Here is a 109855-nt window from a genome sequence, read left to right as displayed (position 1 = left end):
GCCCGCCCGGAGATGGTCGGGCTGAACCCGGAGGTCGGCCACGAGCAGATGGCCGGGCTGAACTTCGTCCACGGCATCGCCCAGGCCCTCTGGCAGGGCAAGCTGTTCCACATCGACCTCAACGGCCAGCGCGGCATCAAGTACGACCAGGACCTGGTCTTCGGCCACGGCGACCTGCTCAACGCGTTCGCCCTCGTCGACCTGCTGGAGCACGGCGGCCCGAACGGCGGTCCCGCCTACGACGGCCCGCGGCACTTCGACTACAAGCCCTCCCGGACCGAGGACATCAGCGGCGTGTGGGCCTCGGCGGAGGCGAACATGCGTACCTACCTGCTGCTCAAGGAGCGGGCCGCGGCGTTCCGCGCGGACCCGGAGGTGGTCGAGGCGCTCGCCGCCAGCCGGGTCGGTGAGCTGTCCACCCCGACGCTGAACCCGGGGGAGGGCCACGCCGAGCTGCTCGCCGACCGGGCCGCGTTCGAGGACTTCGACCCGGAGGTCGCCGGCGCGAAGGGCTTCGGCTTCGTCCGGCTCAACCAACTCGCCGTCGAGCACCTGCTCGGCGCGCGCTGAGGCGGGTCGCCATGCCGCTCGTCGCGGGGATCGACTCGTCGACCCAGTCCTGCAAGGTGGTGGTCCGGGACGCGCAGACAGGTGCGCTCGTCCGGCAGGGCCGCGCGCCGCATCCGCCCGGCACCGAGGTGGACCCGCACGCCTGGTGGGACGCCCTGCGGGCGGCGGTGGCCGAGGCCGGCGGCCTGGCCGACGTGGCAGCCGTCTCGATCGGCGGCCAGCAGCACGGCATGGTCTGCCTGGACGAGGCGGGTGAGGTGGTCCGCCCGGCGCTGCTGTGGAACGACACCCGGTCCGCCGACGCCGCCCGGGACCTGATCGAGGAGGCCGGCGGCGGGGAGACCGGCCGCCGGTTCTGGGCCGAGACGACCGGCTCGGTGCCGGTGGCCAGCTTCACCGTCACGAAGCTGCGCTGGCTGGCCCGGCACGAGCCGGCAAACGCCGACCGGGTGGCCGCCGTCTGCCTGCCGCACGACTGGCTCACCTGGCGGCTGGCCGGCGCTCCCGGGCTCGACGCGTTGCGCACCGACCGGGGGGACGCCAGCGGCACCGGCTACTGGTCGCCGCGCACCGGCGAGTACCGGCTGGATCTGCTGGAGCGGGCCTTCGGCCGGCGGCTGCGGGTGCCGGTCGTGCTCGGGCCGGCCGAGGTGGCCGGCCGCCTCGACCCGGCCGCCCTCGGCGACGGCTCGAACGACGCCGGGGTGCGGCTCGGACCCGGCACCGGGGACAATGCGGCGGCGGCGCTCGGCGCCGGGGCCGGCGCCGGAGACGTGATCGTCTCGATCGGCACCTCCGGCACCGTCTTCGCGGTCGCCGACACGCCGGCCGCCGACGCCGACGGCGCGGTGGCCGGATTCGCCGACGCCACCGGCCGGTTCCTGCCGCTCGTGTGCACGCTGAACGCGGCCCGGGTGCTCGACGCCGCGGCGACCCTGCTCGGCGTCGACCTCGACACGCTCGGCGAGCTGGCGCTGTCCGCCCCGCCGGGCGCGGACGGCCTGGTCATGGTGCCCTACCTGGAGGGCGAGCGGACGCCGGACCGCCCACACGCCACAGGCGAGCTGACGGGCCTTACGCTGCGCACCGCCACCCCCGCCCACCTGGCGCGGGCGGCCGCCGAGGGCATGCTCTGCGGGCTGGCCGACGGCCTGGACGCGCTGACCGCCCAGGGCGCCCGCGCCGAGCGGATCATCCTGGTCGGTGGCGGCGCCCGCTCCGCCGCGGTACGCCGGATCGCGCCGCAGGTCTTCGGCCGCCCGGTGCTGGTGCCGCCCCCCGGGGAGTACGTCGCGGACGGCGCGGCCCGGCAGGCGGCCTGGGTCGCGCTGGGCGGCGACGCCCCACCGGCGTGGTCCGTCGGCGACACCGAGGAGTACACGGCCGACGCCGTGCCCGCCATCCGCGAGCGCTACGCCCGGGCCCGGGAGAAGGTGCTCGACCGAGCGGCGTAGAACCGGGCGCCGGGCGGCTGTCGCCGACCCTCACCGCCGGGTTGTCGGGCATCGGCGGCTGTCGCTGACGGGCGGGTCCGTGTTCGCGACGTGACCCGCACCTGATTGGCTGCCCGACATGAGCGGCACCAGGATCTCCCGCGGTGGCGGCGCGGCCCACCGGTTCTACAGCGTCGCGGTGTTCGTGGTGCTCGCCTCGCTGGACAACGTGGCGATCGGCCTGGTGCCACCGCTGTACGGGCCGATCTCCGCCGCCCTTGACGTGCCCACGCGGATGCTCGGCCTGGTCACCGCCGTGAGCTTCCTGGTCAGCGCCGTGGCGGCGGTGGGTTGGGCGTACGTCGGCGACCGGACCAACCGCAAGCCGCTGCTCATGGTCGGCACGCTGCTCTGGGCGGCCGGCACCGGAGGCAGCGCGATCGCCGGGGACTATGCGACGTTCCTGGCCGCCCAGTTCGTCGGGGCGGTCGGGCTGGGCGCGGTGGGCTCGGTCGGCTTCTCCGTGGTCACCGACCTGATCTCGCCGCGCCGCCGCGGGTTGGTGATGAGCTTCTGGGGGCTTTCCCAGGGCGTCGGCACGCTGGCTGGGACGCTGCTCGGCGGGTTGCTCGGCGCGACCGACTGGCGGCGGCCGTTCCTGCTGTTGACCGGCGTGGGCCTGGCCGCCACCGTGGCGTACCTGTTCACCTACGACATCCGGCGCGGGCAGAGCGAACCCGAACTGGCCGGGGCGATCGACGCCGGGGGCGAGTACGACTACCGGATCAGCCGCGCCGACGTGCCCCGCATCCTGGCCCGCCGGACCAACCGCTGGCTCATCCTGCAGGGGCTCACCGCCCAGGCGGCGTTCGGCTCCCTGGTCTGGCTGCCGGTGCTGTTCAGCCAGCGGGCCGAGGCGCAGGGCTACTCGCCGGCCACCGCCGTGGTGGTGGGCAGCGTCTTCGCCACCCTGTTCCAGCTCGGGGGCGTGCTGTCCATCGTCGGCGGTCTGGTCGGCGACGCGCTGCAGCGGCGTACGCCGAGCGGCCGGGCCATGGTCGCGGCGGTGGGGGTCCTCGCGGCGCTGCCGTTCTACCTGATCCTGTTCTTCGTGCCGTTCCGCATCGACGTGCCCGACGGCGCCGGCACCGGCGCGGTGGTGGCGGCGGTGCTGTCCAGCGTGCTGACCGAGCCGACGATCGGGTTGAGCCTGCTCACCGCCGTGGTCGCGTTGGCGTTGACGTCGGCGAACTCGCCCAACTGGTTCGCGTTGATCGCTGACGTCAACCCGCCCGAGCACCGGGGCACGGTCTACAGCCTGGGCAACCTGGTCAACGGCGTCGGGCGGGCGGGCGGCAACGCGCTCGTCGGGGTGGCGTTCGCCGGGCTGCGGGCGGCCTTCCCGCCGCCGCTGAACTACGCGGTCGGGCTGGCCGCGTTCCAGCTCTTCTTCATCCCGACCGGCATCATGTACTGGCTGGCCGCCCGCACCTCGCCACGGGACATCGCCGAGGTGCGTGACCTGCTGCACGCCCGCGCGGACCGGTTGGAAGGCGAGGGCTCCGCCGGGCGGTGAACCCGCCCGGCGAAGCCCTCCGCATCAGCTGCGGAACCAGACGGTGACGTCGGTGGGGACCGCTTCGCCGTCCAGCGGGGCGCTCGCCACCAGCACCTGCGCGTTGGCCGGCAGCGGCACCGGGGCCGCGCCGAAGTTGGTCAGCACGGTGAGGTCGCCGTTGGTGAACGTGAGCACCTCGTCGCCGGAGGAGAGGAACCGCAGCGGCCCGCGGGCCAGGGCGTGCTCGCGGCGCAGTCGCAGCGCGGTCCGGTACAGCTCGTACGTCGAGCCGGCCACGCCGCGCTGCCGGTCCAGCGCGTACTCGGCCCACACCGACGGCTGGGGCAGCCAGCTCGCGTCGGTCGGCCCGAAGCCGTACGACGGGGCGTCGGCCTCCCACGGGATCGGCACCCGGCAGCCGTCCCGGCCGCGCTCGGTGTGCCCGCTGCGCGCCCAGGTCGGGTCCTGCCGGGCCTCGTCGGGCAGCATGGTGTGCTCCGGCAGCCCCAGTTCCTCACCCTGGTAGAGGTAGGCCGAGCCGGGCAGCGCCAACATGAGCAGGCTGGCCGCCCTGGCCCGGCGCAGGCCCAGCGCGGCGTCGGGCTGCGGGTCGTCGGCGCCGATGCCGTTGCCCCGGCCGCCGTCGGTGCCCAGTCCGAGCCGGGACGCGTGCCGGACGACATCGTGGTTGGACAGCACCCAGGTGGTGGGGGCGCCTACCGCGTCGGTGGCCTCCAGCGAGCGGGTGATCACCGCGTACTGGGCCGGGGCGCTCCAGGCGGCGAGCAGGTACTCGAAGTTGAACGCCTGGTGCATCTCGTCCGGACGGACGTACCGGGCCAGCCGCTCGGCCGGCTCGACCCACGCCTCGGCGACCAGGACCCGCTCCCCGGGGTACGAGTCGAGCAGGCGCCGCCATTCCCGGTAGATCTCGTGCACGCCGTCCTGGTCCCACATCGGCGGGCGCGGCTTGTCCAGCTCGCTGCCGGAGAGGATCTCCTGCGGCTCCTGCCAGTCGGCCAGGTCGGCCTGCTTGATCAGGCCGTGCGCCACGTCGACCCGGAAGCCGTCCACGCCCCGGTCCAGCCAGAAGCGCAGCACGTCGAGGAACTCGGCACGCACCTGCGGGTTGTCCCAGTTGAGGTCGGGCTGGCCGGAGTCGAACAGGTGCAGGTACCACTGCCCGTCGGGCAGCCGGGTCCAGGCCGGGCCGCCGAACACGCTCGTCCAGTCGTTCGGCGGCTCGGTGCCGTCCGGACCCCTGCCGTCGCGGATGACGTACCGGTCGCGTTCCGGGCTGCCCGGGGCGGCGGCCACCGCCGCGGTGAACCAGCGGTGCGCGGAGGAGGTGTGGTTCGGCACCAGGTCGACGATCACCCGCAGCCCGCGGGCCTTCGCCTCGGCGATCAGCCTGTCGGCGTCGGCCAGGGTGCCGAACAGCGGGTCGACGTCGCGGTAGTCGGCCACGTCGTAGCCGGCGTCGGCCTGCGGGGACGGATAGAACGGGGACAGCCAGACCGCGTCGACACCCAGCTCGCTGAGGTGGTCGAGCCGGGCGGTGATGCCCGGCAGGTCGCCGATGCCGTCGCCGTCGGAGTCGGCGAACGAACGCGGGTAGACCTGGTAGATGACCGCCTCGGTCCACCAGCCGGTGCCCGGGGCCTGCTGCGTCGCGTCGGTGTTCAGTGCTTTCTCCCTGTCGTGGTGCGTGGCGAACGGGTCCGTTCAGTGTGCCCGGGGTGGTGCGGTCGACTCCCGCACCACCAGGCGAGTGGGCAGGATCACCGGGGTCGGTGTTCCGTCGTCGGAGGTGGCGCCGCGGGGGGCGGGCGCCAGCCCGGGGTACGCCGTGTCGGCCCGTACGCTCAGCGGGTCGAGCAGGATCCGCGCGGCGAGCAGACCCTGCTCGGCGGTGGGTTGGGCGACGGTGCTCAGGCCGAGCAGGCCGGCCAGCTCGTGGTCGTCGATGCCGATCACGCTGACGTCCTGCGGCACCCGCAGTCCGGCGTCGCGCAACGCGGTGACCGCGCCCATCGCCATCTCGTCGCAGGCCGCGAAGATCGCGGTCGGCGGTTCGCCCCGGGACAGCAGCTCGGCCGCGGCCCGGGTGCCCCCGTCGACGGTGAACTGGGACTCGACGTCGAGGCTCGGGTCGGGCCGGAGGCCGGCGTCGCGCAGCGCCTCCTGGTAGCCGCGCCGACGGTCCAGGTGGGTGGTGAAGGCCAGTTCGTCGTCCGGGTCGCCGGAGATGTGCGCGATCTGGGTGTGTCCGAGGTCGAGCAGGTGGCGGGTGGCGAGTCGGGCGGCGGCCACGTCGTCGATCCGTACGCGGGGCCATCCGGGCACCGCGGTGCCGGAGCTGATCGTGACGCCGGGCAGGTCCAGCTTGGTCAGCGCCTGCACGTCGGCCGCGCGCAGTGGGGTGGCGACCAGGATGATGGCGTCCACCCGCTTGTGCAGGCTTGCCGTCCGCAGCACCCGCTGGTGGGTCTGCTCACGGCCGCCGAGGTTGTAGAGCAGCAGGTCGTGGCCGGTCTGCTGGAGGTATTCCTCGACCGCCTCAACGACGGTGCCGAAGAACCAGCGGGTGATCCGGGGCACCACGACCGCGACGGTGCCGGTCCGGCCGCCGGCCAATCGGCTGGCGCTTGGCGACACCGCGTACTGGAGCTGTTCGGCGGCGGCGAGGACCCGGCGGCGGGTGGCCGCCGAGACGGTCGGCAGGCCACGCAGCGCCCGGGAGACGGTGGCCGTGGACACCCCGGCCAGGCGGGCGACGTCGTCAATCCGGGTCATCTGGCCTCCCGCTGTGCCGGGACCCCCGCCGCCGGCCCAGGGCCGGCGGCGGGGGATCGGTCAACCCTTGACGCTGCCGGCGAGCAGGCCTCGCACGAAGAAGCGCTGGAGGGACAGGAACACGATCAGTGGTACGACGATGGACACGAACGCGCCGGCCGTCAGTCGCTGCCACTCGTTGCCCCGGGTGCCGGCCAGTTCGGCGAGCCGGACCGTCAGCGGGGCGGTCTCGTCGCCGCCACCGGCGAAGATCAGCGCGACCAGCAGGTCGTTCCAGACCCAGAGGAACTGGAAGATGCCGAACGCCGCCAGTGCGGGGGTGATCAGCGGCAGCACGATGGTGCGGAAGATCTTCGGGTGGGAGGCTCCGTCGACCCGGGCCGCCTCCATCAGGTCGCCCGGGAGCTGCGAGATGAAGTTGTGCAGCAGGAAGACGGCGAACGGAAGTGCGAAGCAGGTGTGCGCGAACCACACCTGTGCGAACTTCTGCTCGTCGACCAGGTCCCACGCCGGGAGGATCTGGAAACCGCCGACGGTGACGCCGGTGGAGAAGAACCGCAGCAGCGGCACCAGGGCCATCTGCAACGGCACGATCTGCAGCGCGAAGATTCCGATGTAGACCAGGTCCCGGCCCTTGAAGTTCATCCACGCCAGCGCGTATGCGGCAAGCGCCGCGAAGGCCAGCGGGAACAGCACCGAGGGGATGGTGATCGCCAGCGAGTTGATGAAGTAGCTGGCCAGCTGCCCCGAGGAGCCGGTGCTGAACAGCACCTCCTGGTAGTTGTCCAGAGTGAACTGCGGGTCGCTGAAGAACGTCCACCAGCCGGTGGTCTTGATCTGGTCCTCGGGCCGGAACGAGGAGATGAACAGGCCGAAGGTGGGAACCGTCCAGAGCAGCGCGATGACGATCGAGACCAGTGTGGCGGTGCGGCTGTTCAGCCGCTTGCGTACCCGGCCGACCCGGGTGGCCGGCTCGGTGGTCTGGGCGCCGACTCCGGCGGTGGGCGTGGTGGTGGTCATCTCAGCCCTCCCGCTGCTGGCGCAGGTTGCGGATCTGGTAGATCACGATCGGGATCACCAGGATGAAGAGGAACACCGCGAGCGCCGAGCCCTGCCCGTTCTCCTGGTAGCGGAACGCCTGGTTGTACATCTCGGTCGCGATCACGTTGGTGTCGTAGTTGCCGTTGGTGGCGGTGCGGACGATGTCGAAGACCTTGAGCGTGGCGATGGACAGTGTCACCACCACCACGATCAGCGCCGGACGGATGCTCGGCATGGTGATCTGCCAGAACATCTGCCACGGGCTGACCCCGTCCAGGCGGGCCGCCTCGACGATGTCGGCCGGGATGGCCTTGATGGCGGCGGAGAGCACCACCATGGCGAAACCGGCCTGGATCCAGACCATGATCACGATGAGCAGGAAGGTGTTGAGCGGGGACTCCAGCAGCCACTGCTTCGGCTCCCCGCCCAGGCTGACCACGATCTGGTTGAGCAGGCCGATCTGGTCGCCCTCGCCGCGGTAGGCGTAGACGAACTTCCAGATGATGGCCGCGCCGACGAACGAGATCGCCATCGGCAGGAAGATCAGGGACTTGGCGACCGCCTCGAACCGGGCCTTGTCCACCAGGACCGCGTAGATCAGACCGAACGCGGTGGCCACCAGTGGTACCAGGATCACCCAGATCAAGGTGTTGATCAGGACTCGGATGATCGAGTTTTCCGAGATCATCCAGGAGTAGTTGTCCAACCCCACCCAGTTGCTGCTGCTGGAGTCCATGAAGGAGAGCAGCGTGGTGCGCAGGGCGGGGATCACCAGCCCGATGGCCAGCAGCAGCAGCGTCGGCAGCAGGAAGAAGAACGCGAACGTGCCCTCACCCTTCTTGCGCCGCCGGGGAAGCGAGGCTGCGGCCAGTTGCGCCTTCCGTCGCCGGGCGGACCAGGCCGGCACCACCACGTCGAGGAGCGGGTAGAGGAACGCGAGGTTGTCCTTGCTCTTCCTGGGGCTCCTCTTGAGCCGCCGGGGAAGCGGTGCGCCGCCCACCGAGGCCGCGATCAGATGCGCCTCCCGTCGCCGGGCGAACCAGGCCGGCACCACGTCGAGGAGCACGAGCAACCCGCCCACCACCGCGACGAAAGCGATCAGCCCGTACATCAGCATGAGGAACTTCGGCTGTTCCGCCGCGAAGTCGAACTCCATCGACCCTCCTTCAAGGGTTCGGTCGCGGGAGGGGGCCCGGGCCGCGACGCGGCCCGGGCCCCCTCCTCAGATCACTTCCAGCTGCCCTCGATGTCGTTCAGGACGGACGCGGTGTCCTTGCCGTTGATCCAGGCCACCATGCCCTTCCAGAACGTGCCCGCGCCGACCGCGGCCGGCATCAGGTCCGAGCCGTCGAAGCGGAAGACCGTCTTCTCGTCCTGGAGGATGTCCACGGAGAGCTTGTCCACCGGGTTCGGCACGTTGCTCGGGTCCAGCTTCTTGTTCGCCGACACCCAGTCACCGATCTTGGCGCGGCTGTTGGCGAACTCGCCGGAGGCCAGGTAGGTCTGCACCGCCTGGACCTCGGGACGGTCGGCGAAGGCCGCGACGAACTCGCCGCCGCCCAGGACCGGCTTGCCCTTGGCCGGGTCGATGGCCGGGAAGTAGAACGCGAAGACGTCGCCGTCCTCGGCCACCTTGGTGCCCTTCGGCCACTGGTTGGCGTAGAAGGACGCCTGGCGGTGCAGCGCGCACTTACCGGTGGTGATCGGCGTGCCGCCCTCCTGGAACGCGGTGGTGGAGATGCTCTTCACCCCGCCGAAGCCGCCGTTCATGTACTTCTCGTTCTTGAGGATGCTGCCGGCCCGGTTGACCGCTTCGGCGACCTTCGGGTCGTTGAACGGGATCTGGTGGGTGGTCCACTGGTCGTAGACCTCGGGGCCGCCGGTACGGAGCAGGACGTCCTCGATCCAGTCGGTGGCCGGCCAGCCGGTGGCGTCGCCGGACTCGATGCCGGCGCACCACGGCTTCGTGCCGCTGGCCGCGATCTGGTCGCTCAGCTTGATCAGGTCGTCCCACGTGGTGGGGACCGTCCAGCCCTTCTCCTTGAAGGTCTTCGGCGAGTACCACACGAAGGACTTCACGTTGGAGCCGAGCGGGGCGCCGTAGAACTGGCCGTTGACGGTGCTGTACTTCAGCCAGTCGGGGGAGTAGTTCTGCTCGGCCATGGCCTTGGTGTCGGCACCGGTCGGCTTGAGCTTGCCCGAGTCGACGAACCGCTTGAGCAGGCCCGGCTGCGGGATGAAGGCGAGGTCGGGGGCGTTGTTGCCGTCCACCCGCACCGGGAGCTGCGCCTCGAACTCGGCGTTGCCCTCGTGGTCGATCTCGATTCCGGTGCAGTCCTCGAACTCCTTCCAGGACTGCTGGAGGCGCTCGTCCTCGATCTCCCGGATGGAGGAGTAGATGGTCACCTTCTTGCCGTCGTGACCGTCGTACTTCTCGTATGCCGCGCACTCTGCCGAGCCCGCGTTGTCGCTCTTCTTGTCGTCACCGGTGCCACAGGCGGCGACGCCGAGCGTCAGCCCCAGCACGCCGGCGATCGCGAGAGCCGGGCGCGATTTGGCAAACGCCATGCCGATCTCCTTCCTTGCCGGCGCCTTGAGGGATCGAACCCGCGCCGGTCCGATGGGTCGTCCCCACATGTAAGCGCTTGCATCGCGCCCGGTCCACCCCTAGCCGGACACGGCCAGGTAACAATCGCGAAATCCAGCCATCCTGCGTGGGCGCGCTCCCACGATTCTTCCCGTGAGCGGAGGTTTCTGTCAGGATGCCCGCATCATATTGAAGGCTTTCGACATCGGAGGAAGCGGATGCACAAGCGCTGGCTCGCCCTCGGCGCGGGCGTGACGATTCTGGCGGCGACCCTGGTGCCGGCGGCGCCGGCGATGGCCGCGCCGACGTTCAAGGTTCCGTTCCCGTGCAACCAGTCCTGGTCCGGCAAGACCCGGACCGACCACAACCCGGCCAACGCGATCGACTTCAACCGGACCGACGACGCCGGTGACCCGGTGGTCGCCAGCGCGCCCGGCACGGTCGACGTGGTGACCAACCTCGGCGACACCAGCTACGGCAAGTACGTCCGGATCAACCACGGTGGCGGCCACACCACCTACTACGCCCACCTGAGCGCCTTCAACGTCTCGGTCGGGCAGACCGTCGGTTACGGCAGGGTGATCGGCTACGTCGGCACGACCGGTGGGTCCAGCGGCCCGCACCTGCACTACGAGCAGCGCCTCGACGGCAGCTCCGTGAAGATCAGGTTCAACGGCGCGCAGGCGCTCTACTGGGGTGCCAAGACCTACACCAGCGACAACGGCTGCGGCGGCGCGGACACCGGGGAGGGCACCGTCAACACGGCCGGCGCACCGTTGACGGTCCGCTCCGGTCCGGGCACCGGCCACAGCGCGGTCGGCACCGTGGCCGACGGGGCGAGGGTGACCATCCAGTGCCAGACCAGCGGTACCAGCGTCAGCGGCACCTACGGGACCAGCTCGATCTGGGACCGGATCGGCTCCGGCCGGTTCATCTCCGACGCCTACGTCCACACCGGGTACGACGGCTACATCCCCGGCGTACCCCGCTGCTGAACCCGCCGGGCGCGGGGGTGCCGGCCCCCGCGCCCGGCCCGGTCAGGTGTTCAGCCGCCACACCGCGAAGTTCAGCGCCGACGCGAACGTCACCCAGGCCCAGTACGGCAGCATCAGCAGCGTGGCCGGCCGGGAGACGCGCCGGAACAGGGCCACGGTGACCCCGATCGCCAGCCACATCAGCACGATCTCGGCGAACGCCAGCCCGTACCGGCCGGCGCCGAAGAACAACGGGGTCCAGATCGCGTTGAGCACGAGTTGCACCACCCAGGCCCAGACCGCGGGGCCGAAGCCGACCCGGCGCCACACCAGCCAGCCGGCGATCGCGATCAGCACGTACAGCACGGTCCAGACCGGGCCGAACAGCCACGACGGCGGCGCCCAGGCGGGCTGCTCCAGGCTCTGGTACTCGGTGGAGGTGCCCTGGACACCCAGCCCGCCGAGGGCGGCGGCGGCGAACGTTGCGGCGCCGAAGCCGAGCAGGGCCCACCACTTGCGCGCCCCGGCGGTACGCCGCCCGGCGCTCTGCGACATCTCCATGGTCAAGAGGTTTCCGTCAGAGAGGGCGGCAAACCCCTACGCACCGAGCGGTGAGAGTTGCCGGGAACGTGAAACACCGGGGCCGTCGGGCCGTGACGCTTCGATCTGGGAGGACCAAGCGCCCGGGCCCGACGACCCCGGTGGGTCGAGAGGTGGGAGGTGTCGCTAGTTGTTGAAGATGCTCACCCCGCCCGGGCCGACCAACAGGCCGACGACGATCAGGACGACGCCCCAGAGAATCTGCCGACGGAACAGGGCAAGAACTCCGGCGACCACCAGTACGACTGCGAGAATCCAAAGAATCAGCTCCATGGCGGCTGAGATACCCGCGCCGCCGAAGTCGGAAACCTGGCTCAGTCGACCTGATCACCCAGGTGGTAGACGCTGTACGCCTGCTTGATCACCGGGTGCGCGACGTTGCGGACGAGGACCCCGCCGGGGGTGGTGCCGCGCTCGGTGCCGTGGTGGGCGTGCCCGTGCAGCGCCAGCGCGGTGGGCGCCGAGTCGATCGCCTGCCCGAGCTGGTAGGAGCCGAGGAACGGATAGATCTCCGGTGGCTCCCCGACAAGCGTGTCCGGCACCGGCGAGTAGTGGGTCAGCGCGACCAGCGCGTCGCAGTCCAGCGAGAGCAGCGCGGCGGCCAGGGCGTCCGCACTCTCCCGGGTGGTCCGCACGAACGATTTCATCTCCGGTTCGCCGAAGTCGCTGGCGCACCGCCCGGCGAACCCGCCGCCGAAGCCCTTCACGCCGGCCACCCCGAGCCGCCCGCCGGCACACTCGACCACGGTGCCGGTGCCCTCCAGCACGGTGATCCCGGCGTCCTCGAGCACCTTGACCACCTGCGGCACCTGGTCGCACTGGTGGTCGTGGTTGCCGAGCACGGTGACCACCGGTACGCCGAGGTCGCCGAACTCCCGGGCCACGCAGCGCGCCTCGGCCTCGGTACCGTGCCGGGTCAGGTCCCCAGCGAGCAGCAGCACGTCGGCGCTGTCCGGAAGTTGCTCCAGCGCGGGGCGGAAGCGGCCCACCACGTCCTCGTCCAGGTGCACGTCGCCGACGGCGGCGATGCGGATCACCATCGAACCTCCCTCACGGCAGTTCCTCGACCTGGGTGGGCGCCTGCGTACGCGTCACCCCGATGTCGCTGGTGACCGGGGTGTCGGGGAACCGTTCGGTCACCCGGCGCAGGATCTCCTCCCGGCGGTGCGGGCTCTCCACCTCGCCGGAGAGCACCAGCCCGCTCTCGCGGCGCACCACCGTGATGCCCTGTTCGGCCACGGACGGGTCCTCGGTCAGCATGCTCTGGATCTCCGCCTCGACGTACTCGTCGGGCGGTACGTCACCGGACAGTCCGGTCACCGGGTCTCCCTTCCACCGGACGCACCGTCGGGCAGCACGTCCAACCGGTCCAGCAGCACCAGGAACGCCTCCGCGTACGGCGAGTGCTGCGTCTCCTTCCGTACCCGCTCCCAGTCGATCTGTTCCCGCAGCGACCGGGCCAGCGGCAGGGCGCGGGCGAAGTCGCAGTAGTGCTGGGAGAAGCTCAGCAGCTTGTGCACCATGAGCTGGCTGGCCGACAGCACCGGCATGTGGATCGCGTCGACCGGCCGGACGATGGTGTCGGCGAAGGTCTCGTCGGTCACCGGCGACTCCACCGGCCGGTGGATCAGGTCCACCATCCGACCCTCGTCGTACACCTTCACCAACCAGTCCTCCGGCGGACGCTCGGCGGTGAAACCGGCCTCCACCAGTGCCTCCAGGGCCCGGTCGACGTCGGCCTCCCGAAGCAGGAAGTCGACGTCGTGGTCGCTGGAGTGTCCGCCATGCGCGTAGACCGCGAAGCTGCCGCCCAGTGCGAACGGGATCTCGGACTGTTTGAGCACGGCGGCGACCTTCTTCAGCGTGTGTACCAGGGTCTCGTCCCCGCGCTCGGCCATCTTGCGGCTCCCTTGTCGTGGTGGGCGGTGGGACCCCGATGCGTACCCGGCAGAGCCTCCGCCCACACCTGTTGTGGGGCCGGTCCGCCCCGCTACGGTACAAACGTGACGAATCACCGAGGTGATGCGCCGATCGGATAACCTCGGCAAAGTGGCCAGGTCACTGCGTACGCGGCGCGGCGGTGCCCTGCGCGCCGTCGCCCTGATCGGCATCGACGGCTCGGGCAAGACCACCCAGGCCCACCGGCTCGCCGAGGCGCTGACCGCCGCCGGCCATCCGGCCACCTACAAACGCAACGCGGGCGGTCGCCGCTGGCTGGGCCGGCTCGCCCAACGGGTCGGCCGGGCCGATGCGCAGCGGCTGCTCGGGCGCGGCGGCCTGCTCGTGGTCGAGTCGGTGCTGCGGTGGCTGGCCATCGCGCGCGCCCTGCTCAGTTGCCTGGTCACCGGCCGGACGGCGGTGATGGACAGGTGGTCCGCCTGCCAGTACGCCAGCATCCGCGCGCACGGCGGGCAGCGCTGGGAGCGGCTGGCCCGGGTCGGGTACCGCATCTTCCCCGCGCCGCAGGTGACGTTCCTGATCACCCTGGACCCGGCCGAGGCGTACCGCCGCATCGAGCGGCGCGGCACCGACCACGAGAGCATGCGGTGGCTCACCGCCGCGGCCACCGCGTACCGGACGTTGCCGGAGTACGCGAGTTTCGTGGTGGTGGACGGCAGTGGCCCGCCGGACGAGGTGTCCCGTCGGATCCGGGCGCACCTGGGGGAGTGGCTGCCGGACGACCCGGCACCCGGTCCCGGTCCGCTCCCGGGCGGCCCGCCGCACCCGTCCGGCGCCGGCCGGGACGGGCCGGTGCCGGTTCAGGCCCGACCGTAGACCGGGATGCCGGCGCCGCTTGTCGGCGCGGACTCCGCCGAAGCCAGGAAGTGGATCACCGCCGCGATCTCCGCCGGGGGCACCCACCGCCGGTGGTCCGCGTCGGGCTGGGCGGCCCGGTTCGCCGGGGTGTCGATGACGCTGGGCAGCACCGTGTTGCACCGGACCCCGCGCTGCCGGTACTCGACCGCCACCGCGTCGGCGAACGCGCGTACGGCGGCCTTGGCGGTGGCGTAGCCGGCGGCTCCCGGGAACGGTGCGACCGCGGCCCGCGCGGAGACGCAGACCACCGCGCCGTCGCCGGCCGCGACCAGGTGCGGCAGCGCCGCCCGGGTGACCAGGTACGTCGGGCGCAGGTTGAGCCGCAGCATCCGGTCGAACTCCTCGATCGGGGTCTCGTGGACCAGCCCGCCGCTTGCGTACCCGCCGACCAGGTTGACCACCGCGCGCAGCGGCGCGGCCGGGTCCGTGGTGGCCGCCTCGACCGCCCGCGCGGCCCCCTCGGGGGTGAGCAGGTCGGCCACGACCCGGACCGGCTGGTCGCCGTCGCCGTGGTCGTCGGCGTCGCCTTCCCGGCCGGGTGCGACCACCCGCCATCCGGAGCGCAGGAAGGTGGCGGTGACCGCGCCGCCCAGCCCGCCCGAGCCCCCGGTAACCAGCACCGTGCGTTCCGTCATGGGCACACGCTAGCCAACCATCCGACCGGCGGCTGGCCGAGGCCGACCGGCCCGCCCGGTCGCGGCCGTCCGGGCGGCCCGCCCCGCGCGACGGTCGACGTCCCGGACCGCTGTCGGAAGGTGGTCCGCCGGACCGGATGAGGCGGCCGGGCTGCGACGATGGGAACCTTGACGTGGAGCGCCACGGAAGACGGTAAATTTCCCGATACGCGGTGTCATGGTTGACGCTCACGCGCTGTGAAAGTAAGTTTCATCCGTGGCGAAGAGTCCGAAGATTTCTGCGAGTCACGAGTCCGGTGGACTGATCGTCCACATCAGCGGTCTGCTCCCCTCGCTGTCCCCGGCCGAACAGCGGGTGGCCCGGTTGGTCGTCGCCGACCCGGCGGACGCGGCCCGGCGGACCATCACCGACCTCGCCACCGCCGCGGAGACATCCGAGGCGACAGTCATCCGGTTCTGCCGCTCGGTCGGCATGAACGGCTATCCCCAGTTGCGGATCCGACTCGCCGCCGAGGCCGCCCGCCGCGTCGAGCCACCCGACGCGCGGGTGGTCGGCGGCGACATCCCGCCGGGCGCGGACCTGGCCCAGATCATCGCCACCATCGCGTTCAACGACGCGCGGGCCGTCGAGGAGACCGCCGAGCAACTCGACCCGGCGGTCTGCGAGCAGGTGGTCGAGGCGATCGGCGGGTCCGGCCGGATCGACGTCTACGGCGCCGGTGCCAGCGGCTTCGTCGCCTCCGACTTCCAGCAGAAGCTGCACCGCATCGGCCGCATCGCGTTCTACTTCCCGGACGTGCACACCGCGCTCACCTCCGCCGCCCTGCTCGGGCGCGGCGACGTGGCGGTCGGCATCTCGCACACCGGCACCACCTCCGACGTCATCGAGGTGCTGGAACAGGCGCGGGCACGCGGCGCCACCACCGTGGCGCTCACCAACTTCCCCCGCTCGCCGATCACCGAGGTCGCCGATCACGTGCTCACCACCGCCGCCCGGGAGACGACCTACCGCTCCGGCGCGACCGCCAGCCGGCTGGCCCAGCTCACCGTGGTCGACTGCCTCTTCGTCGGGGTGGCCGCGAGGAGCCGGGCAAGAACGAAGAAGGCGCTCGAAGCCACCGCCGAGGCCGTCCGGTCGCACCGGGTCGGCCCCGGGCGGAGGCGGGGATGACGGCGGGTCGGGTGGAGCGCGAACCGGTGGCCGCGGTGCGACCTGTGGTGCGCGTCGGCGCGCCGACCGAACGGCGCAACCCGCTCAGCGTCGACCTGGACCTGATGTCCACCCGCGACGTCCTCACCGTGATCAACGAGGCCGACCGGCGGGTGCCGGCGGCGGTCACCGCCGTGCTCGCCGAGATCGCCGAGACCGTCGACCTGGCCGTCGCCGCGCTGCGCGGCGGGCACCGGGTGCACTACTTCGGCGCCGGCACCTCCGGCCGCCTCGGCGTGCTGGACGCGGCCGAGCTGGCCCCCACGTTCAACTCGCCGCGGCACTGGTTCTGCGCGCACCTGGCCGGAGGGCCGGAGGCGATGTGGCGGGCCGTCGAGGACGCCGAGGACGACGAGCGCGGTGGCGCCGCCGAGGCCGCCGAGTGCGTCCACGCCGGTGACCTGGTGGTGGGCCTGGCGGCCAGCGGGCGCACCCCGTACGTCCTCGGGGCGCTCGCCGCGTCCCGGACAGGCGGGGCCGGGACGGTCCTGCTGTGCGCGAACCCGGAGGCCGAGGCCGCCGCGGCGGTGGACGTGTTCATCGGGGTGGACACCGGACCCGAGGTGGTCACCGGGTCGACCCGGATGAAGGCCGGCACCGCGCAGAAGTTGGTGCTCAACACGTTCTCCACGGCGGTGATGGTGCGCCTGGGGCGCGTCTACTCGAACCTCATGATCGACATGGTTGCCACCAACGCCAAACTGCGCGGCCGCATGATCTCGATCCTCATGGAGGCCACCGGCTGTGCCGAGGAGGTGTGCCGGGTCGCGCTGCGCGAGGCCGACGGCGACCTCAAGACCGCCCTGGTCGCGCTGGTCTCCGGCGCGGAGGTGCCGGCCGCCCGGGCCGCGCTGGCCCGCTCCGCCCACCAGGTACGCGGCGCCCTGGCCCTGCTCGCCCCCTGACCGCCGGTCGGTCGGCCGCATCCCCGCCGCCCACCCCGCATCCGCGAGGTGGGTGCGACGCGTATCACGGGCGGGGAGGGGACGGCTTTCCCCGCCCGGATTGTTCAACGAGGCGGAGGGTAATCCGACGAGCGTGGCTGAACCGATCGGCCCACGGGTGCGTATCCCGCACTGACCGGGATCGCTGCGGCTGCCGTTGCACGGGTGGTCGGACAGCCGCCGGAACCGGGTCCCTAACAGGAAACATGGACCGGGCTCTCAGCTACTACTCAGGCATTCGTGACAGTTTCGACTCACGGCATGGAATCCCCGACGCGTCGCATCTGTTGTGTAGGTGTCAGCACCTACGGGCACAGCGGAGGTTACGGGAGGGCTGATGAACGTGGGGATGGCAAGGAACCGGGCAACCGGCGCGAGCGAGGGGACCGTGGCAATCGTGGACAAGAACATCGGCATGCGTACCGACGAGGTCGCCGAGGAGCGGGACCTGGTCGGCGTCTACCTGCACGAGATCTCCCGTACGCCGCTGCTGGACGCCGCCCGGGAGGTCGATCTCTCCAAGGCGATCGAGGCCGGCCTCTACGCCGAGCACCTGCTCGACTCCGACCAGGTGCCCGACGGCGTCACCCGGGCGGAACTGGAGCAGGTGGTCACCGACGGCGACCGCGCCAAGGACCTGTTCATCCGCGCGAACCTGCGGCTGGTCGTCTCGATCGCCCGACGTTACGTGCGCTCCGGCATGCCCATGCTGGACCTGATCCAGGAGGGCAACACCGGCCTGGTCCGCGCGGTCGAGAAGTTCGACTACGAGCGGGGTTTCAAGTTCTCCACCTACGCGACCTGGTGGATCCGGCAGGCAATCAGCCGGGCGATCGCCCAGCAGGAGCGGACCGTACGGCTGCCCGTGCACCTGGTGGAGGACGTCAACCGGATGCGCAACGTGGCCCGGCAGCTCACCCGTGAGCTGGGCGGCGACCCGGAGCCGGAGCAGATCGCGAAGTCGCTCGGCGTCACCGTCGAGCGGGTCAACGAGCTGGTCCGCTGGTCGCAGGACACCGTGTCGCTGGACACCCCGGTGGGCGACGACGGCGACACCAAGCTCGGTGACCTGGTCGCCGACAGCGACGCGCCGTCGCCGGAGGAGATCGTGCTCACCGGCCTGGAGCGGCAGCGGATCGAGGGCCTGCTCAACCACCTCGACGACCGGTCCGCCGGCATCATGCGGGCCCGGTACGGCCTGGAGGACGGGCGGGAGCACTCGCTGACCGAGGTCGCCTCGCGGTTCTCGCTGTCCCGGGAGCGGATCCGTCAGCTGGAGATCCAGGCGCTGGGCCGGCTGCGTGAGCTGGCTCGCGCGGAAGGGCTCCAGGCGGCCTGACCGGGCACGAACGAGCAAACGAACGGCCGGCGCCCGACAGGGGACGCCGGCCGTTCGCCGTCTCGTGGTCAGACCCGGCCGTAGCCCGCGATCGACATGATGTTCATGCCGCGTTTGCTGACGTTGCGGCCCGCGCTGGGCGCGTCGATGATCTGGCCGCTGCCGACGTAGAGCGCCACATGCCCGAGCCCGGAGTAGAACACCAGGTCACCCGGTTGCAGCTCGCTGCGGCTGATCCGGGTGGTCGCGCTCCACTGTCGCGCCGCGCTGTGCGGCAGTGACTTCCCGGCCGTCCGCCACGCGGCGAGCGTCAGACCCGAACAGTCGTAGCTGCCGGGGCCGTCGTTGCCGTAGCCGTAGGGCTTGCCGACCGCGCCGTAGGCGTACCGCACGGCCACGCCGGCCTTGCCGGACACGGCCGGGGGAGTGCCCGCGGAACTGGCCTTGCCGGGCGCCTCGGTGGCCCGGCCGTACGCCTTGCGGCGCGCCTCGTAGAGGTCGGACAGGTCCGCCTCGATCCGCGTCTTCGCGGCCTTGAGCTGCTTGGCCTGCACCGCCTCGCGGGCGAGCGTGGCGTCCAGCCGGGTCTTCTGGTCGATCAGCCGTCGCTGGTCGTCGGTGAACCCGGTGATGACGCGCTGCCGCTGGCGGGTCAGCTGGTCGAGCGTGCCCAACCGCTCCGGCAGCGACGCCTGACCGCCCGGCTCCAGCAGGGCGGCCGCGGCACGCATGCCGCCGGTCTTGTAGGCGGTGGCGGCGAGCAGCCCCACGTCGGCGCGGCTGCGTTCGGCCTGTTCCTGGAGGGGGCCGATCCGGGCCTGGAGCTTGGCCGCCGTGGCCTTGTTGGCCTTGATGTCCTCGTTGAGGTTGTTGTAGGACTCGACGATTCGCTCCAGCTCAGTCGAGGACTTCTCGATCTGCTTCGTCAGCTCGGCGGGGGTGGGCTCGGCCCGGGCCACCTGTGCCGGGGCGAGCAGCGCGACCGACAGGCCGGCCACCGCCAGTGAGCGGAGCAGTATCCGTAAGGACGACAAGAGCGGAAAGCTCCTCTCCCACAGCCGTCGGGGCGCGTTCGCGAACCCGGCGACATCGGCCCGGGGCCGTCCGGGTGGACGGCGGTCGACCGTGACCGACCTGGACAACCTAACCCGTGATCAAAGCAGACGGGAGTTGAAGCAGGGGCGAAAGTTAGCAAAGTGTCGGAAATTACCAGAGGGATGGTTGACGCTCGGTGCGCCTTTCGGCGACCTCCTGTCGCGTCGTGGCGACCGGGTGCGACAAAGGCGTGGCTCGTCCGATTCGTCGTTGTAGGCGGATGCCGTCAGCATTGCCGGGCAAAAATGCCGACAAAGACCCGAAACTGTCGCGCGGCTGTCGCCCACCCGTCGCACCGACCGCCCGCCGGGCCGGAAACCGCAGGTCGGGTGGCGCGCCGGCAAGACAATGAAACCCGGACCGGGAACTCCCACCACGGGACACCCGCGTCCCGGGAGGCCCCCCGTGCAGACCGACAGTTCCGCCACCCCGCCACCCCGCCCGGCCGCACCCACCCTGCTCTACACCCGAGCCGGCATCGTGGTCACCGCCGAGCGCTTCACCGTCGGCCGCAACACCTGGACCGTGGCCGAGATCACCCACCTGGCGACCGCCCGCGGCCCGCACGACCGCCTCGCCGTCCGGGCGGTCGCCGTTTCCGCGGCGCTCGTCGCGGGCGTCGGGTTGGCGCTCGGCTTCACCGGCGGCCTGCACCGGCTCACCGCCGAGGCGTACCTGACACTGGGCGCCGCCGGCCTGGTACCCCTGCTGCTGGTGCTGCTCGGCGACCGCTGGCGACCGCCGGCGCACGAACTGTGGGGACGGGTCCGCGGCGCCGAGGTGCTGCTGTTCAGCAGCGACGACGAGCGGCAGTTCGGTCAGGTCACCCGCGCGCTGCGGCGGGCCCGGGACGCGGCTCGAGCGGCCGGCGGGGCCGACCCGCCCGGCGCGCGGCCGTGGCGGCCCGCGCGGTGAACGCCGCGGTCAGCCGGCGACCGGTTCCGGCGTACGCGGCAGGCGTTCCGTGGCCACCCACCGGCTCACCCGCCGCTCGGCGTAGAACGAGACGAACGGCACGGTGCCGGCGAGCATCACCAGCAGCATCCGCTTCAGCGGCCAGTCGGCCCGCCGGGACAGGTCGAAGGCCAGCGCCAGGTAGACCATGTACAGCCAGCCGTGTGCCACCCCGACCACGCCCACCACGCTCGGGTTGTCGAAGCCGTACTTCAGCGGCATGCCGATCAGGACCAGCACCACAAGCGCCACGCCCACGATCCAGGCGATCACGCGGTACCGGGTAAGGGCTCCGCCCACCGTCGTCCGTCCTTCCGCACCGGCCTCAGCCGGGATAGTCACCGGGCCGGGCGCCCGGATTGGCGTTCAACCAGGAAAGGTAGCGGTTGTACTCGGCCAGTTCGGCGTCGTCGGCCCCGTCCGCCGGGGACGCCGGCGTCCGCGTGACGCGCACCGGCCGGCGTACCGCCGGGGTGGTGGCGACCGGCTCGGCGGCCCGCGCCGACGGGTCGGTCGACGGGACGACCGACCTCGCGTCGGCGGACGGGTCGGCCGGCGTGGCGCGCAGCGCCTGCCGGACCTCACGCCACCATACGAAGACCACGAAGCCGGCGAACACCGGCCACTCGATCGCGTAACCGAAGCTGATCGCGTTCCCCCCGGCGGCGCGGGTGACCTGCCACCAGCCCATCCCGAGGCAACCCACCACCAGCACGACCATGGCCACGTGGCGGACGATCCACGCCGGTGTCCAGAGCCGTTTCATGACAACGAGGGTACCGGGGCCGCCGCCCGTCTCCGACGTGGCGTCGTAGTCGGGACGAGGGTTTGGTGACACTCCCGCTGGGCATCCGAACAGATGCCAACCCGAACGAGACGAGGGGGCGACGATGACCGAATCGGTACGCGGGGACGCCAGCCCGGAACAGCGGGTCGCCGAGTGGGACGGTGACCACGCCCGCACTGTCGACACCGACGGTGAGCACATCGGCGTGGACCCGGTCGAACTGAGCGACGAGGACCTGACCCGGGAGATGCGCAGCCTGCACCGGACCCGGCTGGACACGCTGCGGCACGCCACCGACTCGGCGCTCGCCAACCACCTGCGGCGCACCGCCGAACTGGAGACGGAGTACCTGGCCCGGCACCCCGGCCGGGAGGTCGACCCGAGCCGGCTGCGGGACGCGTGATGGCCGACCACGCCGAGCGCGGCATGTCCGCGCCACCCGAGGTGGTGTTCAACACGGCGACCGACCCGGACCGCCTCTCCGCCTGGCTGCCCGAGAAGCTGCGCCGCTCCGGCGACTTCCGGGTGGAGGTGGTCGACGCCGAGGACATGCGGGCCCGGTGGGGCGCCGCCGACTGGTCCGCCGAGATCGGTGTGCGCCCGGCCGACGCCGGCGGCGCCCGGGTACGGCTGGACCTGGCCGGTCCGGACCACGGGACCGCCGAGGAGATCCTGGCCAGCCTCGACCGCGAGGTGGCCGACAACCTGACCGCCGGCTGAGTCCGGCCGGCACGACGACGAAGGAGGCCGGGTGACCGGAACGGGCCTGAAGCAGAAGGTGGCGCGCCTGCGCCAGGCGTACGCACCGCACGAGCACCGTCCGCTGGAGGGATACCTGAAGGCGATGGGCACGTACGCGGGCGTTACCGCCGCGCTCGTCGGGCTGGTCCGGGCCACCGGCCGTCCGGTGCCCGAACGACCCAGCCCGGCCGACGTGGTGCTGCTCTCCGTGGCCACCCACAAGCTGAGCCGGCTGCTGTCCAAGGACGCCATCACCAGCCCGCTGCGCGCGCCGTTCACCCGCTACGACCACCCGATCGGCAGCGGCGAGGTGATGGAGCAGGTACGCGACGAGGGCAGCGCCACCCGGCACGCCCTGGGCGAACTGGTCAGCTGCCCGTTCTGCCTCGCGGTGTGGGTCGCCACCGGACTGACCGGCGGGCTGGTGCTGGCCCCCCGGCTGACCCGGCTGGTCGCCACCGCGCTGACCGCGGTGGCCGCCTCCGACTTCCTCCAGATGGGGTACGCCGTGGCCCAGCAGGCGGCCGAGGGCGAGCACCACGAGAAGTGACCCGGCGGGAACGACGACGGGGGGCCGGCGCGTGTGCGCCGGCCCCCCGTTCGCCTGTGTGCCACCGATCAGGTGGGCGTGGTGCCGTGGTCCTCGCCGGCCCAGCCGCGCGACGTCTCCGGCTCCCGCTCCTCCTCGTCGTCCCCGGTGATGATCTCCCGGTCCACCGCGGTGCGGTCGTGCTCGTTGGCGAAGTCCGGCTCCGGCAGCGTGTCGACGCCCTCCGGTGGCTGGCCGAGCGCCGCCAGGTGTTCGTGGTCGGAACTGCGGTCGGTCATGTCGCGTCCTCTCGGGGTCGACGGGGGTGCTCAGGCGACCGTGCCGCCCAACAGGTCGGCGGCCTCGTCCACCGCGTACTCGCCCTGGGGCAGCGCGGCGATCCGGGTGAGCAACTCCGCGGGGAGCTCGGCGGCCACCGCCCGGCGGTAGATGTCCACCTGACTGATCCGCTCCTGGCCGCGGTAGAGGTCGTCGAGCAGGTCGTCGAGCGGCCGGGTGTCCGGCTGCTCCGTCACGGGCGCGTCATCGGTCACGCCGACCACCTACCCGAGCCCGAACCGGTCAAACCCGCACAACCGCCGCTCACGCCGGGGTGGGGAGCACCGCCCGGCGGGCGCGGACGGCCTGGGCCAGGTGCTCCAGCACCTCGTCCGTGGTGTCCCAGCCGATGCAGGCGTCGGTGACCGATCGGCCGTACTCCAGCGCGCGGGTCGGGTCCAGGTCCTGCCGGCCGTCGAGCAGGAAGCTCTCCAGCATGATCCCGACGATGCCGCGCTGCCCGGCGGCGAGCTGCCCGGCCACGTCGGCCGCGACGCGCGGCTGGTTGCGGTGGTCCTTCCCGCTGTTGGCGTGGCTGGCGTCGACCACCACCCGCTCGGGCAGCCCGGCGGCGCGCAGCAGCTCCAGCGCCCCGGCCACCGACCCGGCGTCGTAGTTGGGCCGGCCGCCACCGCCGCGCAGCACCAGGTGCCCGTCGGCGTTGCCCCGGGTGTGCATGATCGCCGGGGTGCCGGAGACGTCGATGCCGGGGAAGACGTGCGGCACGCCGGCCGCCCGGATCGCGTCCACGGCGGTGGCGATGCTGCCGTCCGGGCGGTTCTTCATGCCGATCGGCATGGACAGGCCGGAGGCGAGCTGCCGGTGCACCTGGCTCTCCACCGTCCGCGCGCCGATCGCGCCCCACGCCACGGTGTCCGCGATGTACTGCGGGGTGATCGGGTCGAGGAACTCGCAACCCACCGGAAGGCCCAGCCGCAGCACGTCCAGCAGCAGCGCCCGAGCCGTGCGCAGGCCGGTGTTGACGTCCCCGGAGCCGTCCAGCGCCGGGTCGTTGATCAGGCCCTTCCAGCCCACCGTCGAGCGCGGCTTCTCGAAGTAGACCCGCATCACCACCAGCAGGTCGTCGGCGACCCGGGCGGCGGCCTCGCGCAGCCGGCCCGCGTACTCCAGGGCGGCCGCCGGGTCGTGCACCGAGCAGGGGCCGACCACGACCAGCAGCCGGTCGTCGGCGCGGTCCAGCACCCGGCCGACCGCGCGTCGACCGGCCACGACCGCCTCGGCGAGCGGGGTGTCCAACGGCAGGTGGTGGTGCAGCAGAGCCGGGGTGGTCAACGGCACCACGCGGTCGATCCGCTGGTCGATGACCCGATGGGCATCCGGGGAGGTGGTCACGGCGGGATCCTTTCGCCGACCGTGCCCCGGGGCCGGCGCCCAGGGACCGAGCCGGCTGCTCGCATACGAAAGGGCAGGGGATCAACCCTGCCCGGCCGGCTCGAAGAGGAAAGTGACGTCAGCTCATGGTCGAGTCACCGGCTCCTCCAGCCGGCTGCCTAAACCATCGATACGACCTCGTCACGTCGGCCAGCGTACCCGACGTCGGCCGGAAGTCCGGCTGTCGTTCCGAAGTGCGGAACACGGGGTATGGGATCAGCCATGACCACGAGCCATGACCAGAGTGACCAGGACCGGATCGAATCCCGCGCGCACCTGCTGCCGGAGGAGGCGGCGGCGGGCAGCGACAACGCGGAGGCACAGGCCAGCGCCATCCTCGCCGACTCGGACCTCCGGGAGGAGGACCAGAACGCCGCTCCCGACACCGTGCTGGAGCACCGCACCTCCGACCAGACCGTCACCCCCGTCGAACCGACCGACTGAGCCCGGCCCCCCGGGCCCGGCGGGACCCCCGGTAACTGTCGTCCCGCAACCGGGCCAGCGGGCCGATCAGACGCAGTCCGGCCGGCACGTTGCCGACGGGGTCGAAGGCGAGCGCGGCGTCCTCGGCGGCGTCGCGCTCCGCGTCGAGGCGTACCTCGCCGAACGGCCGCCACGGCCCCACCGCCGAGGCCACCGCCAACACCAGCCGGGGCTCGTCGCGGGCCACCACCGCGCCGGCCTCGGCCAGGCCGCGGCCCAGGTCGGGTGACTCCGGGTCGGCGAGCACCGCCAGGAACAGCCGCCGTCCGCCGGCCCGGAACGACATGATCGACGTGTACGTCCCGGAGAAGCGCCGCCGGGGCAGCGGCAGGTTCCGCAGCACCGGCGGGGCCCCGCTGGAACTCACCAACAGGTCCACCGGCGGCTCCGGGTCGCGGTGCAGGCGCACCGCCACACCCAGCACGTCCGGCCAGCGGCCCGGCGTGGGCACCCCCTTGGACAGGCGGACCGTCGCCGGCCACCGGCCGGGCAGGTCCAGCAGTGGCACCCCGGTCGGCGGTCCCGGCGCACCCCAGGTCTGCACCTCGGCGGTGAACGTGAGTCCGGCCGGGTGCAGCAGGCGGGCGTGCCGGAGCCGGGTCAGCGCGGCGGCGGCCCGCTCGACGGCGGACGGTGTGGTGACGGCCATGCCGCTCGGGTACCCCGGCGCGCGACGAGGATGCTGGTGGCGCGTCACCTTTCCGCCCGCCCGATCGGATAGCGTCGTGCCATGCCCGACAGCGGTTTCCCCTGGCCGATCGAGACAACCCGACTGGACAACGGCCTGCGCGTGGTGGTGAGCGAGGACTGCACCGCGCCGGCCGTGGCGGTCAACCTGTGGTACGACGTGGGTTCCCGCCACGAACCGACAGGCCAGACCGGCTTCGCCCACCTCTTCGAACACCTGATGTTCGAAGGCTCGGTGAACGTGGCGAAGACCGAGCACATGAAGCTCATCCAGGGCGCCGGCGGTTCGCTGAACGCGACCACCAACCCCGACCGGACCAACTACTTCGAGACGGTCCCGGCCGAGCACCTGGAGCTGGCACTCTGGCTGGAGGCCGACCGGATGGGCGGGCTGGTGCCGGCGCTGACCCAGGAGACGCTTGACAACCAGCGCGACGTGGTGAAAAACGAACGGCGGCAGCGCTACGAGAACGTGCCGTACGGCGACGCCTGGCTGCGGCTGCTGCCGTTGCTCTATCCGCCCGGCCACCCCTACCACCACGCGACGATCGGGTCGATGGCCGACCTGAACGCCGCCGACCTGGCCACCTTCCAGGAGTTCCACCGCACCTACTACGCGCCGAACAACGCGGTCCTCACCGTGGTCGGCGACACCACCGCGGCCGAGGTGTTCGGGTTGGCCGACAAGTACTTCGGCGGGCTGGCCGCCCGTGCCGACATCCCGGCCGCCCCGGACGGGCGCACCGTGCCGTCCGCCGGCCGCCCGGCGGTGGAGACGGTCACCGCCGACGTGCCCGCCCCCCGCGTCTACCTCGCGCACCGCACCCACCCGTTCGGCGCGGACGGCTACGACGTGACCACGGTCCTGGCCACCGTGCTGGGCAGCGGCCGGGGCAGCCGCCTCTACCAGCGGCTCGCCGACGGCGAGCGGCTCGCCCAGCCGGACCTCGTCGGGGCGTACGGCGTGGACCTGGCGCACGCGCCGGCCCCACTGATCGCCACCGCCACGGCCCGCCCCGGGGTGAGCGCGCAGCGGCTGCGCGACGGGCTCGAAGCGGTCGTCGACGAGCTGGCGACCGTGCCGGTGACCGCCGCCGAGCTGGACCGGGCCAAGGCGCTGCTGAGCACCTCGTGGTGGCGGCAGATGTCCACCGTCGACGGCCGGGCCGACACGCTCGGCCGGTACGCCACCCAGTTCGGCGACCCGGCCCGCGCGGCCGACCGGCTGCCGGGCTGGCTCGCGGTGACCGCCGAGCAGATCGCCGAGCAGGCCGCCGAGCTGCTCGGTGCCGACGACCGGGTGATCCTGACCTACCTGCCCGAGGAGACCGCATGACGCTCATCGCCACCCGCCCCGGCCCCGGCGCGGCCCGCCCCTACCGCTTCCCGCAGGTGGTCCGGCGGACGGTGGCCGGCGGGCAGGTGGTGGCCGCGCACCTGCCCGGGCAGAACCTCGCCGTCGCGGTGCTGCTGCTCGACGGCGGCGCCGGCCGGGAACCGGTCGGCAAGGAAGGGCTCGGCGCGGTGCTGGCCAAGGCGCTGGAGGAGGGGACCGCGCAGCGGGACGCCACCGCGTACGCGCTGGCCATCGAGGCGCTCGGCACCGAGCTGGTGACCGGGCTCGACTGGGACTCGTTCCAGGTCAGCGTGCAGGTGCCGGTGGACCGGCTGACCGCCGCGGTGGAACTGCTCGCCGAGGCGGTGCGTACGCCCCGGCTCGACCCGGCTGACGTGCTGCGGGTCCGCGACGACGAGGCGACCGCGCTGCGGATGGACTGGGCGAACCCCGGCCCGCGCGCCGACGCGGTGCTGCGCGCCGACCTGTTCGGCGCGGAGCACCGGTGGGGTCGCCCGCTCTACGGCGACCCGGACAGCGTGGCCGCGCTGGAGGCCGACGACGTGACCGTCTTCCACTCGGAGTGGTTCATCCGCCCCGGCACCCTGATCGTCGCCGGTGACCTGGAACGCGTCGACCTGGAGGCGCTCGGCGCGGCGGCGTTCGCCGGCGCCGGCGGCGCGCCGGCGGACCGGGGCGCCCCGATCGAGGTGCCGCTGGCCGGGCGCCGGCGGATCATCCTGGTCGACCGGCCCGGGTCGGTGCAGTCCACGCTGCGGCTGGGCCACCCGTCGCCGCACCGCGCCCACCCGGACCACGTACCGATGACGCTGGCCGGCACCGTGCTCGGAGGTGCGTTCACGTCCCGGCTCAACCACCTCATCCGCGAGGTGCGTGGCTACACGTACGGCATCCGGGGGGACTTCGCCTCGTCGCGGCGGTTCGGCCGGTTCGCGGTCAACTCCGGGGTGCAGACCGCGGTGACCGCGCCGGCGCTTGTCGAGTCGGTGGGCGAGATATCGCGTACCCAGCTGACCGGGGTGAGCGAGGAGGAACTGGAGGTGGCCCGGTCCTGGCGGGCCGGCCAGCTCTCGGTCGAGCTGCAGAGCCCGCGGGCGATCGCGGCGGCGCTGACCACGCTCGTGGTGTACGACCTGCCGGACGACTACCACGCCCAGCTGCGCTCGGAGCTGCTCTCGGCGACCGTCGAGGATGTCTCCGCCGCAGCCGCGACCTACCTGCACCCCGAGTCGCTGACCATGGTGGTCGAGGGGGACGCGGCGGTCATCCGGGACGAGTTGGTCGCCGCCGGGATCGGCGAGGTGATCGACCACGCGTGACCGGCCGGGGTGGCGGGGGCTGTGATCCCCGTCGCCCCGCCTCCGGGCGCTGGGAAACGGTTCCCACCCGGGCCGCCCGGCTGGGTAGCCTCGCGGGCATGAGGATCGGCATTGTGGGAGCCACCGGCCAGGTCGGTGGGGTGATGCGGCGGGTGCTTGCGGAACGCGAGTTCCCGGCCGAGCAGGTGCGACTGTTCGCCTCCGCCCGGTCGGCCGGGCGGACGCTGCTCTGGCGCGGCGGCGAGGTGACAGTCGAGGACGCCACCACCGCGGACTACGCCGGGCTGGACATCGTGCTCTTCTCGGCGGGCAAGGGCACCGCGAAGGAGCTGGCTCCCCGGGTCGTCGAGGCAGGCGCCGTGGTGATCGACAACTCGTCGGCGTTCCGGATGGACCCGCAGGTGCCGCTCGTGGTCGCCGAGGTCAACCCGCACGCCGTCGCCGACCGCCCGAAGGGCATCGTGGCCAACCCCAACTGCACCACGATGGCCGCCATGCCGGTGCTGCGCCCGCTGCACGCCGAGGCCGAACTGGTCAGCCTGGTCATCTCCACGTACCAGGCGGTGTCCGGCGCCGGCCTGGCCGGTGTGGCCGAGCTGGACGAGCAGGTCCGCAAGGTGGCCGAGGACGCCGCCGGGCTCGCCTTCGACGGTTCCGCCGTCCAGTTCCCGGCGCCCCGCTCGTTCGCCCGCCCGATCGCCTTCAACGTGCTCCCGCTGGCCGGCTCGATCGTCGACGACGGCTCCGAGGAGACCGACGAGGAGCAGAAGCTGCGCAACGAGAGCCGCAGGATCCTGGAGATCCCCGGGCTGAAGGTCTCCGGCACCTGCGTGCGGGTGCCGGTGTTCACCGGCCACTCGTTGCAGATCAACGCCCGGTTCGCCCGGCCGATCGACCCGGCCCGCGCCCGGGAGCTGCTCGGCGGCGCGCCCGGGGTGGCGTTGAGCGACGTGCCCACCCCGCTGGAGGCGGCCGGGCAGGACCCGACGTACGTGGGTCGCATCCGGGCCGACGAGACGGTCGAGCACGGGCTCGCGCTGTTCTGCTCCAACGACAACCTGCGCAAGGGCGCGGCGCTCAACGCCGTGCAGCTCGCCGAACTGGTCGCCGCCGAACGCTGAGTCGCCGCGCGGGCGGGACGGTCGCCGGTCTCCGGTGCCGCCCGCCCGCGTTACGCCGTGCCGGCGACGGGTAGACCCCCCTGCCCACACGAGAGGGGGAGCACCATGACAACGGTCGCGGACTTCATGACGACCCGGTTGGTGACGATGGACGGCAACGACACTCTCATCGCGGCGGCGCAGGAGATGCGCGACAGCGCCATCGGGGACGTGGTGGTCACCGACGGCGACGACGTGGTCGGGATCGTCACCGACCGGGACATCACGGTACGCGGGGTCGCGGAGAACATGGACCCCACCGTCACCAGGCTCAACGAGATCACCACCCGGGACGTGGTGACGGTGAGCCAGTACGACGACGTGGTGGCCGCCGCCGACCTGATGCGGACGTACGCGGTCCGCCGGCTCCCGGTGATCGACGACGGCCGGCTGGTCGGCCTGATCTCCATGGGCGACCTCGCGGTCGAGCGGGAACCGCAGTCGGTGCTCGCCGACATCAGCGCCGACGACCCGAACAACTGACCGCTGCCGGCCGGGATCAGTGCCCGGGCGTGGGCGCGCTGGCGCGCGCCTCGTTCGGCGGCAGCAGGCAGAACTCGTTGCCCTCCGGGTCGGCCAGCACCGTCCACCGGGGCAGCTCCCGCACCACCGTCGCGCCGGCGGCGAGCACCGCCGCCCGCTCCTCGGCATCGCCGACCAGGTCCAGGTGGATCCGGCCGGGGGCGGGCAACTCACCCGCCGGAGTGATCCACAGGTCCGGCCGCCGGCGGTGCGGGTCACGCAACAGCACCGCCTCGGTCGGCGCGAGCGTGCCGTCGGCGAGCCGTACCCGATCCTCCTCGACCGGGGGCAGACCGGTGACCGCGCTCCAGAACGGGGCGAGCAGGTACGGGTCGCGGCAGTGGATGACGATCGCGGCGAGGTCGGGCATGCCCTGAACCTAGTCGCCGTGGGGCGCCGGCAGGACGGTGTCCAGGAACGCGGCGGCGACCGCACGCAGGTCGGGACGGGCCAGGTCGAGCAGGTGCCCGCCGTGGGTGAGCCACAGGTGCGTGGGGTGGCCGGTGGCGATCAGCCGGCCGGCCAGGTCGATCGGCTGGGCGGCCGGCACCGGGACGTCGTCGCGGCCCTGCACGAGCAGCACCGGCACGCCCGAACCGAGGTGGGTGGCCACGGCGGCGTCGGCGGTGGCCGGGTCGCCGGCAGCCGGCGGATGGCCCAGCAGGTCGGTCCACGGGTCGTCGCCGGGGGCGCGGTGGCGTCGCTGCTGCGGGTCGAGCGGATCGACCGGTGCGGCGTAGGCCAGCACGCCCGCCACGTCGCCGGGCCGGTCCACCCCGCGCAGCCCGACCTGGAGGGCCAGCATCGCACCGGCCGAGTGGCCGCCGACCAGCAACGGCAGGCCGCCCGCCGCTTCCCGGGCGGCCCGCGCCGCGGCCCGTACGTCGTCGAGCTGGGCCGGCCAGTGGGCCTGGTGGGAGAACCGGTAGGTGGCGGCGACCACGCGCAACCCGAGCGGCGCCAGCGCGGCGCCGTCCTCGTGGTGCCGGCCCCGCCAGCCACCACCGTGGACCCACAGCAGCACGCCACGCTCGGTCATGCCGTCATCGTGACTGGCGCAGGACGGGTGCGCGACCCCGGTCTGCCGAGGGCAGATCGGCCCTGAGTCCGCGTAACCTACTCAGGGTAAAGTTAGCCGCATGTCGGAACTCGTGTACCCGCCCATCATCACCGCCCTCAAGACGACGTTCCGGCTCCTCGACCTGCGACTGGACGTGTCGGGCAGCGAGCACGTGCCGCGCACCGGCGGTGCCGTGATGGCCTCCAACCACGTGAGCTACCTCGACTTCATCTTCTGCGGCTACGGGGCGCAGCCGGCCAAGCGGCTGGTCCGCTTCATGGCCAAGGACAGCGTCTTCCGGCACCGTGTCTCCGGTCCGCTGATGCGCGGCATGAAGCACATTCCGGTCAACCGCGCCGCCGGCGCCGGGTCGTACGCCTCCGCGGTCGCCGCGCTGCGCCGCGGCGAGGTGGTCGGCGTCTTCCCGGAGGCGACGATCAGCCGTTCCCTCACGGTCAAGGACCTGAAGAACGGCGCGGCCCGGATGTCGCAGGAGGCCGGCGTGCCGCTGCTGCCGGTGGCGCTCTGGGGCACCCAGCGGCTGTGGACGAAGGGCCGCCCGCGCACCCTGACCCGTCGGCACACCCCGATCACCATCCTGGTCGGCGAGCCGATGGACCCGACCGCGTACCCGGACGCCGCCGCGATGACCGCCGACCTGCGCACCCGTCTGGTGGCGCTCGTCGACCGCGTCCAGCGGGACTATCCGGACCAGCCCGCCGGTCCGGACGACACCTGGTGGCAGCCGGCGCACCTGGGCGGCAGCGCGCCCACCCCGGAGGAGGCCATCGAGCTGGACCGGGCCGTGCGCGGCTCCCGCAGCGCCTCCTGACGGGCGTGCCGACGCCGGCCGGGCGTCAGCAGGCGGAGCCGGGCAGGTCGCGGACCGGCCGGTCGGCCCGCGGCCAGGATGACGCCACCGGCACCCGGTAGTAGTCGTCGCGGGACAGGAACTCCACCGGCAGTGAGCCCGGCAGGATCACCCTGCCCAGCGTCGGGCCGGGGGAGGCGGCGACCCGGGTGGCGAGGGCGTCCCGTTCCGGCGGCGAGAGTTCCACCAGGTCGGGGTTGGCCAGTCGGTAGCCGGCCACCGCGCGGCGGACCTGCCGGGCCAGCGCGGTGACCGGCGCGACAGGTCCGGTGAGCGCCAGCGCGGGCTGGCGGATGGTGCGCAGCGCGTCGCAGACCACCCGCAGCTCCGCCAGCCCCGGCCCGGCCTCCGCGAGTTCCAGCCGGGACGGCCACTGCCAGCGGATCTGGCCGCTGACCAGGCGGGACAGCCGGGCCGGGCGCCGGTGCCGGGCCCCGACGCGGCCGTCCCGCCCGGCGACCAGGGACAGTTCGGAGCCGGTGCAGACGTACGCGAGGCGATGGTCGGTCACGGTGACCGTCGCCGCGCCGGGCAGCGCCCAGCGGCGCACGTCGTCGGTCGGGCCGAGCAGGTGACCGGCGACCCGCAGCAGTTGCCTGTCGAGCAGTCGTTCGCCCGGTTCGGGCACCAGCGTGTGACGCCGGTCGAGCACGGGACGGGACGGGTCGTCGTCGGCGTCGAACCGGTGCGGCCCGACGAAAAAGGGTGCGGCGTCCTCCGGCATGGTGCGGCCTCCCGGTGACGGTGTGCGGTACCCGTGAGCCTGAACGACCGCTGAGGCACCTGTCATGACGCCCGTTAGGGGGTCGGCCAATCGGTCGACGCCTGCGACCGGTAGATGCCGATATCTTCCGGTCGGACGAGCCCGTCCTCGATCGCCCGGGCGAGCAGGGCGGCCTTGGTGGCCGCCGGGCGGCCCGCCCGGGTGTACTTGATCCGCGCCCGGTCGACGTACTGCTTCACGGTGTGCTCGCTGATCTGCATTCGACGCGCCACCGACGCCTTCGACATCGACTGGAACCACAACAGCAGCGCCTCGCGCTCCTTGTCCGACAGGGACGGACGGTCCGGACGGGCGTCCCCGACCATCGCGCCGGCCAACGCCGGAGGCACGTACGGGCGGTCGCTCGCCGCGGCCAGCACGGTGGCCACGCAGTGCTCGCGCCCCTCGTGCTTGGCCAGGAACGCGACCGCCCCCGCGTCCAGCGCGGCCAGCATGGTCGTCGGGTCGCTGTGCTCGGAGTAGACCACCACCCGGCGGCCGGCCGCGCTCAGCTCGGCCAGCTTGTCCAACACCATCCGGCCGTGCAGCCGCAGGTCGAGGAGCACCACCTCGGCCTGCGGCGCGGCCCGCAGCACCGCGTCCGGGTCGTCGCCGGTGGCCAGCACCCGCAGGCGCGGCTCGCCGGCCAGCCAGGCGCGCACCCCGTCGATCACCACCGGGTGGTCGTCCACGATCGCCACCCCGATCGGCCACCCGGCGCTCATGTCCGCCGCCATCGGGTCTGCGTCCATCTGATCTCCCCGTCCCGCTCGTGCAGGTGTTCCACCGGCCCGTCCCCGCCGCAGGAGACCTTGCCCTCGTCCGGGCCGCCGCACTCGGGCGTCACCAGGCTGACCACCACCTCGTCCGGCCCGGCGACCACGGTCAGCCGGGCCCACCCCTCGGCGGTGGCGAGCGCCGCCGTCAACGGGTCCGCCAACCCCCGCCGCACCTGCACCGGCAGCTCCGGCGGGCTGCCGACCGCCACCAGATCGATCGGCAGTCCGTTGCGTTCGGCCAGGTCCGCGGCGGCGCGCAGTTCGTGCAGCAGCGGGTCGGGCACGTCGTCGGACTCGGCGATCAACCGGCGCAGCCGGGCCGCCGCCAGGACCGCGCGGCGGCGTACCGCCGGGTCGGCCGGGTCGGCGTCGCCGGCCGCCAGCGCCGCCAGCACCTCCTCGGCGGTGCCGCTGACCAACCCCAGCCGCGCCTGCCGGTCGGCGCGGGCCCGCTCGGCGGCCTCCCGCTCGGCGGCCACGGCCAGCGCCGCCGCGGCGGCCGCCGCCCGGTCCCGGGCCTGCGCGGTGATCGCCGCCGCGCCCACGAACACGGCCACCGGCAGGGTCGAGGTGCCGTAGACGTACATCGTGGCGCGGCTCAGGTCGGCCGGCGCGGTCGCGCCGTACAGGATCACCGCGGCCAACGCGATCGTCGCGTGCGCGGCCAGCATGAACAGCAGCCAGCGCACCGGCCGCCGCCAGATCGCCAGCAGGAAGAACCAGGCCAGCCCGCCCCACACCCAGTTGGCGGTGCTGAACAGGAACTGCCCGCCGGCCGCCGCGAACACCGTCGCGTCGACCACCAGCAGCACCGCGACCAGCAGGCCGGCCGGCGGCAGGCCGCCGCGCAGCAGCCGTACCCCGGCCCCGACGCCGACCAGCGCGGTCACCAGCCAGGCCGCGGCCACCACCGCCGGCGCGGCCATGCCCGGACCGGCCCGCAGCAGTCCCGGCAGCCCGATCGCCAGGTGCCAGGCCAGCGCGATGACCACCGCCGCGACGCGGGCGCCCCGGTCCGAGGCGTCGGCCACGGCGTGCGCCTCCGGCGGCGTCGCCGCCGATCCGGTGCGTCCGGCCGTCCGGGCCTGCGGAAGCGGGCGCGGCGCCGCGGTGGTCGCCGTCGCGGACTCAGTAGCCATCGGACCACTCCAGCCGGACCCGGGTGCCGGCCCCCGGGGCCGAGTCGACGACCGCCCGGCCGCCCACCGTGGCCATCCGCCCGTGGATCGACTCGCGCAACCCGTACCGATGGGCCGGGACCGTGGTCGGGTCGAACCCCGGGCCGTCGTCGGCCACCTCGACCACGACGGTGCCGTCCACGCGGGCCAGGTGCACCGTGACGGTCGCGCCCGGCGCGTGCCGTGCCACGTTGGACAACGCGGCGGCGGCACTGCCGGCGAGCACGGTCGCGACCTCCGCCGGCACCCGGCACGGTGCCAGCGTCGCGGTCACCCTCAGCGCGGGCAGTCCGGCGAGGGCCACGCGAAGCCGCCCGTCCAGGTCGGTCTCGCCGGCCGTCGTCGCGGTCCGCGCGTCGGCCAGGGCGGTGAGGGTACGCAGATCCGCCGCGCACCGCTCGCGCAGCATCGCGGAACTGCCCGGGATCGCGCCGAGACCGACCATGGTGAGGGTGCCCAGCACGGTGTCGTGCAGATCCCGGTTGTGCCGCCGTTCCGCCTCCCGGACGGCCCGGGCGGCCACCGCCTCGTGGGACAACCGCTGATAGTCGGCGAACACGGCGTCGGCGCGGCCGATCCGGCGGCGCATCACCGCGGCCATCACCGCCGCGCAGCCGACCTGCGCCAGCAGTGTGCCGGCGTGCGCTGCCGCCTCGCCCGGGTTGCCGGCCAGCGTGACCCCCGTCGCGTACGCGGCGGTGAGCAGCAGACCGGCCGGCACCGACCAGCGGGCCGGGGCGGTGGCCTGCGCGTTGATCACGCTGGTGCTGGCCAGCACCGCGATCCAGCTCGCCTCGCCCGGCAGCACCTCCGGCGCGACAAGCCACGGCGTGGCCAGCCCGGCGGCGGTGGTCAGCGCCACGTCACCGGCCACCAGCGCGCTGCCGATCCCGTGCCGGAAGGCGCGCCACGCATACCAGAGCGACCAGGCGGTGAGCACGACCACCGCGGGCACCAGCAGCGCCACCCGCACCGGCGGTGTACGCACCGACACCGCGACAGCCGCGCCGACCAGGCCGCAGGTGAGCCGCAGCAGCGCCGGCAGCGTCGTGAAGGCCAGGGTGAGCGCGCCGCTGCCCGGGCGGTCCAGTGGGGTCGCTGGCACGGGCGTTGCGGTGGCGACCGGCATCGCGGGACCGTCCTTCCGGCAGCGACCCGGCCGGGCCCGCACGGCATAGATTGACGCCGGAGAATAACACCGTTGACGCGACCGGTCACTCTTGGCATACGGCGTGTTCACGTCGCGGTGATCTTGCCGGCGCTTCCTACCCTGCCGGCATGACATACCCGCCGGCCGCGGTGCCGCCGAAGAAGTCCAAGCGCACCCTGTTCATCGTGTTGGGTGTGGTGCTCGCCGTCTGCTGTTCCGGTGCGGCCCTCGGGGGCTTCCTGCTCTTCCGGACGGTGCAGGAGGCCACCGGGCCGGCCCGCACCACAGTGGACGCCTTCGCCGGAGCGCTTGTCGAACGGGACTACCCGGCCGCCTACCGGCACCTCTGCTCGCCGCTGCGCGACCGGGTCAGCGAGGCCGACTTCGCGGCGCAGGGCTCCGCCCGGCCGGACCTGACCGACCACGAGATCGTCGGGCTGAACGTCTCCAACAACAACGGACGGGTGAGCGGGTCCGCGACCGTCCGCTACACCCCCGACGTGGGCGCCGCCACCACCGAGGAGTACCCGCTCGTCAAGGAGGACGGCGAGTGGCGGATCTGCCAGTGAGCCTGCCCAGGGCGTGCCCGCCGCCCCGCCACCGTGATCCACTTGCGGGATGACGCGACCTCCGCACCCGCTTCCGCCGGCCGTCGAGGAACGGCTGGCGCGGGAGAAGAACGTGTGGCTGTGCACCCTGCGCCGGGACGGCTCCCCGCACCTGACGCCTGTGTGGTTCGTGCACACCGGCGGCGTCTGGTGGATCAGCTGCGACGCGGGCAGCGTCAAGGCCCGCAACGCGGCGGCGGACCCGCGCGTCTCCCTCGCGCTGGAGGACGGCGTGCACCCCGTCGTCGCGGAGGGCGTCGCCCGCCTGCACCACGCCGACTTCCCACCGGAGGTGGTGGCGGCCTTCGCGGCGAAGTACGCGGGCTGGGAGATTCGACAACCGGTCACACCGGACGGTGCGCGGGTGCTGCTGGAGGTGCCCGTCCGGCGGTGGCTGCTCGCCGGCAGGGCGCGCTGACCCCGCTACGGCGAAGGGGCTGGCCGCCGGGTTGCTTGCCCGCCGCATCCGGCGGCGAGGTCAGAAGGAGTAGCCGGACGAGGTCGGGTCGGCACGGCGGTGGCCGGGACGGCCGGCCGATCCGTGGTGTGTTGTTGAATCGTCTGCGTGGCGAAAACCTTGAAGATCACCACCCGGAACGCGAGCTTCCAGCAGTGGCAGGCGTTGCTGACCAACCGCAACAAGCGCCAGCGCTCGGGTGAGTTCCTGGTGCAGGGGGTGCGGCCGATCACCGTGGCCCTGGACCAGGGATGGGAGATCCGTGCCCTGCTCCATCCGGACCGACAGGTGTTGTCCCGGTGGTGTCGGGACCTCCTCGACCGGGCCGCGACCACCCGGGTGGCGCTGGCGCCGGAACTGATGCGGGAACTCGGCGGCAAGGACGAGGAATCGCCCGAGCTGCTGGCCGTGGTGGCGCAACCCGAAGACGACCTGGACCGCATACCGGTCGGGCCGACGATGCTGGTCATGGTCTTCGACCGCCCGAAGACCCCCGGCAACATCGGCACCCTGATCCGCTCCGCGGACGCCTTCGGCGCCTCGGGTGTGGTCATCACCGGCCACGCGGCCGACCCCTACGACCCGAAGGCCGTCCGCGCCAGCACGGGATCCCTGTTCGCGGTCCCCGTCGTACGGGCCCCCAGCCACCGCGAGGTCCTCGACTGGTTGACCTCGGTGCGTGCGCGCGGGCTTCCGCACGTGCAGATCGTCGGCACCGACGAGCAGGGCGACGTGGAGGTCGCGGAGCACGACCTGACGGGCCCCACGCTTCTTCTCGTCGGCAACGAGACACAGGGGCTGAGCGCCGGCTGGCAGGAGACCGCGGACCGGATGGTCCGCATCCCCATCGTCGGTGCCGCCAGTTCGCTGAACGCGGCGGCAGCGGCAACAGTCGTGCTGTACGAGGCGTCCCGGCAGAGAGCCACCCGACGGTAGCGGCCGGGCGACGATCGCGGCGGTCGGGTGCTCACCTCTGTGGAGGGAGCAACTGCCATCCTCGCGCCTGCCAGGGCTCGTCGCGACGCCGGAGCGCCTCGGCCCGATCTTCGGCCGTGGACCGTGCGAGCCCGGCGTCATCCGCGCCCATCCAGCCGTCGCGGCACGCCTGTTCGTACTCGTCCCAGTCCTCGATCTCGACGCGGGAATCCCGCTCGTGGAGCACCGGGTCCAGTTCGAGATCGACATACCGCCAGCCCGCTCCGGTCTGCTCCGGCGGGAGGCACACGTCGATCTCCAGTCGCCGGTCAGCAGGGTCCCCGACCCACCACGCCACCCAGGGACGGCCTGTGGCGAGGAGCACCACGACCGGCACCGGAAGGGTGCCACTGTCGTGCGGGCCACCCCATGGGGAGCCGGGCAACCCTCGCAGCCAGGCCCCGTCAGCATCCTGGCGGACCGGCTCCAGGTCGTACCAGAAGATCCCTCCCGGACGTTTGACCTTGGTCAGACGTACGCTGCGGCTGTTCCGACCCTCGCCCACAGGGGCCACGCTAGGGGCAGAGCGGAGTCGGCCGCCACATGATTCTTCGCCTCCACCACGACCAGCCGTCGGCCGGACCTGCCGACCGGATTTCCTTGCGGGGGAACATTCCGGAGGGCTCGGCTGTGCGGGTGGGGCGGTACCGTCGCCGCGTGGAACGCGAGGAGCTGATCTCTCTACTTGCCGACGAGAGCCCGGTCAACAAGGCATGCCGCGCAGCGCTGGGGGCGGGAGCGGCCTTCCGCGTCTGGGACGGCGCGGTGCCCGCCAGCAACCTCGCGGGCACGTACCGGGCGCGGGAGCAGATCACCAGGGACCGGGGCATCCCGACGCTCGGTTCGCGTCTGCCGTCGAGGCGCTCCACGCGCTGGGTGAACAGCCGGTGCGAATCGGCGGGGTGACGCAGCTCGACCCTCCCTACCACTTCCAGCTCTTCCTGACGGCCGACGCGGCGTCGGTCCTCGCTTGCATCGGTGTGGATCAGAAACATCAACAGCGAAAGAGGTGATCCGCCGCCCGACGGGGTGATCCGCCTGGCATCCCTGAGGGGACCGGTGCTCGTCCGCCGACCACCCGGGTGCGGCACGATGAGGCCGTGGGAATGAGTGTGCAGGTCCGGGAGTACGGCGGTGTCGTCGTAGAGCAACTCACGGACGCGGCGGGCATCGCGTCTCTCTGCTCCTCGGCTGCGTCGGAGCCATCCCGCTACCCGTTGCTCTCCGGAGTCGATCCCTACGACGACACCTGGTTCAACAGCCGCCAGACGGTCAGGCTGGCAACCGAGCTTCAGTCGATCATCGACTCCGGGGACGACAGTGTGCGAGCAGCCGCCCAGGCGATACTTCAGCTCGCCTCGCTCCTAGCGGCTGCGCCAGGACGCCCTCACCATCGGCAACTCCTGTTCAACGGAGATTGACCGCGAAGACTCTGCGGCCAGCACTAGGTCATTTGGCGCGCGACCGGAGCGGAAAGCCGCCGGCCTGCGGCGGTGAGGGTGCGCCCGGCAGGATTCGAACCTGCGGCCTTGGGATTAGAAGTCCCCTGCTCTATCCGCTGAGCTACGGGCGCGCGCCGACGATCGTCGCGCCAAGAGGGTACCGCCGGCTGTGGCCCGGCTGGTGGTACGGGTCGGCGCGCCCACGCTGCCGTCCAGCGTCCCATGTCGTAGCCCGACCGGGCACCACAGTTCCGGCGGGGCCCGGGGCGGCCGGCGGGTGGCTCAGCCCTCGGCGGCCGAGCCGGCCGGGCGCCGAGGGCCCGGAGGGGTGGCCTCCGGTTCGGTCGGGCCGGCGCGCAGGAACCCCTCCGCCCAGCGTCCGACCTCCGCGAAGACCTTTTCGCGTACGGCGGGGCTGGACAGTGTCAGGTCGTGGAGCCCGCCGTCGAAGCGGGCCAGGGTGACGTGCCGGCCGAGCCGGGGCGCCCAACGCACCATGTGTTCGACGTCCAGCACCGCGTCGGCGAGCGTCGCGCTGTCGTGCCATTTCGCGCCTCGGAAACTGCGCGTGGAGCAGGCCAGCAGCACCGGCACCGGGATGTGCAACCCGGCCCGCAGGCGCCGCTGGCCGGCCCGGATCGCGTTGATCCAGCCGGCCCGGACCGGGAACCCGGCGAGCGGCTTCCACGCCAGGTCGTAGCGCCACTCGCCCCGGTGGTCGGCGTGCAGGCTCTCGCCGTACACGGTGCCCAGGCCGAACGGCAGGACGCGCCGCGGCGCGCGGCGGCCCAGCCGGGAGACGGCGGCCGCGAGGGGCCGACGGACCAGCCAGGGTGCGTTGATGTCGAAGAAGGGGCTGTTCAGCACGATGCCGTCGACCAGGCCGGTGTCGCGTCGGGCGTCCGCCCAGAGCGAGATGATCAGGCCGCCGGTCGAGTGGCCCATGGCGAGCAGGGTGTCGTGCTTCTCCTCGGCGCGGATGATCTCGACGGCGGCGTCCAGCTCCGGGAAGTAGTCGCTCAGGTCGCGGCAGAAGTTCGGGGTCTGGTGCGGGAGCAGGCTGCGGCCGTACTTGCGCAGGTCGAGGGCGTAGAAGTCCCAGCCGCGCTCGGCGAAGAAGTCGGCCACGTGGGTCTGGAAGAAGTAGTCGACGAAACCGTGCACGTAGAGCACGGCGCGCCCGGTCGGGCGGTCGGCCCGGCGGCGGACCAGGGTGGCGACGACCGGCCCCTCGTCGTCGGTGCCCAGGTCGATCGTCCGGCGCTCGTAGGGCGCTCCCAGCACGTCCGGTTCCACGTCCGCGACGGTACGCCGCAGAGCTACCCGGCGGTAGTGCTGATTGTGAGGAGGGGCCCCGCTCGACACGGGGCCCCTCCTCATACGGGGTGCGACGCTCAGGCGGTTTCCGCGTCCGTGCGCTCGGGCTCCGGAGACGGGACGACCTCGGGCAGGTCGCGCAGGTGCTTGTTGTGGCGCGGCTCCTGGCGGGTCTTCGCGTCGTTGAGCTTGCGGCGCAGGTCGTCCCGGACGTCGTTGAGCGCGGCGTGCAGGTCCTCCTCGGTCGAGGTGGTCACGATCTTCTGCCGGCCGGCGATCCAACATTCGAGGGTCACCTTCTGGCCCCGGGCCTCGCGGTCCTTGACCGACACCTCCATCTCGGTGGCGTCGGCGTGGAAACCGGCGAGCCGGCTGTCCAGGGTCGCGAACTGCTCGGCGATCCAGTTGCGGTCGCCCTGGGAGAACCCGGCCCCGACCCGCAGGCACTCGGCCACGGTCGCGGGGTTCGCCACGGCGCTCATCGGGCTGCCTCGCGGACGTCTCGGAGAAGCATGGGAGCTCCTTTTCTCTCGGTTGATCACGTGCTTACCCAGCCGGCGTGATTTCGGAACGCCTACCCGGAGGGCACGTCACGATCATGTATTACCGCAGGTCACCGCCGTAGGGCCGGTTGGCCTAGCAGGTCGGGACCTTGATCAGGGGGTTATCCACAAGGCGGTCCGTCATCCACAGGCGGGAAGCCGGCGGGTGCCCCGGCCGGGCGGGGCGGGCCACGCTCGGCCGGACACAGTCGATCCCTGGGAGGGGCGATGTTCGATACGTACGTCACGATCGTCGGCAACGTGCTGACCGCACCGGAGTGGCGCCGGACCACCCAGAGCGGCACTCTGGTGGCCAACTTCAAGGTTGCCTCGACCGCCCGCCGGCTGGACCGGGACACCGGCCGGTGGGTGGACGGCAACAGCCTGCGGGTGCGGGTGAACTGCTGGCGCCGGCTCGCCGAGGGGGTGGCTGCCTCGGTGGCGGTCGGCGATCCGGTGATCGTCGCCGGCCGCCTCTACACCCGGGACTGGACCGACGAGGCCGGCACCCACCGCACGCTCTACGAACTGGAGGCGGTCGCCGTCGGGCACGACCTGTCACGCGGCCGGTCCCGGTTCCTGCGCAACCAGCCCCGCGCGGCCACCAGCGCGGTGGAGGACGCCGAGGCGCAGCAGCGGGTGCACGGCGAGGCGACCGAGCCGGTGCCCGACGAGCAGGCGCCGACCACGCTCGACGACCGTCCGTTCGACGACGACTTCCCGCCGCCGGAGTTCGGGGGTGGGCGGGTCCGGCTCACCGGCACGGCCGAGCGGTTGGGCGAGCCCGACCCGTTCGACGACCGCCCCGACGGGTGGGCGGGCAACGGACACAGCGGTTCCGGGCCGGCGGGCAACGGCCACCCCGACGGCGCGTCGGCCGGTGGCGGGCCGCCCGGGGTCCGTGCGGGCGGGGCCGGCGGGGCCGACGACGGCTTGGACGCCGGGGCCGAAGACGGCCTGGACGCCGAGGACGACGACGAACCGGGCCCGGCCGACGACGAGTTGGGCGAGGTCGAGCCGACCGTCGGCGCGGAGCCGGTCGCCGCACCGGCGGGTCGCGTCGGGAGCGCCCCGGTGCGGCGCGGCCGGCGCCGTACCCCGACGCCCGCCTGAGGTCGCGGGCCGTGCGACGGGGGCGCGGGGTGGCGACGACGGCGTCACCACCCCGCGGTACGGCTAGGCTGGCCGGCCGGAGGTGGTGACGGGTGCGGCAGGCGACCGCCATGGCGAACGCGACGGGGTTGGTGGCGGGTTACGCGCTCGACGCGCTGCTCGGCGACCCCCGCAGATGGCATCCGGTGGCCGGCTTCGGCCGGGCGGCCGGGGCGCTGGAACGGCGGGTCCACCGCCCCGAACGGTCGGCGGGGGTCGTGTTCACGGCCCTCGCGGTGGGCGTGCCGGTCCTGCTCGGCGCCGCCGCCTCGCGGGCCACCCGCCGGCACCCGGTGGGGCGGGCGGTGCTGGTGGCCGCCGGCACCTGGACGGTGCTGGGTGGGCGCACCCTGCGCCACGAGTCCCGGGTGATGGGCCGGGCGCTGAGGCGGGCCGACCTGCCCGCGGCACGGGCGCGGCTGGGCAACCTCTGCGGGCGGGACCCGTCGGCGCTCGACGAGCCTGAGCTGGCCCGGGCCACCGTCGAGTCGGTCGCCGAGAACACCTCCGACGCCGTGGTCGCCCCGCTGGTCTGGGGCGCGGTCGCCGGGCTGCCCGGCCTGCTCGGCTACCGGGCGGCGAACACCCTCGACGCGATGGTCGGGCACCGCTCGCCCCGGTACGCGCGGTTCGGCACGCCGGCCGCCCGACTCGACGACCTGCTCAACCTGGCGCCCGCCCGGTTGACCGGGCTGCTCACCGTCGCCGTCGCGCCGCTCGTGCACGGGGACCGCGCCGCCGCCTGGCACGTGTGGCGGCGGGACCGCAACGACCACCCGAGCCCGAACGCCGGCCAGTGCGAGGCGGCGATGGCGGGCGCGTTGGGTGTGCGCCTGGGCGGGCGCAACGTCTACTTCGGCCGGGCCGAGACCCGACCGTTCCTCGGTGACGGCCCCCGCCCGGAGGCGCGGCACCTCAAGCGGGCCGCCCGGATCTCCGGCGCGGTGGGCCTGGCCGCGTTGGGCGTGGCCGCGCTCTACCCGCTCACCGTGGGCCGCCTGGCCGGCGCGGCCGGCCGGGCTGGGCTGCGTGCCCTCGCCCGGGTCGCGGGCGGCTCGGACGGGACGGCCCGCCCGGGGTCGCCGACCGGGCGGCGCGGGCACAGCCGGTGAGCGGCGGCCTGCTGGTCGCCGGCACCACCTCCGACGCGGGCAAGAGCGTCCTCACCGCCGGCATCTGCCGGTGGCTGCGCCGCCGGGGCGTGCGGGTCGCCCCGTTCAAGGCGCAGAACATGTCGAACAACTCGGCGGTGGCGGTCGGGCCGGACGGCCGGGGCGGCGAACTGGGCCGGGCCCAGGCGATGCAGGCCGCCGCCTGCGGGCTCGCACCCGACCTGCGGTTCAACCCGGTGCTGCTCAAGCCGGGCAGCGACCACGCCAGCCAGGTGGTGCTGCTCGGGGAGGCGGTCGACACGGTCACCGCCGGCAACTACCAGGAGGTGCGGGCCCGGCTCGCCACCACGGCGTACGCGGCGCTGGCGGAGCTGCGGACCGAGTACGAGGTGGTGATCTGCGAGGGCGCCGGCAGCCCGACCGAGATCAACCTGCGTGACGGCGACTACGTCAACATGGGGCTGGCCCGGCAGGCGCACCTGCCGACGATAGTGGTCGGCGACATCGACCGCGGTGGCGTGTTCGCCTCGATGTTCGGCACGGTCGCGCTGCTCGACGCGGCCGACCAGGCGCTGCTGGCCGGGTTCGTGGTGAACAAGTTCCGCGGCGACGCCGGGTTGCTCCAGCCGGGGCTGGACATGCTGCGCCGGGTCACCGGGCGGCCCACGTACGGGGTGGTGCCCTGGGCGCTCGACCTGTGGCTGGACGCGGAGGACTCCCTCGCGTACGGGCGGGTGCTGGGCCGACCCCCGGCGCCCCGGGGCGTCGACTGGCTCGACGTGGCGGTGGTCCGGCTGCCCCGGATCAGCAACGCCACCGACATGGAGGCCCTCGCGACGGAGCCGGGCGTGCGGGTACGCCTGACCGTCGAGCCGGCCGAACTGGCCGCCGCCGACCTGGTGGTGCTCCCCGGCACCAAGTCGACCGTCGCCGACCTGGCCTGGCTGCGGGAGACCGGCCTGGCCGACACGGTCCGGTCGCACGCCGCCGCCGGTCGGCCGCTGCTGGGCGTCTGCGGCGGCTTCCAGATGTTGGGCCGGGTGATCCACGACCCGGTGGAGAGCCGCCGGGGCAGCGTGCCCGGCCTCGGTCTGCTCCCCGTCGAGATCACCTTCGAACCCGGCAAGACGGTGCGCCGGGTGGCGGGCACCGCCGCCGGGGGCGTGCCGGTGCGTGGCTACGAGATCCACCACGGGCGGGTCTCCGCCGCCGACCCGGCGCTGCCGCCGCTGCTGCGCTACGCCGACGGCAGCGGTGAGGGGGCCCACCTGGGCAACGTGTACGGCACGCACTGGCACGGCGCGTTCTCCTCCGACGCGTTCCGCCGCCGGTTCCTCACCGACGTCGCGGCGGCGGCCGGGCGGACCGGCTTCACGGTCGCGCCGGACACGTCGTTCACGGCGGCCCGGGAGCGGACGCTGGACCTGCTCGGCGACCTGGTGGAGGAACACCTGGACGCCGACGGGCTGTGGCGGCTGATCGAGTCCGGTCCGCCGCCGGACCTGCCGTTCGTGCCACCCGGCGCGCCGCCGCGCTGACCGTCCACCGGCCCTCGGCGAGGAGGGCTCAGTGGCGTACGTCGGCCGGCCGGTCGGACATCGGGAGCCCGGCCTCCCGCCAGCCCCGCACCCCGCCGACCATGTCGGTGGCGTGGCGCAGCCCGAGCGTCTGGAGGCTGGCGGCGGCCAGGCTGGAGCTGTAGCCCTCGCGGCACACCACCACGACCTCGCGGTCGTATCCGGTGGCTTCCGGGATGCGCCACTCGCTGGCCGGGTCGAGCCGCCACTCCAGCACCGTGCGGTCGATGACGATCGCGCCGGGCAGCTCACCCTCCTCACGACGCTGCCCCTCGGTACGGGTGTCGATCAGCAGCGCACCGCCGCGGACCGCCTCGACGGTCTCGTGCGGGGTGAGCCGGCGGAGACCGGCGCGGGCCTGTTCCAGGAGGGCGTCGACGCCCGGACACATCACGTCATGGAGCACCCCACGATGATGCCCAGCGCGCGGTACCCCGCTGCGCGAAACGGCCCGCCCGGGTCCCAGGTTCCAGCGGACGGGGGAACGTTAGCGTCGGTCGGGTGAACGTGGTGGTGGTCGAGGCGTACACCGGGTTGGCTCGGCGTGTGCTGGCCGGGCCGGCGCGGTTGGGGCGTACCCGACTGGTGCTTGTCGACGGGCCCAGCGGCGCGGGCAAGAGCCTGTTCGCCACGCGCCTCGCGGGCGCTCTGGCGGCGCGGGCGGGCGGCGTCCGGCCGCCGCTGGTGCACACCGACGACCTGCTCGACGGGTGGGACGACCAGCTCACGTTCTGGACGCGGCTGGAGGAGCGGGTGCTCGGGCCGGTGCGCGCCGGCCGGGCCGGCGGCTACCACCGCTACAGCTGGGTGCGCCGGCGTTTCCTGGACCGGGTGGTGCCGGTGCCGGCCGGACCGGTGCTGATCGTGGAGGGGGTGAGCGCCGCGCGTGCCGCGGCGCGTCCCGAGGCGACCCTGTCGGTGCTGGTCACCGCGCCGGCCGGGCTGCGGCTGTCCCGGGCGGTGGCGCGCGACGGCGCGCAGATCCTTCCGGAGCTGCGCCGCTGGCACGCCGGGGAGCGGGCGCACTTCGCGGCGGACGGCACCGCGGCGGCGGTCGACCTGGTCGTCGACGGCGCGCCGGAACTGCCGCACGACGCGGACCGCTACTACGTGCGGCGATCGGACTCGGGCGGGCCGACCGGGTAAGCCCGGCATACGATTCCGCTCATGACCACTCCGATTCTCTCCGAGTCCGAGGTGCGCGCCGCCGTCGAGCGGGAACTGCCCGGTGTCCGCGCCGATCTTGAGCGACTCGTCCGCATCCCGGGCATCGCCTTCGAGGGCTTCGACCACTCGCATGTGGAGCGTTCCGCCGAGGCGGTGGCGGAACTGCTGCGCGGTTGCGGCCTGGACACGCGGATCGTCCGCTCCGGCGGGCAGCCGGCGGTGATCGGGACGAGAGCGGCGCCGCCCGGGGCGCCCACCGTGCTCCTGTACGCGCACCACGACGTGCAGCCCGTCGGTGACCTGTCGCTGTGGCAGTCCGACCCGTTCGAGCCGGTGGAGCGCGACGGGCGCCTCTACGGCCGGGGTGCCGCCGACGACAAGGCCGGCGTCATGGCGCATGTGGCCGCGCTGCGCGCGTTCGGCGACCGGCTGCCGGTCGGCGTGGTGCTGTTCATCGAGGGCGAGGAGGAGTACGGCTCGGACTCGCTGGAGCGGCTGCTCGCCGAGCACCGCGACGACCTGGCCGCGGACGTGATCGTGATCGCCGACTCGGCCAACTGGGACGTCGGGGTGCCGGCGCTGACCACCTCGCTGCGCGGCATCGTGAACTGCTTCGTGGAGGTACGCACGCTGCACCACGCCGTGCACAGCGGCATGTTCGGCGGCGCCGTGCCGGACGCGCTGACCGCGCTGGTGAAGCTGCTCGGCACGCTGCACGACGACGCCGGTGACGTGGCGGTGGAGGGCTTGGCCGGCCGGGTGGGGGCCAGCGTCGACTACCCGGAGGACCGGTTCCGCGCCGAGGCCGGCCTGGTCGACGGCGGGCAGCTGATCGGCACCGGGCGGATCACCGACCGGCTCTGGACCAAGCCGGCGCTGGCGATCCTGGGCGTCGACGCCCCGACCACCGGCGAGGCGCCCAACGCGCTGGTGCCGTCGGCGAAGGCGAAGCTGAGCGTGCGGCTGGCGCCGGGCGACGACCCGAAGAAGGCGTACGCGGCGCTGGCCGCGCACCTGGAGCGGCACGCGCCGTGGGGCGCGCAGGTGTCGGTGACCTTCGAGCACGACGGCGCGCCCTGTGTCATCGACGCGTCCGGCCCGATGTTCGACGCGGCGCGGGCGGCGTTCCGGGGTGCGTGGGACGGCACCGATCCGGTCGACATCGGGGTGGGTGGTTCGATTCCGTTCATCGCCACGTTCCAGGAGATGTTCCCGCGGGCGGCCATCCTGGTGACCGGTGTGGAGGACCCGCACGCCCGGGCGCACGGGCCGAACGAGAGCCTGCACCTGGGTGAGTTCGCCCGGGTGTGCCTGGCCGAGGCGTTGCTGTTGGCGAAGGTGGCCGAGGTGGGCGGGGAAGGCCGCCGCTGAGGGCGTCGAAACCGTAACTTCGGGGCTGATGTCGGAGTTTGTGGTGTGTCGGACGGGCAGGTGTTATAGCCTTTCGAACATGCGTACGAACAACGAGATGGTGCGGCTTCAGGCCGCCGTCCGTGCCCTGGGGGACGTCGACGTCTCCGCGTGGTCCGAGGACACGCTCAAGGATCAGCTCGGCGAGCTTTCCGCCGCGCTTGTCACGCTCGACATGCTGCTCACCCGGATCGCCGACGAGGTGCGCGGGCGGGGCCTGCGCATCGAGGAACCCGTCTCGGCCTGACCGTCGGCCGGCGACCGAGGCACCCCGGGTGGTGCCTCGGTCGCCGGTTCCGCCCGGTGGCCGTCCCCGGCTGGCAGGATGTGGGCGTGCGTTTCGTGGAGCTGGCGGCCACCTCGGCCGCGGTCGGCGCCACCGCCGGTCGTCGAGCCAAGGTGGAGCTGCTCGCCGCCGCGCTGCGAGGGCTCGACCCCGGCGAGATTCCGGCCGGCGCCGGCTACCTCGCCGGTGAGCTGCGCCAGCGGCAGACCGGGGTGGGCTGGGCGGGTCTGCGTGACCTGCCGCCGCCGGCCGCCGAGCCGACGCTCACCGTGGCCGGTGTGGACGCGGCGATCGAGGAGATCTCCCGGGTCGGTGGCGCCGGTTCCCAGGCCCGGCGCCGGGACCTGGTGGGCCGGCTGTTCGCCGCGGCGACCGCCGACGAACAGCGGCTGCTGGCCGGCCTGTTCCGGGGGGAGCTGCGCCAGGGGGCGCAGGCCGGGCTGCTCGCCGAGGCGGTCGCGCGGGCCGCCGCCGTGCCGGTCACCGCGGTCCGGCGGGCCCTGCTGCTCGCCGGCGATCTGCGGGCGGTGGCGGCCGCGGCGCTCATCGGCGGCGCCGACGCGCTGGCCGGGTTCGGCCTCCAGGTGGGTCGACCGCTCGCCCCGATGCTGGCGCAGAGCGCGCCCTCGGTCGACGAGGCGCTCACCGCCACCGGCGTACCGGCGGTGGTCGACGTCAAGCTCGACGGCATCCGGATCCAGGTGCACCGTTGTGGATCGGACATCGCGGTGTTCACCCGCAGCCTCGACGAGATCACCGACCGGCTGCCCCAGGTGGTGGCTGCCGTCCGTGCCCTGCCCGTCCGGGAGGTGGTGCTCGACGGCGAGGCGATCGGGCTGGACGCCGCCGGCCGTCCGCTGCCGTTCCAGGAGACCTCCAGCCGGGCGGCCCGTCGCGCCACGCCGTCGAGCACCACCGGGGGGTCCCCGGTCGCGCCCGCCGTGCTGGCCGCCGCGGAGCGCACCGGTGCGCCGGTGCTGACGCCGTACTTCTTCGATCTGCTGCACCTCGACGGCGAGGATCTGATCGACGCGCCCGGCCGGCGACGGTGGGCGGCCCTGGCCGGCGCGGTCGACGCCACGCTGCTCGTCGACCGGGTCGAGGTGGACGACGCGGCGCAGGCCGGCGCGGCGTTCGCCGCGGCGGTCGACGCCGGCCAGGAGGGGGTGGTGGTCAAGGACCCGGCCGCGCCCTACGACGCCGGCCGGCGCGGTACGGCCTGGGTGAAGGTCAAGCCGCGGCACACCCTCGACCTGGTGGTGCTGGCTGTGGAGTGGGGCAGCGGCCGGCGGGAGGGCTGGTTGTCGAACCTGCATCTGGGCGCCCGCGATCCGCGCACCGGCGAATTCGTGATGCTCGGCAAGACCTTCAAGGGCCTCACCGACGAGTTGCTGCGCTGGCAGACCGAGCGGTTCCTGTCGCTGGCCGTGGAGAAGGGCGACTGGGTGGTCCGGGTCCGGCCGGAGCAGGTCGTCGAGATCGCGTTCGACGGGGTGCAGGCCAGCACCCGCTACCCGGGCGGGATGGCGCTGCGCTTCGCCCGGGTGCTGCGCTACCGCGACGACAAGACCGCCGCGGAGGCGGACACCATCGACGCGGTGCGGGCCATCCACGCCGGGCGGGTCACCGGCTGACCGGGTGCCGACAGGCGGTACGCCGCCGCCCGCGCCCCTGCGTGGCTCAGCCCGCCGACAACGACCGGGCGTAGTTGACCTGGTTGTTGATCTGCTGCGCCTGGAACTGGTCGGCCACCGGGATGCGGGCGACGTACTGGTGCCCGCCGTTGGTCACCGTCACCTGCACGATCCCGTGGTGCCGTGTCTCCTTGACCAGCAGGAACAGGAGGCTGAACACGGTCAGGCAGAAGAAGCCGACGATCGAGGCGACGATGGCCCAGGTGGCGATCTTCTCCTCCTTCTGCCAGTGGTCCATCACGTACCACGAGGAGCCGGCCAGCGGCAGGACACCGGCGGGGGTGCGGATGACCGGCGGCGTCACCATGATCTCGCCGATCTGCACCACCGCCGGGGACTGCGCCGGTGGCAGCGGCCCCGACATCGGCGCGGGCCCGTACCCGGCGGCCGGCGGGCCGGAGAACTGCGCGGGCGGTGCGGAGTAGGGCGCGGGCGGCGCGGAGTAGGGCGCCGCCGGGAACTGGGCGGTGGCCGGCGGCGCGGAGAACTGCGCGGGCGGGCCGGAGAACTGGGCGGGCGGCGGGACGGACCACGGGTCGGATGCGGCCGGGGCCGGCGGCTGGGCGGGCAGCGGCGTCGTGGGATCAGGGTTCACCGGTGACCCCCACGGTCGGCGATCATTGGCGGACCCTATCGCGTCCGTACCGCGCGGTGTGTCCCCGCCGGGGCTCGGATCGGCCGGCTCAGGCAGAGGTGGGGGAGGCCGGCTCGGCGGCCCGGTCCCGCGGCTCGTCCGGGCCGTCCAGACCGGCCAGCCGCCGGGCCTCCCGGCGGGCGACCCAGCCGTAGCCGACCAGACTCATCACCGCGAAGATCCACCACTGCCACACGTAACCGAAGTTCTGCCAGTTGTTGGTGTGCCCGATCTGCACCGCCTGGAACGCCGGGTCGGGGGCCGGCGTCTGCCCGTCGAGCAGCACGTAGCCGCCGGTAACCGGGTAGGGGAGTTGCTTGGCCAGCTTCGCGATGTCGATGCGCCGGGCCTCCAGCGTGCCGTCGCGCCGGGCCACACCGCCGCCACCGCTCTCGCTGCCGACCACCCGGCCGGTGACGGTCACCTCGCCGCCGGGCGCCGCCGGCACCCGCGGCTGGGTGGTCGCGCCGGCGCCCGGTACGGGCGGAATCCAGCCGCGGTCGACAAGCACCGCGCTGCCGTCGGCCAGCACCAGCGGGGTGAGCACCTCGAAGCCGACCTTGTTGTCCAGCGTCCGGCCCCGGACCAGGACGACGTTGGCGCTGTCGTAGCGGCCGGTGGCGGTGACCCGGCTCCAGGTGAGCTGCTCGGTCGGGGCCGGGCCCACGGTCCCGGCGCCACCGGTGGGCGCGGGGAGGGCGTCGCGCAGCGGCGCCGGTGTCATGGTGGCCCCGGCGTCGATCCGCTCGTTGACCGCCGTCCGCCCCCGGTAGCGGTCCAGCTGCCAGTTGCCCAGGAAGACCATCACCGTGGCGGCGACCAGCGTGAGCGCGAGGTAGCCGAGCCAGCGTGGGGTCAACAGGAACCGGTACACGTTGGCCAAGGCTACCCGTGTGAGCGCAGCCACTCGTCACGGCCGGGCAGACTGGCCGTAGCCGGGGAGAAGGGCGGGGCCCGGGCCGCGCCGGCGCGTCGGATCGGACAGGTAGGGTCACGCGGGCGGAATCCACCACCCTCAGGAGTCGATGATGACCGACGTGCCCCGCGTCGTGCTGAGCGCGCCCTCCTCGGGGCACGGCACCGGCGCCGTCTCCCTCGGCCTGCTCGCGGCGATCACCGAGCGGGGCGTCCCGGTGGCCGGGTTCAAGGTCGGCCCGGATCAGGTGGACGCGGCATACCTGGGGTTGGCCGCCGGCCGGGCGGGACGCACGCTGGACCCGCGGCTGGTCGGCCCGGAGCGGGTCGCCCCGCTCTTCGCACACGGCGCGGCCGGTGCGGGATTCGCGCTGGTGCAGGGCACCATGGGCCTCTACGACTCGGTCGGGGGCCGGCCGGAGAGCGAGTCCACCGCGGCCGTCGCCGTCGCGCTGCGCAGCCCCGTGGTGCTCGTCGTGGACGTGGCCGCGATGGGCCAGTCGGTGGCCGCGCTGGTGCACGGCTTCCGGGCGTTCGACGAACAGCTCTGGCTGGGCGGCGTGATCCTCAACCGGGTGGCCTCGCCGCGGCACGAGGAGCTGCTGCGCGAGGCGTTGGACGACGTGGGCGTGCCGGTCTACGGCGCGTTGCGTCGGCACGAGCTGCCACCGGTGCTGCCGGCCCGCCGGCACGGCGCCGCGCCGGTGGTGCGCGGCGACGCCGACGCCGCCCGGGGCGTACGCCGGCTCGGTGAGGCGGTGGCCGCGACCGTCGACCTGGACCGGCTGCTGGCCCTGGCCCGGTCCGCCCCGGACCTGACCGTCGACCCGTGGTCGCCGGAGCCGGCGGACGACTCGCCCGAGCCGACGGAGCGGCCGGTGGTGGCGCTGGCCGGCGGAGCGGGCGGAGCCTACAGCCATCCGGAGACCGCGGAGCTGCTGCGCGCCGCCGGGGCCGAGGTGGTGACACTCGATCCGCTGCGCGACGAGACGCTGCCCGCCGGAACCCGCGCGCTCGTCGTCGGTGGCGGGCTTCCGGAGACGTACGCGGAGCAGCTCTCCGCCAACCGCCGACTCTGCATCGCGGTGGCCGAACTGGCCCGGTCCGGTCGCCCGGTGGTCGCCGAGGGGGCCGGTCTGCTCTGGCTGGCCCGGGAGCTGGACGGCCTGCCCATGTGCGGGGTGCTCGACGCGGTCGGCACGGTCCGGGACGGCCTGGTGGTCGGCTACCGCACGGCCACGGCGGTGACCGACAGCGTGGTGGCGGCGGCCGGCGCGACGGTGGTGGGGCACAAGCAGCACGCGGCGGTGCTGACCCCGCGGGCCGGTGAGCGGCCGGCCTGGCGGTGGGAGGGTGGCAGCCCGGAGGGGTTCGTCCGGCAGGCGGTGCACGCCTCGCAGCTGGTGCCGCACTGGGCGGCCCATCCCGACATCGCGGCCCGCCTGGTGGCCGCGGTCCAGCCCTCCGCCCCCTGATCCTGATCACCCGGGTGGACCCCGGGTGCGATCAAGGAGTTCGCGTCGGGAGTCACTACGACCTCCGGCACGAACTCCTTGATCACTGACCCGGGCGCACCCCCGGGCGGTTCGGGTGCGGTCAGCCGACGATCTGGTTGGAGGGCGGGGTGAACTGGCGCGTGGGCTGGCCCTTCAGGGAGTCCTGGAGGGTCCGCGCGACCGCGTTCACCGGGATCTGGGACTGCCCGTCACCCACCGCGTTGAACGGATTGTCCGGGTCGGCGATGAAGCTCGCCGCCGCCAGTTCGGGCGTGTAGCCGACGAACCAGGCCGACCGGGTGCTGTCGGTGGTGCCGGTCTTGCCGGCGACCGGCCGGCCGACGGTGCGTCGGACACTGTCGGCGGTCGACCAGCCGCCGCAGGTCCCCCGGGCCGGGGTGTCACCGGTCGGGCAGCGGGCGGCGTCGGTGGCGGCCCGCGCCGCGTCCGCGTTCACCACCTGCCGGCACCGGGGCTTGGCCACCTCCCGCTGCACGCCGCCGGGGGTGGTGTACGTGGCCGGCGTGCCGTCCCGGTTCATGATCGCGTTGACCGGGATCGCCTCGCAGTAGCGTCCGTCGGCGGCGATGGCCGCGTACGCGTTCGCCATCTCCAGCGGGGTGGCGTCGGAAACGCCGAGCGTGAACGCCCCCCACTTCTTCACCTTGTTCGGCGACGCCTGTTCCCGGTCCACGTCGGTGCGCCAGCGCAGCCCCAACTGTTCGGCCAGGTGCACCCCGGCGTCCGCGCCGATCTTCTCCTCCAACTGCACGAAGTAGGTGTTCACCGACTTGCCGAAGCCGGACCACATGGTCTGCCGCCCGGTCATCGCGCCGCTGGCGTTCGAGGGCGCCCACCCGTCGTAGACGGCGGACCTGTACCGGTACGGCGAGTCGAACGCGGTGGACAGCGGCATCCCGGCGTTGAGCGCGGCGAGCATCGGGAACATCTTGAACGTGGAGCCGGCCTGGTAGCCGGGGAGCGTTCCGCCGCCGAGCAGGGGCGCCACCGTGTTCGGATAGTTCGCCTTGACCTTGGGCCCGGCCTCCGGGTTGGAGCTGTTCGGGTTCTCGGCCAGGTCGAGGGAGTAGTTGCGGTTGACCGCCATCGCCTTGATCCGCCCGGTGCCGGGTTCGGCCACCACGATGCCGTTGGCGAACGGGTTGCCGGTGTTGTCCTTGGCGCCCACGTTCTTCTCCGCCGCCGCCTGGGTCTTCGGGTCGAGGGCGAGCACGATCCGGTAGCCGCCGCGGCGTAGCTTGTCCATCCGTTCCAGGCGGTTCTCGCCGAACGCGGGCTGGGCGCTCCACCAGTTCTTCAGGTAGTCGCAGTAGAAGCCCCAGCTGCGGTGCGAGCCGTCGACGGCGGCGCAGTCGTTGGGCGGGTCGGTGAGCTTCAGCTGGATCGGCTGGGCCTTGGCGGTCGCGGCGGCGTCAGGTGAGAGGTAGCCGAGGCGGGCCATGTTGTCCAGCACGTAGTTGCGCCGACCTGTGGCGTCCTTCTGGTCGGAGGTGATCGGGTCGTACTCGGAGGGCGATTTCACCAGCCCGGCGAGGGTGGCCGCCTCGACCGGGGTGAGCGTGGCCGGGGTCTTGGAGAAGAAGATCTGGGAGGCGGCGTAGATCCCGTACGCGCGGTGGCCGAAGTAGGCCGAGTTGAGGTAGCGCTCCAGGATCTGTTCCTTGCTGACGTGCTTCTCGATGTCCAACGCCATGCGCATCTCCTTGACCTTGCGCAGGCTGGTCTGCTGGGTGGCCTCCTGGACCTCCTGAGGGGTGCTGGCGCTGTCCCGCAGCGCCATCCGCACGTACTGCATGGTGAGCGTGGACGCGCCCTGGGAGACGCCGCCGGAGCGGGCGTTGGAGACGAACGCCCGCGCCACGCCCTTCGGGTCGACGCCGTGGTGCTGGTAGAAGCGGTTGTCCTCGGCGGCGACGATCGCCTGTTGGATGTTCGGCGACATGCTCTCGATCTTGGTGTACTGCCGGTACTCCTCGTAGAACATGGTCAGCACGGTCTTGCCGTCCGGCGCGTAGACGTACGACGTCTCGGCCGGCAGCGCGGTCTTGAGGATGTTCGTCTTCTGCTCCACGGCGTGGGCGGTGGTCTTCGCGCCGATGCCGGTGAGCGCGACGAGCGGATACAGCGCGGCGGCGACCACGATGCCGGCGATCAGTCCGGCGCGGAGCAGGGGCACGGCTCGACCTGGCGAGGCAAAGGGACGGTTGGTCACGGGGCCAAGCTATGACATTTCCGATTCAAAAATGAGAAGAACTCATAAACCGGCGGACCGTGACGCGACCCACGCCGGGATCCGCTGTCCCGGGGGACGGCTTCCCGGCAGGATCGCGGACATGCTCGCACCACCGACCGGGAGCGCCGGCGCGCTCGACCAGCCCGACCTGGGCCACCACGGGGACGCCGAGGCCACCCCCGGCCTGGTCGACCTGGCGGTCAACGTGCGCCGCGCCCCGATGCCCGACTGGCTCGCCGACCCGCTGACCGCCGCGTTGGCCGACCTGGCCGCCTACCCCGACCCCGCGCCGGCCCGCGCCGCCGTGGCACACCGGCACGGGCGACCCCCGCACGAGGTACTCCTCACCGCGGGTGCGGCCGAAGGGTTCGTGTTGATCGCCCGCGCGTTGGCCGACGTCCGCCACCCGGTCGTGGTGCACCCGCAGTTCACCGAACCGGAGGCCGCGCTGCGCGCCGCCGGGCACCGGGTGGACCGGGTGCTGCTCGACCCGGCCGACGGCTTCCGCCTCGACCCGGCCCGGATTCCCGACGACGCCGACCTGGTGATGATCGGCAACCCGACGAACCCGACCTCCGTGCTGCACCCGGCGGACACCGTCGCCGCCCTGGCCCGCCCCGGCCGGGTGCTGGTGGTGGACGAGGCGTTCGCCGACACCACGCTCGTCCCCGGCGTCCCCGGCGAACCGGAGTCCCTCGCGACGCGCCGCGACCTACCCGGCCTCGTGGTGGTCCGCAGCCTCACCAAGACCTGGGGGCTGGCCGGACTGCGGATCGGCTACCTGCTCGGCGGCGCCACGCTGCTGGCCCGGTTCGCCGCCGCCCAGCCGCTCTGGGCGGTCTCCACCCCGGCCCTCGCCGCCGCCACCGCCTGCGCCGCCCCCGCCGCCGTGACCGCCGAACGCGCCATCGCCGCCGGCCTCGCCACCGACCGCGACCACCTGGTCGCCCGCCTGGCCGACCTCCCCGGGGTACGCGTGACGGGCCGCCCGGCCAGCGCCTTCGTCCTGATCCACCTGCCGGGCGCGGCCGAGGTGCGGCAACGGCTGCGCGCGCATGGCTGGGCGGTACGCCGGGGCGACACGTTCCCCGGGCTCGGCCCCGACTGGCTGCGGATCGCGGTACGCGACCCGGCCACCACCGACGCTTTCATCGACACGCTGGCCCGGATGCTGGAGGCATGATGCTGGAGTCCACCGTCGCGGCGATCCGACCGCCGGACGAGGCCGCCATGGCGGCGGCGCGCGAGACGCAGGGGCGGCTGACCAAGCCACCGGGCTCGCTCGGTGCCCTGGAGCCCCTGTCGGTACGCCTCGCCGGGCTGGCCGGGGTGTGCCCGCCACCGCTGCCCGAACCCGCCGCGGTGGCGATCTTCGCCGGTGACCACGGCGTGCACGCCCAGGGCGTGACCCCGTGGCCGCAGGAGGTCACCGCGCAGATGATCGGCAACTTCCTGGCCGGCGGCGCGGTGGTGAACGCGTTCGCCAGGCAGGCCGGCGCCTCGGTCACCGTGGTGGACGTCGGGGTGGCCACCCCGGTCCCGGCCGGCGCGTCCGGTCCGACCGGGCCACGGCTGGTGGCCGCGAACGTGCGCGCCGGCACCCGGGACATGACCGTCACCGCCGCGCTCACCCGCGACGAGGCCCGGGCCGCGGTGGAGGTCGGCATCCGGACCGCCGGGGAACTCGTCGACGCCGGGGCGGGCATCCTGCTCACCGGCGACATGGGCATCGGCAACACCACCCCGTCCGCGACGCTCGTCGCCGTGTTCGCCGGGGTGGACGCGGCGGCGGCGACCGGTCGGGGCACCGGCGTGGACGACGAGACGTACGCCCGCAAGGTCGCCGTGGTCCGGGCCGCGCTGGCCCGGCACGAGCCGGACCCGACCGACCCGCTGGGCGTGCTCGCGGCGGTCGGCGGGCTGGAGCACGCCGCGCTGGCCGGACTGATTCTCGGCGCCGCCGCCCGCCGGGTGCCGGTGCTGCTCGACGGCGTGATCGCGGTCAGCGCCGCGCTGGCCGCCGCCGCGTTCGCGCCGGACGCGGTGGGCGCCATGGTCGCCGGGCACCGTAGCGCCGAGCCCGGAGCCACCGCCGCGCTGCGCCACCTCGGGCTGGACCCGCTCATCGACCTGGGCCTGCGGCTCGGGGAGGGCACCGGCGCGCTGCTGGCGCTGCCCATGGTCACCGGCGCGGTGCGGGTGCTGCACGAGGTGGCGACGTTCGACTCCGCCGGGGTGACGGAGAAGTGACCGGCCCGGCCCCGGACGCGCCGCCCAGCCCGTACCCCCTCGGGTTGCGGCTGGACGGCCGGCGGGTGGTCGTGGTCGGTGGGGGAGCGGTGGCGACCCGGCGGGTGCCGGCGCTGCTGGACGCCGGCGCGGACGTGCTGCTGGTGTCGCCCGAGCTGACCCCGGCGCTGCGCGCGCACGTCGACGCGGGCCGGCTGCGCTGGCAGCCGCGCCGGTTCGTCCCCGCCGACCTGGACGGGGCGTGGCTGGTCCAGGTGGCGGTGGACGACCGGGCCGCCGCCGAGGCGGTCAGCGACGCCGCGGCCGAGCGGCGGATCTTCTGCGTACGCGCCGACGACCGGACCGCCGCCACCGCGTGGACGCCGGCGGTGACCCGACACGGCCCGGTCACCGTGGCCGTCCTCGGCGGCGGCGACCCACGCCGCGCCATGGCGACCCGCGACGCCGTCCGCGCCCTGCTGGGGGCACGGCAGGGCCCTGGCTGGACGCCTCCGGCGACGGAAGGGGCCCCGCTCGCGGCCGGCGGGCGCGTCGCGCTGGTGGGCGCCGGACCGGGGGATCCGGAACTGGTCACGCTGAAGGGCTGGCGGCTGCTCACCGAGGCGGAGGTGGTGGTCGCCGACCGGCTCGTGCCCGGCCTGCTGCTGGACGAACTGCGCCCGGACGTCGAACTGGTCGACGCGTCGAAGATCCCCTACGGGCCGTCGCGCGCCCAGGAGGAGATCAACCGCATCCTGGTGGACCGGGCCCGCGCCGGCCGGTCGGTGGTCCGGCTCAAGGGCGGCGACCCGTACGTCTTCGGCCGCGGCGGCGAGGAACTGCTGGCCTGCGCGGAGGCGGGCGTGCCGGTGACCGTGGTCCCCGGGGTGACCAGCGCGATCGCGGTGCCCGAGGTGGCCGGGGTGCCGGTCACCCACCGGGGGGTGGCGCACGAGTTCACCGTGGTCTCCGGGCACCTCGCGCCCGACTCGCCGGCGTCGCTCGTGCGCTGGGAGTCGCTGGCGGGGCTGCGCGGCACGCTGGTGATCCTGATGGGCCTGAAGAACCTGGCCGCGATCGGCGCCACGTTGATGGCGCACGGCAAGCCGGCGGACACGCCGGCCGCGGTCATCCAGGAGGGCACCACGGCGGCCCAGCGGATGCTGCGGTCCACGCTCGGCGCGGTCGCCGCCGATGTCGCCGACGCCGGGCTGCGCCCGCCCGCGATCGTGGTGGTCGGTGACGTGGTGCACGCGCTGGCCTGACGAACGCGACACGGCCCGGAACCCACGGGTCCCGGGCCGCGTCACGTCATCGGGTCACTGCTTGAGCATGTTGTCCAGCAGCAGCGCGCAGCGGACCAGCCCGAGGTGGCTGTACGCCTGCGGGTGGTTGCCCAGCCCGCGCTCGGCGAGCGGGTCGTACTGCTCCGGGAGCAGCCCGGTCGGCCCGGCGGTGTCCACCATCTGGGTGAACAGTTCCTCGGCGTCGGTACGGCGGCCGGTGCGTAGGTACGCCTCGATCAGCCATGCCGTGCAGATGTGGAACCCGCCCTCCCGGCCGGGCAGCCCGTCGTCCCAGTGGTAGCGGTAGACCACCGGGCCGCTGCGCAGATCCGCCTCGATCTTGAGCACGGTGGACAGGAACCGCGGGTCGTCGCCGGCGAGCAGCCCGGAGATGCCGATCCACAGCGACGAGGCGTCCATCTCCTCGTAGCCGTAGGCGACGCTGTACGCCTCGGCCTCCGGGTGCCAGCCGAACTCCAGGACGTTGGCGGCGATCCGGTCGCGCAGTTCCACCCACTCCGGCCGGTCCTCGCCGCCGTGCCGGCGCACCACGTGCAACGCCCGGTCCACCGTCATCCAGAGCATGACCTTGGAGAAGACGTGGTGCCGTGGGGGGAGGCGGGCCTCCCAGATGCCGTGGTCGGGCTCGTGCCAGCGGCGGCGTACCGCCTCGACCATGTTCGCCAGGACCCGCCACTCGTCCTCCCGGACCGAGCCCCGGGCGTCGGCCACGGCCGCGATCAGGTCGGCCACCGGGCCGAACACGTCGAGTTGGAGCTGGTGGTTGGCGAGGTTGCCGACGCGCACCGGCCGGGAACCGGCGTACCCGGGCAGCGTGTCGATGACCGCCTCGGCGCCCAGCTCGAAGCCGTCGACGGTGTAGAGCGGGTGCAGCCGCTCCGGGTGCCCGCCGGTGCGCTCGACCACGCCGTCGATCCAGCGCAGCAGACCTTCGGCCTCCTCGGTGGAGCCGAGGTCGACGAGCGCGCGGGCAGTCATCGCCGCGTCCCGTAGCCAGCAGTAGCGGTAGTCCCAGTTACGGACCCCGCCCAGTTCCTCGGGCAGCGACGTGGTGGCCGCGGCGAGGATCGAGCCGGTGGGCTCGTGGCAGAGGCCGCGCAGCGTCAACGCGCTGCGGGCGACCAGGTCCCGGGCGGTGGTGGGCAGCCGCAGCGAGGCCACCCAGTCCTTCCAGGGCTGCTCGGCGGCGGCCTGCCGCTGGTGCACGGGCAGCCGGTGCGGTTCCAGGCTCTGCGTGCCGAAGCGCAGCTCCAGCACCACCTGACCGCCGGTGGCGGCGAGGTCGACCACGGCCTTCGCGGTCTCGTACCCGGCGTCGTTGGTGATGTCCCACTCGACGCCGGGGGAGTGCAACGCGACCGGCTCGTTGGAGCCGAGCACCAGCAGGCCGTCGTCGAGCGGCTGGAGCTGCACGGCCACCTGGCCGAACTCGGGACGCGGCGCGAACTCGATCCGGGCCCGCCCGGTGCCGCTGAGCACCCGGACCAGGGTCGAGTCGCCGCTGACCACGGCCGGGTCGTCAGGCGTGGTCTGCCGGGCCGGCAGGTCCAGCCAGTCGGTCACGGTGAGGCCGGACCAGCGGGTCTCCACCGTCATGGTGTTGCTGCGGTAGCGCTGGCCCAGCGGGATGCCGCCGCGTTCCGGACCGACGGTGAAGTGCCCGGCCGGACTGCCGCCGACCAGGTCGGCGAAGATGGCCGCCGAGTCCGGCTTCGGGTGACACAGCCAGGTGATCTTGGCTTCCGGGGTGACCAGCGCGACGGTACGGCCGTTGGCCAGCATCGAGTGGCGCTCGATCGGCACCGCCCGCTCGCCGAACAACCAGTGCCGTCGCGTCTCCAGCAGCAGCCCCAGCGCCCGGGCCGCCTCGATCGGCTCGGCCACCCGGTAGTCGGCCTGGGTCTCCCCGGGGCCGATCTTGATGCCGACGTCCGGCCCGTGCAGGTTGCCGAAGGCGTTCTCGTCGGTGACGTCGTCGCCGAGGAAGAGCACCGCACTGGCCGCGAGCTGCGTCCGGAGCTGGTCGATCGCCAGACCCTTGTGGGTGGCCACCACCGACAGCTCGATGACCTCCTTGCCCTGGGTGACGGTGACGCCGTCCCAGGTGGCCGGTCCGCTGCGAACCGCTTCGACGGCCCGCGCGGCGACCTGCGGGTCGACGCCGCGGGTGTGCACGGCGACGCTCGCCGGCTTGCGTTCCAGGCGGACGCCTGGGTGCGCGTTGGTGATCTCCCGCAGCGCCTCGCGGAGGCGGTGCCGGGCCGCGACCAGCTCGGGGGTGAGCCGCTCGACGAAGCCGATGTCGAACTCCGAGCCGTGGCTGCCCACCAGGTGCACCTCGCTGGGCAGCCGGGAGAGCGTGGCGAGGTCGCGCAGCGCGCGGCCGGAGACGACCGCGACGCTTGTCTGCGGCAGGGAGGCAAGCGCGCGGATCGCGGCCACCGACTCCGGCAGCGGTACGGCCTTGCTCGGGTCCTCGACGATCGGCGCCAGCGTGCCGTCGTAGTCGCAGGCGACCAGGAGCTGGGGCACCCGGGCGATCCGGCCGATGGCGGAGCGCAGTTCGGGGTCCAGCACGCCGCCGTGGGCGGCGGTGGTGGGCGAGGTCACGCAGCCTCCGTATCGCCGACGCCGAGCTCGCTGAGGAACGACTTGGCCCACTGACCCACGTCGTGGCTGCGCAGATGGCGTTGCATGACGCGCATCCGGCGGCGGGCTTCGGGCTTTTCGACGTGCACGGCCCGTAGCAACGCGTCCTTCACCGCGTCCGGGTCGTGCGGATTACACAGGAACGCCTGGCGCAGCTCGGTGGCGGCGCCGGCGAACTCACTGAGCACGAGCGCGCCGCCCTGGTCGGCGCGCGATGCGACGTACTCCTTGGCCACCAGATTCATTCCGTCTCGCAGCGGGGTCACCATCATCACGTCGGCCGCGACGTACATCGCGGCCAACTCGGAGCGACTGTACGACTGATGGAGGTAATGCACCGCCGGCACGCCGACCCGGCCGAATTCGCCATTGATCCGACCAACCTCGCGTTCCACCTTCACCCGTAGTGCCTGGTAGTGCTCCACACGCTCGCGGCTGGGCGTGGCGACCTGCACCATAACCGCGTCCGGAACTGTCAACTTTCCGTCAGCTAGGAGTTCGCGGAAGGCCTTGAGGCGGAGTTCGATGCCCTTGGTGTAGTCGAGCCGGTCGACACCCAGGATGATCGTCTTCGGGTTGCCCAGCTCCTCGCGGATCTGCTTGGCCCGGGCCTGGATCGCCGGGTCCTCGGCCAGCCGTTCCATCTCCCTGGTGTCGATCGAGATCGGGAAGGCGCCGGCCTTCACCTGCCGGCCGTCGACCTGGATCATCTGCCCCTCGTAGCGCAGGCCGAGCAGGTGCCGGGCCAGCCGGACGAAGTTCTGCGCCGCCAGCCGCTGCTGGAAGCCGACCAGGTCCGCGCCGAGCAGCCCGCGCAGGATCTCGGTGCGGAACGGCATCTGCATGAACAGCTCGATCGGCGGGAACGGGATGTGCAGGAAGAACCCGATCCGCAGGTCGGGCCGCAGCTCGCGCAGCATCGCCGGCACGAGCTGGAGCTGGTAGTCCTGCACCCAGACGGTCGCGCCCTCGGCCGCCACGTCGGCCGCCGCCTCTGCGAACCGGGCGTTGACCAACCGGTACGCCTCGCGCCAGCGCCGCTTGTAGGCCGGCGTCTCCACCGCGTCGTGGTAGAGCGGCCAGATCGTGGCGTTCGACTGACCCTCGTAGTAGCGCTCCAACTCCTCGGCGCTCAACGGCACCGGATGTAGCCGGATGCCCTCCAGGTCGAACGGCTCGGGGGCGGCGCCGGTGCCGCCGGCCCACCCCACCCAGGTGCCCTTGTGCTCGGCCAGCACCGGGTGCAGCGCGGTCACCAGGCCGCCGGGGCTGCGCCGCCACTGCCGCCCCTCGGGTGTGCTCACCTCGTCGACAGGCAGTCGGTTGGCCACAACGACAAAGGAGCTACGGACGGTCACGATCGGCCACCTCCGGGTGCTGACTGGTCCACCGCGATGAGCGTACTGAGCGTAGCTGCGGCTTCTGATCCCCCGTGCCGCAGTTACCTACCCGACCTGGAAGCGCCGAACCAAACGCGTGATCTTGTCGACACGGCGGGGCGGAGGTCGACGAGCGGCCGGCGCGCAGGTCCGGCCCAGGTCGGTCCGGCCGGGGACGGGGTGGGGTGATGTGGGCGTGGCGGTCCGTACCTGTCAGGATTGACGACGGCGTGCGCGCGGCCGGCTCCCGGCCGGCGGCGGCGGGCGGCGATCGACGCCCGCGCCCCCGCACCCGACAAGCCCGCGATCGCAACCGACGGAGGTAGCCCGCACCGTGGCCCAGTTCATCTACGTCCTGGACAAGGCGCGCAAGGCGCACGGCGACAAGGTCGTGCTCGACAACGTGACGCTGAACTTCCTGCCGGGTGTCAAGATCGGTGTGGTCGGCCCGAACGGCGCCGGCAAGTCCAGCCTCCTCAAGATCATGGCAGGGCTCGACCGGCCGAGCAACGGCGAGGCCCGGCTCATGCCCGGTTACTCCGTCGGCATGCTGGCGCAGGAGCCGCCGCTCAACGAGTCCAAGACCGTCCTGGGCAACGTCGAGGAGGCGGTCGCCGAGACGAAGGCCAAGCTGGACCGGTTCAACGCCATCGCCGAACAGATGGCGACCGACTACTCCGACGATCTGATGGAGGAGATGGGCCGGCTCCAGGAGGACCTGGACGCCGCCGACGCGTGGGACATCGACTCCAAGCTCGAACTGGCCATGGACGCGCTGCGCTGCCCGCCGCCGGACGCCGACGTGACCACGCTCTCCGGCGGTGAGCGTCGTCGCGTGGCGCTGTGCAAGCTGCTGCTGGAGGCCCCCGACCTGCTGCTCCTCGACGAGCCGACGAACCACCTGGACGCGGAGAGCGTGCAGTGGCTGGAGCAGCACCTGGCCAAGTACGCGGGCACCGTCCTGGCCATCACCCACGACCGCTACTTCCTCGACAACGTGGCCAACTGGATCCTGGAGCTGGACCGCGGCCGGGCCTACCCCTACGAGGGCAACTACTCCACCTACCTGGAGAAGAAGGCGGCCCGGCTCTCCGTCGAGGGGCGCCGCGACGCCAAGATGCGCAAGCGCCTCTCCGAGGAACTGGAGTGGGTCCGCTCGAACGCCAAGGCGCGGCAGACCAAGTCCAAGGCGCGCCTCGACCGCTACGACGAGATGGCCGCCGAGGCGGAGAAGACCCGGAAGCTGGACTTCGAGGAGATCCAGATCCCGCCGGGCCCCCGCCTGGGCAGCACGGTGATCGAGGCGCAGCACCTCACCAAGGGCTTCGGCGACCGGGTGCTCATCGAGGACCTGTCGTTCTCGCTGCCGCGCAACGGCATCGTCGGCATCATCGGTCCCAACGGCGTCGGCAAGACCACGCTGTTCAAGACCATCGTCGGGCTGGAGCAGCCGACCAGCGGCGCGGTCAAGGTCGGTGACACCGTCTCGCTGTCGTACGTCGACCAGAACCGGCAGGGCCTGGACGGCGACAAGACGGTCTGGGAGGTCGTCTCCGACGGGCTGGACCACCTCATGGTGGGCAAGGTCGAGATGCCGTCCCGGGCGTACATCGCGGCGTTCGGCTTCAAGGGGCCGGACCAGCAGAAGCCGACGAAGGTGCTCTCCGGCGGCGAGCGCAACCGGCTCAACCTGGCACTGACCCTCAAGATCGGCGGCAACGTCATCCTGCTCGACGAGCCGACCAACGACCTGGACGTGGAGACGCTGTCCAGCCTGGAGAACGCACTGCTGGAGTTCCCCGGCTGCGCCGTGGTCATCTCCCACGACCGGATGTTCCTCGACCGCGTCGCCACGCACATCCTGGCCTGGGAGGGCGACGCCGAGAACCCGGCGAAGTGGTTCTGGTTCGAGGGCAACTTCGAGGCGTACGAGAAGAACAAGGTCGAACGCCTGGGCGCCGAGGCTGCCCGACCGCACCGGGTGACCTACCGCAAGCTCACCCGTGACTGACCGGTGCTGAGCCTTGTCTGACCGGTTCGTCTACCACTGTGCGCTGCGCTGGTCCGACCTGGACGCGTACGGGCACATCAACAACGCCCGCTTCCTCACCCTCTACGAGGAGGCGCGGGTGGCGCTGATGTTCGCCGGTGGCCGGGCGTGGGGGGTGGGCTCGTTCGCCGACGGTGTGGTCATCCGCCGGCACGAGGTCGACTACCTCCGCCCGGTCGACTACGCGCTCGGCCGGGCCAGCGCGGAGGCGGCCCCCACCGTGCGGATCGAACTCTGGGTGGACCAGATCCGTGCCGCGTCCTTCTCGGTCGCCTACGAGCTGTACGACGGCGACGCACTGGCCGGCACCGCCCGGTCGGTGCTGGTGCCGTTCGACCTGGCCGCGCAGCGCCCGCGCCGGATCTCGCCGGAGGAGCGGGCGTTCCTGCTGCGCTACGCGCCGGGGTTGGCCGGATGACCGGGCACGGGCTGACCGGGGTGGCCGACGCCGGGGCGTTCCTGGCCCGGCTGGTCCGGTTCGACCCGGCCGCCCTGGTCCGGCTCCGCCCGGTGCCCGGCGCCGGCCGTACGGCCCTGTGGGGCCGGCTGCCCTGGGGGGTGCTCGTGGTCCGCACCGTGCCGGGCACGGCCCCTCAGGACGCGACCGTGGGCGCGGGGGAACTGCTGGCCGAACTGACCGCCGGGGGCGACGCGCTACCGGCGCGCCGCGACGCGGGCTGGCGGTGGCAGTTGCCGCCGGCCGCGAGCCGGGCGGTGGAGGTGCTGCCGGGCGCCGAGGTGCGCCGGATCGCGGAAGCGGCGGCGGTGACCCTGCGGGAGGCGGTCGCGCACGGGGTGGCCGGCCGGGCGGTGGGTCAGCGCGTGGTGCGGGACGCGTTGCTGGACCACGTGGCGATCGTGGTGACCCCGGACGAGGGGGTGTCGGCGGCCCCGGTGGAGGTGTCGCAGCGCCTGGTGCAAGGGCTGGTCCGGATGGGGTTCCTCGGCGACGGCGACGTCCGGGTGCGCAGCGCCGGCCGCTGGGTCGGGCTTGTCGGGCCGTTCGGGGCGGCGTGGTCGCGTACGGTCGCGGATCTTGCACTCACGCCGAGCCCTGCTCCGCCGAACGGATGACCCGGCATCGTTCTTCCGGTTTGGGGCGGTCGTTGGGGGGATGCCTCAAGCCGACTGTCCGGGTACCGTCCATCCTCGGATCCAACGCACCGTAGGCAGCTGGATCCGCTGGGGAGTGAGGTGCGCGAGCGATGCCGTGGTGGTCATGGCGCCCCGGTCCCGCCGGTGGCGGCGATCCGGAAACTCGAAGCGGGACCACAGTGGATGACACCATCCGGGTCGGGCCACCGACCCCGCGCCAGCCGGGAGACGACGCGGCGCCACCCGAGCGTCAGGTCATCGCGGACATGCCGGCCACGGTCGCCCCGGTCACCCTGTGCCGGGTCCGCGACGCGCTCGACCTGCTGGACGTGCGCTATCTGGCCGACGGCGACGGCAACCTGCTGGCCATGTGGGAGCGGCACGCGGTGCTGGTCGCGCTGGAGGGGCCGGAGGACGAGATCCTGGTGATGCGGGCCCGCCCGCACGCGACCGTGCCACCGGACTGGGCCGACCGCGCCTACCGGGTGGTCAACGAGTGGAACCACACCCGCCGGTTCTGCAAGGCGTACATCGGCGACCCGACGGAGCGCGGTCAGCTTCCGATCTACGCCGAGTTGCAGGTGCCGTTGGGTGCCGGCACCCACGACGCCCTGCTCGTCGAGATGCTCGACTGCGGCGCCGCGGTGGCCACCACGTTCGTCGACTGGCTGCACGACGAGGGCGCCCTGCTCTGACGGTGCGATCTCGCCGCGGGGTCAGCCCGCGGCCGGATCCTCCTCCGCGTTCACCATGAAGTAGGCGGCCCGCTCCAGATAGTCCCAGAGAGCGGCGGCGAGCTGCGGCGGCAGGTCCAACCGGTCCACCGCCCGGCGCATGTGGTGCAGCCAGGCGTCCCGCTCGGCCGCCCCGATGCGGTAGGGGGCGTGCCGCATCCGCAGCCGGGGGTGACCGCGCTGCTCGGAGTAGGCGTGTGGGCCGCCCCAGTACTGGATCAGGAACAGGGTCAGCCGGTCCGCCGCCGGACCGAGATCCTCCTCCGGGTACATCGGGCGCAGCAGCGGGTCTTCCGCGACCCCGACGTAGAACTCGTCCACGAGCTTGCGGAAGGCCGGTTCACCGCCGATCGCCTCGAAGAGGGTCATCGACTCGCCTGGGGAAGTCACGTTCCCATCCTGCCAGGTGTGGCCCGCTACCCGCGCCCGCCCGGACAGCGGCGCGGATCACGTCACCGCGTGCCGAGGCCGGCCCTGCTCGTGGCCCTGGTCGCCCGACGCCGGCGCACGTGTGGCCGGGTGTGCCGGCCCGGCGGCCGACGACTCGGCGCGCGCGGTCTCGATGGCCGCGTCGATCTCGCCCGGTCGCGGCCACGCGAACGCCGCCGCCCCCATGATGAGCACCCCGGTCGCGCTCCAGACGCCGACCACGGAGGGGACGGAGTACCGCTCCGCGAGCGCGCCCGTGGCGAGCACCGCGGTGCCCTGGATGACCTGGGTGCCGGTGGCCATCACGCCGAACGCCCGGGCCCGGTAGCCGTCCGGCAGCGCCTGCACGAAAAGTCCGTTGGCGACCGGGATGAGCCCGCCGACGGCGAAACCGCAGCCGGCGGCCAGCACGGCCACCACGGCCGGTGACGGGTTCAGCAGCGCGGGCACGAGTGTCGCCGGCGCGAGGACCATGAGCGGGCGGATCAGGGCCAGCCGGCGTGCCGGCGCGACGAACCGACTGATGACCACCCCGCCGAGGATGTATCCGGCCGGGACGGCGGCCATGATGACCGCCTGGGCGGTGCCGGCGTCCACCGCGCCGTCGGTTCCGTCGGCGGCCCATCCGGCCGCCAGCCCTTCGGGGACGATCGAGAAGAGCATGGCGCAGAACACCAGCACCGCGATCGCGCGCAGCACCGGCCGCTCGAAGACGATCTGGAACCCCTGCGCGGTTTCCCGCAGCAGGTGGCTGCGGTGCACGGCGGTCATCGCCGGTGGCCGTTCGCGCACCCCGAAGCGCACCAGGGCCGCCGACACCGCGAACGTGCCCGCGTTGACCAGCAGCGCGGTGTTCGGGTTCAGGGCCGCGACGGTGGCGCCGATCAGGTAGCCGACGACCTGGGCGGCCTGACCCGCGCTGTTGAAGGCGGACAACCCGACGACCAGCCGGTCCCCGGTGAGGATGTGCGGGATCAGCGCCGATCGCGCGGCCTGGCTCGGCGGGTTGGCGAGCGTGGCCAGGAAGATCAGCGCGAAGACCGACCAGGTGGGCATCCAGGGCATCGCGACGAACGCCATCAGCGCCATCCTGATGACGTCGCAGATCACCATGACGCGCCGGTAGTGGTGCCGTTCGGCGAGCGCGGAGAGCAGCGGACCACCGATCAGCCAGGGAAGGTAGCTGACGGCGAACGCGGCGGCGGAGAGCGCGACGGACTGGGTCTCGCGCAAGACGAGCACGGTGACCGCGGCCCGGGCGAGGTAGTCACCCACCCAGGAGAGGACGTTGGCGGCGAAGATCGCGCGGAACTCGGACTGCCCGAACACGTCTCGGAAGGTGGCCGGGCCCTCCTGGGCGGATCGCGCGTCGGACACCGTCGCCTCCATCGTTCCTGGTCGACCACTTGTGATGGCCCGACCGGGAACCGTCGTCAGATCGATCGATCAGCGAGGACACGAGCACACTCCCCGGTGGAGCGTGTTCACCGGATTCTGCCCGATCGTCTGACAACTAGCTAGGGCGAACGGATTGATCGTCGCATCTCCGACTGAACGAACGGACGATACCCGAGGGGCCGCGCGGCGCGCGACCCGCGGCAGATCGTCCTACCTGTCCGCCACTCAGGTCGCTCCACTGGCGCCGGTGCCCTCGGTCGGCGGCGGGGTGGGCAGGCCGGGAAAGAGCCGGGCCGCCGCGATCCGGGCGGTGATCCCCGAGTTCTCCAGCGCCTCGGCCAGCCGGCGGCGCAGCTCACGCCCGACCGCGAACTGGCCGTCGGCGGTGGTCTTGACCACGGTACGGATCACCGCGCCGTCGACAGTCATCTGCTCGACGCCGAGCACGTCCGGCTGCTCCACCATGTGCGGCGCCAGATCCGGGTCCAGGGCCACCGACGCCGCCGCGGTACGCAGCACGGCGGTGGCCTCCTCGGTGCCGGCGAAACCGATCGGCAGGTCGACCACGACGAGCGCCCACCCCTGGCTCTTGTTGCCCACCCGGATGATCTCGCCGTTGCGGATGTACCAGAGCACCCCCCGGCCGTCGCGGACCGTGGTCACCCGTAAGCCGACCGCCTCCACCACGCCGGTGGCCTCGCCGAGATCCACCGTGTCGCCGACGCCGTACTGGTCCTCGATCAGCATGAACAGCCCGGCGATCAGGTCCTTCACCAGGCTCTGCGCGCCGAAGCCCAGCGCCACGCCGACGATCCCGGCGCTGGCCAGCAGCGGGGCCAGGTCGAAGCTGAACTCCTTGAGCACCATCAGCACCGCGATGCCGAAGACGAACGCGGTGACCAGGCTGCGCAACACCGAACCGATCGCCTCGGCCCGCTGCCGCCGCCGCTCCGGCACGAACTGCTCCGGGTCGGGCGTGGCACTGGGGATCCGCTCCCGCAGCGGACGCAGCATCGTCGGCACGGCGCTGTCCGTGGTGGTCCGCACCAACCGGTTGATGGTCCGGTGCAGCGCCCACCGGGCGGCCACCGCGAGCAGCAGGATCAGGGCGATCCGCAACGGCTTGAGCAGGATCCAGTAGCTGCTCTCGGCGAACCAGGCGGAGCCGCTCACCCGGTACACCCATTCGCAGGAGCTGCTGCCCTGGCAGTCCGGTCGCCGGTCGGAGACGGCGGACAGCACGGCGGAGATCAGATCGGAGACGTTCACAGTGCTTTCGTACCGCACCCGCCGCAGCGGCCCGGCGCGGACCCGCCGCACCAGGTGTCAGGCCCGCCGGTGGTAGCGCGGATTAGTACGTGCAATCGGAGGCCCGATCAGGGACTATTGGCGCAACGGACGTCGGTGACCCGGCCGGCGTCGGGGCCGTCCGTGCTGTCCGCGGGGCGGTCCCGACGTGACTACGGCAGGAGCGGCTGGACCGGGAGGGTGAGCGCGATGCCTGACATACGACCCACGGCGGGCTCGGGTGCACTCGTTCTCAACGCCACCTACGAGCCCCTGTGCGTCGTGTCGGTGCGTCGTGCCGCGATTCTCGTCCTCTCCGCCAAGGCGGTCTGCGTGGCTGACGGCGAGGGCATCCTGCACAGCGCGCGCAACGCGCTGCCCGTGCCGTCGGTGGTCCGGCTGACCCGCTACGTCCGGGTGCCCTACCGCACCCACGTCGGGCTGTCCCGGCGGGCGATCTTCGCCCGGGACGGCGGACGGTGCGCCTACTGCCGGGGACCGGCGGAGACCATCGACCACGTCTTCCCACGCAGCCGCGGTGGCCGGCACGCCTGGGAGAACGTGGTCGCCGCCTGTGCGCGGTGCAACCACAGCAAGGGCGACAAGACGCCGGCCGAGCTGGGCTGGCGGCTGCACCGCCTGCCGGCCGCCCCGAAGGGCGCCGCGTGGCGGGTGCTCGGCCACCGCGCGCCCGACCCCCGCTGGGCGGACTGGCTCGACCTGCGGGAGGCCGAGTCCGAGGCGGCCTGAGCGGCCGGCTCACCGGGCCTTCACCAGCGAGGCGTAGACGACCAGGTTGTCGGCGTAGCCGGTCCGGCCGCCCACCCACCGCCCACCACAGGTGATCAACCGCAGGTTGGGCCGGCTGAAGTCGCCGTAGACGTCCTGCACCGGCAGCTTCTCCTTGCCGTACCGCTCGATCGAGGTCACCTCGAAGACTGCCACCGAGCGGTCCTGCCGGGTCACCTCGATCCGGTCACCGTCGTCGAGGTTCCGCAGGCCGTGGAAGACAGCCGGGCCGGTGGAGGTGTCGACGTGCCCGACCAGCACCGCCGGGCCGTACTGCCCGGGGGTGGGGCCCTGGTCGTACCAGCCGACCTCCCCGGGCCGTCCCACGTCCGGCACGGCGATGCTGCCGTCGGGCGCGATGCCGACCCGGTGCACCGGCGCGCGCAGGTCGAGCTTGCCGATGCTCAGGTCGGTCGGCGGGCTGGCCGGCAGCACCGGGAACTTCTTCGGCGGCGGGCGCAGGCCGGCCACGATCCGGTCGGGCAGGACGCTGAGTCCGGTCAACCGTTCCACCCCGAGCATCGCCACGATCACCGCCATCAGAGCCGCCACCACCAGCACCGGGACACCCGGTCCGCGGCTCGGGGCGTACCGGCGGGTGGTGGCCGTGGCGGGCCGGGCCGGTACCGGCCGCGGGTCGGTGGTGGCGACGCTCGCCGAGAACGCCTGCCCGGCGGTGCGGGTGAACCGGCGCGCGGCCCGGGACGTCAGCCGCAGCGCGGCCCGGAGCGGTCCGGCGGAGCGTCCGCCGCGCCGGCGGGTCCGGCTCACCGGACCCACTCGGCTGTGGCGGCGCGGTGCGCGGGCCATGATCCCGACCCCGTCAGGAGCGGCTACCGGGCTTGCGGCGGGCGCTCACGCCGGCCACCACGGCCACCGCGACCAGACCGCCGACGATGAGCAGTGAGCCGGCGCCCCGGCCGCCCGTGGCGGTGCCTCCGCCGCCGGTCGCCGGCCCCTTGCTCGGCTGCGCCATGTTGAGCACGGTGAGCATGGTGGACGCGGTGTTGCCGTTGGCGCAGTCCAGGCTCACCGGGTAGTCGCCGGGCGGCTTGTCGCCGGGCACCGTGACCGAGCCGGTGAGGAAGCCGTTGTCCGGCCTGAGCGTGACCCGGCCGAAGGCGTCCGAGTTCACCTGGGCCTGCCGGTTGTTGCTGTTGTCGCAGCCGGCCCGCAGGTGCACCCGGGAACCGGCCTGGACGCTGTTCGGCGTCACCTCGATGAACACGCTCTCCCCGGCCCGGGCCGGCGGCGCGGTGGACAGGACGAATGCCGCGACCAGGCCGAGCAGGCCCAGTACCGACGACAACGCGCGATGTGACAGGAGCCCTCGCATGGTTCCCCCCTCCCGGCGCGACGGTGCGCCGGACCCGCTGACGGGCAGCGGCGCCTGCTTTCCCGGCGGGCGGGGGTAGCTAACGGGACGTCTTCGCCACCGGATGCCAGCTCAGCGGCGTGGAGAGCACCATCGTGCTGGACGGCTGGCCGTACGGGGCGAGGCGGTCGATGACGCCCTCGAACTCACCCATCGAGGTGGCGGCGACCTTGAGCATGCTGCACGCGTCCCCGGTGATCCGGTGGATCTCCATGATCTCCGGCCATCCCGCCACCTCCGGGTCGTTGAGGATGCAGCGCGATCCATAGCAGGACATGCGGATCAGCGCGAGCACGGTCCACCCGGCCCGGGTGAGGTCGACGTGGGCGTGGTAGCCGGTGATCACGCCGGACTCCTCCAGCCGGCGCACCCGTTCCGCGACCGCCGGCGGGGACAGGTGCACCCGGCGGGACAACTCGCTGTAGGAGAGCCGGGCGTCGGCCTGGAGCTCACGCAGCAACGCCCAGTCCATGTCGTCCACGCGGCGACCTTCCTTCCGTGAAGTAATGGGCGCGAGATGCTTTCCGTTCGTGAGGTCCGGCCACCATACCGCCGTGGAAGAGGCATTCCATCCGCGCCGTCGACAGCGGGATCATGACCTCTACCCCCGCGCACGGACGGAGAATGACGTGGAACAGACGACGGCGGTGCGCCCGGTCACCTCGCAGCAGCGGGCGGCCCGGGCGGCGCGCAACGGCGGCGAGCCCACGCTGGAGTTCGCCGACCGGGTGCCCTACGACGCCTACGTACGGGCCAGCACCCTGCACCGGCTCCAGGAGCCGCTCAGCGACGACCCGGGCGAGATGTCCTTCCTCATGGTCAGCCAGATCATGGAGCTGTACTTCGGGCTGACCCGCCACGAGCTGCGCCACGCCCAGCGTGAGCTGCGGGCGGACCGGATCTGGGAGGCGCTGCCCCCGCTGCGCCGCGCCGCGCTGCACCTGGAAGGGCTCAACGCGGCCTGGCAGGGGCTGCGGTGGATGACCCCGGCCGACTTCAACCGGTTCCGCGACCGCCTCGGTGAGGGTTCCGGCTTCCAGTCCGCGATGTACCGGCAGCTCGAATTCGTGCTCGGCCTGCGCGACCCGGCGTTGATCCGCCCGTTCCGGCGGCAGACCGAGGTGTACGACGAGCTGACCGCCGCGCTGACCACCCCGAGCCTCTGGGACGACGTGGTCGCGCTGCTGGCCCGCAAGGGGTTCGACGTGCCGGCCGAGCTGCTGGAGCGGGACGTCGCGGCCGAGCACGAGGCGCACCCGGCGGTCGAGGCCGCCTGGGTCCACGTCTACGGCGACAGCGGCCCGGACAACCACCTGCGCCTGCTCGGCGAGGCGCTGACCGAGGTGGCCGAGCAGTTCGGCGACTGGCGCTGGAACCACGTCAAGGCGGTGCAGCGCACCATGGGGGCGAAGGTCGGCAGTGGCGGCTCCGCCGGCCTGGCATGGTTGCAGCGCAGCATGGCCCGGGTGGTCTTCCCGGAGCTGTGGTCGGCCCGCACCGCGATGTGACGAGAGGCAGCATGCACACCCCCGAGAACGAAGCCCACCGGCGCGACGCCGCCGACCCCGGCCACCGGCACCTGTTCCACGTGCCACCCGCCGACGGCGGGCGCTACCCGGACGCGGCGTACCTGGCCGGCAACTCCCTCGGCCTGCAACCGCGGGCCACCCGGGACGAACTCCTCACCGACCTGGACGCGTGGCGTCGGCTCGGCGTGGAGGGGCACCTGGAGGCGGAGCGGCCGTGGCTGCCGTACCACGAGTCGCTGACCGCCCCGGCGGCTCGGCTGGTCGGCGCGCGACCGGCGGAGACCGTGGTGATGAACTCCCTCACGGTCAACCTGCACCTGCTGATGGTCAGCTTCTACCGGCCGGCGGGGGAGCGCACCCGGATCGTCATCGAGGACAGCGCGTTCCCCTCGGACAGCTACGCGGTGCGCAGCCAGGCCCGCTTCCACGGCCTCGACCCGGACACCACGGTGGTCCGGCTCAAGCCCCGGCCGGGCACCGACACCCTCGGCACCGAGGAGGTCCTCGACTTCCTGGCCCGCGAGGGGCACACGGTGGCGTTGCTGCTGCTCGGCGGCGTCAACTACCTCACCGGCGAGCTGATGGACATCCCGGCGGTCACCGCTGCGGGGCGGGCCGCCGGGGCGGTGATCGGCTGGGACCTGGCGCACGCCGCCGGCAACGTGCCGCTGGCGCTGCACGACTGGGACGTCGACTTCGCGGCCTGGTGCTCCTACAAATACCTGAACTCGGGGCCGGGCGCGCCGGGCGGCGTGTTCGTCCACGAGCGGCACCTCGGCGACCCGGCGTTGCCGCGCTTCGAGGGCTGGTGGAGCACCGAGGCGGCCACCCGGTTCGAGATGACCCCGGTGTCCCGGCCGCCGGCCACCGTGGAGGCGTGGCAGATCTCCAACCCGCCGATCTTCGCGATGGGCCCGGTACGCACCTCGCTGGAGCTGTTCGACTCCGTCGGCATGCCCGCGCTGCGCGAGCGCAGCCTGCGGCTCACCGCCTGGCTGGAACAGTTGCTCGACGAGGTGACCCCGGGCCGCCCGTTGACCGTGGTCACGCCGCGTGACCCGGCCCGGCGGGGTTGCCAGCTCTCCGTGCGCATCGGGGTGGGGAGCGCGAACGAGCTGACCAAGCGGCTGCGGCACGAGCACGGCGTGATCGCCGACGCCCGCGAGCCGGACGTCGTCCGGTTCGCCCCGGTGCCGCTCTACTCGACGTACCACGACTGCTGGCGGGTCGCCGAGGCGCTGGCCGCTGTGGTCGCCGAGGAGGGGTGATGACGGAACGCGACGAGATCGCGGTCGTCGGCGCCGGGCTGGCCGGTTGTCTGCTGGCCTGCTACCTGGCCCGGCGCGGCTACCCGGTGGCCCTGTACGAGCGGCGGCCCGACCCGCGCACCGGCACCGCCGAGCGGGGGCGGTCGATCAACCTGGCGCTGTCCGAGCGGGGGTTGGACGCGTTGCGCCGCATCGGCCTGGAGGAGCAGGTGCTGGCGGACGCGCTGCCGATGCGCGGCCGGATGATCCACCCGGTCGAGGGCGAGCCGCAGTTCCAGTCGTACAGCCGCGCCGGCGACCTGGCGATCAACTCGATCAGCCGGGGCGCGCTGAACAACGCGCTGCTCGACGCCGCCGCCGCGCTGCCCGGGGTGCGGGTCGCCTTCGACCACCGGCTGGTCGGCCTGGACCCGCTCGGCCCCGAGATGACGTTCGAGACGCCGCAGGGCAAGGTCACCGCCACCGCCTCGGTCGTCCTCGGCGCCGACGGCGCCGGCTCCGCGGTGCGCGGGCAACTGCTCGCGTACGGCGGGCTGACCGAGAGCCTGGACTTCCTCGACTACGGCTACAAGGAACTGACCATCCCGCCGCTGGGCGGGGAGTTCGCGCTCGACCCGGGAGCGCTGCACATCTGGCCACGCGGCACCTCGATGATGATCGCGCTGCCGAACCCGGACCGCTCCTTCACCTGCACGCTGTTCTGGCCCACCCACGGCACCCGCAGCTTCGCGTCGTTGAGCAGCCCGGCGGCGATCGAACAGTTCTTCGCCACCCACTACCCGGACCTGGTCCCGCTCGCCCCGAACCTGGTCGACGACTACCAGCACAACCCGGTCGGGGTGCTCGGCACGGTGCGGTGCGCGCCGTGGCAGGTGGCCGGGACGGTGGGACTGGTCGGCGACGCCGCGCACGCCATCGTGCCGTTCTACGGCCAGGGTGCGAACTGCGCGTTCGAGGACGTGGTCGAGCTGGACCGCTGCCTGTCCGAGTGCGACGACGAGTGGACCGCCGCGCTGCCGCTGTTCCAGCATCGCCGCCGGGACAACGCGGAGGCGATCGCCCGGATGGCGCTGGCGAACTTCGTGGAGATGCGGGACAAGGTGGCCTCACCGCTGTTCCGCACCCGGAAGAAGGTCGAGCACGCGTTGGAAAGCGCGCTGCCCGGCCGCTACGTCTCCCAGTACGAGCAGGTCTCCTTCTCCACCGTCCCGTACGCGCAGGTGCGCCACCGGGTGCGCCGGCAGCACGCGGTCGCCGGCGCGGTCGCGGCGGGCGCCGCGGCGTTGGTGCTCGGCGGCATCGGCGCGGCCCTGGGGAGGCGGCGGTGACGCTCTGGGACCCCCGGCTGATGACCGGGTACGCGCCGGACGGCCCCGGCCTGCTGCGCAACTTCGTCGGCGGCGCCTTCGTCGACGCCGGCACCCGGTTCACGAAACGCAGCCCGGTCACCGGTGAGCCGGTCTTCGAGGTGGTCGAGGCCCCCGCGTCGGTGGTCGACGACGCGGTCGCCGCGGCCCGGGCGGCGCTGCGCGGCCCGTGGGGCCGGATGGGGGAGCGGGAACGCGCCGAGGTGCTGCGCCGGGTCGCCGACGAGTTGGAGCGTCGCTTCGACGACCTGGTCGCCGCCGAGGTGGCCGACACCGGCAAGGCCATCTCGCAGGCCCGCACGCTGGACATCCCGCGCGGCGCGGCCAACTTCCGGACGTTCGCCGAGATCGTGGCGACCACACCCACCGAGTCGTTCACCACGGTGACCCCGACCGGAGGGCGGGCGCTCAACTACGCGGTCCGCAAACCGGTCGGCGTGGTCGCGGTCATCGTCCCGTGGAACCTGCCGCTGCTGCTGCTCACCTGGAAGGTCGCCCCGGCGCTGGCGTGCGGGAACGCGGTGGTGGTCAAGCCCAGCGAGGAGACCCCCGCGTCGGCCACGCTGCTGGCCGAGGTGATGGCCGCGGCCGGCGTGCCGGACGGCGTGTTCAACCTGGTGCACGGCTTCGGCCCCGGCTCGGCCGGCGAGCACCTGACCCGGCACCCGGGCGTGGACGCCATCACGTTCACCGGGGAGTCGGCCACCGGCAGCGCCATCATGCGTGCCGCCGCCGACGGGGTGAAGGCGGTCAGCTTCGAGTTGGGCGGCAAGAACGCCGGGCTGGTCTTCGCCGACGCCGACCTGGACGCGGCGGTCGCCGGTTCGGTGCGGTCCAGCTTCACCAACGGCGGGCAGGTCTGCCTCTGCACGGAACGCATCTACGTGCAGCGGCCGGTGTTCGAGGAGTTCACCGCGCGGTTGGCGAAACGCGCCGACGAACTGGCGTACGGCTGGCCGGCCGACGAGGCGACGGTGAACATGCCGCTGATCTCGCACGGCCACCGGGACAAGGTGCTCGGCCACTACGCGCTGGCCCGCACCGAGGGCGCCGAGGTGCGCGCCGGTGGGGGCACGCCCCGGTTCGGCGACGCCCGGGACGGCGGGGCGTACGTGCAGCCGACCGTGCTCAGCGGCCTCGGCGCGGACGCCCGCACGAACCGCGAGGAGATCTTCGGCCCGGTGGTACACGTCGCGCCGTTCGACGACGACGACGAGGCGTACGCGCTGGCGAACGGCACCGAGTACGGCCTGGCGGCGACGGTGTGGACCCGGGACGTGGGGCGGGCGCACCGGGCCGGTGCCCGGCTGGACGCGGGCATCGTCTGGGTCAACACGTGGTTCCTGCGGGACCTGCGCACCCCGTTCGGTGGGGTGAAGGCGTCCGGTATCGGCCGGGAGGGCGGCGTGCACTCGCTCGACTTCTACTCCGAGCTCACAAACGTCTGCGTGGACTTGTCGTGAGCGCGAGGAGTGAGCCGGTTCTGCGAGCCCCGCAGTCGCGAACGAAGGAGGGCTCAGCATGAGCGGGCGGCGTGGGGTGGGCGGGCGCGGCGGGCACAATGGCCGGCGTCCCGAGCGACGTGAGCGAGGAGCAGCCATGACCGTGGACATCGAGGCCGCGAACCGGGAGTTGGCGGTGGCCCGGCAGCAGGGGAAGCCCTGCCCGCCGCTGCGCGGCCGGCTGCTGCCGGAGGGGGACGTCGAGGCCGCTTACCAGGTGCAGCAGGTCTACACCCGGCAGCGCCTGGGCAAGGGGCACCGGCGGGTCGGCGCGAAGATCGGTCTGACCTCGCGCGCCGTGCAGGAGAGCTTCGGCGTCTTCCAGCCCGACTTCGGGGTGTTGTTCGACGACATGGCCGTGGGCGACGGCGTCGAGGTGCCGATCGGGCGGCTGCTCCAGCCCCGGGTGGAGGCGGAGATCGCCTTCGTGCTCGGCGGCGACCTGCCCGACGAGCGGGTCACCACAGTCGACCTGATCCGGGCCGTCGACCACGTGCTGCCGGCCATCGAGATCGTCGACTCGCGGATCGCGGACTGGGACATCTCCATCGTGGACACGGTGGCCGACAACGCCTCCAGCGGGCTGTTCGTGCTGGGCACCACGCCGCGCCGGCTCGCCGACGTGGACCTGCGGCTGTGCGGGATGGTGCTGGAGCACGCCGGGGAGCCGGTGTCGGTGGGCGCGGGGGCGGCCTGCCTGGGCAACCCGCTGCACGCGCTGCAGTGGCTGGCCGCCACGATGGCCCGCGCCGGTGACCCGCTGCGCGCCGGTGACGTGGTGCTCTCCGGCGCGCTCGGCCCGATGGTCGCGGTGACGCCGGGCGCGGCATACGAGGCGCGCATCTCCGGGCTCGGTTCGGTGCGTACCTGCTTCTCGACGGAGGGAACCTCATGAGCGTCGGTGTGGCGGTGCTCGGGTCGGGCAACATCGGCACCGACCTGATGATCAAGGTACTGCGGCTCGGTGAGAGCCTGCACATGGTGGCGATGGCCGGCATCGACCCGGCCTCCGACGGCCTGGCCCGGGCCCGCCGGCTCGGCGTGGCGACCACCGCCGAGGGCGTCGACGGGCTGGTCGCGCTGCCCGGGTTCGCCGACGTCGAACTGGTCTTCGACGCCACGTCGGCCGGCGCGCACCGCCGCCACGACGAGGTGCTGCGGGCGCACGGCCGCACCGTGGTCGACCTGACCCCGGCGGCGATCGGGCCGTACGTGGTGCCGCCGGTGAACCTGGACGAGCACCTGCACGAGCCGAACGTCAACATGGTCACCTGCGGCGGGCAGGCCACCGTGCCGATCGTGCACGCGGTCGGCCGGGTCACCCCGGTCGCGTACGGGGAGATCGTCGCCTCGATCGCCTCCCGTTCGGCCGGGCCGGGCACCCGGGCCAACATCGACGAGTTCACCGAGACCACCGCCCGGGCGATCGAGGTGGTCGGTGGCGCCGAGCGCGGCAAGGCCATCATCGTGCTCAACCCGGCCGACCCGCCGCTGCTGATGCGGGACACCGTCTACTGCCTGTGCCCGGACGTCGACGCGGACCGGCACGCGATCGCCGCGTCGGTGGCCGACATGGTGGCCACGGTGCAGGAGTACGTGCCCGGCTACCGGCTCAAGCAGGACGTGCAGTTCGACCCGGTGGACACCTACGTGCCGGGGCTCGGTCGGCACGTCACCGCCCTGCAGGTGTCGGTCTTCCTGGAGGTCTCCGGCGCCGGGCACTACCTGCCCGCGTACGCCGGGAACCTGGACATCATGACCTCGGCGGCGCTGCGCACCGCGGAGCGGCTGGTGGTGCTGCGTTCGCGGCAGGGGGCATCCCGATGACCGACCTCTACATCCAGGACGTGACGCTGCGCGACGGCATGCACGCCATCGGCCACCGGTACACGGTCGACCAGGTGCGCACCGTCGCCGCGGCGCTGGACGCCGCCGGGGTGGCCGCCGTGGAGGTGGCGCACGGCGACGGCCTGGCCGGGTCGAGCGTCAACTACGGCCACGGCGCGGCCTCCGACGCGGACTGGATCGCCGCCGCGGCCGAGGCGCTGACCACCGCGCGGCTCACCACACTGTTGCTGCCGGGCATCGGCACCATCGCCGACCTGAAGGCGGCGAAGGCGCTTGGCGTGACGAGCGTACGGATCGCCACCCACTGCACGGAGGCGGACATCTCCGCCCAGCACATCGCGTGGGCCCGTGAGAACGACATGGACGTCTCCGGGTTCCTGATGATGTCGCACCTCAACGACCCGGCCGGGTTGGCCGCCCAGGCCAAGCTGATGGAGTCGTACGGCGCGCACTGCGTCTACGTCACCGACTCGGGCGGCCGGCTGCTGATGTCGGACGTGGCGGCGCGCGTCGACGCGTACCGGCAGGTGTTGGAGCCGCAGACGCAGATCGGCATCCACGCGCACCACAACCTGTCGCTGGGGGTGGCGAACAGCGTGCTGGCCGTGGAGCACGGCCGGGTGCTCGGTGACGGTCCGGTGGGTTCGCCGGCCGGGCGGACGGTGCGGGTGGACGCCTCGCTCGCCGGCATGGGCGCGGGCGCCGGCAACGCGCCGCTGGAGGTGTTCGTGGCGGTCGCCGAACTGCACGGCTGGGAGCACGGCTGTGACGTCTTCGCGCTGATGGACGCCGCCGACGACCTGGTCCGCCCGTTGCAGGACCGGCCGGTCCAGGTGGACCGGGAGACGCTCTCCCTGGGATACGCGGGCGTCTACTCCAGCTTCCTGCGTCACGCGGAGCGGGCCTCGGCGAAGTACGGGGTTGACGTCCGTTCGATCCTGGTCGAGCTGGGTCGGCGTCGGATGGTCGGCGGCCAGGAGGACATGATCGTGGACGTGGCACTGGACCTGGCGAGCAAGGAGAACCGGTGAGCGCGAGGAGTGAGCCGGTTTTGCGAGCCCCGCAGTCGCGAACGAAAGGTGGCCTCGGTGAGCGCGAGGAGTGAGCCGGTTTTGCGAGCCCCGCAGTCGCGAACGAAAGGTGGCACAGCATGATCGGCCCGGACGTCGCGGGTATCGCGGAGAAACTGGGCGCGGCGGCGGACACCGCCACGGCGATCCCGCAGCTCGCCGCCGAGACAGGCCTCGACGTGGACGCCGCGTACGCGGTGCAGACCGCGCTGGTGCGGCGCCGCCTCGACCGGGGTGAGCGGCTCGTCGGGCTGAAGATGGGACTGACCAGCAAGGCCAAGATGGCGCAGGTCGGCGTGGACGAGGTGATCTGGGGCCGGCTGACCGACGTGATGCGGGTGCCCGACGGCGGCCGCGTCGACGTCGGCGACTTCATCCATCCCCGGGTCGAGCCGGAGGTGGCGTTCCTGCTGGACCGGCTGCCCGACCCGGGCGAGCCGGTCGGCTCGTTCACCCGGGCGGTCCGCGCGGTCGCCCCGGCGATCGAGCTGATCGACTCCCGGTACGCGAACTTCACCTTCTCCCTGCCCGACGTGATCGCCGACAACACCTCCGCCGCCGCGTTCGTGATCGGCGCCTGGTCGCCGGTGCCGGACGGGCTGGACAACCTCGGCGTGCTGCTGGAGATCGACGGTCGGGTGGCGCAGGTCGGCTCCACAGCGGCCATCCTCGGCGACCCGCGTCGGGCGCTCGACGAAGGCCTGCGGCTGGCCGGTCGGCACGGTGTGCGGCTGCGTAAGGGCTGGGTCTTCCTGGCCGGCGCGGCCACCGCCGCGGTGCCGCTGCGCCCGGGAGCGCACGTGCGCGCGGTGGTGGAGAAGCTCGGGTCCGCCTCGCTGCGGGCGCTGCCGTGAGCGCGCCGAGCGAGCCGGATCCGCGTGCCCCGCGGTCGCCAACGGAAAGCGGCCCGGTGACCGCCCGCGTCGTCGCCGGCAAGGCCGTGCCGCGTGGCGCGTTCCCGCACGTCAAGGTGGCCGGCGGGTTCGTCTTCGTCTCCGGCACCTCGTCGCGCCGGCCGGACAACACGTTCGCCGGGGTCACCGCGGACGAGTTCGGCACCACCGACCTGGACATCCGGGAGCAGACCCGGGCCGTGATCGGGAACATCGGTGACCTGCTCCGGTCGGTCGGCGCCGACCTGAGCGACCTGGTGCAGGTCACCAGCTACCTGGTCAACATGAACGACTTCGGTGGCTACAACGAGGTGTGGGCGGAGTTCTTCGACGCCACCGGGCCGACCCGGACCACTGTCGCCGTGCACCAACTTCCGCACCCGCACCTGCTCGTCGAGATGCAGGCCGTCGCCCTACTTCCGCCTGGAGGTCGCCATGAGTGAGATCGCCGAGCCGTTCAGCTTCTCCGGCTGGATCGGCGACAACCAGCACCTGCTCAAGCCGCCGGTGGGCAACAAGGAGATGCTGCCCGGCAGCGACGACTTCATCGTCATGGTGGTGGGCGGCCCGAACCAGCGCACGGACTTCCACGTCGATCCGTACGAGGAGTTCTTCTACCAGGTCAAGGGCAACATGCACATCAACCTGATGCTGCCCGAGGGGCCGCGTACGGTGCACGTGCGCGAGGGGCAGATGTGGATGCTGCCCCGCAACACCCCGCACTCGCCGCAGCGTCCCGAGGCCGGCTCGATCGGCATGGTGGTCGAGCGGGTCCGCGAGGAGGGCACCCGGGAGAAGTTCCAGTGGTACTGCGTCGAGTGCCACCACAAGGTGCACGAGGTGGAGTTGCAGGTCCGCGACATCGCCGCCGACCTGCCGCCCGTCTTCGCCGCGTTCTACGCCGACGAGCAGGCCCGCACCTGCGACAACTGCGGCGCGCTGCACCCGGGCAAGGGCTGACCCGGGTGTCGGTGCCGGTCGGGTCGATGCCGGTCGTGGACGTGCACACGCACGTCGTACCCAAGGGGTGGCCGGACCTGGCCGCGGCGTGCGGCGGGTCCGGCTGGCCGTGGCTGCGGGTGGACTCCGAGCGCGCGGCCATGATCATGGTGGGGGAGACCGAGTTCCGGCCGGTCGGCGCGCCGTGCTGGGACGCGCCCACCCGGCTCGCCGACATGACCGCCGATGGCGTGGACGTGCAGGTCGTCTCGCCCACCCCGGTCTTCTTCAGCTATGACCGCCCCGCCGACCAGGCGGTCAAGGTGGCCCGGATCTTCAACGACCTCACCCTTGAGGTCACCGCGGCCGGCGGCGACCGGCTGGTGCCGTTCTGCCAGGTGCCGTTGCAGGACCCGGACGCCGCCTGCGCCGAACTGGACCGCTGCCTGGCCGCCGGGCACGCCGGCGTGGAGATCGGCAACCACGTCGGCGACCGGGACCTCGACGACGCCGGCATCGTGCAGTTCCTCACCCACTGCGCCGAGGTGGGCGCACCGGTGTTCGTCCACCCGTGGGACATGCCCGGCGGCCCCCGGCTGGACCGGTGGATGGCCCGCTGGCTGACCGGCATGCCCGCCGAGACGCACCTGTCGGTGCTGGCACTGATCCTCGGCGGCGTGTTCGACCGGGTGCCGGAGACGCTGCGGATCTGCTTCGCGCACGGCGGCGGCAGCTTCCCGTTCTGGCTGGGCCGCGCCGACAACGCCTGGCACCGTCGCGGCGACCTGGTGCGCGGGGCGTCCACCGCACCGCCGAGCACGTACGTCGACCGGTTCCACGTCGACTCGGTGGTCTTCGAACCGGCCGCGCTGCGGCTGCTGGTGGACACCATGGGCGTCGAGCGGGTGCTGCTCGGCAGCGACTACCCGTACCCGCTGGGGGAGCGACCGGTCGGGCAGGTGGTGCACCGGGCCGACTTCCTCACCGACGCGCAGCGGGCCGCGCTGCTCGGCGGCAACGCCAGGCGTTTCCTCGGCCACCGCGAGCCGGTCCCGCCCGCGACCCGACCCTGACGGCGGGCCCGGCCGCTGCGGGCGTACGCGGGGTGGCCGGACCGGCACCGGCCCCCGATCCGGTCAGGGCGGCCGAAAACGGACCCCGCCCGGTCGTGTCGCCCGCGCGGACGCCTGCCGAACAGGCAGGATGGGCGGCATGGTCGACCCGCACGACCTGACCGCGCCGGAGCGCTGCCGTGCCACCGGAGCACCGCTGTGACGGATGGGATCAGCACCCCGCAATCTGGCGGGCCGCCGACTCCGCTAACGTGAACAGCACAAGCGTGGTGGGAGCGGCCGGTCCTGACCGTCCACCCCGACCCGCAACATTCCTGGTCTCTCTTTCCGCCTGGGGGCGTTGGGATTGTCTGTTACCGAGACGTTGGTGGTCTTCGTCGGCATCCCGGTCGGCGCGGTGCTGCTGATCGCCGCTCTGGCGGCCATCGGCAGCCGCGGCAACGGCGGCGGCGCCAAGCGCTACCGGCCGGGCCGGTCCTTCGACTTCACTCCGGTCTGGTTCCTGAGCCGTCCGGAGCAGCTGGCCGACTCGGCCGGCATCGCGCTGGCCGCCGGGGCCCAGGCGCCGGCGTTGAGCAGCCGCAAGCAGGAACAGGCCGGCCGGGAGGCACCGGCCGGTGGAACCGGAGGCGCAAGTGACCGTTGGTGAAGCGCAGCCCATGACCGACACGGGCGACCCGCCCCACGTGCTGGACGGGCCGTTCTCGACCCGTCAGCTGCTCCGCATCGACGAGGCGCTCCGCCTCGCCGACCAGGGCACCGGCCTGGTCTTCTCGGTCTACGTCGGCGGCCTCGACGAGCCGATCCGGGAGCACGCCGCGCGGCTGCACGGGCAGCTCGCCGAGCCGGACCGCTCGGTGCTGATCGCGGTGTCACCCAACCAGCGGCAGCTGGAGGTCATCACCGGCCGGTACGCGCGCAAGCGCATCCCGGACACGTACGCGAAGCTGGCCGCGCTGTCGATGGTGGCCTCCTTCGGCGGCGGCGACCTCGCCGGCGGCATCATCCAGGGCCTCGACCAGCTCGCCAGCCACGCCGGCAAGGGCTGACCGGCCCCACCCAAGACGAAGCCCGGCCCGCGTCCACGTGGGCCGGGCTTCCTCATGCCCGCCGCCCTCCGGAAGGCCGGAGGGCCGGTGCGGGCTCGCGCCCACACCGGCCCTCGACAGTCTTGCCCGTCAGGCGCTGCGCGCGTCCCGCTCACGGGCCGCCAGCGCCCGGACGACACCGTCGCGGCCCTCGGCCACCAGGCGGCGCAGCGACGCCGGCCGGGCGTCGTCGGCCAACCACGCGTCGGAGGCCGACACGGTGTCCTCGTCGACCAGGTACGCCGGGTAGGCGAGCTGCACGAACTCCTGCGCCGGCTCGCTGTCCCGCTGCGCCCAGATCCGATCCAGCGAGGCGAAGTAGCGCTCCCGGTAGGGCGCGGTCAGCTCCACCTGCACCGGGTGGGTGAAGCCCTGCAACAGCGCCCGGCTGCGCCAGTTCGGCAGCGCGTCCGGCCCGGTCAGCTGCGCCCACACGGCGGCCTTGTTCTCCGCGGTCGGCACCAGCGCGTACGCGAGCGCCGCCTTCCGCTCGCCACTGGCGGTCCGGTCCTGCGCCAGCTCCGCGTCGATGTCCTCGACGCCTGCCGCGCCGTTGGCCACGAGCGCCTGGAGCACGGTCCACCGCAGCTCGGTGTCGACGGCCAGCCCCTCCGGCACCCCCGAGCCGTCCAGCCAGCCCCGCAGCGTCGCCAGGTCCTCCCCGGAGCGGGCCGCGGCGGCATACGCCCGGGCCCAGGCGAGCTGGAAGCCGCTGCCCGGCTCGGCCGCCGCCAGCGCGGTCCGGGTGGTCCGGGCCAGATCGGCCCAGCCGGTCGGCGCCCAGTCCGGGTCGACGTAGAAGGCGAGCGTGGTGGTGGCCTGCCGCAGCGTGGCGGTGACCAGGTTGATGTCGGTCTCGGCGGGCAGCCCGGCCAGCACCAGCGCCACGTAGTCCCGGGCCGACAGCTCCGCGTCGCGGGTCATGTCCCAGGCGGCCGTCCAGCACAGCGCGCGGGCCAGCGACGAGTCGAAACCGGCGATGTGCCGCACGACAGTGGCCATGGACCGCTCGTCCAGCCGCAGCTTCGCGTACGTGTGGTCATCGTCGTTGAGCAGCAGCACGTCCGCGGCCGGCTTGCCGTGCAGCTCGGTCAGCTCGGTCAGCTCACCTGTCACGTCCGTCTCGACAAGCTCGCGGCGGACCAGCCGGCCGTCGGTCAGGTCGTAGAGGCCGACGCCGATGCGGTGGGTCCGCAGCGTCGGGTAGCCGGCCGGGGCCTCCTGCCGCACCAGCACCCGCTCGTACGTGCCGTCGGCGCCGATGGTCACCTCCGGCCGCAGCGTGTTGACCTGCGCGGTCTCCAGCCACTGGGCGGCGAACTTGCGCAGCTCCCGGCCGGAGGCGACCTCCAGCTCGGAGAGCAGGTCGTCGAAGGTGGCATTGCCCCACGCGTGCTTGTCGAAGTAGGCCCGCAGACCGGCCAGGAACGGCTCCTCACCCACGTACGCGACGAGCTGCTTGAGCACGCTCGCGCCCTTGGCGTAGGTGATGCCGTCGAAGTTGACCTCGACCGCCTCCAGGTCCGGCATCTCGCAGTAGACCGGGTGGGTGGAGGACAGCTGGTCCTGCCGGTAGCCCCAGTTCTTGCGGATGGACAGGAACGTGGTCCACGCGTCGGTGAAGCGGGTGGCGTGGGTGTTGCACCAGTGGCTGGCCCACTCGGCGAACGACTCGTTCAGCCACAGGTCGTTCCACCAGCGCATGGTGACCAGGTCGCCGAACCACATGTGCGCCAGCTCGTGCAGGATCGTGTTGGCGCGCTGCTCGTACTCGAAGTCGGTGACCTGCGAGCGGAAGATGTAGTGCGACTCGGCGTGCGTGACGCAGCCGAAGTTCTCCATCGCGCCGGCGTTGAAGTCCGGCACCCAGAGCTGGTCGTACTTGGGCAGCGGGTAGCGCACGCCGAACTTCTCCTGGAAGAAGTCGAAGCCCTGCGTGGTGATCAGGTGCAGGTCGTCGGCGTCCAGGTGCGGGGCCATGCTGGCACGGCAGAAGTAACCCATGTCGACGCCGTCGTGGGTGCGGCGCACCTCGTGGTACGGCCCGGCGCACAGCGCGGTGATGTAGGTGCTCATCCGCGCCGAGAGCGCGAAGTGGAGCGTCTTCAGACCCTCACCGGCCGCCTCCTCGCCGGCCACCGGCATGTTGGACACCGCCCGCCAGTGGTCCGGGACGGTGGCGTGCCAGGTGTAGACGCTCTTCAGGTCGGGCTGGTCGAAGCAGGCGAAGACCCGCTGCGCGTCGGCGGTCTCGAACTGGCTGTAGAGGTAGGTCTCACCGTCCACCGGGTCCACCGTGCGGTGCAGGCCCTGCCCGCTGGTGGAGTAGCCGAAGTCGGCGTCGACCACGAGGACGTTCTCGGCGGCCAGGCCGGTCAGCGTGAGCCCCGTCTCGGCGGACCAGTCGGACAGGTCGACCGGCTGGCCGTTGAGCGTGGCCGAACGCACCGACTCGGCGGCGGCCTCGATGAAGGTGGTCGCCCCCGGTTCGGCGCACCGGAACCGGACCTCGGTCACCGAGCGGAACGTGCGACCGGTGGGCTGCACCGCGGTCGACAGGTCAAGGTTGATGTCGTACCCGGTCACCTCGAGCAGACGGGCCCGCTCCGTCGCCTCCACCTGGGTCAGGTTGCGCACTCCCGGCACTGTTCGTCTCCATCCCACTCGTCTCGCCGCGCCCGCGGCACCGGTTCCTCGACCGGCCCGCTCCTGGCGGCCCGCCGAGAACCGAGTCTTCCATGTGCCGCCGGTTCCGGTGGCCGAGGTCACGCTCTCATTCCGGTACCGGTCTATGCGGCGCGGGGTGAGGATCGGAGGTGACCGTGCCGGGTCCCCGGCACGGACGATGTCGTGAAGGGATGCACCGTGACCGATCGTGTCACCGCGGACATGTGGTTCGACCCGATGTGCCCGTGGGCGTGGATCACCTCCCGATGGCTGCTCGAGGTCGAGCGGGTCCGGGACGTGGACATCCGGTTCCACGTGATGAGCCTGTCCGTGCTCAACGAGGGCCGGGAACTGCCGGAGGAGTACCGGGACCTGATGCACAAGGGCTGGGGCCCGGTGCGGGTGTGCATCGCGGTCGAGCAGGCGCACGGCGCGCAGGCGCTGGCGGAGCTCTACACCGCGCTGGGCAACCGGATCCACCTCGCCAAGGAGGAACTGGGCCGGGACCTGCTGGTCGGGGCGCTCACCGACGTCGGGCTGGACCCGGCGCTGGCCGACGCCGCCGATTCCACGCAGGACGACGACGCGCTGCGGGCCAGCCACGAGGCGGGCATGCGGCCGGTCGGCACCGACGTCGGCACGCCCGTGGTGCACGCGCCCGGTCCGGACGGCACGCCTGTCGCCTTCTTCGGACCGGTGATCACGCCGGCGCCGAAGGGCGAGGCCGCGGGCCGCCTCTGGGACGGTGTGCTGCTCGTCTCCGCCACCCCCGGCTTCTACGAGTTGAAGCGCACCCGGGAGCAGGACCCCATCTTCGACTGAGGGGGTGTAAGGAAGGGCCCCTTCTTAACAACCCGCGCCCGGCGCGCGGCGCGCCTCGCCGAGCCCCGTACCGCCCGTCACCGGGCCGGTGCGGGGCTCGTTTCACCGGGTGTCCCAGCCGGCGGCCCGAGCGAGGCCGCACCACGGCAGCTCCTGGAGGCGTAGCCATGGCCAAGCACCGCCACACGTCCGACGACCCGGCGCAGTCGCCGACAGAGGACTCCGGCGCGACGTACTGGTCGGTGGCGGAGAGCCACTGGCCGGCCGGTTCGGCCGAGGTGGCCGACCTGCTGGCCCCACCGATCGTGGTCGGCGTGGCGCGGGTGGTGGCCACCTCGCGGATCAGCCCGCCGGCCGGCCCGCCGCGCCCCGGCCATGCCCCGAACCGGTCCGGCGCCGTCGGCCATCCGGCCCCCGTCGGGGCCACGACGGTACGCCTCAACGCCGGCTCCCGCCCCGCCGCGCCGACCCGCCGTCCGGCTCCCGGTCGGCATCGCAATTCCACGGCCTGAGCGGTGCCCAGGTGTTAAGAAGGGGCCCCGCCTCTACCGTAGGCGTTAACAAGGGGCCCTTCCTTTCACCTGGTGGGGGCGCGGGTAGCGTGAGTGGGCATGACGGTCGTGCACCCGATCACCCGGGCCTGGATCACCACTGGCGGCACCGGCGCGCAGAACTACGACGAGTTCGCCGACGACGCGGAGATCACCGCGATCGTCGAGGCGAACCCGCACAGCGCCCTCGGCATCGAGATGCCCCACCGGGCGCCGGGCAGCATGGGGAAGCCCTTCCTCGACGCGTTGCCGGACGCGGTGGCCCGCCTCGCCGAGGCCAAGGCGGACGGCAGCTACACCCCGGCCGAGCAGGCCGTGGTGCTCTACCGGATCAGCGCGCCGGGCGAGGAGAACGCGTACGGGCTGTGGGCGATGGTGGACACCGACCAGATCTCCACCCGGGCCGACGAGCCGGGGCTGGTGATCCGCAACGAGGACGTGTTCATCGCCAAGGTGCGTGAGCGCGTCGCGTTGGCGCAGGCGCTCGGTCACCTGCTCTCACCCGTGCTCCTGCTCCAGACCGGGCGCGGCGACGAGCTGCACGCGGCGCTCGCGGCGGCGACCGAGGCGGCCGGCGCGCCCGCCGCCACCGACATCGACCAGTCCGGCCGTACGCACGCCATCTGGCTGGTCGGTCCCGGTCCGGCGCAGGACGAGCTGACCGCGCTGGCCGGTGGCGGGGAGTTGGTGGTGGCCGACGGCAACCACCGCAGCCTGGCCGCGCAGACCGGCGGGTTCCCGCGTTTCCTTTCGGTGGTCACCACGCCCGCGTCGGTGGCCATCCAGCCCTACAACCGCCTGGTCGGCGAGCTGACCGCCGCCCCCGAGGAGCTGCTGGACCGGCTCCGCGAGGCGGGCGCGCAGATCACCGCGGTGGACGGCCCGGTCGGCGTGCCGGCCACCGGCGGCGTCGTGCACCTGTACGTCGCGGGTCGGGGGTATGCGGTGACGCTGCCGCACGTCGGCGCCGACCGACTGGCGAACCTGGACCACGCGCTGGTGGAGCGCCTGCTGCTGCGCGACGCGCTGGGGTTGGACCCGGGGGACAAGCGGATCACGTACGTGGGTGGCGACTACCCGGCGAGCTGGCTCGTCGGGGAGGTCGACGCCGGCCGGGCGGAGCTGGCCGTGCTTGTCGCGCCGGTGACCGTGGACGACTTCGTGGCGGTCAACCTGGCCCGGGAGAAGATGCCGCGCAAGAGCACCTGGTTCACCCCGAAGGCGCGGGCCGGCCTGGTGGTGGCCGAGCTGCCGCGCTGACCGTGTGACGAATCCGCCTCCGGGTCGCCGCCCGCGCACCGGCCCGGCGGCGGGCCTGTCACACTGCGCGGTATGCGCGTCTACCTGGGCTCCGATCACGCCGGTTTCGAGTTGAAGGTGCACCTGGCCAACCATCTGGCCAAGCAGGGCTACGAGGTGGTGGACGTGGGTCCGCACGCCTTCGACCCGGACGACGACTACCCGGCGTTCTGCCTGCACACCGGCGACCGGGTGGTCGGTGACCCGGGCAGCCTCGGCGTGGTGATCGGCGGGTCCGGCAACGGTGAGCAGATCGCCGCGAACAAGGTGGCCGGCGTCCGGGCGGCGCTGGCCTGGAACGTGGACACCGCCCAGTTGGCCCGGGAGCACAACGACGCCAACGTGGTGGCGATCGGTGCGCGGCAGCACACGTTGGACGAGGCCACCGCCCTGGTCGAGGCGTTCCTCACCACGGCGTTCTCCGGCAACCCCCGGCACAGCCGCCGGATCACCCAGGTGGCCGACTACGAGCAGGGCCGCCGGCTGCCCGAGCTGCCTGCCTGAGGCGGACGGTTCACCGTCCGTTGCGGGGCAGGTCCTCGCGGGGCACCCAGTTGCGGCGGATGAGCACCACCCGCTCCTCGGCCTGTGCCAGGTCGTCGTCGGTGGGGCGGGCGGCGTCCCGCGCCCGTAGCGCGGCGGTCACGCTCACCTGGGACGAGCCGGAGCCGACGAGTCCGCGCAGCCCACGTTCGCCTTCCTCGGCGGGCAGGGTGGGGCGTCGGCTCCGGGGCTCCGGCTCGGTCGGTCGGGCACCGCGTGGCGGTCGGGGCGCCACGTCGTCGTGCACCGCCGCGGTGCTCGCCCCGGTGCCCTCGACCGGCGACGGCGCCTCGCCGTCGCCGTGATGCCGCAGTCGCCGTCGCCGTCGCTCCGCCTCACTCATGCCCCGACCGTACCGCCCCGCGCCGGCCGGACGACCCATCCCGCGCGCTCCTGCGGGTGGCCGGACGGGTCGTCGGTGACGTCGATCACCACGTCGACGTCGGTGGCGTAGCGCCGGGCGGCGAGCGCGGCCGGCACGTCGACCACCCGTATCCAGAGCGCGTCGGCGAGCTGCGGGGCGAGTTGGCGTGGCTCGTCGACCAGCCGCAGCAGGGGCTCGTCCAGGGCGGCGGTCGGGCCGGTAGAGCGCGTACCCGTCGGGCTCGGTGGGCCCCCTCGTGCACCAGCACCCGGCGTTCGGTCGCCCCGCCCCGGCGGCTCTGCACGTCCGCCAGCAGGTACGCCCACCAGCGCTCGTCCCGCCGGGACCAGCCGGCACCATGGTCACGTGCGCGGCCGGCACGTCCGCGCCGGGTACGGCGAGGTCCCGGCTGAACGCGCCGGCGTGCGCCACGGCGGTTGCGCCGTCGCGGACCAGCAACGACCGGTCCGGCTCGAAGACGGGGCGCTCGACCGCCTGCACCTGCGGGTCGAGGTCGTTGTGGAAGGCCAGCGCCAGCAGCGGCGCGATGTCGTCGACGTCCTCGGCCCGGGAAACCAGCACGTCGGTCACCGCCCGTGTCTACCCCACGGGTGTGGGGCTCGGCACCCTATTGCGGGGTGGCTACCCTCGGAACCGAGGCCGGCGTCGGTCGAGGGGGAGGACGTGAAGATGGCGGACCAGACACAGCCGTGGGCGGAGCGCACCGTGGAGGTGCCGCCCAAACCGGGAGTGGTGCCCCCGCAGCGGGACGCGTTCCGGCGCGGGGTGGCGGCGGTCGGCCAGCCGCGCACGCCGCGGACGCCCCGCACCGAGCAGTTCCCCACCGTCGAGCACGGCGACTGGGTCGGTGAGGCGGCTCCGCGCCGGCCGATGAGCTGGCACCTCGCCCAGGCTCGCAAGGGCGGGGAGCTGAGCGCCGCGGGTGCCCTGTTCGCGTTCGTCTGCTGGGGCATCTGGGCGATCTCCGGGCGGGGCAACCTGATCGCCCCCCTGCTCACGTTCGTGCTCAGCCTGCTCACCGCGCTCGGCCTGTTCGCGCTGTCCCGGCTGCTCGGCCGGCTGATCCTGGAACGGCAGCTCGGGCGGGTGCGCCGTAGCGCCCGGGGCGCCCACCTGATCACCGCGCTGTTCCTGGTCGGGGTGGGGGTGGCCTACCTGCAGCAGACCGAGTGGGTGGTGTCGGCCTGGAACTGGGTGACCGGCAACTGAGCCTCCGGTTCCCGGCGCGGTAGGGCCCCGGTCGTCCGACGGACGGACGACCGGGGACCGACTCAGAACCTGGTGGCGACCCCGCCTGGGCGGCCGCCGCGCCGAACTTCTTCACGGCGGCGCCCACCGCGCTGTCGCCGACGCTGCCGGCGAGCGTGCTGAGGCTCTTGGCCAGCTCGGTCATGGCCTTGGCGGTTTCGCGCACGACGACATGCTGCCCGCCTACGAGTTGGCCAAGCGGAGCCTGACCGTCTCCGGGTGAGCCGGTCGAGGGCGCGTGGACGGGATGTCGTGCCGCCGCCCACGCGCCCGGTCGCGGTACGCCGCGACACCGGCCGTCACTCCACCAGGACCGCGCTGGCTACCCCGCCCGGTCCGGTTCATCCGTCGCCCGTTGGGCTGAGCGGTCAGTGCTCCTCGGCGTCGGCCTTCGGCGAGGCGACCCGGGCCGCCGGGTCCTCGACGCCCGGCTCGCCACCGCCCGGGGCCACCATGCCGTCGTAGTTGTAGACCACAGCGTCGTCGCCGTGGCGCTGCGTGGTCTGGATGTAGCGGTGGTACATCCCGTCGATCTCGATCTCCAACAGGGCCTTGTCACCCGCGTCCTGGCTGCTGCCGTCCCGAGGACCGCCCACCAGGTACGCCTTCGTGTTCGTCTCCATGTGCCCGCCCTACCCGCGCACGGGCCGGCGGAAACGGCGACCGTCCACCGGCGGTGCCCGGCCGTTCACCGAGCCGGCAGGTGCTTCCGGCGCACCGGACCCGGTCGGCCGTCGTGCCCGTGGCGCGCCGCGACCAGCATGGCGGCATGGGCGCCTATCGATCAGCGTACGAGCGGAGCATCGCCGACCCGGCCGGCTTCTGGCGGGACGCGGCGGCGGACATCGACTGGTTCCGCCCACCGCGGCGGATCCTCGACGACTCGGCGGCACCGCTGTACCGCTGGTTCGTCGACGGGGAGCTGAACACCTGCCACAACGCGCTGGACCGGCACGTCGCCGCCGGTCGGGGCGACCAGCCGGCGCTGATCCACGACAGCCCGGTGACCGGCACGGTCCGCACCCTCACCTACGCCGAGCTGCTCGCCGAGACCGCCCGGTTCGCCGGGGCACTGCGCCGCCTCGGCGTCGGCCGGGGCGACCGGGTGCTGCTCTACCTGGCCATGGTGCCGGAGGCGGTGATCGCCATGCTGGCGTGCGCCCGGATCGGCGCGGTGCACTCGGTGGTCTTCGGCGGTTTCGCCGCGCACGAGCTGGCCGTCCGGATCGACGACGCCCGACCGACGGTGGTGGTCGCCACCTCCTGCGGCATCGAGGGCGACCGGGTGGTGCCGTACCACCCGATCCTCGCCGCCGCGCTGGACGAGGCCGCGCACGCGCCGGATCACTGCGTGCTGGTGCAACGCCCGCAGGAGCCGGCCCCGCTGGTCACCGGTCGCGACCTGAGCTGGGACGAGGCGATGGCGGACGCGGAGCCGGTGGACTGCGTGCCGGTGGCCGCGACCGACCCGCTCTACGTCCTCTACACCTCCGGCACCACCGGCCGGCCCAAGGGTGTGGTGCGGGACAACGGCGGGCACGCGGTGGCGTTGCGCTGGTCGATGCGCCACATCTTCGGCATCGCGCCGGGGGAGGTCTTCTGGGCCGCCTCCGACGTGGGCTGGGTGGTCGGCCACTCCTACATCGTCTACGCGCCGCTGCTGACCGGCGCGACCACCGTGCTCTACGAGGGCAAGCCGGTGGGCACCCCGGACGCCGGGGCGTTCTGGCGGGTCGCCGCCGAGCACCGGGTGGCCGCGCTGTTCACCGCGCCCACTGCGATCCGGGCGATCCGCCGACAGGACCCGGACGGCACCCACGTCACCCGGTACGACCTGGGCGCGTTGCGGACCCTCTTCCTGGCCGGTGAGCGGCTGGACCCGGACACCTGGGCCTGGGCGGGCGAGCGGCTCGGCGTACCGGTGGTGGACAACTGGTGGCAGACGGAGACGGGCTGGCCGGTGGCGGCCAACCCGCGCGGCCTGGAGCCGCTGCCGATCAGGCCTGGCTCGCCGTCGGTGCCGGTGCCCGGCTACGACGTGCGGGTGGTCGACGGCGCGGGCCGGGACGTGCCGGCGGGGGTCGACGGCTCGATCGTCATCCGGCTGCCGTTGCCGCCGGGCTGCCTGCCCACGCTGTGGGGCGACGACGAGCGGTTCGTCCGCTCCTACCTGGCAGCCTTCCCCGGCCACTACCTGACCGGTGACGGCGGCCGGTTCGACGAGGACGGCTACCTGTACGTGATGGGCCGCACCGACGACGTGATCAACGTGGCCGGGCATCGGCTGTCAACCGGCGCGATGGAGGAGGTGCTGGCGGCGCACCCGGCGGTGGCCGAGTGCGCTGTCGTGGGGGTGGCCGACGCGCTCAAGGGGCAGCTGCCCAGCGGGTACGTGGTGCTCAAGACCGGCGTCGAGGTGGACCCGGACGCGCTCGCCGCCGAGCTGGTCGCCCTGGTCCGGCGGCGGATCGGCCCGGTGGCCGCGTTCCGCCGGGTCACCGTGGTGCCGGCACTGCCCAAGACCCGCTCCGGCAAGATCCTCCGCCGGACCATGCGTGCCCTGGTCGAGGGGCGGGACGAGCCGGTCCCGCCGACGATCGACGACCCGGCCGCGCTCGGTGTCTTCCGCGACCTGGGCAGGGCGGACTGACGCGCGGTCCCCGGCCCCGCCGCCGTGGTCGCCCCGGTCAGTCGGCGAACCGGTACAGCCGGAACTCCGTGCCCGCGGCGCAGACGAGCATCTGCGTGTTCCATGAGCAGGAGTCGCTGCGGATCTGCTTCAGCAGCCCCATCTCGACCGGCTTGCCGTCCACGGCCATGCCGGCGACGCTGCGATCGTCCTCGTAGGCGCTCGGTGCCTTCGCGAAGATCAGCAGGTTGCCCGCGTCCAGCCGGACGGCCATCCCGTCCCGGTCCCGCAGCACCACCCGGCCGTCCGGCGCGAACAGCGTCACCGTTTTCGGCGGGGTGCCCCGTTCGGCCAGCAGATGCTCGCCGAACGGCACCAGATGCTTGGCGTGCGGCGCCGGCCAGCTCCGTTCACTCTCGCCCTCGGTGACCGTCACCACGCGGGTGTCCTCGTCGCCGCTGCCGGGCGTCTCCAGCAGGCAGGCGCGGCGCTTCCCGCAGGTGACCAGGTGGGTCGCCTCGCTGCCCTGCGTCGGCGCCTCGTACAGCACGGTGGGTTTGCTGTCGCCGTCCAGGTCGTAGGAGAGCAGCCGCAGTCCCCGGACGCTCTCCGCCACGTACAGCCGGTCGTCACGGGCCGCCACCTCGTCGTCGACGTCGGCCACGTTGTTCCGGTTCTTGAGGATCTTCCCGGTACGCATGTCCACCACCCGCATGGACCGGTCCGCCCCGATCTGCACCAGCCGGTCGGACCCGCCCGCCCACGGGGCGAGCGGTTTGCCGAGCAGGTCGCCGCCGCCGTCCCACGCCGCGCCGGTGCCGACCGGCACCACTTTCGTCCGCACGTCGCCGTACTCGGTGCGGGGGTTGGGTTGCTCCCACTGCCGACCGTCGCCCAGTTGGAGCCCGACCAGGCGGTTGCCGGTGCGGTCCAGCCAGACCAAAGTCTCGGTGCCTGGGAAGAAGAAGTCGTCGTGGTGGACGTCAACCTTCCAGCGTTGCCTGCCGGAGTCGCCGTCCAGCATGGCGAGGGGGTGCGGGGTGTTGCCGCTGCCCTCGGCGAGCACGGCGAGCCCGCCGGGCAACGCCCGGATCTCCGCCCACCGCGGCGAGGTCGCCCCGGTCCGCGTCTGCCAGACCACCTTTCCGGTGGCCACGTCGACCGCGGTCACGTCAAGGCGGCCGTCGGGCAGCGAGTGGGCCAGGTAGGCCCGGCCCCCGAGCGTCGCGGTGAACATCTGACTCGGCCGCTCGCCGCCGACGGGCACCGTCTTGACCAGTTCCGCGGTGTGGAAGTCCAACGCCGGGTGCCGGTCCCGGAACACCCAGAACAGCGCCGTGGCCACCACGGCCACCACCACGAGACCCGCGCCCAGCGCGAGCCACCGCCGCCGGCCCCCGCCGGGCCGGGTCGGCGACGGCCGTCCCCCGGCGGGGTGCGGCCCCGGTGGGCCCACCGGAACCGACCCCGGGGGTACGCCGGGTGCGGTGTACGCCGGGTTGGTGGCGTATCCGGGTCGGTGCCCGGCTCCGTGCCCGGGGGTGGGCGCGGGCCGGTGCCCGGGCCCGAATCCCGGCGTCGGCGTGTGTCCCGGCGTCGGCGTGTGCCACGGGATGTGGCCCGGTGTGGTCTGCGGGGGCACGAGGCTGGCGGCGTCGGCGAGCAACGTGCCGTGCGGGCCGGCGGGCGGGGCCGGGACGGTGTCCCGCGGTGCGAGGGCCGTGCCCGGCACGGTGGCGGCGGCCGATCCGGGGGCGGGCACCGTTTCGAGGGCCGTGGCCGGCGAGTCGGCGTCCGCCTCGCCGGTTGCCCGGTCCGGATCCACAGGCGTCGCGGGCTGTCCGAAAGCCGCCCCGGGCCGGCCGGCGCGTGGGCGCAGCGGCAGGTCGGTCAGCGCCCCCTCGGCCACCGGCATCTCCGGCTGTTCCAGCACGGTCGGCGCGATACCCAACTCGGCGTGCAGCATCCGGGCCACCAGCGGCACCCGGGTCGACCCGCCGACCAGGAAGAGACCGGAGAGCTGCTCCGGGCGCAGCCCGGCGGCGGCGGTCACGTCCCGGGTCTCCGCGATCGCCGGAGCCAGCAGCGGCGCGGCCAGACGCTCGAAGTCCTCCCGGGACAGCGGGACGGCCGCCTCCACCCCCGGTACGGCCACCGGCGCCACCATCACCCGGGACAGCATCTCCTTCGCGCCGCGCACGTTGTCCCAGAGCTGCTGGCGGTTGCGCCGCTCGGCGGCCGAGCCCGGCGTGACCAGCCGCTCCCACTCCCGGGGATGGTTCGGGCGGACCAGCTCGCCGAGCCGCCCCAGCAGGGCCGCGTCCAGGTCCAGCCCGCCGAGACCGGCGAGCCCGCCGGTGGCGACCAGGTGGAAACCGGAGTCACCCCACGGGTCGGCGCCCTCGTTGCGCAGCACCGCCACGTCGAGCGTGCCGCCGCCGAAGTCGAACACCGCCACCGAACCGCCCACCGGCACCGGCCGGCGCAGCACCTGCGTGAAGTAGCGGGCCGCGGCCACCGGCTCACGCAGCAGACGGGTGCCCGGCGCGATCGGCCCGGCGAGCGTGTGCTCGGCCGCCGACGGCCAACCGGCCAGCTCCAACGCGTCGTGCAGCACCCGTCGGCGGGCCGGCGTCCAGGCCGCCGGGTGGGTCACCACCGCCGGGGGCAGCAGGCCGACCGCCGCCACCGCCGCGTCCGCGACCGTCCGCAACGTCGCGGCCAGCAGCTCCGCCGGCCGGTACGCCCGTCCGCCCAGGTCCACCGTCTCCTCGTCGATGCGGCGCTTCGGGTTCGCCTCGTAGCCGGCCGGGTCTGCCCCGGCCAGCCGCTGGGCGTCCCGCCCGACGTGCAGGTGGCCGTCGGAGTCGGCGTACACGCCCGACGGCAGGATCGGGTGGCCGTCGACGAGCAGCGGCCGGGTGCGTCCGTCCGGCCAGCGCAGCACCGCCACCGTGTTCGAGGTGCCGAGGTCCACGCCGAGGGCGAAACCGTCCTGCTGGCCTGACATCCGTGGCTACCTCCGCCTGACGAGGGGTCGTCCGGCCCGCATCGTACGCAGGCCGTGCCGCCCCTACCCTGTCCCGGGCGGGGAACGAGGTGGCCGGGAACGTCCCCGACCGCCTACCGTCGTCGGCATGAAGGTGCTCTCCGTCAACGTCGGCCGCCCGCGACCCAACCCGTGGAAGGGGAACGAGTCCACCGGCATCGACAAACGTCCGGTGGACGGTCCGGTCGCCGTCACCGCGCCCGGCCCCAAGGGCACCGGTCAGGTCGGCCTGGCCGGCGACCGGGTCTACGACGTCGCCCACCACGGCGGCGCCGACCAGGCGGTGTACGCGTACGCCCGGGAGGACCTGCACCACTGGGAGGTCGAGTTGGGGCGCACGCTGGCCAGCGGCAGCTTCGGCGAGAACCTGACCACCACCGGCCTGGACGTCAACGGCGCGCTGATCGGCGAACGGTGGCGCATCGGCACCGACCTGGTGCTGGAGGTGTCCTGCCCGCGCATCCCGTGCGGCACGTTCCAGGGGTGGCTGGACGAGCGCGGCTGGATCAAGCGGTTCACCGGGGCCGTGCGTCCCGGGGCGTACCTGCGGGTGATCACCCCCGGCAGCGTCGCCGCCGGTGATCCCGTGGAGGTCGTGCACCGGCCCGACCACGACGTGACCGTGGCGATGGTGTTCCGCGCGACCACGCTGGAACCGGAGCTGCTGCCCCGCGTCGTGGTGGCCGACGCGCTGCCCGAGGCGGACCGGGCGCAGATCCGCCGCCGCCTGTCCTGACACGCCTTGACATCAACCGGACTTCAGGTCCGACGCTCACGGGCGTGCTGAACTCCGTTCTCGACGAGGCGTACGAGCGCGTGCGCCACACCGGTCCCGAGCGCGACGGGTGGTTGTCCAACCACGCCCCGATGGCGGTGGAGGCCCTGGTCCGCCACGGTCACGGGCGGGCGGTGCACCGCTGGATCGAAGGGTACGCCGACCGGCTGGAGGAACGCCCACGGGGCATCCGGCGCATCGCCGCCGACGAGTGGCGCGACCCGCTCGGCGACCCGGTGCGGACCGGCGACTGGCTCGACCTCTTCGACCGGGAACTGGCCGGCGACCCGTGGCGGGACGTGCTGGCCCGGTGGTGGCCACGCCTGCTGCCGGGCATCGCCGCCGGGGCGACCCACGGCGTCATCCGGGTCGGTCACGCCGTACGCGCGCTGCTGGACGGCGAGACCGGACCGCGCGTCGCCGAACTCGGCCAGGGCCTCGCCTACTGGGCCGCCCGCTGGCAACCCCTCGCGCCGCCAGGTGCCGGGCCGTACCCGGCGACCGACGCCCGGTCCGCGCTCGACGCGGTGCCCCGCGTACCCGACCAACGGTTCGGCATCCGGTCCCGCCTGGCGCAACTGGCCGATGTGGCCCGGTGGCCGGCCGTGGCGGCGGCGGTGCCCGGCGGCGCCGGCGACGACGTGCCCACCCGCCTCGCGGCCGTCGTCGACGCCGCGGTCGTCCGGCACGGCACGCACGGCCACGCCAGCCCGGTGATGCTCGTGCACGCCGCCACCGCACCGAACGCCGTCCTGCGTACCCTGCCGGCCCTACCGCCGACGCTGTGGATGCCGAGCCTGGCTGCCGCCTGGGCGGCGACCGCCGCGGTCACCGCCGCCTACGCCCCGGCCGCGGCCCGGGTCGCCCGGCCGGCCGCCGGGCCGACGGTTGACGAGGTGATGGCGCGGGCGCTGGACACCGGGGACGCGCACGCGATCAAGTTCACCGACACCGTCAGCGACACGTACGCCCGCGGCGGCGATCCCGCACTGCTCGCCGTCGCCGCCCGATCCGTCGAGCAGATCGCCGCCGACTGAACCACAGGGCGGAGGCCTTCGGCCGGCGCGTGGGGCGCGGAGACCTGCTTGACAGCGTTGCAGCGGGTGCCGACACTCACAGCCCCGGCGCCCCCCGCCGGGGCGGGGGAGGAGCGCGGATGGAAACGGTCGTGCCGGAGGCGTCGTAGAGCCCTCCGCGAGGCAACCCACGGACGAAGCGGTCGGTGTCCATCGGCGTCGGCACGGCGCTGCTCGGTCACGCGGTGGTGGCCGCCGCCGCCCCCGTGGTCATCTGGCAGATGGGCGGCTACAGCGATGTGGACCTGGAAGCCGGGGGCCGCTTCGCCGTCAACTTCGAGGCGCTACGCACGTTCGTGCTCGCCCACGCCGCTCTCGGGCTCGTGATTCTGGTGGCGTCCGTGGGGCTGGCGTTCTTCCGACGATGGCTGAGCCTGGGACTGCTCGTGGGCTGGACCGGCGGCTGGCTGCTGAACGCCGTCGCCGTGCGCCTCGACATGGCCCCCTGGTGGCCACCCCTGTTGCAGGGGAACGGCTGGCGCGAGATCTGGCAGTGGTAGGCGTGGCTGGCGACGGACAACCGGCGCGATGGGATCATCGACCCATGCCCGTGATCGAAGTTGTTCTTGGTGACATCACCCGTGAGGATGTCGATGCCATCGTTACCGCGGCCAATGAGTCGCTGTTGGGCGGCGGCGGGGTGGACGGGGCGATTCATCGTGCGGCCGGGCCGCGCCTGGCCCAGGCGGGTGCGGCGCTCGCACCGTGCGCGGCCGGCGATGCGGTCGCCACGCCGGCCTTCGACCTGAACCCGCCGGTGCGCCACGTCATCCACACCGTCGGCCCGGTGTGGGAAGGCGGGGACTACGGTGAGGCCGATATCCTGACGTCGTGCTATCGACGCAGCCTTGAGGTCGCCGACGAGGTCGGTGCCCACCGCGTCGCCTTCCCGGCCATCGCCACCGGCGTGTACGGCTTCCCGCCCGCGCGAGCAGCGACGATCGCGATCTCGACCATCAGAGCAACGCCGACCGATGTCGAGCACGTCCGCCTCGTCGCCTTCGACGACGAGACCTACGACCTGCTAACCGCGGCAGCGCAGGCGTGACCGGCAGTAATACGTCGAAGCGGGGGTCGGGGCGTGGCAGCCAGGGCAGCGGGGGAGTTCCGTCGGACGCCTGTCGAGCGGTCTGACCAGCGCATCGCATGGGAGCGGACGGACGAGGCGTTCTTCGCGGCCGGCGCCTGTCACATCCTCGCCTGGGCCTGCCGGGATTCCTACCCTGACCGGCCGATCGAGATCGTCGGGGTTCGCCCCGCCGGCGGCTCGCAGGTCTTCCACGTCTACGCGGTCTGCGACGGCTGGGCGTTCGACCACTCGGGATGGAATCCGGAGCCGGAACTTCTGGCGGCCAACATGGCCTTCGAAGGTCACCCGCTGGAGCGCGTCACCATCACGGATGGTCTGGCTGCCTTCTGCGAGACGCAGCACCACCGTGCGCCGGACCGGTACTGGCAGGACCCGCTTCCCCGTGCCCGCGACTACGTGAGCCGGTACACCCCGCCCTGGGCGTAGCGCCCCCGGCCGGGCTCCAGCTCGCCGGAGTCTCCGTGCGTCGCCCGCGTCAGGTTTCGACGGTGCGCGCGGCCAGCATGGACTCCGCCTCGCCGAGGATCTGCCGTACCTGGCCGGCGCTGACCTGCGCGGCCGACCGGCATTTCAGGTAGACGAGTGGACCTTCGGCGGGGAAGAGCCGCCGTCCGGTGCCGAGGACGATGGGGCCTTCGTTGAGGCGTTTGCTGCCTTCTCGCTGTTCTGGGCAGTGCAGCTAAACCACACGTCGGTTTCCGGGTGGCTCCAGCAAAGCAAACATTGGGAAGCATCAGTATGATCGCGGACGCGAGGCCCAGTTCGGCACCTCGCAGGAAGGACAGACTCATGCGCCGTACCGTCGGCCTCATACTCGCCGCCCTGGCCAGCATTGCCGGGACCTTTGTGGTGGCGACACCAGCGCAGGCCAACCTTCAGTGTGACCAGCATGCCGTTCCGAACGGTCGCTACAACAAGTGCTGGGATCCGTATGGCTCTCAGTACCGCACTGAGATTTGGTGCCGCCGAGGCGATCGCCCCAACCAGACGTACTGGTACCCAGGCCCGTGGCGCAACTTCGGGGGAACTTATGCCTCCGTGGCGGTGTGCCCGTCGGGGGATTACTTCACTGGGGAGTGGCAGCTGAACTTCGCGCCAGCATGAGCTGGCCTTAACCCGCCCGCGGACCGCGAGCCAGCATCCCGGCTGGGCGCTCAACCTGTCATCCGGCCACCGTTGACCCACACTCCGTGGGGCGTACCTGCCCCTGCGGGACAAGCTGGAGCACCCGGCTGGGCCTCCCGGAGTTCCACTTCCACGATCTCCGGGACACCGGGAACACTTTCGCGGCGTCCTCGGGCGCGAGCACCAGGGAGCTGACGCACCGGATGGGCCACTCGACCATGCGCGCCGCGCTCATCTATCAACACGCGACGAGCGAACGGGACCGTGAGATCGCCTCAGCGATGGACCGGCGGATCGCCAAGCAGTCCGGCAAGAAGAAGGTCGGTGGCCGCAAGAAGAAGGACGAGCGGCCCGGGCCCTGAGCTACTGGCCCGCCAATGGCGCAAGATCATGAAGGGGTCTGGAATGACGAAGGCCCAGGTCGAGGAAACCGCCTCTGACCTGGGCCTTCGCACGTGGAGCGGGCGACGGGAATCGAACCCGCGTAGTCAGTTTGGAAGACTGAAGCTCTACCATTGAGCTACGCCCGCGAGCACCCCGCTGCCGCAGGGTGCGCCCGACAGCCTACCGAATCCCCGAATCGGCCGCGCAGCGCGTACCCGGCCTGGCGGTCGGCCAAGATCAAAACTACGTCGTGGCGGCGGCGATGTCCCGCTGCCTCCGGCTCGGCGCCTCGCCGGGCTGGCGTAGGCGGGCCAGAGCGGAGTCCCAGGGCAGGGACCCCGGACGGCTGCCCGTCGCCCGGTTCCGGCGCGACACCGTGCCCCGGGAACCACGGCGTACGCTCCGACGGCATACACTCTTCGTCGCCACGGGGTGTGGCGCAGCTTGGTAGCGCACTCGCTTTGGGAGCGAGGGGCCGTGGGTTCAAATCCCGCCACCCCGACTGTCGTATGCGACCGGATCGTCCCGGGAATCGCCGGTTTTTCCGCGCGGTACCCGGGCGCTGCCGATCCCGCCGGCCGGCTCGCCTACACTCGATGCGCGCAATCACGCCCCAGACTCAACACCCAGATCCGTCAAGGAGTACGCCTGTGAAGAGCACCGTCGAGACTCTGAGCCCGACGCGCGTGCGGCTCGCCATCGAGGTGCCGTTCGTCGAGCTCGAGCCGAGCCTCAGGAAGGCGTACCGGGAGATCGGCCAGCAGGTCCAGGTTCCCGGCTTCCGCCGGGGCAAGATCCCCGCGGCCGTTATCGACCAGCGGGTCGGTCGGGGCACCGTGCTCAACGAGGCGGTGCAGGAGGCGATTCCGCAGAACATCCTGGCCGCGGTCCGGGAGCACGACCTGAAGACGCTGGGCCGTCCCGAGGTCGAGATCACCGAGTTCAACGACGGCGACTCGCTGAACTTCACCGCCGAGGTCGACGTCCGGCCGGAGATCACCCTGCCGGACCCGGCAACCATCGAGGTGACCGTCGACAACCTCGAGATCGCCGCCAGCGAGATCGACGAGCAGATCAACAGCCTGCGCGAGCGGTTCGCCACGCTGAAGACCGTCGAGCGGGCCGCCCAGGAGGGCGACTTCGTGCAGATCGACCTGAGCGCCACGGTCGACGGCGAGGAGGTCCCGGGCGGTTCGGCGAGCAACATCTCGCACGAGGTGGGCAGCAAGCAGCTCCTGCCGGGCCTGGACGAGGCGCTCGTCGGCCTGGCCGCCGGCGACGACACCACCTTCACCACGCAGCTCGTCGGCGGCGACTTCGCCGGCCGGGACGCCGACGTGGCGGTGACCGTGCGCACGGTCAAGGAGAAGGAGCTTCCCGAGCTCAACGACGACTTCGCGCAGATGGCCAGCGAGTTCGACACGATCGACGAGCTGCGCGGCGACGTGCGTGAGCGGGTGACCCGGGGCAAGCAGGTCGAGCAGATCTACGCCGCCCGGGACAAGGCCCTGGAGCAGATGGTCGCCGCCGCCGAGGTGCCGGCGCCGGAGGGCGTCGTCAAGGAAGAGGTCGAGAGCCGCAAGGCCGCGATGGTCGACCAGCTCGAGCGCATCGGCGCCTCCCTGGAGGAATACCTCGCCGCGGAGGAGAAGACCGAGGAGCAGATCGACGCCGAGCTGAGCGAGGCCGCGACCGACGGCGTCAAGATCCAGCTCCTGCTGGACACGCTCGCCGACGCCGAGGACGTGCAGGTCTCCGACGACGAGTTCGGTCACGAGATCGTGCACCGCGCGCAGCGCGCCGGCATGGCCCCGCAGCAGTACTACGACCAGCTGGTGCGCTCCGGCGCCGCGGCGGCCGTCTTCGGCGACGTCCGCCGGGGCAAGGCGCTGGCCTCGGTGATGGAGAAGATCAAGATCAAGGACGCGGCGGGCAACGAGGTCTCCCTCGACGCGCTGCGGGCCCAGAACGAGGCCGAGCACAACCACGAGCACTGACCACCGGGCGTCGGCCGTCGTCCCGCGCTGCGCGCCGGGCGGCGGCCGAAACCCTTTCCGGGGTACGCCGAGCGGGTGACTGCGCTGAGAGCGAACAGTGCCCCGACCGGGAGTGCGCCTCCCGGCTGAGCGGTTAGTGTCGGGTAGGACGGTACGGAGAGCGAAGGGCTGCCATGACCGACATGCACATCCCCAAGAAGTCGCTCCGGGTGAACGAGGCCCGCGGTGGCGACTCCATTGGCAACCTCGACGACTCGGTCTACAACCGGTTGCTCAAGGAACGGATCATCTTCCTGGGCAGTGAGGTGAACGACCAGGTGGCCAACCGCATCTGCGCGCAGCTGCTGCTGCTCGCCGCGGAGGACCCGGACCGCGACATCTTCCTCTGGATCAACTCGCCGGGTGGCTCGGTCTACTCCGGCATGGCGATCTACGACACGATGCAGTACATCGACAACGACGTCTCGACAGTGGCGATGGGCATGGCCGCCTCGATGGGCCAGCTGCTGCTGTGCGCGGGCACCAAGGGCAAGCGTTACGCCCTGCCGCACGCGCGGATCATGATGCACCAGCCCTCGGGTGGCCTCGGCGGCACCGCGTCGGACATCGCGATCCAGGCCGAGCAGATGCTCTACACCAAGCGCATGTTCCAGGAGCGGGTCGCGCACCACACCGGCCAGAGCCAGGCCCAGATCGAGGCGGACTCGGACCGGGACCGCTGGTTCACCGCCCAGGAGGCCATGGACTACGGCTTCATCGACAAGGTGATCATCGGGGCCACGCAGGTTCCGGATGGCGCCGGGACCCTGAGCTGACCGAGGAGCTGACGATGACCGACCTGAGCCTGCCGCCACAGTTCGCGGCCGTGCACAACCGCTACGTCCTGCCGTCGTTCGTCGAGCGCACGTCGTACGGGATGAAGGAGTCCAACCCGTACAACAAGCTCTTCGAGGACCGGATCATCTTCCTCGGTGTCCAGGTGGACGACGCGTCGGCGAACGACGTGATGGCCCAGCTGCTGACGCTTGAGGGCACCGACCCGGACCGCGACATCATCATGTACATCAACTCGCCCGGTGGTTCCTTCACCGCCATGACGGCGATCTACGACACCATGCAGTACGTCCGGCCGGACATCCAGACCGTCTGCCTCGGGCAGGCGGCCAGCGCGGCGGCGGTGCTGCTGTCGGCGGGAACGCCGGGCAAGCGGATGGCGCTGCCGAACTCCCGGATCATCATCCACCAGCCGGCCACCGAGGGTGGCTACGGTCAGGGCTCGGACATCGAGATCCAGGCGCGGGAGATCCTGCGGATGCGCACGCAGCTGGAGGACATGCTGTCCCGCCACTGCAACCGCCCGATCGAGCAGGTCCGCAAGGACATCGACCGTGACAAGATCATGACGGCCGAGGAGTCCAAGGAGTACGGCTTGGTCGACACCATCCTGACCAGCCGCAAGAAGGGTCTGCTGGCGTCCCACGCCACGGGCTGAGCGACGCGGGGTCGGAGGTCGATCGGGCTATCGTTCCCGGTCGACCTCTGACACACCCGTTTTGGGGGTCGGAGAAACACCGGCCACCGGGTAACGTCGGGTCTGTACCGCTTGCCGGTCGGATCGGGTGGAGCCGACAGCAGGGTTTCGAAGGACAAGGACGGACGGGCGCCCGGCGCCCGCAGGTCAGGGCCGGCGTTCCGGCCGATGAGTGCAGGGAGAACGTAGGTGGCACGGATCGGTGACGGCGGCGACCTACTGAAATGCTCCTTCTGCGGCAAGTCGCAGAAGCAGGTGAAGAAGCTCATCGCGGGCCCCGGCGTCTACATCTGCGACGAGTGCATCGATCTCTGCAACGAGATCATCGAGGAAGAGCTGGCCGAGTCCGGCGAGGTGAAGTGGGAAGAGCTTCCCAAGCCGATGGAGATCTGCCAGTTCCTCGACAACTACGTCGTCGGTCAGGAGCAGGCCAAGAAGGCGCTCGCCGTCGCGGTCTACAACCACTACAAGCGGATCCAGGCGGAGGCGGCCGGCGCTCCGGGCTCCGGTGTCGACGGCGTCGAGCTGGCGAAGTCCAACATCCTGCTGCTCGGCCCGACGGGTTGCGGCAAGACCCACCTGGCGCAGACCCTGGCCCGGATGCTCAACGTCCCGTTCGCGATCGCCGACGCCACCGCGTTGACCGAGGCGGGTTACGTCGGCGAGGACGTGGAGAACATCCTCCTCAAGCTGATCCAGGCCGCCGACTACGACATCAAGCGTGCCGAGACCGGCATCATCTACATCGACGAGGTCGACAAGATCGCCCGCAAGTCGGAGAACCCGTCGATCACCCGGGACGTCTCCGGTGAGGGCGTGCAGCAGGCACTGCTGAAGATGCTGGAGGGCACGGTCGCGAACGTGCCGCCGCAGGGCGGACGCAAGCACCCGCACCAGGAGTTCATCCAGATCGACACCACGAACGTGCTGTTCATCTGCGGCGGGGCGTTCGCCGGGCTCGACCAGATCATCGAGTCCCGCACCGGTTCCGGTGGCACCGGCTTCGGTGCCCGGCTCCGGTCGGTGTCGGAGCGGTCGACCGACGACATCTTCAGCCAGGTGATGCCGGAGGACATGCTGAAGTTCGGGCTGATCCCCGAGTTCATCGGCCGGCTCCCGGTGATCACCAACGTGCGCAGTCTGGACCGCGGTGCCCTGGTCAAGATCCTCACCGAGCCGCGCAACGCGCTGGTCCGGCAATACCAGCGCCTGTTCGAGCTGGACGGTGTCGAGCTGGAGTTCGAGGCGCCCGCGCTGGAGGCCATCGCCGACCAGGCCATGCTCCGCGGAACCGGCGCCCGTGGCCTGCGCGCGATCCTGGAAGAGGTTCTCCTCTCCGTGATGTACGAGGTGCCGAGCAACCCCGACGCGGCCCGGGTGCTGATCACCCGGGAGGTCGTCCTGGAGAACGTCAACCCGACGATCGTGCCGCGCGAGTTCACCGGGCGGCGTCGCCGGGACCGCGAGGAGAAGTCGGCCTGACCGTCGTTGCGACCGCGCCCGGGTCAGCTCGGGCGCGGTTCGTGTGACCGGGTCCGCCGATCCCACTCGCCCGACGGGGTGACCACCACCATGGTCAGGCGCACCGGCTCGTCGCCGGCTGTGCCGTAACCGTGCGGCCGGTCGGCGTGGAACTCCACGGTGTCGCCGGCCCGCACCTCGTGGTCGACGCCGTCCACGGTGACCGTGAGGGTGCCGTCCAACACGTGCAGGATCTCGCGGGTGCCGGGCGCGTGGTCGGGGGAGCGCAGCGCCTCGCCGGGCTCCATCCGCCACTCCCAGAGTTCGACGAGGTCGGGCTCGCCGAGCCCGCTGAGCAGGCGTGCGGCGCCCCCGTGGGTGCCGCGCCACAGCACCGGGGCCGCGTCCGCCGCGGTGATGCGCACCGTGCTCTCCTCGGCCGGTTCCAGCAGCCGGGCGATGTTGACGCCGAACGCGTCGGCGACCCGGCAGAGCGTGCCGATGCTGGGGTTGGTGCGGGCGCCCTCGATCTGCACCAGCATGCCCTTGCTGACACCGGAGCGGCCGGCCAGTTCCTCGAACGACCAGCCGCGGGCGGCCCGCAGTTCGCGTACCTGGCGGGCGACCGCAGAGGTCACCGCGTTCACCCGTGCACCGGCTTCGGTCATCACACTGTCCTTCACGGTCACTATTATGGTACGACTACGGGGTGCTTCCCATTGTCCTCGCCGCGGTGTCGGCGCTCGCGTTCGGCACTGCCGACTTCGCCGGCGGCAAGGCGTCCCGGCACGCCGACCCGATCGCTGTGACCGTGCTCTCCCAGATCCTCAGCGTCCCCCTGCTGCTCGTCCTCGTCCTCGTCGTACCGGGCTCGCCGACCCCGCCCGACCTCGGGTGGGGCCTGGTGGCCGGGGTGGCCGGCGCCGGCGGCGTCATGCTGCTCTACCGTGCCCTGGCCACCGGTGTCATGGCGGTCGTGGCGCCGATCACCGCCGTCACCGCGGCGATCGTCCCGATCGTCGCCGGCCTGGTCATCGCGAACTCCCCGGGCGCTGTCGCGCTCGGCGGCGCCGGGCTCGCCGTGGTCGCCATCGGGCTGGTCAGCCTGGGTGAGCGCGGCGGCACCGGCCGGACCTCCGGCCGCGTCGTCGGCACCGCGCTCGCCGCCGGGCTTCTCTTCGGTGTCTTCTTCGCGCTGCTCGGCCAGGCCGACGAGGCTGCCGGCATGTGGCCGGTGCTGGCGGTACGCGTCAGCTCCGTGGCGTTCGGCCTCGCGCTCGCCGCCCGGATCGGCACGCGGTTGCGTCTGCCGCGGCGGCTGTGGGGCTGGGCGGCCACCGCGGGCCTGCTCGACTCCGCCGCGAACGCGCTCTTCCTCGCCGCCGCCGGACGGGGACACCTGAGCGTGGTGGCCGCCGTCGCCTCGCTCTATCCGGCGAGCACCGTGCTGCTCGCGCTCGCCGTGGACCGGGAACGTTTGCGGCCGGTGCAGCTGGCCGGGCTCGGCTTCGCCGCCGCCGCGCTCGTACTGGCGAGCGTCTGAGCCCTGTCGCGCGCGGGCGTCCGCCCGTACCCTCGGGTCATGCGTGTCGCCGTCTGCCAGCTCAACGCCCGCGACGACCGGGCGGCGAACCTCGCCGCCGCCGAGGACCTGCTCGTCAGGGCGGCGGCGGGCGGCGCCGACCTCGCGCTCCTCCCGGAGTACGTCGACTATCTCGGACCCGCCGACCGGATGCCGCCGGCCGAACCGGTCGACGGCGAGGTGGGGCGCTTCTTCGCCGCGACCGCGCGGCGGCTCGGCATCTGGGTGATCGCGGGGTCGTTCCACGAGGTCGGGCCGGACCCGGAGCACACCTGGAACACCTCCCTGGTGTTCGACCGGGGGGGCGCGCTCGCCGCCGCGTACCGAAAGATCCACCTGTACGACGTGGAGATCCCCGGGCGGGTCTCCTACCAGGAGTCGGCCACGGTCGCACCGGGGGACAAGCCCGTGGTGGTCGACGTCGAGGGTCTGCGGGTGGGTCTGTCGATCTGCTACGACCTGCGGTTCCCGGAGCTGTACCGGCAGCTCGCCGTCGACGGCGGCGCGGAGCTGCTGGTCGTGCCGGCGGCGTTCATGACGCACACCGGGCGGGACCACTGGGAGGTGCTGCTGCGGGCTCGCGCGATCGAGAACCAGTGCTTCGTGGCGGCGGCCGGCCAGACCGGCGACCACGACCCGGGACGGACGTGTTTCGGGCGGAGCATGGTGATCGACCCGTGGGGGACTGTGCTGAGCCAGGTGGCCGACGGCCCCGGCCTGGCGGTCACCGAGGTGGACCTGGCGCGGCTGCGCATCATCCGCGCCGAGCTGCCCAGCCTCGCCAACCGTCGACTCTGAGCGCTTGTCAACTGCCCAGGAGTACGCCCAACACGGTCAGGCCGGCGATGGCCGCAGCGGTCACGAGCAGGGCGGTGGTCATCCGGGACGGGCCGCGCCGGGCGAGCCGGCGTACCGACAGCAGCAGGACCGCGAGCACGGCGGCCCCGATCACCAGTTGCCAGAACGGCAGCAGGAGCCCGAGCAGGGCGTCCTCGGCGAGTACCGGGTGTCGGGACAGGTCAGCCATGCCGACCACTCTGGCACGACCGGCCTGCTCGTGGCCCTCCACCGGTCGCGCCGGTGCAGTGACGATCTCCGATTTGCCTTCTCCGGCCGGTCCGCGTAACTTTCTCTCTGCACGCGGGAGGCCGGGTCAAACCGGCCGAGAGCGGGCGCCAGGCTGGTGGCGGTGACGCCGAGCCAGACTGAGTATTCGGGCGGTGCTCGACACTCCGGAAGCCGGAGTTGCGAACGCGAAACCGACCGGGTAGAGTGCGTAAGCCGGCAGGGAGCCGGGCGGGTGGTCGCGAGAGCGACGCCGGCCGGTCCGCCGAAACCCACGAGAGCAACGACCGCCGGAAACGGCGAGCGTCAGCGTGGGTGGGTCCAACCAAGTTGATCACCTCGGATTCGAGGTTGACGACGGAAGTAAGACCGGGTAAGTTGGAGAGGTTGCCCCAAGCAGGGGTTCTGCGGTGCAGGGCTTCTGGTTGGTGTGTGGTTGTTCTTTGAGAACTCAACAGGGTGCTTGTAAAGCCAGTGCCAATATGTTTTATGCCCCGGACTGGTCAGGCTTCGGTTTGGCTGGTTGGGATTCCTTTGGCAACACTTTTGTTGCTGGGATGATTGTTCAAC

Annotated in this window: 115 protein-coding genes, 3 tRNA genes and 2 pseudogenes (1 of these 120 cut by a window edge); 71 read left to right on the top strand and 49 right to left on the bottom strand. The window is 72.9% G+C overall.

The annotated features are described in order from the left end of the window. From xylA to ACLQ2X_RS04490, 3 genes are all read left to right on the top strand, one after another. Positions 1–570: the 3' end of a xylose isomerase gene (gene xylA / locus ACLQ2X_RS04500; protein ID WP_425679652.1), read on the top strand. The gene continues 618 nt to the left of window position 1, outside the view; 570 of the gene's 1188 nt are visible here — the last part of the coding sequence; its start codon lies off the left edge, out of view; the stop codon is at positions 568–570. Between the two features lie 11 nt (positions 571–581). Continuing rightward, positions 582–2024, top strand: a complete 1443-nt coding sequence (gene xylB / locus ACLQ2X_RS04495) for a xylulokinase (protein ID WP_425679651.1) — start codon at positions 582–584, stop codon at positions 2022–2024. Between the two features lie 118 nt (positions 2025–2142). Next, positions 2143–3579, top strand: a complete 1437-nt coding sequence (locus ACLQ2X_RS04490) for an MFS transporter (protein ID WP_425679650.1) — start codon at positions 2143–2145, stop codon at positions 3577–3579. A gap of 24 nt (positions 3580–3603) precedes the next feature. Here the strand turns inward: ACLQ2X_RS04490 and ACLQ2X_RS04485 are convergent, their stop codons facing one another. The 5 genes from ACLQ2X_RS04485 to ACLQ2X_RS04465 form a co-directional block, all read right to left on the bottom strand. Beyond that, on the bottom strand, positions 3604–5247 hold the full coding sequence (locus ACLQ2X_RS04485) for an alpha-amylase family glycosyl hydrolase (protein ID WP_425680005.1): 1644 nt from the start codon (positions 5245–5247) through the stop codon (positions 3604–3606). Between the two features lie 39 nt (positions 5248–5286). Then, complete coding sequence (locus ACLQ2X_RS04480; RefSeq protein ID WP_425679649.1) at positions 5287–6357, bottom strand: LacI family DNA-binding transcriptional regulator; 1071 nt, start codon at positions 6355–6357, stop codon at positions 5287–5289. A 60-nt stretch (positions 6358–6417) separates the two neighbouring features. Beyond that, positions 6418–7377 carry a carbohydrate ABC transporter permease gene (locus ACLQ2X_RS04475; protein WP_425679648.1) on the bottom strand — a complete coding sequence of 320 codons (960 nt, stop codon included), beginning with the start codon at positions 7375–7377 and terminating at the stop codon, positions 6418–6420. Between the two features lies 1 nt (position 7378). After that, complete coding sequence (locus ACLQ2X_RS04470) at positions 7379–8554, bottom strand: carbohydrate ABC transporter permease (RefSeq protein ID WP_425679647.1); 1176 nt, start codon at positions 8552–8554, stop codon at positions 7379–7381. Between the two features lie 71 nt (positions 8555–8625). Further along, entirely contained in the window at positions 8626–9966 is a 1341-nt protein-coding gene (locus ACLQ2X_RS04465) for an ABC transporter substrate-binding protein (protein ID WP_425679646.1), read from the bottom strand. A gap of 237 nt (positions 9967–10203) precedes the next feature. Between ACLQ2X_RS04465 and ACLQ2X_RS04460 the strand changes: the two genes are divergently transcribed. Further along, a complete protein-coding gene (locus ACLQ2X_RS04460; protein WP_425679645.1) occupies positions 10204–10980 on the top strand; it encodes a peptidoglycan DD-metalloendopeptidase family protein in 777 nt (258 codons plus the stop codon). Positions 10981–11022: 42 nt separating this feature from the next. Here the strand turns inward: ACLQ2X_RS04460 and ACLQ2X_RS04455 are convergent, their stop codons facing one another. The 5 genes from ACLQ2X_RS04455 to ACLQ2X_RS04435 form a co-directional block, all read right to left on the bottom strand. Continuing rightward, entirely contained in the window at positions 11023–11520 is a 498-nt protein-coding gene (locus tag ACLQ2X_RS04455; protein ID WP_425679644.1) for a TspO/MBR family protein, read from the bottom strand. A 165-nt stretch (positions 11521–11685) separates the two neighbouring features. Further along, positions 11686–11832, bottom strand: a complete 147-nt coding sequence (locus ACLQ2X_RS04450; protein ID WP_425679643.1) for a GPGG-motif small membrane protein — start codon at positions 11830–11832, stop codon at positions 11686–11688. Positions 11833–11873: 41 nt separating this feature from the next. Next, the gene (locus tag ACLQ2X_RS04445; protein ID WP_425679642.1) at positions 11874–12599 is read right to left on the bottom strand and encodes a metallophosphoesterase family protein; all 726 of its coding nucleotides are present in this window, start codon (positions 12597–12599) and stop codon (positions 11874–11876) included. Between the two features lie 10 nt (positions 12600–12609). Further along, complete coding sequence (locus ACLQ2X_RS04440; RefSeq protein ID WP_425680004.1) at positions 12610–12819, bottom strand: hypothetical protein; 210 nt, start codon at positions 12817–12819, stop codon at positions 12610–12612. A gap of 56 nt (positions 12820–12875) precedes the next feature. Next, complete coding sequence (locus tag ACLQ2X_RS04435) at positions 12876–13457, bottom strand: nucleotidyltransferase (RefSeq protein ID WP_425679641.1); 582 nt, start codon at positions 13455–13457, stop codon at positions 12876–12878. A 151-nt stretch (positions 13458–13608) separates the two neighbouring features. On the opposite strand from ACLQ2X_RS04435, the gene ACLQ2X_RS04430 reads away from it, so the two are divergent. Next, the gene (locus ACLQ2X_RS04430) at positions 13609–14334 is read left to right on the top strand and encodes a dTMP kinase (RefSeq protein WP_425679640.1); all 726 of its coding nucleotides are present in this window, start codon (positions 13609–13611) and stop codon (positions 14332–14334) included. Here ACLQ2X_RS04430 and ACLQ2X_RS04425 read toward each other — a convergent pair. Further along, the gene (locus ACLQ2X_RS04425; RefSeq protein WP_425679639.1) at positions 14319–15011 is read right to left on the bottom strand and encodes an SDR family NAD(P)-dependent oxidoreductase; all 693 of its coding nucleotides are present in this window, start codon (positions 15009–15011) and stop codon (positions 14319–14321) included. The genes ACLQ2X_RS04430 and ACLQ2X_RS04425 overlap by 16 nt on opposite strands. 256 nt (positions 15012–15267) lie before the next feature. Here ACLQ2X_RS04425 and ACLQ2X_RS04420 point away from each other — a divergent pair, with 256 nt between their 5' ends. The 3 genes from ACLQ2X_RS04420 to ACLQ2X_RS04410 all read left to right on the top strand — a co-directional run bounded on the left by ACLQ2X_RS04420 (position 15268) and on the right by ACLQ2X_RS04410 (position 18504). Continuing rightward, a complete protein-coding gene (locus ACLQ2X_RS04420) occupies positions 15268–16182 on the top strand; it encodes a MurR/RpiR family transcriptional regulator (RefSeq protein ID WP_425679638.1) in 915 nt (304 codons plus the stop codon). Then, positions 16179–17126: an N-acetylmuramic acid 6-phosphate etherase gene (locus tag ACLQ2X_RS04415; RefSeq protein ID WP_425679637.1), complete on the top strand. Its 948-nt coding sequence runs from the start codon at positions 16179–16181 to the stop codon at positions 17124–17126. Before ACLQ2X_RS04420 ends, ACLQ2X_RS04415 begins: the two co-directional genes overlap by 4 nt. A gap of 388 nt (positions 17127–17514) precedes the next feature. Further along, positions 17515–18504, top strand: coding sequence for a sigma-70 family RNA polymerase sigma factor (locus ACLQ2X_RS04410; protein WP_425680003.1), 990 nt, complete (start codon positions 17515–17517; stop codon positions 18502–18504). Positions 18505–18572: 68 nt separating this feature from the next. On the opposite strand, the gene ACLQ2X_RS04405 is transcribed toward ACLQ2X_RS04410, so the two are convergent. Beyond that, positions 18573–19538: an NlpC/P60 family protein gene (locus tag ACLQ2X_RS04405; RefSeq protein WP_425679636.1), complete on the bottom strand. Its 966-nt coding sequence runs from the start codon at positions 19536–19538 to the stop codon at positions 18573–18575. A gap of 466 nt (positions 19539–20004) precedes the next feature. On the opposite strand from ACLQ2X_RS04405, the gene ACLQ2X_RS04400 reads away from it, so the two are divergent. Continuing rightward, the gene (locus tag ACLQ2X_RS04400) at positions 20005–20514 is read left to right on the top strand and encodes a DUF6232 family protein (protein WP_425679635.1); all 510 of its coding nucleotides are present in this window, start codon (positions 20005–20007) and stop codon (positions 20512–20514) included. Between the two features lie 9 nt (positions 20515–20523). Here the strand turns inward: ACLQ2X_RS04400 and ACLQ2X_RS04395 are convergent, their stop codons facing one another. Next, positions 20524–20853, bottom strand: a complete 330-nt coding sequence (locus ACLQ2X_RS04395; protein WP_425679634.1) for a DUF3817 domain-containing protein — start codon at positions 20851–20853, stop codon at positions 20524–20526. A 25-nt stretch (positions 20854–20878) separates the two neighbouring features. Beyond that, a complete protein-coding gene (locus ACLQ2X_RS04390; protein WP_425679633.1) occupies positions 20879–21319 on the bottom strand; it encodes a hypothetical protein in 441 nt (146 codons plus the stop codon). Between the two features lie 124 nt (positions 21320–21443). Between ACLQ2X_RS04390 and ACLQ2X_RS04385 the strand changes: the two genes are divergently transcribed. From ACLQ2X_RS04385 to ACLQ2X_RS04375, 3 genes are read left to right on the top strand one after another with little or no spacing between them, the layout of a single operon-like run. Next, a complete protein-coding gene (locus ACLQ2X_RS04385; RefSeq protein WP_425679632.1) occupies positions 21444–21743 on the top strand; it encodes a DUF6158 family protein in 300 nt (99 codons plus the stop codon). Further along, the gene (locus ACLQ2X_RS04380) at positions 21743–22060 is read left to right on the top strand and encodes a hypothetical protein (protein WP_425679631.1); all 318 of its coding nucleotides are present in this window, start codon (positions 21743–21745) and stop codon (positions 22058–22060) included. Before ACLQ2X_RS04385 ends, ACLQ2X_RS04380 begins: the two co-directional genes overlap by 1 nt. Positions 22061–22091: 31 nt before the next feature. Continuing rightward, positions 22092–22631, top strand: a complete 540-nt coding sequence (locus tag ACLQ2X_RS04375) for a DUF1360 domain-containing protein (protein ID WP_425679630.1) — start codon at positions 22092–22094, stop codon at positions 22629–22631. Between the two features lie 68 nt (positions 22632–22699). Here ACLQ2X_RS04375 and ACLQ2X_RS04370 read toward each other — a convergent pair whose 3' ends face one another. Genes ACLQ2X_RS04370 through ACLQ2X_RS04360 form a run of 3 tightly spaced genes read right to left on the bottom strand, consistent with a single transcriptional unit; the run spans position 22700 to position 24302 of the window. Continuing rightward, complete coding sequence (locus tag ACLQ2X_RS04370) at positions 22700–22909, bottom strand: hypothetical protein (RefSeq protein WP_425679629.1); 210 nt, start codon at positions 22907–22909, stop codon at positions 22700–22702. Positions 22910–22939: 30 nt separating this feature from the next. Beyond that, positions 22940–23173, bottom strand: a complete 234-nt coding sequence (locus tag ACLQ2X_RS04365; protein ID WP_425679628.1) for a hypothetical protein — start codon at positions 23171–23173, stop codon at positions 22940–22942. A 40-nt stretch (positions 23174–23213) separates the two neighbouring features. Next, positions 23214–24302 carry a 3-deoxy-7-phosphoheptulonate synthase gene (locus tag ACLQ2X_RS04360; protein ID WP_425679627.1) on the bottom strand — a complete coding sequence of 363 codons (1089 nt, stop codon included), beginning with the start codon at positions 24300–24302 and terminating at the stop codon, positions 23214–23216. 261 nt (positions 24303–24563) lie between these two features. Between ACLQ2X_RS04360 and ACLQ2X_RS04355 the strand changes: the two genes are divergently transcribed. Further along, positions 24564–24785: a hypothetical protein gene (locus tag ACLQ2X_RS04355; protein ID WP_425679626.1), complete on the top strand. Its 222-nt coding sequence runs from the start codon at positions 24564–24566 to the stop codon at positions 24783–24785. On the opposite strand, the gene ACLQ2X_RS04350 is transcribed toward ACLQ2X_RS04355, so the two are convergent. Beyond that, positions 24760–25473, bottom strand: coding sequence for a phosphodiesterase (locus tag ACLQ2X_RS04350; RefSeq protein WP_425679625.1), 714 nt, complete (start codon positions 25471–25473; stop codon positions 24760–24762). The genes ACLQ2X_RS04355 and ACLQ2X_RS04350 overlap by 26 nt on opposite strands. 81 nt (positions 25474–25554) lie before the next feature. Between ACLQ2X_RS04350 and ACLQ2X_RS04345 the strand changes: the two genes are divergently transcribed. The 4 genes from ACLQ2X_RS04345 (at position 25555) to ACLQ2X_RS04330 (ending at position 29830) form a co-directional block, all read left to right on the top strand. After that, positions 25555–26847, top strand: coding sequence for a M16 family metallopeptidase (locus ACLQ2X_RS04345; protein WP_425679624.1), 1293 nt, complete (start codon positions 25555–25557; stop codon positions 26845–26847). Then, positions 26844–28187 carry a M16 family metallopeptidase gene (locus tag ACLQ2X_RS04340; RefSeq protein WP_425679623.1) on the top strand — a complete coding sequence of 448 codons (1344 nt, stop codon included), beginning with the start codon at positions 26844–26846 and terminating at the stop codon, positions 28185–28187. The genes ACLQ2X_RS04345 and ACLQ2X_RS04340 overlap by 4 nt, the downstream gene beginning before the upstream one ends. 98 nt (positions 28188–28285) lie before the next feature. After that, entirely contained in the window at positions 28286–29308 is a 1023-nt protein-coding gene (locus ACLQ2X_RS04335) for an aspartate-semialdehyde dehydrogenase (protein ID WP_425679622.1), read from the top strand. A gap of 105 nt (positions 29309–29413) precedes the next feature. Continuing rightward, positions 29414–29830 (top strand): CBS domain-containing protein, encoded by a 417-nt coding sequence (locus ACLQ2X_RS04330; protein WP_425679621.1) that lies wholly within the window; start codon positions 29414–29416, stop codon positions 29828–29830. A gap of 16 nt (positions 29831–29846) precedes the next feature. Here ACLQ2X_RS04330 and ACLQ2X_RS04325 read toward each other — a convergent pair whose 3' ends face one another. Beyond that, positions 29847–30239, bottom strand: coding sequence for a VOC family protein (locus ACLQ2X_RS04325; RefSeq protein WP_425679620.1), 393 nt, complete (start codon positions 30237–30239; stop codon positions 29847–29849). A gap of 9 nt (positions 30240–30248) precedes the next feature. After that, positions 30249–30908: an alpha/beta hydrolase gene (locus ACLQ2X_RS04320; RefSeq protein ID WP_425679619.1), complete on the bottom strand. Its 660-nt coding sequence runs from the start codon at positions 30906–30908 to the stop codon at positions 30249–30251. Between the two features lie 100 nt (positions 30909–31008). Between ACLQ2X_RS04320 and ACLQ2X_RS04315 the strand changes: the two genes are divergently transcribed. Continuing rightward, entirely contained in the window at positions 31009–31761 is a 753-nt protein-coding gene (locus ACLQ2X_RS04315; protein WP_425679618.1) for a lysophospholipid acyltransferase family protein, read from the top strand. 25 nt (positions 31762–31786) lie between these two features. Here the strand turns inward: ACLQ2X_RS04315 and ACLQ2X_RS04310 are convergent, their stop codons facing one another. From ACLQ2X_RS04310 to ACLQ2X_RS04295, 4 genes are all read right to left on the bottom strand, one after another. Further along, positions 31787–32524 carry a hypothetical protein gene (locus ACLQ2X_RS04310; RefSeq protein WP_425679617.1) on the bottom strand — a complete coding sequence of 246 codons (738 nt, stop codon included), beginning with the start codon at positions 32522–32524 and terminating at the stop codon, positions 31787–31789. A gap of 74 nt (positions 32525–32598) precedes the next feature. Next, a complete protein-coding gene (locus ACLQ2X_RS04305; RefSeq protein ID WP_425679616.1) occupies positions 32599–33315 on the bottom strand; it encodes a response regulator in 717 nt (238 codons plus the stop codon). Next, positions 33285–34481 carry a hypothetical protein gene (locus ACLQ2X_RS04300; protein ID WP_425679615.1) on the bottom strand — a complete coding sequence of 399 codons (1197 nt, stop codon included), beginning with the start codon at positions 34479–34481 and terminating at the stop codon, positions 33285–33287. Before ACLQ2X_RS04300 ends, ACLQ2X_RS04305 begins: the two co-directional genes overlap by 31 nt. After that, complete coding sequence (locus ACLQ2X_RS04295; RefSeq protein WP_425679614.1) at positions 34471–35649, bottom strand: sensor histidine kinase; 1179 nt, start codon at positions 35647–35649, stop codon at positions 34471–34473. Before ACLQ2X_RS04295 ends, ACLQ2X_RS04300 begins: the two co-directional genes overlap by 11 nt. Positions 35650–35798: 149 nt before the next feature. Between ACLQ2X_RS04295 and ACLQ2X_RS04290 the strand changes: the two genes are divergently transcribed. The 3 genes from ACLQ2X_RS04290 (at position 35799) to ACLQ2X_RS04280 (ending at position 37671) form a co-directional block, all read left to right on the top strand. Then, positions 35799–36239, top strand: a complete 441-nt coding sequence (locus ACLQ2X_RS04290; RefSeq protein ID WP_425679613.1) for a hypothetical protein — start codon at positions 35799–35801, stop codon at positions 36237–36239. Positions 36240–36288: 49 nt separating this feature from the next. Then, complete coding sequence (locus ACLQ2X_RS04285; RefSeq protein ID WP_425679612.1) at positions 36289–36696, top strand: TIGR03618 family F420-dependent PPOX class oxidoreductase; 408 nt, start codon at positions 36289–36291, stop codon at positions 36694–36696. A gap of 147 nt (positions 36697–36843) precedes the next feature. Beyond that, entirely contained in the window at positions 36844–37671 is an 828-nt protein-coding gene (locus ACLQ2X_RS04280) for a TrmH family RNA methyltransferase (RefSeq protein ID WP_425679611.1), read from the top strand. A gap of 31 nt (positions 37672–37702) precedes the next feature. Here the strand turns inward: ACLQ2X_RS04280 and ACLQ2X_RS04275 are convergent, their stop codons facing one another. Then, a complete protein-coding gene (locus tag ACLQ2X_RS04275) occupies positions 37703–38215 on the bottom strand; it encodes a DUF402 domain-containing protein (protein WP_425679610.1) in 513 nt (170 codons plus the stop codon). 152 nt (positions 38216–38367) lie between these two features. Between ACLQ2X_RS04275 and ACLQ2X_RS04270 the strand changes: the two genes are divergently transcribed. Then, positions 38368–38616, top strand: a complete 249-nt coding sequence (locus ACLQ2X_RS04270; protein WP_425679609.1) for a hypothetical protein — start codon at positions 38368–38370, stop codon at positions 38614–38616. A 194-nt stretch (positions 38617–38810) separates the two neighbouring features. Further along, the gene (locus ACLQ2X_RS04265) at positions 38811–39131 is read left to right on the top strand and encodes a hypothetical protein (protein WP_425679608.1); all 321 of its coding nucleotides are present in this window, start codon (positions 38811–38813) and stop codon (positions 39129–39131) included. Positions 39132–39210: 79 nt separating this feature from the next. Here the strand turns inward: ACLQ2X_RS04265 and ACLQ2X_RS04260 are convergent. From ACLQ2X_RS04260 to ACLQ2X_RS04250, 3 genes are all read right to left on the bottom strand, one after another. Then, positions 39211–39283 (bottom strand) — tRNA-Arg (locus ACLQ2X_RS04260). Between the two features lie 151 nt (positions 39284–39434). After that, positions 39435–40448, bottom strand: a complete 1014-nt coding sequence (locus ACLQ2X_RS04255) for an alpha/beta hydrolase (protein WP_425679607.1) — start codon at positions 40446–40448, stop codon at positions 39435–39437. Positions 40449–40546: 98 nt separating this feature from the next. Beyond that, entirely contained in the window at positions 40547–40951 is a 405-nt protein-coding gene (locus tag ACLQ2X_RS04250) for an HPF/RaiA family ribosome-associated protein (protein ID WP_425679606.1), read from the bottom strand. Positions 40952–41239: 288 nt separating this feature from the next. On the opposite strand from ACLQ2X_RS04250, the gene ssb reads away from it, so the two are divergent. The 3 genes from ssb (at position 41240) to ACLQ2X_RS04235 (ending at position 44813) form a co-directional block, all read left to right on the top strand. Further along, positions 41240–42124 carry a single-stranded DNA-binding protein gene (gene ssb / locus ACLQ2X_RS04245; protein WP_425679605.1) on the top strand — a complete coding sequence of 295 codons (885 nt, stop codon included), beginning with the start codon at positions 41240–41242 and terminating at the stop codon, positions 42122–42124. Positions 42125–42216: 92 nt separating this feature from the next. Beyond that, entirely contained in the window at positions 42217–43275 is a 1059-nt protein-coding gene (locus ACLQ2X_RS04240) for a cobalamin biosynthesis protein (protein WP_425679604.1), read from the top strand. Continuing rightward, positions 43272–44813 carry a cobyric acid synthase gene (locus ACLQ2X_RS04235; protein ID WP_425679603.1) on the top strand — a complete coding sequence of 514 codons (1542 nt, stop codon included), beginning with the start codon at positions 43272–43274 and terminating at the stop codon, positions 44811–44813. Before ACLQ2X_RS04240 ends, ACLQ2X_RS04235 begins: the two co-directional genes overlap by 4 nt. Before the next feature lie 28 nt (positions 44814–44841). Here the strand turns inward: ACLQ2X_RS04235 and ACLQ2X_RS04230 are convergent, their stop codons facing one another. Then, entirely contained in the window at positions 44842–45243 is a 402-nt protein-coding gene (locus ACLQ2X_RS04230; RefSeq protein WP_425680002.1) for a rhodanese-like domain-containing protein, read from the bottom strand. Positions 45244–45353: 110 nt separating this feature from the next. Between ACLQ2X_RS04230 and ACLQ2X_RS04225 the strand changes: the two are divergent. From ACLQ2X_RS04225 to ACLQ2X_RS04210, 4 genes and pseudogenes are all read left to right on the top strand, one after another. Next, positions 45354–46099, top strand: a pseudogene (locus tag ACLQ2X_RS04225) (uridine kinase family protein). Further along, entirely contained in the window at positions 46020–47390 is a 1371-nt protein-coding gene (locus tag ACLQ2X_RS04220; RefSeq protein ID WP_425679602.1) for a dipeptidase, read from the top strand. The pseudogene ACLQ2X_RS04225 and the gene ACLQ2X_RS04220 overlap by 80 nt, the downstream one beginning before the upstream one ends. 79 nt (positions 47391–47469) lie before the next feature. Next, positions 47470–47676: a hypothetical protein gene (locus ACLQ2X_RS04215; protein ID WP_425679601.1), complete on the top strand. Its 207-nt coding sequence runs from the start codon at positions 47470–47472 to the stop codon at positions 47674–47676. An 86-nt stretch (positions 47677–47762) separates the two neighbouring features. Further along, positions 47763–49349: an ATP-dependent DNA ligase gene (locus tag ACLQ2X_RS04210; protein ID WP_425679600.1), complete on the top strand. Its 1587-nt coding sequence runs from the start codon at positions 47763–47765 to the stop codon at positions 49347–49349. Between the two features lie 46 nt (positions 49350–49395). Here ACLQ2X_RS04210 and ACLQ2X_RS04205 read toward each other — a convergent pair whose 3' ends face one another. After that, positions 49396–50004: a hypothetical protein gene (locus ACLQ2X_RS04205; protein WP_425679599.1), complete on the bottom strand. Its 609-nt coding sequence runs from the start codon at positions 50002–50004 to the stop codon at positions 49396–49398. An 88-nt stretch (positions 50005–50092) separates the two neighbouring features. Continuing rightward, positions 50093–50917: an SURF1 family protein gene (locus ACLQ2X_RS04200; protein ID WP_425679598.1), complete on the bottom strand. Its 825-nt coding sequence runs from the start codon at positions 50915–50917 to the stop codon at positions 50093–50095. A gap of 154 nt (positions 50918–51071) precedes the next feature. On the opposite strand from ACLQ2X_RS04200, the gene ACLQ2X_RS04195 reads away from it, so the two are divergent. Next, positions 51072–52433 carry a cobyrinate a,c-diamide synthase gene (locus ACLQ2X_RS04195; protein ID WP_425679597.1) on the top strand — a complete coding sequence of 454 codons (1362 nt, stop codon included), beginning with the start codon at positions 51072–51074 and terminating at the stop codon, positions 52431–52433. 121 nt (positions 52434–52554) lie between these two features. Here the strand turns inward: ACLQ2X_RS04195 and ACLQ2X_RS04190 are convergent, their stop codons facing one another. Then, entirely contained in the window at positions 52555–54687 is a 2133-nt protein-coding gene (locus ACLQ2X_RS04190) for a transglycosylase domain-containing protein (RefSeq protein ID WP_425679596.1), read from the bottom strand. 121 nt (positions 54688–54808) lie between these two features. Between ACLQ2X_RS04190 and cobC the strand changes: the two genes are divergently transcribed. Genes cobC through cobA form a run of 3 tightly spaced genes read left to right on the top strand, consistent with a single transcriptional unit; the run spans position 54809 to position 58202 of the window. Continuing rightward, on the top strand, positions 54809–55891 hold the full coding sequence (cobC, locus tag ACLQ2X_RS04185) for an Rv2231c family pyridoxal phosphate-dependent protein CobC (RefSeq protein ID WP_425679595.1): 1083 nt from the start codon (positions 54809–54811) through the stop codon (positions 55889–55891). Continuing rightward, positions 55891–56958, top strand: a complete 1068-nt coding sequence (gene cobT / locus ACLQ2X_RS04180) for a nicotinate-nucleotide--dimethylbenzimidazole phosphoribosyltransferase (protein WP_425680001.1) — start codon at positions 55891–55893, stop codon at positions 56956–56958. The genes cobC and cobT overlap by 1 nt, the downstream gene beginning before the upstream one ends. Next, positions 56955–58202, top strand: a complete 1248-nt coding sequence (gene cobA, locus ACLQ2X_RS04175) for a uroporphyrinogen-III C-methyltransferase (protein WP_425679594.1) — start codon at positions 56955–56957, stop codon at positions 58200–58202. Before cobT ends, cobA begins: the two co-directional genes overlap by 4 nt. Positions 58203–58256: 54 nt before the next feature. Here the strand turns inward: cobA and otsB are convergent, their stop codons facing one another. Both otsB and ACLQ2X_RS04165 read right to left on the bottom strand, forming a co-directional pair. Continuing rightward, a complete protein-coding gene (gene otsB, locus ACLQ2X_RS04170; protein WP_425679593.1) occupies positions 58257–60854 on the bottom strand; it encodes a trehalose-phosphatase in 2598 nt (865 codons plus the stop codon). Continuing rightward, on the bottom strand, positions 60851–62251 hold the full coding sequence (locus ACLQ2X_RS04165) for an alpha,alpha-trehalose-phosphate synthase (UDP-forming) (RefSeq protein ID WP_425679592.1): 1401 nt from the start codon (positions 62249–62251) through the stop codon (positions 60851–60853). Before ACLQ2X_RS04165 ends, otsB begins: the two co-directional genes overlap by 4 nt. A 355-nt stretch (positions 62252–62606) precedes the next feature. Here ACLQ2X_RS04165 and ettA point away from each other — a divergent pair, with 355 nt between their 5' ends. The 4 genes from ettA (at position 62607) to ACLQ2X_RS04145 (ending at position 66112) form a co-directional block, all read left to right on the top strand. Then, complete coding sequence (gene ettA, locus ACLQ2X_RS04160; protein WP_425679591.1) at positions 62607–64283, top strand: energy-dependent translational throttle protein EttA; 1677 nt, start codon at positions 62607–62609, stop codon at positions 64281–64283. A gap of 13 nt (positions 64284–64296) precedes the next feature. After that, positions 64297–64740 carry an acyl-CoA thioesterase gene (locus tag ACLQ2X_RS04155; RefSeq protein ID WP_425679590.1) on the top strand — a complete coding sequence of 148 codons (444 nt, stop codon included), beginning with the start codon at positions 64297–64299 and terminating at the stop codon, positions 64738–64740. Continuing rightward, positions 64737–65396 (top strand): hypothetical protein, encoded by a 660-nt coding sequence (locus ACLQ2X_RS04150; RefSeq protein ID WP_425679589.1) that lies wholly within the window; start codon positions 64737–64739, stop codon positions 65394–65396. Before ACLQ2X_RS04155 ends, ACLQ2X_RS04150 begins: the two co-directional genes overlap by 4 nt. A gap of 131 nt (positions 65397–65527) precedes the next feature. After that, on the top strand, positions 65528–66112 hold the full coding sequence (locus tag ACLQ2X_RS04145) for a YbjN domain-containing protein (protein WP_425679588.1): 585 nt from the start codon (positions 65528–65530) through the stop codon (positions 66110–66112). Positions 66113–66133: 21 nt separating this feature from the next. Here the strand turns inward: ACLQ2X_RS04145 and ACLQ2X_RS04140 are convergent, their stop codons facing one another. The 3 genes from ACLQ2X_RS04140 to ACLQ2X_RS04130 all read right to left on the bottom strand — a co-directional run bounded on the left by ACLQ2X_RS04140 (position 66134) and on the right by ACLQ2X_RS04130 (position 69247). Continuing rightward, the gene (locus tag ACLQ2X_RS04140; RefSeq protein ID WP_425680000.1) at positions 66134–66520 is read right to left on the bottom strand and encodes a globin; all 387 of its coding nucleotides are present in this window, start codon (positions 66518–66520) and stop codon (positions 66134–66136) included. Between the two features lie 78 nt (positions 66521–66598). Further along, the gene (locus ACLQ2X_RS04135; RefSeq protein ID WP_425679587.1) at positions 66599–67969 is read right to left on the bottom strand and encodes an MFS transporter; all 1371 of its coding nucleotides are present in this window, start codon (positions 67967–67969) and stop codon (positions 66599–66601) included. Positions 67970–68203: 234 nt separating this feature from the next. Continuing rightward, positions 68204–69247: a mechanosensitive ion channel family protein gene (locus ACLQ2X_RS04130; RefSeq protein WP_425679586.1), complete on the bottom strand. Its 1044-nt coding sequence runs from the start codon at positions 69245–69247 to the stop codon at positions 68204–68206. Positions 69248–69475: 228 nt separating this feature from the next. On the opposite strand from ACLQ2X_RS04130, the gene ACLQ2X_RS04125 reads away from it, so the two are divergent. Then, positions 69476–70015 carry an HNH endonuclease gene (locus ACLQ2X_RS04125; RefSeq protein ID WP_425679585.1) on the top strand — a complete coding sequence of 180 codons (540 nt, stop codon included), beginning with the start codon at positions 69476–69478 and terminating at the stop codon, positions 70013–70015. Positions 70016–70024: 9 nt separating this feature from the next. Here the strand turns inward: ACLQ2X_RS04125 and ACLQ2X_RS04120 are convergent, their stop codons facing one another. From ACLQ2X_RS04120 to ACLQ2X_RS04110, 3 genes are all read right to left on the bottom strand, one after another. Continuing rightward, the gene (locus tag ACLQ2X_RS04120) at positions 70025–70864 is read right to left on the bottom strand and encodes a class F sortase (RefSeq protein ID WP_425679584.1); all 840 of its coding nucleotides are present in this window, start codon (positions 70862–70864) and stop codon (positions 70025–70027) included. 13 nt (positions 70865–70877) lie between these two features. After that, positions 70878–71390, bottom strand: coding sequence for a hypothetical protein (locus tag ACLQ2X_RS04115; RefSeq protein WP_425679583.1), 513 nt, complete (start codon positions 71388–71390; stop codon positions 70878–70880). Positions 71391–71469: 79 nt separating this feature from the next. Next, entirely contained in the window at positions 71470–71910 is a 441-nt protein-coding gene (locus ACLQ2X_RS04110; protein ID WP_425679582.1) for an Lrp/AsnC family transcriptional regulator, read from the bottom strand. A 148-nt stretch (positions 71911–72058) separates the two neighbouring features. On the opposite strand from ACLQ2X_RS04110, the gene ACLQ2X_RS04105 reads away from it, so the two are divergent. The 13 genes from ACLQ2X_RS04105 (at position 72059) to ACLQ2X_RS04045 (ending at position 83967) form a co-directional block, all read left to right on the top strand. Continuing rightward, positions 72059–72937 carry a tryptophan 2,3-dioxygenase gene (locus ACLQ2X_RS04105; RefSeq protein ID WP_425679581.1) on the top strand — a complete coding sequence of 293 codons (879 nt, stop codon included), beginning with the start codon at positions 72059–72061 and terminating at the stop codon, positions 72935–72937. An 11-nt stretch (positions 72938–72948) separates the two neighbouring features. Continuing rightward, entirely contained in the window at positions 72949–74226 is a 1278-nt protein-coding gene (gene kynU, locus ACLQ2X_RS04100) for a kynureninase (RefSeq protein ID WP_425679580.1), read from the top strand. After that, positions 74226–75554: an FAD-dependent oxidoreductase gene (locus ACLQ2X_RS04095; protein ID WP_425679579.1), complete on the top strand. Its 1329-nt coding sequence runs from the start codon at positions 74226–74228 to the stop codon at positions 75552–75554. The genes kynU and ACLQ2X_RS04095 overlap by 1 nt, the downstream gene beginning before the upstream one ends. A gap of 20 nt (positions 75555–75574) precedes the next feature. Beyond that, positions 75575–77056 carry a 2-hydroxymuconic semialdehyde dehydrogenase gene (locus ACLQ2X_RS04090; protein ID WP_425679999.1) on the top strand — a complete coding sequence of 494 codons (1482 nt, stop codon included), beginning with the start codon at positions 75575–75577 and terminating at the stop codon, positions 77054–77056. A 136-nt stretch (positions 77057–77192) separates the two neighbouring features. After that, the gene (locus ACLQ2X_RS04085) at positions 77193–77990 is read left to right on the top strand and encodes a 2-keto-4-pentenoate hydratase (protein ID WP_425679578.1); all 798 of its coding nucleotides are present in this window, start codon (positions 77193–77195) and stop codon (positions 77988–77990) included. Further along, entirely contained in the window at positions 77987–78922 is a 936-nt protein-coding gene (locus ACLQ2X_RS04080) for an acetaldehyde dehydrogenase (acetylating) (RefSeq protein WP_425679577.1), read from the top strand. The genes ACLQ2X_RS04085 and ACLQ2X_RS04080 overlap by 4 nt, the downstream gene beginning before the upstream one ends. Further along, positions 78919–79974 (top strand): 4-hydroxy-2-oxovalerate aldolase, encoded by a 1056-nt coding sequence (gene dmpG, locus ACLQ2X_RS04075; protein WP_425679576.1) that lies wholly within the window; start codon positions 78919–78921, stop codon positions 79972–79974. The genes ACLQ2X_RS04080 and dmpG overlap by 4 nt, the downstream gene beginning before the upstream one ends. A gap of 119 nt (positions 79975–80093) precedes the next feature. Further along, positions 80094–80867, top strand: a complete 774-nt coding sequence (locus ACLQ2X_RS04070) for a 2-keto-4-pentenoate hydratase (protein WP_425679575.1) — start codon at positions 80094–80096, stop codon at positions 80865–80867. Positions 80868–80923: 56 nt separating this feature from the next. Beyond that, positions 80924–81349, top strand: coding sequence for a RidA family protein (locus tag ACLQ2X_RS04065; RefSeq protein WP_425679574.1), 426 nt, complete (start codon positions 80924–80926; stop codon positions 81347–81349). After that, positions 81342–81866, top strand: coding sequence for a 3-hydroxyanthranilate 3,4-dioxygenase (locus tag ACLQ2X_RS04060; protein ID WP_425679573.1), 525 nt, complete (start codon positions 81342–81344; stop codon positions 81864–81866). Before ACLQ2X_RS04065 ends, ACLQ2X_RS04060 begins: the two co-directional genes overlap by 8 nt. Before the next feature lie 26 nt (positions 81867–81892). Next, a complete protein-coding gene (locus ACLQ2X_RS04055; RefSeq protein WP_425679998.1) occupies positions 81893–82918 on the top strand; it encodes an amidohydrolase family protein in 1026 nt (341 codons plus the stop codon). Positions 82919–83282: 364 nt separating this feature from the next. Then, complete coding sequence (locus ACLQ2X_RS04050) at positions 83283–83567, top strand: hypothetical protein (protein ID WP_425679997.1); 285 nt, start codon at positions 83283–83285, stop codon at positions 83565–83567. Next, positions 83554–83967, top strand: a complete 414-nt coding sequence (locus ACLQ2X_RS04045; protein ID WP_425679572.1) for a DUF5130 family protein — start codon at positions 83554–83556, stop codon at positions 83965–83967. Before ACLQ2X_RS04050 ends, ACLQ2X_RS04045 begins: the two co-directional genes overlap by 14 nt. 129 nt (positions 83968–84096) lie before the next feature. Here the strand turns inward: ACLQ2X_RS04045 and pepN are convergent, their stop codons facing one another. After that, entirely contained in the window at positions 84097–86643 is a 2547-nt protein-coding gene (gene pepN, locus ACLQ2X_RS04040) for an aminopeptidase N (protein WP_425679571.1), read from the bottom strand. 228 nt (positions 86644–86871) lie between these two features. Here pepN and ACLQ2X_RS04035 point away from each other — a divergent pair, with 228 nt between their 5' ends. From ACLQ2X_RS04035 to ACLQ2X_RS04020, 4 genes are all read left to right on the top strand, one after another. Continuing rightward, positions 86872–87495, top strand: a complete 624-nt coding sequence (locus ACLQ2X_RS04035) for a disulfide bond formation protein DsbA (protein WP_425679570.1) — start codon at positions 86872–86874, stop codon at positions 87493–87495. Between the two features lie 167 nt (positions 87496–87662). Beyond that, positions 87663–88007, top strand: a complete 345-nt coding sequence (locus ACLQ2X_RS04030; protein ID WP_425679569.1) for a hypothetical protein — start codon at positions 87663–87665, stop codon at positions 88005–88007. Positions 88008–88106: 99 nt separating this feature from the next. After that, complete coding sequence (locus tag ACLQ2X_RS04025) at positions 88107–89306, top strand: DUF1015 family protein (protein WP_425679568.1); 1200 nt, start codon at positions 88107–88109, stop codon at positions 89304–89306. A gap of 72 nt (positions 89307–89378) precedes the next feature. Beyond that, on the top strand, positions 89379–89849 hold the full coding sequence (locus ACLQ2X_RS04020) for a ribose-5-phosphate isomerase (protein WP_425679567.1): 471 nt from the start codon (positions 89379–89381) through the stop codon (positions 89847–89849). A 10-nt stretch (positions 89850–89859) separates the two neighbouring features. Here the strand turns inward: ACLQ2X_RS04020 and ACLQ2X_RS04015 are convergent, their stop codons facing one another. The 3 genes and pseudogenes from ACLQ2X_RS04015 to ACLQ2X_RS04005 all read right to left on the bottom strand — a co-directional run. Next, positions 89860–90231 (bottom strand): hypothetical protein, encoded by a 372-nt coding sequence (locus ACLQ2X_RS04015; protein ID WP_425679996.1) that lies wholly within the window; start codon positions 90229–90231, stop codon positions 89860–89862. Beyond that, a complete protein-coding gene (locus tag ACLQ2X_RS04010; protein ID WP_425680031.1) occupies positions 90228–90578 on the bottom strand; it encodes a hypothetical protein in 351 nt (116 codons plus the stop codon). The genes ACLQ2X_RS04015 and ACLQ2X_RS04010 overlap by 4 nt, the downstream gene beginning before the upstream one ends. Positions 90579–90663: 85 nt before the next feature. Then, positions 90664–90834: pseudogene (locus ACLQ2X_RS04005) on the bottom strand (GNAT family N-acetyltransferase); the annotation flags it as partial. 108 nt (positions 90835–90942) lie between these two features. Here ACLQ2X_RS04005 and ACLQ2X_RS04000 point away from each other — a divergent pair. After that, entirely contained in the window at positions 90943–91482 is a 540-nt protein-coding gene (locus tag ACLQ2X_RS04000; RefSeq protein WP_425679566.1) for a hypothetical protein, read from the top strand. Between the two features lie 407 nt (positions 91483–91889). Here ACLQ2X_RS04000 and ACLQ2X_RS03995 read toward each other — a convergent pair whose 3' ends face one another. Then, complete coding sequence (locus ACLQ2X_RS03995; RefSeq protein ID WP_425679565.1) at positions 91890–92144, bottom strand: hypothetical protein; 255 nt, start codon at positions 92142–92144, stop codon at positions 91890–91892. Positions 92145–92290: 146 nt separating this feature from the next. On the opposite strand from ACLQ2X_RS03995, the gene ACLQ2X_RS03990 reads away from it, so the two are divergent. Next, entirely contained in the window at positions 92291–94171 is a 1881-nt protein-coding gene (locus ACLQ2X_RS03990) for a propionyl-CoA synthetase (RefSeq protein ID WP_425679564.1), read from the top strand. Positions 94172–94208: 37 nt separating this feature from the next. Here ACLQ2X_RS03990 and ACLQ2X_RS03985 read toward each other — a convergent pair whose 3' ends face one another. Continuing rightward, a complete protein-coding gene (locus tag ACLQ2X_RS03985) occupies positions 94209–97160 on the bottom strand; it encodes an Hsp70 family protein (RefSeq protein ID WP_425679563.1) in 2952 nt (983 codons plus the stop codon). Between the two features lie 127 nt (positions 97161–97287). Between ACLQ2X_RS03985 and ACLQ2X_RS03980 the strand changes: the two genes are divergently transcribed. The 6 genes from ACLQ2X_RS03980 (at position 97288) to ACLQ2X_RS03955 (ending at position 101627) form a co-directional block, all read left to right on the top strand. Beyond that, positions 97288–97935, top strand: coding sequence for an MOSC domain-containing protein (locus ACLQ2X_RS03980; RefSeq protein ID WP_425679562.1), 648 nt, complete (start codon positions 97288–97290; stop codon positions 97933–97935). Between the two features lie 44 nt (positions 97936–97979). Then, a complete protein-coding gene (locus ACLQ2X_RS03975; RefSeq protein WP_425679561.1) occupies positions 97980–99011 on the top strand; it encodes a questin oxidase family protein in 1032 nt (343 codons plus the stop codon). Positions 99012–99196: 185 nt separating this feature from the next. Further along, positions 99197–99550, top strand: coding sequence for a hypothetical protein (locus ACLQ2X_RS03970; RefSeq protein ID WP_425679560.1), 354 nt, complete (start codon positions 99197–99199; stop codon positions 99548–99550). A gap of 44 nt (positions 99551–99594) precedes the next feature. Beyond that, the gene (locus ACLQ2X_RS03965) at positions 99595–100098 is read left to right on the top strand and encodes an O-acetyl-ADP-ribose deacetylase (RefSeq protein WP_425679559.1); all 504 of its coding nucleotides are present in this window, start codon (positions 99595–99597) and stop codon (positions 100096–100098) included. Positions 100099–100131: 33 nt separating this feature from the next. Further along, positions 100132–100566 carry a hypothetical protein gene (locus ACLQ2X_RS03960; protein ID WP_425679558.1) on the top strand — a complete coding sequence of 145 codons (435 nt, stop codon included), beginning with the start codon at positions 100132–100134 and terminating at the stop codon, positions 100564–100566. 902 nt (positions 100567–101468) lie between these two features. Continuing rightward, positions 101469–101627, top strand: coding sequence for an integrase (locus ACLQ2X_RS03955; protein ID WP_425679557.1), 159 nt, complete (start codon positions 101469–101471; stop codon positions 101625–101627). Positions 101628–101721: 94 nt separating this feature from the next. Here ACLQ2X_RS03955 and ACLQ2X_RS03950 read toward each other — a convergent pair. Next, a tRNA-Gly gene (locus tag ACLQ2X_RS03950) sits at positions 101722–101795 on the bottom strand. A gap of 282 nt (positions 101796–102077) precedes the next feature. Here ACLQ2X_RS03950 and ACLQ2X_RS03945 point away from each other — a divergent pair. The 5 genes from ACLQ2X_RS03945 to clpX all read left to right on the top strand — a co-directional run bounded on the left by ACLQ2X_RS03945 (position 102078) and on the right by clpX (position 106659). Beyond that, positions 102078–102151: transfer RNA gene (locus ACLQ2X_RS03945), tRNA-Pro, on the top strand. 148 nt (positions 102152–102299) lie between these two features. Then, the gene (tig, locus tag ACLQ2X_RS03940; protein WP_425679556.1) at positions 102300–103646 is read left to right on the top strand and encodes a trigger factor; all 1347 of its coding nucleotides are present in this window, start codon (positions 102300–102302) and stop codon (positions 103644–103646) included. Positions 103647–103819: 173 nt separating this feature from the next. Beyond that, positions 103820–104461: an ATP-dependent Clp protease proteolytic subunit gene (locus ACLQ2X_RS03935; protein ID WP_425679555.1), complete on the top strand. Its 642-nt coding sequence runs from the start codon at positions 103820–103822 to the stop codon at positions 104459–104461. 14 nt (positions 104462–104475) lie between these two features. After that, a complete protein-coding gene (locus ACLQ2X_RS03930; RefSeq protein WP_425679554.1) occupies positions 104476–105138 on the top strand; it encodes an ATP-dependent Clp protease proteolytic subunit in 663 nt (220 codons plus the stop codon). 228 nt (positions 105139–105366) lie between these two features. Continuing rightward, on the top strand, positions 105367–106659 hold the full coding sequence (clpX, locus tag ACLQ2X_RS03925; protein ID WP_425679553.1) for an ATP-dependent Clp protease ATP-binding subunit ClpX: 1293 nt from the start codon (positions 105367–105369) through the stop codon (positions 106657–106659). Between the two features lie 23 nt (positions 106660–106682). Here the strand turns inward: clpX and ACLQ2X_RS03920 are convergent, their stop codons facing one another. Then, a complete protein-coding gene (locus ACLQ2X_RS03920; protein WP_425679552.1) occupies positions 106683–107306 on the bottom strand; it encodes a helix-turn-helix domain-containing protein in 624 nt (207 codons plus the stop codon). A 41-nt stretch (positions 107307–107347) separates the two neighbouring features. On the opposite strand from ACLQ2X_RS03920, the gene ACLQ2X_RS03915 reads away from it, so the two are divergent. Together ACLQ2X_RS03915 and ACLQ2X_RS03910 are read left to right on the top strand one after the other, a co-directional pair. Beyond that, positions 107348–108181, top strand: a complete 834-nt coding sequence (locus ACLQ2X_RS03915) for an EamA family transporter (protein WP_425679551.1) — start codon at positions 107348–107350, stop codon at positions 108179–108181. A gap of 39 nt (positions 108182–108220) precedes the next feature. Beyond that, complete coding sequence (locus ACLQ2X_RS03910; protein WP_425679550.1) at positions 108221–109018, top strand: carbon-nitrogen hydrolase family protein; 798 nt, start codon at positions 108221–108223, stop codon at positions 109016–109018. Between the two features lie 7 nt (positions 109019–109025). Here ACLQ2X_RS03910 and ACLQ2X_RS03905 read toward each other — a convergent pair whose 3' ends face one another. Beyond that, positions 109026–109247: a hypothetical protein gene (locus ACLQ2X_RS03905; RefSeq protein WP_425679549.1), complete on the bottom strand. Its 222-nt coding sequence runs from the start codon at positions 109245–109247 to the stop codon at positions 109026–109028. Positions 109248–109855: the final 608 nt, after the last annotated feature.

This window comes from Micromonospora sp. DT31, from assembly GCF_049841795.1.
Taxonomy (GTDB): domain Bacteria; phylum Actinomycetota; class Actinomycetes; order Mycobacteriales; family Micromonosporaceae; genus Micromonospora.
The sequence above is the reverse complement of the archived record's forward strand: the minus strand, read 5'-3'. Positions and strand labels throughout refer to the sequence as shown.

Coding starts and splice junctions, on each gene's coding strand:
- ACLQ2X_RS04090 (WP_425679999.1), top strand. CDS start 75,575: ATGACCGGGTACGCGCCGGACGGCCCCGGCCTGCTGCGCAACTTCGTC.
- ACLQ2X_RS04070 (WP_425679575.1), top strand. CDS start 80,094: ATGATCGGCCCGGACGTCGCGGGTATCGCGGAGAAACTGGGCGCGGCG.
- dmpG (WP_425679576.1), top strand. CDS start 78,919: ATGACCGACCTCTACATCCAGGACGTGACGCTGCGCGACGGCATGCAC.
- ACLQ2X_RS04140 (WP_425680000.1), bottom strand. CDS start 66,520: ATGACCCTCTTCGAGGCGATCGGCGGTGAACCGGCCTTCCGCAAGCTC.
- ACLQ2X_RS04355 (WP_425679626.1), top strand. CDS start 24,564: ATGACCACGAGCCATGACCAGAGTGACCAGGACCGGATCGAATCCCGC.
- ACLQ2X_RS04425 (WP_425679639.1), bottom strand. CDS start 15,011: ATGACGGAACGCACGGTGCTGGTTACCGGGGGCTCGGGCGGGCTGGGC.
- ACLQ2X_RS04055 (WP_425679998.1), top strand. CDS start 81,893: ATGCCGGTCGTGGACGTGCACACGCACGTCGTACCCAAGGGGTGGCCG.
- ACLQ2X_RS03965 (WP_425679559.1), top strand. CDS start 99,595: ATGCCCGTGATCGAAGTTGTTCTTGGTGACATCACCCGTGAGGATGTC.
- ACLQ2X_RS04030 (WP_425679569.1), top strand. CDS start 87,663: ATGGCCAAGCACCGCCACACGTCCGACGACCCGGCGCAGTCGCCGACA.
- ACLQ2X_RS04145 (WP_425679588.1), top strand. CDS start 65,528: ATGCCGTGGTGGTCATGGCGCCCCGGTCCCGCCGGTGGCGGCGATCCG.
- ACLQ2X_RS04060 (WP_425679573.1), top strand. CDS start 81,342: ATGAGTGAGATCGCCGAGCCGTTCAGCTTCTCCGGCTGGATCGGCGAC.
- ACLQ2X_RS04460 (WP_425679645.1), top strand. CDS start 10,204: ATGCACAAGCGCTGGCTCGCCCTCGGCGCGGGCGTGACGATTCTGGCG.
- ACLQ2X_RS04150 (WP_425679589.1), top strand. CDS start 64,737: ATGACCGGGCACGGGCTGACCGGGGTGGCCGACGCCGGGGCGTTCCTG.
- ACLQ2X_RS04445 (WP_425679642.1), bottom strand. CDS start 12,599: ATGGTGATCCGCATCGCCGCCGTCGGCGACGTGCACCTGGACGAGGAC.
- ACLQ2X_RS04195 (WP_425679597.1), top strand. CDS start 51,072: ATGACCGACGTGCCCCGCGTCGTGCTGAGCGCGCCCTCCTCGGGGCAC.
- ACLQ2X_RS03985 (WP_425679563.1), bottom strand. CDS start 97,160: ATGTCAGGCCAGCAGGACGGTTTCGCCCTCGGCGTGGACCTCGGCACC.
- ACLQ2X_RS03980 (WP_425679562.1), top strand. CDS start 97,288: ATGAAGGTGCTCTCCGTCAACGTCGGCCGCCCGCGACCCAACCCGTGG.
- ACLQ2X_RS04350 (WP_425679625.1), bottom strand. CDS start 25,473: ATGGCCGTCACCACACCGTCCGCCGTCGAGCGGGCCGCCGCCGCGCTG.
- ACLQ2X_RS03910 (WP_425679550.1), top strand. CDS start 108,221: ATGCGTGTCGCCGTCTGCCAGCTCAACGCCCGCGACGACCGGGCGGCG.
- ACLQ2X_RS04345 (WP_425679624.1), top strand. CDS start 25,555: ATGCCCGACAGCGGTTTCCCCTGGCCGATCGAGACAACCCGACTGGAC.
- ACLQ2X_RS04120 (WP_425679584.1), bottom strand. CDS start 70,864: ATGGCCCGCGCACCGCGCCGCCACAGCCGAGTGGGTCCGGTGAGCCGG.
- ACLQ2X_RS04380 (WP_425679631.1), top strand. CDS start 21,743: ATGGCCGACCACGCCGAGCGCGGCATGTCCGCGCCACCCGAGGTGGTG.
- kynU (WP_425679580.1), top strand. CDS start 72,949: ATGCACACCCCCGAGAACGAAGCCCACCGGCGCGACGCCGCCGACCCC.
- ACLQ2X_RS04440 (WP_425680004.1), bottom strand. CDS start 12,819: ATGCTGACCGAGGACCCGTCCGTGGCCGAACAGGGCATCACGGTGGTG.
- ACLQ2X_RS04000 (WP_425679566.1), top strand. CDS start 90,943: ATGGCGGACCAGACACAGCCGTGGGCGGAGCGCACCGTGGAGGTGCCG.
- ACLQ2X_RS04295 (WP_425679614.1), bottom strand. CDS start 35,649: ATGCCGGTCGCCACCGCAACGCCCGTGCCAGCGACCCCACTGGACCGC.
- ACLQ2X_RS04480 (WP_425679649.1), bottom strand. CDS start 6,357: ATGACCCGGATTGACGACGTCGCCCGCCTGGCCGGGGTGTCCACGGCC.
- ACLQ2X_RS04330 (WP_425679621.1), top strand. CDS start 29,414: ATGACAACGGTCGCGGACTTCATGACGACCCGGTTGGTGACGATGGAC.
- ACLQ2X_RS04385 (WP_425679632.1), top strand. CDS start 21,444: ATGACCGAATCGGTACGCGGGGACGCCAGCCCGGAACAGCGGGTCGCC.
- cobC (WP_425679595.1), top strand. CDS start 54,809: ATGCTCGCACCACCGACCGGGAGCGCCGGCGCGCTCGACCAGCCCGAC.
- ACLQ2X_RS04310 (WP_425679617.1), bottom strand. CDS start 32,524: ATGCCGGAGGACGCCGCACCCTTTTTCGTCGGGCCGCACCGGTTCGAC.
- ACLQ2X_RS04465 (WP_425679646.1), bottom strand. CDS start 9,966: ATGGCGTTTGCCAAATCGCGCCCGGCTCTCGCGATCGCCGGCGTGCTG.
- ACLQ2X_RS04290 (WP_425679613.1), top strand. CDS start 35,799: ATGACATACCCGCCGGCCGCGGTGCCGCCGAAGAAGTCCAAGCGCACC.
- ACLQ2X_RS04025 (WP_425679568.1), top strand. CDS start 88,107: ATGACGGTCGTGCACCCGATCACCCGGGCCTGGATCACCACTGGCGGC.
- ACLQ2X_RS04340 (WP_425679623.1), top strand. CDS start 26,844: ATGACGCTCATCGCCACCCGCCCCGGCCCCGGCGCGGCCCGCCCCTAC.
- ACLQ2X_RS03905 (WP_425679549.1), bottom strand. CDS start 109,247: ATGGCTGACCTGTCCCGACACCCGGTACTCGCCGAGGACGCCCTGCTC.
- cobT (WP_425680001.1), top strand. CDS start 55,891: ATGCTGGAGTCCACCGTCGCGGCGATCCGACCGCCGGACGAGGCCGCC.
- ACLQ2X_RS04435 (WP_425679641.1), bottom strand. CDS start 13,457: ATGGCCGAGCGCGGGGACGAGACCCTGGTACACACGCTGAAGAAGGTC.
- ACLQ2X_RS04305 (WP_425679616.1), bottom strand. CDS start 33,315: ATGGACGCAGACCCGATGGCGGCGGACATGAGCGCCGGGTGGCCGATC.
- ACLQ2X_RS04300 (WP_425679615.1), bottom strand. CDS start 34,481: ATGGCTACTGAGTCCGCGACGGCGACCACCGCGGCGCCGCGCCCGCTT.
- ACLQ2X_RS04095 (WP_425679579.1), top strand. CDS start 74,226: ATGACGGAACGCGACGAGATCGCGGTCGTCGGCGCCGGGCTGGCCGGT.
- ACLQ2X_RS04230 (WP_425680002.1), bottom strand. CDS start 45,243: ATGTGTCCGGGCGTCGACGCCCTCCTGGAACAGGCCCGCGCCGGTCTC.
- ACLQ2X_RS03935 (WP_425679555.1), top strand. CDS start 103,820: ATGACCGACATGCACATCCCCAAGAAGTCGCTCCGGGTGAACGAGGCC.
- ACLQ2X_RS04015 (WP_425679996.1), bottom strand. CDS start 90,231: ATGAGTGAGGCGGAGCGACGGCGACGGCGACTGCGGCATCACGGCGAC.
- ACLQ2X_RS04415 (WP_425679637.1), top strand. CDS start 16,179: ATGACGGCGGGTCGGGTGGAGCGCGAACCGGTGGCCGCGGTGCGACCT.
- ACLQ2X_RS04080 (WP_425679577.1), top strand. CDS start 77,987: ATGAGCGTCGGTGTGGCGGTGCTCGGGTCGGGCAACATCGGCACCGAC.
- ACLQ2X_RS04115 (WP_425679583.1), bottom strand. CDS start 71,390: ATGCGAGGGCTCCTGTCACATCGCGCGTTGTCGTCGGTACTGGGCCTG.
- ACLQ2X_RS04285 (WP_425679612.1), top strand. CDS start 36,289: ATGACGCGACCTCCGCACCCGCTTCCGCCGGCCGTCGAGGAACGGCTG.
- ACLQ2X_RS04135 (WP_425679587.1), bottom strand. CDS start 67,969: ATGGAGGCGACGGTGTCCGACGCGCGATCCGCCCAGGAGGGCCCGGCC.
- ACLQ2X_RS04475 (WP_425679648.1), bottom strand. CDS start 7,377: ATGACCACCACCACGCCCACCGCCGGAGTCGGCGCCCAGACCACCGAG.
- ACLQ2X_RS04320 (WP_425679619.1), bottom strand. CDS start 30,908: ATGACCGAGCGTGGCGTGCTGCTGTGGGTCCACGGTGGTGGCTGGCGG.
- ACLQ2X_RS04335 (WP_425679622.1), top strand. CDS start 28,286: ATGAGGATCGGCATTGTGGGAGCCACCGGCCAGGTCGGTGGGGTGATG.
- ssb (WP_425679605.1), top strand. CDS start 41,240: ATGTTCGATACGTACGTCACGATCGTCGGCAACGTGCTGACCGCACCG.
- ACLQ2X_RS04450 (WP_425679643.1), bottom strand. CDS start 11,832: ATGGAGCTGATTCTTTGGATTCTCGCAGTCGTACTGGTGGTCGCCGGA.
- ACLQ2X_RS04390 (WP_425679633.1), bottom strand. CDS start 21,319: ATGAAACGGCTCTGGACACCGGCGTGGATCGTCCGCCACGTGGCCATG.
- ACLQ2X_RS04085 (WP_425679578.1), top strand. CDS start 77,193: ATGACCGTGGACATCGAGGCCGCGAACCGGGAGTTGGCGGTGGCCCGG.
- xylB (WP_425679651.1), top strand. CDS start 582: ATGCCGCTCGTCGCGGGGATCGACTCGTCGACCCAGTCCTGCAAGGTG.
- ACLQ2X_RS04455 (WP_425679644.1), bottom strand. CDS start 11,520: ATGGAGATGTCGCAGAGCGCCGGGCGGCGTACCGCCGGGGCGCGCAAG.
- ACLQ2X_RS04410 (WP_425680003.1), top strand. CDS start 17,515: ATGGCAAGGAACCGGGCAACCGGCGCGAGCGAGGGGACCGTGGCAATC.
- ACLQ2X_RS04370 (WP_425679629.1), bottom strand. CDS start 22,909: ATGACCGACCGCAGTTCCGACCACGAACACCTGGCGGCGCTCGGCCAG.
- ACLQ2X_RS04020 (WP_425679567.1), top strand. CDS start 89,379: ATGCGCGTCTACCTGGGCTCCGATCACGCCGGTTTCGAGTTGAAGGTG.
- ACLQ2X_RS03955 (WP_425679557.1), top strand. CDS start 101,469: ATGGGCCACTCGACCATGCGCGCCGCGCTCATCTATCAACACGCGACG.
- ACLQ2X_RS04220 (WP_425679602.1), top strand. CDS start 46,020: ATGACCACTCCGATTCTCTCCGAGTCCGAGGTGCGCGCCGCCGTCGAG.
- ACLQ2X_RS04315 (WP_425679618.1), top strand. CDS start 31,009: ATGTCGGAACTCGTGTACCCGCCCATCATCACCGCCCTCAAGACGACG.
- ACLQ2X_RS04125 (WP_425679585.1), top strand. CDS start 69,476: ATGCCTGACATACGACCCACGGCGGGCTCGGGTGCACTCGTTCTCAAC.
- ACLQ2X_RS04325 (WP_425679620.1), bottom strand. CDS start 30,239: ATGCCCGACCTCGCCGCGATCGTCATCCACTGCCGCGACCCGTACCTG.
- ACLQ2X_RS04470 (WP_425679647.1), bottom strand. CDS start 8,554: ATGGAGTTCGACTTCGCGGCGGAACAGCCGAAGTTCCTCATGCTGATG.
- ACLQ2X_RS04215 (WP_425679601.1), top strand. CDS start 47,470: ATGCGTACGAACAACGAGATGGTGCGGCTTCAGGCCGCCGTCCGTGCC.
- ACLQ2X_RS03995 (WP_425679565.1), bottom strand. CDS start 92,144: ATGGAGACGAACACGAAGGCGTACCTGGTGGGCGGTCCTCGGGACGGC.
- ACLQ2X_RS03990 (WP_425679564.1), top strand. CDS start 92,291: ATGGGCGCCTATCGATCAGCGTACGAGCGGAGCATCGCCGACCCGGCC.
- ACLQ2X_RS03920 (WP_425679552.1), bottom strand. CDS start 107,306: ATGACCGAAGCCGGTGCACGGGTGAACGCGGTGACCTCTGCGGTCGCC.
- ACLQ2X_RS03930 (WP_425679554.1), top strand. CDS start 104,476: ATGACCGACCTGAGCCTGCCGCCACAGTTCGCGGCCGTGCACAACCGC.
- ACLQ2X_RS04490 (WP_425679650.1), top strand. CDS start 2,143: ATGAGCGGCACCAGGATCTCCCGCGGTGGCGGCGCGGCCCACCGGTTC.
- ACLQ2X_RS04250 (WP_425679606.1), bottom strand. CDS start 40,951: ATGAGCGCCGTGGCGAACCCCGCGACCGTGGCCGAGTGCCTGCGGGTC.